Consider the following 111,976-nt stretch of genomic DNA (forward strand, 5'->3'; position numbering starts at 1 on the left):
TCCTTCGATCTGGCGGATCGCTCGACGATGCGGGACGGCGCCGGCCGGTCGACCCGCGCACGACCGGCCAAAGGCGCGCGGGCGCCAACCAACGCGGAGTTCGACGCCTTCGACCAGAGGGCGCAACTCGGGTGGAAGCGGACCCCGCCTGACTGGACCTGCCCATGCTGCGGCCGCGGCAAGCGCGGCATTCTGCGGTTGTCGGGTCAGGGCAAGTGGTTCGCCCAGATCCGTGATCATCAGGTCTTCCATTTGGAAAGCGATGCGCAAAACCTGGAATTCCGGCAGGCTCTGTACCCCTGGCATCCGCCAGAGCCCATCGTGCATGAATACGCGGTGGCCAAGGTCTGCTCGGATTGCGGGGATGTCGCATCGGAGCTGCAGCGCAGCCGTCCTGATTTGATCCCGTTCCACCTTGACCTTGACGATTTGAAGGCATGTCTTGGCGAGATCCGACCAAACGAGAAGCTGGAGATCGACCTGGGCGAGGCTGCAGCCCATGCCCGGGCGAACGCGCCCTGGGTGGCGGCCCGGGAGGGCTTCTTCGAGCACCGCGACTTGGCCAACAGGATGAACACATTGCGCGCCAGCATCGAGAGACGTCGGCCCCTCGGCGAGGAGGATTGGGCGGAGATCGCGAGTCTGGCCGAGGAGCAAGGGGTGCTTCTGGGCGCACGCACAGGAGCCCTGGGGTGGCTCATCCGGGAGGGCCAGAGGTTCTCCCGAGGTTAGGCGGCCGGGTTGACCTGCGACAGGTGGAACATGCAGCGGTCAGTCAGTGCGTCTCGTGCAGGCATTGGCCGTGATCGGCCAGGACCTCGATGATCCGGCATTCGGAAACCCGCCGGTTGTCGCAGGCTACCATAGTCTCAAGCTCGTCTCGTAGGGCCGTGAGGCGGGCAATCTTGTCCTTCACCTCATCGAGGTGGGCTTTGGTGATCTCATGGGCCTCACCACAGCACCGGTTGGGATCGTCAGCGAGGCCAAGGAGTTGCCGGATGGCATCGACCTCGAACCCGAGTTCGCGGGCGTGACGGATGAAGTTGAGGCGGCGCACCTCGTCAGAGCCGTAGCGCCGCTGCTGGCCCTCGGTCCTGACCGGCGAGGGAAGGAGGCCGATTTGTTCGTAGTACCGGATCGTGGGGATCTTCACCCCGGTTCGCCGCGAAAGGTCGCCAATCGCCAAATTCATCAAAAAACCTCTTGAACCTCTAACCGCTAGAGGTTGTAGCGTGCCCGCCAGATAGGATCAAACTGGATATCTGGCAATGACCGACCGCTTGCGTTACCGCGTCGAAGGCATGGATTGCGGCAGCTGCGCCCGCAAGATCGAAACTGCGCTCGCCCGCGTGCCCGGCGTCTCCGACATCAACATCACCACCACGACCGAGACCCTGCGCCTGCGGGTGGCGGAAGCCGGCACGGGCGAGCAGGTCGAGAAGGTGGTCCGCGACCTCGGCTACGGCATCTCGCCCATTAGCGAGGAGGCGCGGCATCATCATGACCATGAGGCCGAGGACGGGTCTTGGTGGCGCTCCGCCAAGGGACGGCTGACGATCCTCTCAGGCCTTGGCCTCGCGGCCGCATGGCTGCTGGCCATGGTCCTACCTGGTTATGAGGCTTGGCTCTACACCGCCGCCATGGCCATTGGGCTGGTGCCGATTGCCCGCCGTGCGGTTTCTGCGGCCATGACCGGCGCACCCTTCACCATCGAGACCCTGATGAGCATCGCCGCAATCGGCGCGGTGATCATCGGCGAGACCGAGGAGGCCGCCATCGTGGTGCTGCTGTTCCTCGTCGGCGAGCTGCTGGAGGGCGTTGCCGCCGGCAGGGCGCGCGCCAGCATCCGGTCCCTGACCAGCCTGGTGCCGAAGACCGCCTTCATCGAGCGGAACGGAACCCTGGAGGAGGTCCAGGCCGAGACCCTCGCGGTGGGCGACGTGATCGCGGTTCGCCCCGGCGACCGCGTACCGGCCGACGGCACCATCGTCTCGGGCGAGAGCGCCATCGACGAGGCTCCGGTCACGGGCGAGAGCACGCCCAAGCGCAAGGGGGAAGGCGAGAGCGTCTTCGCCGGCACCATCAACACCGACGGTACGCTGCGGGTCCGGGTCACCGCCGGGGCGCAGGACAACACCATTGCCCGCGTGGTCCGTTTGGTCGAGGAGGCGCAGGAGGCCAAGGCCCCGACCGAGCGCTTCATCGACCGCTTCTCGCGCTACTACACCCCCGCCGTGCTTGTCGTCGGCGCCCTTGTGGCCATCCTGCCGCCGCTGGTGGCGGGCGAGCCCTGGGGCGAGTGGGTCTACAAGGGGCTGGCCGTGCTCCTGATCGGCTGCCCCTGCGCCCTCGTGATTTCGACCCCGGCTGCCATCGCGGCGGGCTTGGCGGCGGGTGCCCGGCGTGGGCTCCTGATCAAAGGCGGGGCCGTGCTGGAGATCCTCGGCAAGGTGACCGCTGTCGCCCTCGACAAGACCGGCACCCTGACCGAGGGGCGACCCAAGGTGACGGACGTCGTGGCCCTCGGCGAGGCGAGCGAACGCGACGTCCTGGAGGATGCCGCCGCTCTTGACGCCACCTCGTCGCACCCCATCGCCAAGGCCATCTTGGCGCGGGCGCATGCGGAGGGCATTGAGGTCACGCCCGCCGTCGGCGTGATGGCGCTCGGAGGCAAGGGCGTGAAGGGACGCTTCCGTCGCCGGGGCCTGTGGCTCGGCTCGCCCAAGGCCGCCACAGCCATCGCGCCGCTTCTGCCCGAGGCCGAGGCGCGGATCGCTGCCCTGCAGGAGGAGGGCAAGACCGTGTCGGTCCTGCTCGTGAACGACGTGCCCGTGGGCTTGGTCGCCGTTCGGGACGAGCCGCGCGAGGACGCGCTGGAGGGACTGAAGGCCCTCAAGGCGCGCGGGATCACGCCGATCATGCTCACCGGCGACAACGCCAGGACGGCGGCGGCCATTGCCGGCAGCCTCGGCGTAGAGCCCCGGGCCGACCTGCTGCCGCAGGACAAGCTCCGGATCGTGAACGAACTCAAGGCGCAGGGGCAGATCGTCGCCAAGGTAGGTGATGGCATCAACGACGCCCCGGCGCTGGCGGCGGCGGATGTCGGGATCGCGATGGGCGGCGGCACCGACGTGGCGCTGGAGACGGCGGACGGCGCCGTGCTGCACGGACGCGTGCTCGATATCGCCCGCATGATTGCGCTCTCGAAGGCCACCATGGGCAACATCCGCCAGAACATTGGCGTGGCGCTCGGGCTCAAGGCGGTCTTCCTGGTGACCACCATCCTCGGCATCACAGGCTTGTGGCCGGCGATCCTTGCCGACACCGGCGCCACGGTGCTGGTCACAGCCAACGCCATGCGCCTGCTCGGGGCCGGACGGAGCGTGTGATGACGGTCATGGCGAGGATTGGCTATTTTCTGGCGGTCACGGGACCGATCATCCTGCTCGATCAGGCCACCAAGGCGATGGCCCGGGCGTCCCTGATGCCCGGGGAGGTCCTGGAGGTCCTGCCGTTCGCGAACCTGCGGCTCGGCTTCAACCGGGGGATCAGCTTCGGCCTCCTGCCCGCCGACGAGGCCTGGGGCGTGCTTGCCCTGATCGGCATCACGGCCCTGATCTGCGTTGGCATGGCGGTCTGGAGCGTCAGGGCGCAGGCCCGGCAGGAGAGTGTGGCCTTGGCCCTGATCCTCGCGGGCGCGCTCGGCAACCTGATCGACCGCGTGAGGGACGGCATGGTGACCGATTTCATCGACCTCCACGCCGCCGGCTACCACTGGCCGACCTTCAACGTGGCGGACATCGCCATCACACTCGGGGTGACCTGGCTCGTGACCGACAGCCTCGGGATCGGGGTCCGGCGAAAGGAGGCATCCTGATGCCGTCCGCCATTCTCCCCGTCCTGCTGCTCGTAGGCCTCAGCGCCGCCTTCGCGCTGCTCACTCGCCGCGTGTCGCAGCGTCTCGGCCGCTCGGCGGACAGGTTCGGCACGGGCGACACTGCTCATGATTTCGTCGGGCGGGTCTATCGCGTCGGCGGCGCCATCCTGTTCGTCTTCCTGATCGTGCGGGCGGTCCTGCCGACCGCCGATATGGCCGCCGGCCTGGTTCCGGGATTGGCCCGACCCACCATCGCATGGCTGGGTCTCGCGGTGATGGCTGCAGGCAGCGCGGTCATCCTCGCCGCCCAGGTGCAGATGGGGACGTCCTGGCGGATCGGCCTGGATCAGGAGCGGACCGGGCTTGTGACGTCGGGCCTGTTCGCCTGGTCGCGCAACCCGACCTTCCTCGGCATGGTCGCCGTGGTGCTCGGCGCCTTCCTCATGGCCCCGACCACGGTCACAGGCATCGTGCTCGCGGCCGCTTGGGTGGCCTTCTCGGTCCAGATCCGCATGGAGGAGGAACACCTGCGACGCATGCACGGTCCTGCCTATGAGGCGTATCGAGTTGCCGTGCCGCGCTGGATCGGCCTTTCCAGGAACTTGGGCAGGGCATCCACCGCCCAGCCTGTGGATCGTGGGTGAGCGGGGGGCGGACGCCTCAATCCTGCCGGACTTGAAGGCAACCTTTCGTGCCGGTTGGCCCGCTTCCGCAGGTTCCTGTGCCTGCGGCAAGACAGCGTTAAAGCCAATCCCTTAGAAAAATGGGGAACCGTCCGGGATCGATCACGGGCACACAGAATGCGGGGATTCCCACGATGAAGCGTATCGCATTGGCTGCGAGCCTCGTGCTCGCGCTCGCCGCTTGCCAGGGCGAGAGCATGTCCACGCGCCACCTGGCGCCGATCCCGGCCGCCACCATGGCGCTGATGGAAACGAAGGGCATGTCGAAGAACGACCCGATCCTGATGCGGTCCTACAAGAAGGAATCCGAGATCGAGGTCTGGAAGCGGGGCCGTGATGGCCGGTACGCGCTCCTCAAGACGTACCCGATGTGCCGCTGGTCGGGCCAGCTCGGGCCGAAGATCCGCGAGGGTGACCGCCAAGCCCCGGAGGGGTTCTACACGGTCACCCCGGCGCAGATGAACCCGAACTCGCAGCTCTACCTGTCATTCAATCTCGGCTACCCAAATGCCTATGACCGTGCCCACGGCCGGACGGGGTCGCATCTGATGGTGCATGGCTCGTGCTCGTCGCAGGGGTGCTTCGCCATGACGGATGAGGCGATCTCCGAGGTCTATGCGCTGGCGCGGGAGTCCTTTGCCAGCGGCCAGCGTGGTTTCCAGTTTCAATCGTATCCGTTCCGGATGACGGCCGAGAACCTGGCCAAGCACCGCTACGACCCGAACATCGCCTTCTGGAGGAACCTGAAGGAAGGCTCGGATTACTTCGAGTTGGCGAACCAGGAGCCGCAGGTTTCAGTGGCCAACCAACAGTATGCGTTCAGCGGCGATGCCTCTGTCATGGCGGCCGTCGCGCAGAAGCGCCAAAACGATGATCAGCAGGTCGCGGATTTGGCGGCCAAGGGCGTGCAGCCGATCAAACTTGTGTACGGTGACGGTGGGCAGCACCAGAGCTTCCGGCAGGCGCTGTCCGGGGATGACGGCTCGCTCGCCGTCGATGCCAGCGCCCGCAATCGGCTCGGCGATGTCAGTCGGCCTGAAGCCTTGAGCGCGGGGCCGCAGGAGGTCATCCTTGCCGCGAACGGGAAGCCGAGGCAAGGACCGTCATCGACGCTTGCCTATGCCTTGCAGACCCCCAAGAGCCAGATCCGTGCTGGCGACGCCGCGCGGCCGTCAAGACCTGCTCCTATCGCGAGTGCGGCGCCTGAGCCGGCAGTGCAAGCGGCGGGAAGTGAGGGGCGCTCGGTGCTCGAACGCTTCCGGGGACTGTTCGGCGGCTGAGCCTGGGGCCCGCAGGGTTGGTCCGCCATGCAAGGCTGATCGCCATTGATTGGGGCATTGTTCGGTCATTCTGAAGGACGGTCGTTCGACCCGGCCTAGGGCGTTGTCTTGGCGGGGGTATGAGCTTGCGGGTTTTCCCGATGGCGTTGGTCCTCAAGCTCACGGGTTTTCACGAACGAAACCGTGTAGAGGATGACGACCAGGCCCAGAAGCGTCAGGGCCAGAGCAAGGCTCCTGCGACGTCTCCGTTTCTGCCAATCGTCCATCCTTGCGTCCCTTCGGCAAGTCGAGAATGCCGGACCTAGCACCTCATGCCACTAGAGGTTCAAGTCCCTTACTCCGGAACGGGGCGCCGGTCTTGCCGGCGGACGCAAGAGCGCGAGCCGCCAACTCTAGGCGTCGGAGACGAGGGCCAGCACGGCGAATGACCCGAACTGCTTTCCCGAATCGAACGATGTCGCTACTGCCCTGCGGTGGCTGTCGGGGATATGAACGCACCACCGAGCGAGGCCCAGGCCGAGCCATTGTCGCCCTCGCGCTTGATGTAGATATAGCCCGTCCTGTGCCAGGGCAGGATGGCGTCGCGCTTGTTGTCGAGGATGAGATCGCCCCGATCCGTGCGGACCATCATGACCGCATGCCCCGCGCCCTCCTCGTCGATGACCACGGTCATCCGGAGCGCCCGGCGGGGGAAGCCAGCCTCGGCCAAGCGCTTGCGCTTGACGAGTTGGTAGTCCTCGCAATCACCGTAGCCGTCCTCGGCGTAGCCCCAGCGATCCTCGACGCCCAGATGGTCCTTGTCGGTCCTAGACTTGATCTCGGCGTTCACCTGCCGGTTGATCCGGTTAAGGGTCTGCCAGTCCTTGGTCGAAAGGGTGATGGTGGTCGGTTCGGAGACGTCAACGGCGCATTCGGACGGGTTCTGCTCGCAGAGGCGCACCCAACCCACAATCGGCTTCGCGGTGCCGACCATCGCGACGGGTTTGGAGACGGACGGCATGCCGGCTAGGGTCTGCGCCTGCACCCCGGTGCCGATGAACGCAAAGCCTAAAGCGAAGCCCGCGAGACGAAGCGTGTTCCGGAGAGAAGGTCGAGTGTTCAGAGACCCGAAGAGAGTTTGCCGCATTGCCCCCGCCGATGTGCCGTTAAGGTTTTGTTCATCAAACCTGACACGGTGGGCCGGAGGCGCTCAAGGCAAAAGTTAAACGAGAGTTAACAGGTCGCACCCCGTTTCGTTCCGACAATTTCGTTAACCATGTCCCGCGCGCAATGTCGCAGCGGTGATCTCCAGGCGTCCGCTGACGTCGTCGAACGAGAGGGCGTAGTGGACGTCGGCGCTGTCCCGGTGCGCCTCGCCAAGGCTGAGGGCGGCATCCCCCAGTTCGAGCAGGAGCTCGCCGCGCCGGCGAGCCGCCATCCCGGGATCGTAGACGACCATCGTCGCGCCGAGCACGGTCAGGGTATCGTCGATGAGCCTCGTCGCCGCCGCATCGTCGCCTTGGCGAAAGGTGGCCCCGATCACGATCCGCTCGGTGCCGGGACGGTTGGTCGGGCCGACCACTTCGACCTCGACCAGACGCGCGGCGAAGCGGCATCGGGTGCTGGCCACACAGGAGGTCTGCCGGAGACGGAGATCGGTGCCGACCTGTTGCAGCGCCGCGTTGACGGTTTGCTCATACCGCTGCGGAGAGGCCTCGAACGGCCCGGCTGCCGCCTGGCAGGCAAAAGCGAACATAGAGAAGAATAAGCCAAGGGCCAGTCGCATGGTCTCTCCAAAGGTTGCTGAAATCCACCCCGAGCACCATGGCGGGCTCATGATATCAGGCAGCGCGATCCAGGTCTGTTGCCTCATCTCCCATGCTACCGCATTCGAAGCCGGCGGGCTGCCGAAGCCAGGGTCCGGGGGCTTCGATTTGCCTCGCCATTTCTCACAAGCTCGTGATGGTGTCCAACTTCCCAACCAGGGATTCGTGTGAGCTGGCTCACGTAGAGTTCGAGGACCGCCCGCGGCGGCTCAGGCGAGGCGACAGCCTGGCCCATGAGGAGGGCGGAGATGATGGAAAAGAGGGCAGTCCAGGTTCTCAGAGGGTGTCGCATGCTCCTAAGTCAGCACGCTGGCCGGGCGCCCTGGAAGTCATTTTCCCTTGATCTCGGCCAGCCGGGGACTTTCGACCGGCTGGCCTGATCGACAGCGGGAAGCCGAATCGGTAGTCATGGGCAAGCTTGCACTTGCAAGTGACTGACCGGTCCGGCGCAGAGGCGCGACCAGGACGGTCTGAACGCAAGGATCGCCTTCGATGCCCTTCAATGCTCCCGCCGTGCGCCGTGTCGCGCTCCTCGCCGCGCTCGTTCTGCCTTCTACGGTGCTGGCTCAGCCCGCTTCGTTCACGCCCGAGCAGCGCGAAGCCATCGGCGGGATCGTCCGGGAGTATCTCCTCAAGAACCCCGAGGTGCTGCAGGAGGCGTTCACCGAGCTCCAGCGGCGGCAGCAGGTGGCCGAGCGGGCGGGTCGGGCGGAGGTCCTGACCGCCGAGCGCGGCAAGCTGGAGAACTCGCCCCGCGACTTCGTGCTCGGCAACCCGCAGGGCGACGTCACCATGGTCGAGTTTCTCGATTACAACTGCGGCTACTGCAAACGCGCCGTGGCCGACGTGAAGGCGCTCATCAAGTCCGACCCCAAGCTGCGGGTGGTGATCAAGGACTTTCCGGTGCTTGGGCCAGGGTCCGTCGAGGCCAGCCGCGTCGCGCTGGCGGCCAAATCGCAGCTTACCGGCGACAAGCTCTATGAGTTCCACACGAGGCTGATGGAGAGACGCGGCCAAGCCAACGGGGAATCCGCCAAGGCCGTAGCCAAGGAGATGGGCCTCGACATGGCCCGCCTGGAAAAGGATTTGCAAGGCGGTGAGATCAACGCGGCGCTCCAGGAAACCATGGAGCTGGGGGAAAAGCTGGGGATCAACGGCACGCCCGGTTTCGTTATCGGGAGCGAGGTCATTGCCGGAGCGGTCGGAGCCGAGCCTCTGCGTCAGGTCATCGCAAACACGCGTAAGTGAGGTCGAAGGACAGGATTAGACGGCTCCCCAACCACTTTGGGTGACCATAATGTCAGAGACGCGGCAGGAGCACTGGGACAACGTCTTCACCACCAAGGCCGAAGAGGCGGTCAGCTGGTTCCAGGCAACACCGGAAACCTCGTTGCGCCTTATCCATGCCTGCCATCTTGCCACCGATGCCTTCATCCTCGATGTCGGGGCGGGAGCCTCCCACCTGCCGGACGCCCTTCTTGGGGAAGGGTTCACCAAGATCGCCGTGCTGGACGTGTCCGCCGCCGCGTTGGAGAGGACCCGAACGCGCCTCGGCAACCGGGGACGGGCGGTCCGCTTCATCGTGGCTGACATCGCGGCATGGCAGCCCGAATTCCCCGTCGATCTCTGGCACGACCGGGCGGCTCTACACTTCCTGACGGAGCCGCGGGACCGCGAGGCTTATGCGGATGCGATGAGACGCGCGGTGAAGCCAGGTGGCTTCGTCCTGATCTCGGGCTTTGCCCCGAGCGGGCCCGAACGGTGCAGCGGCCTGCCGGTCCTGCGGGCCGACCAGGATGCGATTGCGACCCTTCTCGGAGCGGATTTCACCCTCCTGGACGCGTTCGAGGAGGATCATCGGACGCCATCAGGCGAGCAGCAGCGGTTCGTCTTCACGCGTTTTCAGCGGCGGCGCTAAGCCTGGCACGTTCCAGGACGGGCTATGGTCCAGCCGTCAGTTCGGGGATCGAGGATGATGGCCGTACCGGCCGGGCATACCGCGGCGCCGGTGAGGTCCCGGCGGTCATGTTGACGGTTCTCCACCAAGTCACAGCCAACCCAGAAACGCGGCGATGTAGATCCCACTTAGGCGGCACAGGCCCGCCCTGCCGCGGCAGCGTCAACCAAGGTCAGGCACCGGGCGAGCGCGTTGAGCGATCTGATGCCAGGGAGCAGCCACCACACCGGTTGTCCGAGACGGGCATGGGCCTAGAAGGCAAAGCAGCCGGCGATCTCGGCCAGCGCGGCACTCAGACAAGCGAGAAGGGTCATGCTCCTATCGAACGTTCGAGCCGCCGCTGCGGCGAGCGTGCCGGCGCCACACGATTGGAGATTGCCGGATCCCTTCCAGGGGGATAGGTTACCAGGATGATCCATGCCAGCCACCCTGACATCATCGCCCGCCTGAAACGGGCGCACGGCCACCTCGCCTCCGTCATCCAGATGATCGAGGCAGAGCGGCCCTGCGTCGACCTTGCCCAGCAGCTGCACGCGGTTGAGGCCGCGATCACGAAGGCCAAGCGCGAGCTGATCAACGACCACATCGAGCACTGCCTGGCAGATGCGGCGGGCCAGGGGCACAGCGATGGCCGGGCTGCCCTGCAGGAGTTCAAGGCACTCACAAAATACCTGTAAGGCGCCCGCCGATGCTCGACGTTCTCGCCAACCGCACCTACCGCCACCTGTTCGCCGCCCAGGTGATCGCACTTGCCGGCACGGGGCTCCTCACCGTGGCGCTCGGACTGCTCGCCTATGAACTCGCCGGCGTGGACGCCGGCGTGGTCCTCGGCACGGCCCTCGCGATCAAGATGGTGGCCTATGTGGGCGTGGCGCCCATCGTTGGCGCCTTTGCCAACCAGCTTCCCCGCCGGGCCTTCCTGGTGTCGATGGACCTGGTGCGGGCGGCGGTCGCGCTGCTGCTGCCGTTCATCACCGAAGTCTGGCAGATCTACGTCCTGATCTTCCTGCTGCAGTCGGCCTCTGCAGCGTTCACGCCGACGTTCCAGGCCACCATTCCGGATGTCCTGCCGGACGAGAAGGACTACACCCGGGCACTGTCGCTTTCCCGTCTGGCCTACGATCTCGAAAGCCTGCTCAGCCCGGCCCTCGCAGCGGCCCTCCTGACCGTCATCAGCTTCCACTGGCTGTTCGGGGGCACGGTCATCGGCTTCCTCTGCTCCGCCGCGCTCGTCCTTTCCGTCAGGTTGCCGCAGCCGGCCCGGTCCGAGCGCCAGGGCGGGATCTACGACAAGACAACCCGTGGTCTTCGCATCTATCTCAAGACGCCGCGCCTGCGGGGGCTTCTGGCCCTCAACCTCTCGGTCGCCGCAGCCGGCGCCATGGTCATCGTCAACACCGTTGTGATCGTCCGTGGCGTGCTGGGCCTGCCGGAGGATGATATGGCCCTGGCGCTGGCCTGCTTCGGCGGCGGCTCGATGGTCGCGGCGCTCCTGCTGCCGCGCGTGCTCGACACGCTGCCCGACCGGGCGGTGATGCTGCCGGCCGCGGCACTCCTGGGCGTGGTCCTGCTGGTCTTTGCCGCCGCGACCTGGTCCGGGGCCATCAACTGGGTGGCCCTTCTCGTCACCTGGGTCTTTCTGGGGATCGGCTACTCGGCGGTGCAGACCCCGACGGGCCGCCTGCTGCGGCGCTCGGCTCAGGCCGACGACCGTCCCGCCCTGTTCGCCGCCCAGTTCGCGCTCTCGCACGCCTGCTGGCTCCTGACCTATCCGCTGGCAGGTTGGCTCGGGGCCGCGGCGGGCATTCCCACGACCTTGGGGGTGCTTGGGCTGGTGACCCTGCTCGGTTTCGTTCTCGCGGCCCGGCTCTGGCCTGCAGCCGATCCTGAAGATATCGAGCATGCCCATTCCGACCTGCCGCCGGACCACCCGCATCTGCAGGAGTATGGGGAACGCCATGTCCATGGCTTCACCATAGACGACCTGCACCGACGCTGGCCGGCCCGACACGCAACAAAGCAGGGCTCGTAAGCCCCGGATGCCCGACGCGTTGGCGTATCTGGGCCTGTTCGCAGCCTCGCTGCTGGCCGCGACCATTTTGCCGGCGCAGTCGGAAGTGGTGCTCGCCGGGATGATCCTGTCCGAGCGCTATCACCTCTGGCTGCTCATCCTGGTAGCGAGCGTCGGCAACATCCTCGGCTCGCTGGTGAACTGGTTCCTCGGGCGCTTCATCGCGCATTTCGAGGATCGCCGCTGGTTTCCGGTCAAGCGCGACCAGATCGCGAAGGCTGAGCGCTGGTATCAACGCTATGGGTATTGGACGCTGCTGCTGTCCTGGGCTCCGGTCATCGGCGACCCGCTGACCATCGTCGCCGGTGTGCTCCGCGAGCCCCTGCCGGTGTTTCTCATCCTGGTGACCATCGCGAAAGTGGGGCGTTACCTGGTCGTGGCCGCCCTGGCGCACAGCTGGATCTGAGGCGGAGCAGGAAACGCCATGATCCGTCCCTGGGTGGCTCGGCTTGCAGCAGGCGAACACCGCCCTATCTGACGCTGCCTTACCACCGGCCTGTTAACTTCCGATTAACTCAGAGGTCCTTAAGTCTCCCTGATGACGCGAGCGGCACTCCTGAACGGTTTTCGCCTGATCATCGCCTTGGCGGTGATGCTGGGCGCCGTGCCGTTCCTGCGCGCGGCTCCCTCGTCCTATGAGCTGACGGCCTCCCACACGGTGGACGCTTTCGCGCATGCGGGGCTCCTGGATGCGAGCGGGCACGGACACAGCCATGGCGATGATCCCGATCCGGATCATCTGCCCGGCCATGGACTGGAGCACAAGGACCACTCCCACGTCACCATGGGGCTGGCGTCTGCGCCGGCATCCCTGAAGGCCCCGGATGGCCAGTTCCAACGCCAATGGGAGCAGGGCCGTCCACCGTTCCATCTTTCGTTCCGTCTCGACCGGCCTCCTTGTCCTTCGTTCGCCGCCTGATCCCGCAGGCCGCCTGAGTGCGGCCATCTGATCCGTACGAACATTGGAAATTCCTATGCCAAGACCTCTTCCCGGAGGCCGGTGGTGGCTGCCTTTCATGCACCCGCCAGCCGCCTTCCCTGCGCTCGCCGCAACCCTCCTGATGCTGTCGCTTTCCGGCTTCGAGGCGCTCGCCCATGCCGTCGCCGAGGGCGACAAGGGCTACATTCAGGAGATCACCGGGGTTCATCTGATCCCCTTCCTCTATCTCGGCGCCAAGCACATGGTGACCGGCTACGACCATCTGCTGTTCCTGCTCGGCGTGGTCTTCTTCCTCTACCGGGCCAAGGACATTGGCCTCTACGTCAGCCTGTTCGCCGTCGGCCACTCGGTGACGATGATCTTCGGCGTGCTCTACGGGGTTAGCGTCAGCGCCTACCTGATCGATGCCATCATCGGGTTCTCGGTCGTCTACAAGGCGCTCGACAACCTTGGCGCCTTCCAGCGCTGGTTCGGGTTCCAGCCAAACACCAAGGTAGCCACCCTGATCTTCGGCCTGTTCCACGGCTTCGGCCTCGCGGCGAAGATCCAGGAATATGACGTGGCACCCGACGGGCTGCTGCCGAACCTCTTGGCCTTCAACGTCGGGGTCGAGGTCGGCCAGCTTATGGCGCTGTTCGGGATCCTGATCCTGATGGGCTACTGGCGCCGCACCGACGGCTTCTTCCGCCATGCCTACACCGCCAACGTCGCGATGATGACCGCCGGTTTCGTGCTGATCGGCATGCAGCTCACGGGCTACTTCGTCGCGATCCCCGCCACCTGATCCCTCCACTCGAAGGAACACACCGATGTACAACACCGACCTGCCGACCCGCGCCGAGCTCCCGTCCTCGGCCCAGCTCGTGCGCTCCACCCTCATCGCCGCCGGGGTCGCCGCGGCGCTGCTTGTCACCGTGGTCCTGCCGTCCGAATACGGCATTGACCCAACCGGCGCCGGGCGGATGCTGGGCCTCACCGAGATGGGCGAGATCAAGACGCAGCTTGCCGAGGAAGCCGAGGCCGACCGGGCGAAGGACCAGGCCGGCCAAGCGCCTGGCGCTCCGGTTGCACCGGCCACGCCGGCTCCCGAGCAGCGGTCCAGCCTGCTCGGCTCCATCTTCGCCCACCTCGTCGTCGGCTCGGCGCAGGCGCAGACCCCGGCCGCGGCCAAGTCCCAGGAGTTCTCGGTGACCCTGAAGCCGGGCGAGGGCGCCGAGGTCAAGGCCGACATGAAGAAGGGCGCCAAGTTGACCTATGCCTGGAAAGTCGAGGGCGGCGCGGTCAACCACGATACCCATGCGGACGGACCGGGCGGCAACGAGATCTCGTACTCGAAGGGTCGCGGCGTTCCTGGGGATGAAGGCGAGCTCACAGCCGCCTTCGACGGCAACCATGGCTGGTTCTGGCGCAACCGCGGCTCTGCTCCGGTCACGGTGAAGCTGACTGCCAGCGGTGACTTCGGCAGCCTCCAACGCAAGTGACCGGAGCCCCAGCACGGTTAAAGGCCGCGCTGGGGTCCACTGTCGGTTCTCATGGAACATCTGCCCGAATATCTCGGCCTGACCGGGACTGTCTTCCTATCGTCCACGATCTTCCCTCTACAGTCGGAAATATTGCTGTTCGGGTGCTGGTGCTCGCCGCCAACCTCCGCAACATTCCGGGCTCCTGCGTGAACTGGTTCCTGGGCCTCTTCATCGCCTGGTTGACGGGCTGCTGTTGGTTTCCGGTCACCAGGAAGCAGGTCGCCAAGCCAGAAGGCTGATATCGCCGCTACGGGCGCTGGTCCCTGCTGCTGTCGTGGGTGCCGGTCATCGGGGATCCGATCACCATCGTCGCAGTGGGGCTTGCGCAAGCCCCGCTGCCCGCCGTACTCGGTGGCCTCATCAGCTTCTTGAGCCCTTGCGTCCTGCCGCTGGTGCCGCCCTACTTGTCGTTCCTCGCAGGCACGACCTTCGACCGGTTGAACGCCGGCGACGGTGCGGTTCGCAGGTGGGCGGTGTTGGCCGCGCTCCTGTTCGTGGCCGGGTTCGCGACGGTTTTTGTTCTGCTCGGCGCGACGGCCTCCGCCTTGGGGCAAGTCATCCGGCAACATGTCGATGTGCTGAGCACGGTGGCAGGCTTCGCCATCATCGTCATGGGCCTGCATTTCGTGGGCATCTTCCGGATCGGGCTCTTTTATCGGGAAGCTCGGTTCAATATCGAGAAGCCGGTCGGCCTCTGGGGTGCCTATGCGATGGGCCTTGCCTTCGCGTTCGGTTGGACGCTCTGCATCGGGCCGGTGTTGGCGGCGATCCTGACTGTTGCCGGCTCGGAGCAGAGCGTCGCGCAGGGAGCCCTGCTGCTTGCGGCTTACTCAGCGGGCCTCGGTGTCCGATTCCTGCTTGCGGCACTCGCCATGAAGCCGTTTGTCGCCCTGCTGAAGCGCATGCGCTCGCGCTTCGTGCTGGTGGAGAAGACGATAGGAGGGCTCCTCGTGCTGACCGGCATCGCCTTCCTGGCCGGCTGGATCACTGACATGTCATTCTGGCTTCTGGAGACGTTCCTGGCTTTCGCGACACTCGGCTGAGACGTGGAAACGCACAGATCCAACCAAAGTTGTCCCTGTTTTGACCTAGACCCTTCCCAAACCAATGGTCGGAATGCCCTGAGCCTAGTGCAAGCCTCACGCTCCAGGCCTGCTGCGGGCCTGCTGGTATTCGCGCTCGGTCTTTGGCCAGGTGCTTTTGATGAAGGCGAGGATGGCCCGGATTTCGTCGTCCGACAGTGCGCCCTCAAACGCGGGCATGTCGCTTTCGTATCCCGGCACGACCGCTGCCAAACCTTTCTTCGTGATCGTGAACAGCTCCTCGTCGCTGTGATGCCATGTGTGCCCGCTGGCATCATGCGGTGGTGCTGGCATGCGGCCGCTCGACAAGGCCTCCTGCCAGTCAGGCTGGCCTTCAAGCTTTGCTCCGTGGCACGAGGCACAGCGCTCGGCATAGAGCTTGGCGCCGAGCGCAAGTTGGGCCGCGGTGCCGTGGCCGAGGGACCGTTCGAGACCAAGCCACCCAAAGGTGGCCGCAGCACCGAAGATTACCAGGAGGGCACCCCAAGCCAGCATCTTGCCCATGTCACGACCTGCCGCGGAGATACTTGAGCAGCGCCGCCGCTGCGAGCACGAGGACGATGACGGTCAGGAGCCACGCCACTCCCATTCCCGCCATCATCCAGACCATCCCGTCCATCATGCCTGTCATCGGAACCTCGCCTCACGAGTGGGGCTGACCGAGCGCCGTCCACGTGCGTCCCTGGTCTGCGCTGCTCAGAAGCTTCCCGCCGTTCGTGACGGCGAACACCCGTTGCGGATTCGTGGGATCCGCCGCGAGATGAAGGAGGTAACCTTCCCCGAAGCCGCTGCTGATGGTTTCAAGCCCGACCGGCGGCTCACCCGCCTTCACCAGACCCCGCCCGAGCACGAAGGCGTAGAGCGTGCCCTCGGGCGTCACCTCGACCAAGCTCACCGGCACTCCCTGCACGAGAGGTTGCCAGGACTTGCCCGCATCCGTGCTGACCAGCAGGCCCGACTGGGTCGCCGCATAGAGCGTGTCCGGGCTCTTGGCCGAGGCGGCGAGATCGATCAGCCCCTCAGGCCCAGGGCCGATGATCGTCCACGTCTTGCCCGCATCCCGGCTGATCTGGAGCCCCCGGTGGGTGCCATAGATCGTCCGTGGGTCGGCTGGGCTCACGGTCATCTGGTGGAAGTCCACCGGACCGTTCGCGCCCGGGGAAACCTGGGACCAGGTTCGTCCGCGGTCTTCCGAGGCAACGAAGCCGAGATTGCCGCCCTGCACCGGGTGTCCGCTCGCATAAAGCCTGTTCGGGTCGGATGGGTGCGGGGTGAAGCCCATGAAGTCCTGAACCGGAGAAATCCGCTCCGCCTTCCCGTCCGCAAGGGTCCTGAAGAGACCATGGTGGGTCGCGATCAGGAGGCGCGAGGGGTCCTGGCGGTCGACGGCCAAGCCGTGGATGTGGGTTTGTGTCGTCAGGTCCGAAACAGCAACGGTCTCGGCCGCGTCGGTGCGGATGGTGAAGGCGGCGACTGTGATCGCCAGCGCTGCCGCTCCGGCGGTGAGAAGCTTCTTGGGTGATGTCTTGCTTGTCCGTTTCATTGAGGAAAGTCCTGCTGGGGTGCTGCGTTGAGCGACGCTGGGCTGTTGCAGCCCAGCGTCGCCGGATTGCGTCGGGTGGTCCGTGCCGGACATGGGCCGTCACGCCGCCCTGGCCTGATCTCAGCCTCGGGTGCCAGGAGCCGGCGGCGTCGGCTGCTGCCCTGCACCGCCCTGTTGCTGCTGCATCGCGGACTGCATCATCCTGTTGCAGTTCTCCATCATCTGGGACATCTGCTGCATTATGCCCATCATGGGCATGGAACCGCCCTGCCCCATTCCGTGCGGATCGGCTTGGGACGAAGACGGCGCAGGCATGGCCTCCTGGGCGGAGACGGCCGCGGCGCCGGCCAGGAGCGCGGCTCCGGCGAAGACCGAACGGGCAATCATCGGGATCTTGGACATGGTTTTCTCCTGTGTGGCCTGTGACGGCCGGGACGTCGCACCGCCTAGTGCGCCCTCCGGGTGGACACCTCGCCCAGCCGCTTCTGGGGTCATGGGCAAAACTGGAAGGAAGATGGACATCGGCAGCACCATTTCTGCCCCTCATTCCGCCGCACGGAGCCATGCCGGCGTGGGCTCCTGGGCCCTGGCATCTCGGCCCCCATCGGCATCGCCGACGGTGCGAGGCAGGCGGTAACCCTTGATCAGAGCATAGATGGCCGGGATGACCACCAGCGTCAGCACGGTCGACGAGATCATGCCGCCAATCATGGGCACGGCGATGCGCTGCATGATCTCCGACCCGGCCCCGCTGCTCCACAGGATCGGAACCAGACCCGCCATGATGGCGATCACCGTCATCATCTTGGGCCGGACACGCTCCACAGCGCCGATCATGATCGACCCATAGAGGTCGGCCCGGGTGAACGGACGGCCCTGGCGCTCCCGCTCCGCCTGCACCTCCTGCCGCGCGTGGTCGAGGTAGATCAGCATGATGACGCCGGTCTCGGCCGCAACCCCGGCCAATGCGATGAAGCCGACGGCGACCGCGACCGACATGTTGAAGCCGAGCCACCACATCAGCCAGATGCCGCCCACCAGCGCGAACGGCAGCGACAGCATGACGATGAGCGTTTCCGTCAGAGCCTGGAAATTGAGGTAGAGCAGCAGGAAGATGATCAGCAGCGTGACCGGCACCACGATCTTGAGGCGGGCCTCGGCGCGTTCCAGGTACTCGAACTGGCCGCTCCATTGGACGTGGTAGCCCGGCGGGAACTTGACCTCGTTCGCGACCGCCTGGCGCGCCTCGGCGACATAGCCGCCGAGATCGCGCCCGGCGATGTCGACGAAGATGTAGACCGCGAGCTGGCCGTTCTCCGTGCGGATCGCGGTCGCGCCCCGATTGAGCCTCACCTCCGCGACCTCGCCCAGTGGCACGGCGCCCCCGTTTGGCATCGGCACCTGCACCTCGGTGGCGATGGCCTGCGGGTTCGAGCGCAGCTCGCGCGGATAGCGCACATTGACGCTGTAGCGCTCACGGCCCTCGACGGTGGTGGTCACCGTCTCGCCGCCGAGCGCCGTGGCGATCACGTCCTGCACGTCCCCGACGGTCAGGCCATAGCGCCCGAGCGCCGTCCGGTTCGGGACGATGTCGAGGAAATAGCCTCCGATCACCCGCTCGGCATAGGCGCTCGACGTGCCGGGAACCGCCTTGACCACGGCCTCGACCTGACGTGCGATCTTCTCCATCTCGGCAAGGTCGGTGCCGAACACCTTGATGCCGACGGGCGTGCGGATGCCGGTCGAGAGCATGTCGATGCGCGCCTGGATCGGCATGGTCCAGGCGTTCGACACGCCGGGGAACTGCAGCGCCTTGTCCATCTCGGCCTTGAGGCTGTCGATGGTGACGCCGGGCCGCCACTCGTCCTTCGGCTTCAAGGTGATGATGGTCTCGAACATCTCCGTCGGGGCCGGATCGGTGGCGGTCAGCGCCCGTCCCGCCTTGCCGTAGACGGAGGCCACCTCCGGGAAGGACTTGATGATCCGGTCCTGGGTCTGCATGAGTTCGGCCGCCTTGGTGATCGACAGGCCCGGCAAGGTGGTGGGCATGTACATCAGCGTGCCCTCGTTCAGGGTCGGCATGAACTCGGAGCCGAGCTGGCGGGCCGGCCAGACCGTCACGCCGAGCGCCACCACAGCGAGCAGGATGGTCAAGACCTTCGCCCTGAGCACGCCGCGGATCACAGGTCGGTAGATCCAGATCAGGAATCGGTTAAGCGGATTTTTGTGTTCCGGGATGATCCGCCCACGCACGAAGATCACCATCAACGCGGGCACCAGCGTCACGGACAGGATGGCCGCCGCCGCCATGGCGAAGGTCTTGGTGAAGGCAAGCGGGCTAAACAGGCGCCCCTCCTGCGCCTCCAGCGTGAAGATCGGCAGGAACGAGACCGTGATGATCAGCAGGCTGAAGAACAGCGCCGGCCCGACCTCGGTCGCCGCCTTGATCAGGATCTCCACGCGCGGCTGGTCCGGCGGCGCCCGCTCCAGGTGCTTGTGGGCGTTCTCGATCATCACGATGGCCGCGTCGATCATCGCACCGACCGCGATGGCGATGCCGCCGAGGCTCATGATGTTGGACCCGAGCCCGAGGAGCTTCATTGCTCCGAAGGCCATCAGGATGCCGACGGGCAACATGAGGATCGCGACCAGGGCGCTGCGCAGGTGGAGCAGGAACACGACGCAGACCAGCGCGACGATGATGCTCTCCTCGATGAGCGTACCCTTGAGCGTCTCGATGGCGGCCTCGATCAACTGCGAGCGGTCATAGACGGGAACGATCTCGGTGCCCTCTGGCAAGCTCGAAGCGACCTCGGCGAGCCGCGCCTTCACGCTCTCGATCACGTTCAGTGCGTTGGCCCCGAACCGCTGCAGGACGATGCCGCTTGCGACCTCGCCCTCGCCGTTGAGCTCGGCGATGCCGCGTCGCTCATCTGGCCCGATCTCGACGCGGGCGACGTCGCCGAGCCGCAGGGGCGTGCCGGCTTGCGTCTTCAGGACGATGCTTTCGATGTCCTGGATGCTCTTGAGATAGCCGCGGCCGCGGACCATGAACTCGAATTCGGACAGTTCGACGGTGCGCCCGCCCACGTCGGCGTTGCTGGTGCGGATCGCCTCGCGCAGCGCCTGGAGCGAGATGCCCTGGGCGCGCAGCCGCCGCGGGTCCACGACGACGTTGTACTGCTTGACGAAACCGCCGACACTCGCGACCTCCGCGACGCCCTCGCCCTTCGAGGCCGCGAACCGGATCACCCAATCCTGCAGCGACCGCAACTCGGCCAAGGTCATGTTCTTGGCCATGACCGCGTACTGGTAGACCCAGCCCACGCCGGTGGCGTCCGGGCCCAGGCTGGGGGTGACGCCGGTGGGCAGGCGTCGTGCGGCCGCGTTCAGGTACTCCAGCACCCGCGAGCGGGCCCAGTACGCGTCGGTGCCGTCCTCGAAGATGATGTAGACGAACGAGGCGCCGAAGAACGAGAAGCCCCGCACCACCTTCGACTTCGGCACCGTCAGCATGGCGGTGGTGAGCGGGTAGGTGACCTGATCCTCCACCACCTGCGGCGCCTGACCCGGATAGTCGGTGTAGACGATGACCTGCACGTCGGAGAGATCGGGGATGGCGTCGAGCGGCAGGCTGCGCAGGGAGTACAGACCCGCCGCGACTGCGAACACCGTTCCGATCAGGACGAGCATCAGGTTGCGCGATGACCACGCGATGAGGCGGGCGATCATTGCGGCTTCTCCCCGGCCGGAGCCGCCATGCTCTGCAGTGCTGCCTTCAGGTTGCTTTCGGCATCAATCAGGAAGTTGGCGGATGTCACCACCTGATCCCCCGCGGCGACGCCCTCGCGGATCTCGACGAAGCCGTTTCCGCGAGCGCCGACCTTCACCTCACGCGGCTCGAAGCGGCCTTCACCCTTGTCGACGATCACGACCTGACGCGTGCCGGTGTCGATGAGCGCGCTGTCGGGCACCGCCACGACGGGCTTGTCGGCCCCCGTCGCGATTTCGACGTCGGTATACATGTCTGGCAGCAGGACGCCCTCCCGGTTCGGGATCTCGATCCGCACCCGGGCCGTCCGGGTCTCCGGGTTCACCTGCGGGTAGATCAGGCTGATTGTGCCGGTGAAGGCCAGGCCCGGCAGGCTGCGCACCTGGATCGTGACGGCCTGGCCGGGACGCACGGCGCCGAGATCGTGCTCCGGCACGTCCGCGAGGACCCAGAGGGTCGAGGTGTCGGCGATCCGGAACAGGACGTCACCGGGCATGGCCCGCATACCGTCCGTCGCATCGCGCTCCAGCACGATGCCATCCCGTGGGGCGGACCACGTGACGGTGGTCGGCACCTTGCGGACGCGCTCGATCTCGGAAAGCACCTCGGGTGGCACGTTCAGGTTCTCAAGGCGCCGCCGGGCCCCCTCCAGCACTGCCGCCCGGCCACCGCCGGCCCCACCGCTATCGGTGAGGACGCTCAGGTATTGCGCGCTGGCGGCGGAGATTTCCGGCGAGTAGAGCCGCAGCAGTGGCTGGCCGGCGCGCACCCGCTCGCCCGTCGTGACGTTTTCGACCTTTTCGATGAAGCCCTCGGAGCGCAGGGAGACAACGGCCACGCGCCGCTCGTCGAGCTTGATCGTGCCGGGCACGCGCACCGGCCGCGTGACGACCCGGCGCTCAGCCGGCTCGGAGCGTACGCCGGTGCGTTGCAGCCGGCCGGACGAAACCGTGACGGTCGATCCGTCCTCCGCCTCGCCTTCGTAGACGGGGGTGTAGTCCATGCCCATCGAGTCCTTCTTGGGAACCAGCGAGGTATCCGGCAGACCCATCGGGTTGCGATAGTAGAGGATCTTCTTTCCGCCACCCTGGCCGGCAGCGGTCGAGCCGGCGGGCGCATCCTTCGGCTTCTCATCGAAGCTCATGTCCTCTCCGACCCGAACGGCGACGTAATCCCGGCCATCCTCCGTCTTCTTCGGCCCGGCGGAATAGAAGGGCTTGCCGTCGGGTTCACGGTAATAGGCAACCGGGACGGTCGCTGCGGGAGAGGAGCCAGAGGCACCGGGGACGGAAGCAAGCCAGCTTGGCAACACAATGCCGCCAGGCAGGGAAAGGTCGCTCCGGCCCGCGCGGAAGCCGAGCCAGGCGCCGACGCCAAGCGTCAGGAGCAGCAACGCAGCGACGAGAAGGCGCCTGGGCGTTCGCTTGCCGCCCGAGGATCGGCGCTCGTCCGGCTCGAAGTCATGGAAGCGCGTCATCTGGTCCATCACTGCACCGCCTTCAGCACGAGCCGGTTCTGTACGGTGCCGGTCTCGCCCTGCACCTTCGCGGCCAGCGAGAGCTGCCAGTTGCCTTCCATCATCAGGTCGGTCCTGAACCGGTAGATCCCAGGCTCAGGTGCGGGCATCGGCTCGATGGGCGCCGTCATTGTCGGCATGCCGTCGGGAGCCATGTCGATCCGCCGCGCGAAAATCACCGCGTCGGGGACGAGCTGACCGGAGCGCCCGTCAACAAGGCGCACGTCCACCATGGCTGCACCCTGCTTCACCTCGCCTTGGACAAGCTCGAAGGCATGTTCCTTGAGTTCCGCGGTCGAGACCGGGGGCAACGTGCGGGCACGCGTCAGCCCGGACCGCGCCCTCGCCTCGGCCCAGAAGGTCGGAACCCAATCCGGGAGGGTTGAACGGTCAGGCAAGGCCTGGACCACGGACGGAGGGATCCAGGCCGGCAAGGCCGACCGATCCATCATCAGGAGGCCGAGGATGGCCGTTCCGACCACGGCCAGCCCCAGGAACGCAGCCGCAAGGGTGCGCCCTTTGGTGAGGAAAAACATCTGTCTGCAACCTAGTCATGCATAGCGAGGGCATTGCAGGCGCCACGGGGGACGCCCTTCGATGCGCGATCAAACCCCGTGATGCATCATCACGGGGCGACACCACCCGGCGCGGACGCCGGTGGAGGACTAGGCTTTGGGAGGATGATCCGGAGGCGGTGCGGGCAGACTGTCGCCACGTTGCGCGAAATAGGGGGTGAGCTCCGCCGCGAGCGCGACGCGCACCACCACCCAGCCAGCCATCGGCATGCTCTGGGAACACTTCGCGATACAGAGCACCGCGAACGGGCACGCTTTCATGTCGCTGCAGTCAGGCGGCGACTGGTCGCAGCAGGACATGTCATCCGCCGTCGACATAATGGGCGCGTTGAACCCAGCCCCCGCCGACGCGGCGGACGAACCACCGACGACAACAAGGCTCACGACCGCCAGGATCGTCAGCAACCGGGAAAGGGCCACCCAAAGTGCCATACCCAACACTTCCACATCAGGGCAGTTCAGAAAAGCCGCCACGGATCACATGATCGATACCGCTTCGGGTTTCAAGGTCAATCATGGGAGGATGGCTAAGCTGCTCGTTCCATGAGAGCCCACCCTGGTCGTGCTGACGGCCGCCTGACATGTTCGAGTGTGACGCTTTGGTCAACGAGCGCCGAACCTGAGAACGTTGGGCCATGTTTGTCAGGCTGGCGCCCATGGCTGCCACACCATCTGAAAGCCTGCCACAGCACTATGGCTTGCGTCCCAACGGAATTGTCTGTTTCCGCCCAACGTCCACCTTCCCGGCCTTCGACAACCTCCCTGCCCGCTTGACGGCCTCGGCCTTGCTTTGTGAACCGACGTTTGCAACCGAAAGGATGAACCGTTTGACAAGCTCACGCTGGAGATCTGCCTTGCGCTGCTCCTGTGCCGTCAGGCGAGGCTCGCGCTCCAAGGGAAGCGGCTGGGCGGATGCAACCTGCACCGGCTGAGCTGGAAGTCTTGCGGGATCCGCAGCCCCTTGGCTGGCCAAGGGCGAGCCTATGGCGGCGAGATGAACCCGGGCCCTCCGGCAATACTCGACCGAGCGGGGTGTCATCCGCTCCACCCCGTGGCCAGCCCGATACTTCATGAGCGCTCGGCACAGATCGCCGCCTGTGAGCCGCCAGGCCTTGGCAAGGTACTCGACCCCGTAGCGGATGTTGACCTGCGGATCGGCCAGGGCCTTCCTTGGGCCGGTGAAGCCAAGCATCGCCGCCGTGCCAGGACGGACCTGCATAAGTCCAAGCTCCCCGACCGTTCCGATAACGGATGGATTGTAGGAACTCTCGATCATGACGACGGCATCCGCAACAGCGGTCGGCAACCCGTGGCGCTCGGCCTCCCGGGCGACCAGCGGCAGATAATAGCCACGCCCTTTCGGTTGGACGGGCGGCAAGCCGACCAGGGTCTCCACCACAAGCGGCTTTGGCAGCGAGAGAATGATCTTCTCGATGCGGTCGGCCTCGGACCGGTCCTCGCTCCGGTGGAGGGACGCGAGGGCGGGCTGCGCGGCGGCGGCCGTCACCACGGCGGCAAGGCAGGCGGCAATGAGTAGCAGACGACCCACGGCATCCTCCGGCGGGGGGTGTACGAGACGGCCATGCTGACCACGGCAGGCCATGCCCGGCCAAGACGGCAACGCCTAGGCACGCTCATTCTCCGCGGGGAGCAGGTGTCGCACCGTCCAAGCGCGGTCCGGCGCACCGACACCACGCCGCACGCAACCTTCCGTGCAACGCATCTGTGATGGTCCGTCCGATTTTGCAAGACGGTGCGCAACACCACTCCTGCCGTGCGGACGGCATTGGCGTTCAGGCTTCGTCCGCGGCAGCCACGAAGAAGTAGCAGCCCTCGCGCTGGACGGCGGACCGCGCGGCTGTCACGTTGAAGCCGCCTGGGCTGTCCCCGTGCTTGCCCAGCGTGCCGCGGAACTTCCAGCCAGCACCGATGAGGAAGTCCGGGATCGCGCCGCTCTTTGGAATCGCGCAGAACAGTCCGCGCGCAAAGCGGCACTCGAAGTAGATGTAGGCCTGGGCCGCGGTCGTGCGTCTTGGCTTGTCGGGCATGCGGGGTCGCCCGGGGGACCTGCCCAATCCAATTTTGTTACGCCCATCACGGCCGGCCGCTGTCTTGGCGCGAACGCGGGAGGCTGCCGGCTTGTCTGTGCGGCGGTCATCGATCTTGTCCGGCAATGCAGCGCTCCGGAGAACAGGCACGGATCCATGTGCGAGGGACAATGCTCGTGACCGGGCCCACCCAGGCCCCACGCTCCCGCCCTCACGGGCCCAGGTGCCGGTGAGGGCTGACGCGCTGACGGGTTGTGCAAGGGTTAGGCGTAAACCCGGCTCATGAGGACGTCGTCGGGAGCGACACGGCCTGGACCGGTCGCACGATCAGATGATGTCGAAGGTTCGGGGAGGACGCTTCAGGCCGTCCGGGTCGGCGCCGGAGCCCTGTCGGCTCACCATGGCCAGCCTGGTGGCCGTGGCCGGAGCCATCGCGGAGCCAGGACCAAAGGACGGCAGGGCCATGCCGCAGACAGTGCCACAATGAGGGGGATGGTTGGGGCCGGCCCCGTCATGATCGGCCTCAAGGAGCGCGCAGGCGCAGATGTCCGATGCCCTGACACCGGCCGCGCCGTGGCCATCTCCGCCATCCGGCTGGGGCGACCCGTTGATGCGGGCGGCCGCCTCCCAGCTCTCAATGGAGACCGCGCTATGGGCGTGCAGGCCTGCCATGCCCCCGCCGTGCAGCAAGAACGCGGTCACGGCCGTAAGCATGAGGCTTGCGACAAGACGGCGTAAGCGGGTCCACACAGGGTCCAGTGACTTGCTCCTATGACCGACCCTCAACTGGCCGGCAAGCAACAGCATAGGGCTCTTGGCGGCCATCGCAAGCGCCTTGACCAGGACCACGCGGGGATTGGCGAACGGATCGAACCCCGAGCACCACATCCCCTCGATCCGTGTGCTTTGCGACCGCTTGGAAGCGGGCTGGCCTGGCGCCGCGGTGCAGGGGCATCGCCAGCCTGATCAGCCCTCGCCATCGATCAGCAGGTCGAGACCTGCCAGATCCAGGCGCTGCACCCCGCGGCCGACATCCTCGACCAAGTGGCGCCGACGCAGGTACCCGAACGCCCGGCTCACGGTCTCGATCTTGAGGCCCACGAAGTCGGCGATGTCGGACCTGGGCATGGGCACAGTCACGATGTCGCCCAGCCCAGTGTTCTGGTGCAGGAACCGCAGGAACAAGGCCAGGCGCTTCCGGGCGTCCTTTCGCCCAAGGAGGCCGACATGGTCGAGCGCCTCGCTCGCCCCGGCACGCAGGACATTCGCCAGCTGGCGCCCGAGGAGCGGATTGCATTCCCCCAGGCGCTGCAGCTTGCCGGCGTCGAATTCGAGCAGGACCGCGGGCGAAACCGCCTCGGCCGTCAGGGCCCGCTCGGCATGGATCAGTCCGAAATAGGCCCCCGAGAATGCGAACCGGACGATCTGGCGGGCACCGTCGGGGAAGAACCTGACGAGCCGCACCACACCCTCAAGGACGCGGAAGCAGCGGCTCTCGGTTGGACCACCCGCGAAGATGGCCTCATTCGGACCGACCGTCCGCCGGCCTCCCTGACGGATGAGGAAGGACCGGGACTCGTCCTCGGTCTCCAGGGTGCAGGGGAGATCCTCCAGGCGCCATGCCCTGGGATCCGGGCACAGGCACCCGACCGGTTCGGCCAGGGCGGTGTTGTTCAGTTCGCGACTCATGACGGCGGCCCAGGACAATGGAATGGCCAATGATGGCCAGGTCCTCATGCATGCCCCGAATTGGCCGCGCTGGCATTGATCCGGATCAAGCGCCCGGCCGCCGTGCCGGCGGCTACTGCCTTGACCGGCCGACGTGGCGCATTTCGCAGTGGCCAAGCGCGGAGGGGACTTGGCGATTGATCACGATCAATGACGCCATGCGGCTCAGCTGCGATGGTGCGACCGTGACAGAGAGCCTCTGACGCCGCAGCGCGGCCATTTCATAGGAGAAACGATCATGCGCACTTCCTTCGTTCTCGCGACCGCCGTGTCGGTGCTGGCTTTGGTGACCGTCCAACAGGTCGCGCACGCCGCCGAGCAGCGCGACCCCTCCCCGGCTCGTATCGTCGTTGCCATGGACAACATGGGCAGCATGCAGCAGGGCCCGGCCGGAGGTGCCATGCCGGCTGGCCAAAGCTCCGGCGGCACGGGCGGCGGCATGGGCATGTGCTGCGGCATGGGCAGCAGCATGTCCGGGTCCGGGCAAGCCACGATGGCGCCAGGCGGGCAGGCAGGGTCCGGCGCGATGCCGTCGGGGCAGGCTGGCCAGATGGGTGGCTCCGGCATGATGGATGACAACATGATGCGCATGCAGCAAGGCCAGACCGGCATGGCCCCCATGGGTCAGGGCGGCATGATGATGGACAACATGCGCCGCATGCAGCCCAACCAGCAGGGCGGGATGGGCATGATGAACAACGACGCGATGCGCATGCCGCCGGCGCCGATGGGCGGTGCGATGCCGGGGATGACCGCAGGCGGCGCGGACATGACGGACCGCATCGAGGGTCGGATTGCCTTTCTGAAGGCGGAGCTGAAGATCACTGACGCGCAAGCACCGGCCTGGAACCAGTTTGCCGAGGCCCTGCGCTCAAGCCGACAGCATCTGATCGAGGCCCGGCAACTGCTGGCGGCCCCGGCAGCCGATGCGAGCGCGACCGTGCGGCTGGAGCAGTACGAACGCCATCTTGGCGCCCGGCTGGAGGCCCTCAAGGCAGCGCGGAGCTCCTTTGCCCAGCTCCATGCCGGACTTGACGAGCACCAGAAGCACGTGGCGGAGGAACTGGTCGTGCCGCTCCTGGCCACCTTCTGAGCGGCCTGTGTGGGTCCAGGCCCTGGCTCCCCGCCTTGGATCGGAGCGACGCGGCAGCGGCGGCGCCCCCGGCGCCGCGGCGCTGTCGGTTTTGCTCCCGACCCCAATGCCCGCCATGCAAGCCGCGATGACCCCTCCGGCGACCCGGGACAGCTCTCCGAAAGCCAAGGACAATCAAGATCGGCTGGCAGTGACTTCATGGCACAGCGTTCTTCCTCCCACCACATGCACCAACGCCCCCTCACTGCACCTCTCGTCCTGACTGTCGCGGCAACCGCCTTCGTTGGCCTGTCCGCCCTTCAGGCGTTCGGCCAGGCGGGGGACGGCCATGCCGGGCACCACCCAGGCGCCGCCGTCCCTGGCATGGCCGCTCCGCCAAGTCCGGTCCCCTCGCCGGCCAATCCACCCACAGGTGTTCCGGGCAGCCCCTCCGCCATGCCCGGAATGCCGCCCCAGGGCGGCGCCATGGGCGGGATGATGAGCGGCATGGGCGAGATGATGGGCGGGCAACCGCAGAAGGAGTTCTACCCCTCCCTCATGGACCTGCCCACCCTGTCCCCCGAGCAGCGGCACACCATCGAAGCCCAGGCGCGGGCACGGATCAGCGCAGGCACCGACGAGATCGCAATCGCCGGGAACGCCCTCCGCCATGCGAATGCCTCAGGAGATGCCGCCGGAGCGGAACAAGCCGCCCGGCGCCTGCGGGACGGCCTTAATCAAGTGGACAGCGGCACGGCGGCGCTCCGGGCGCTTATGGAGGGAAAGGCCCCGCCACAGATTGCCCAGGATTGGTTCAAAGGACAGCTCAACCTCTCCACCGCAATGCCTGTCCACGCGTCCGAGGGCCCCCTCGGCCTGTCCTGGCTCCACGTGATGACCATGGCGCTGGGATCGGCCTTTGCTCTCGCCATGCTGGCGATCTATTTCGCGCGCATGCGCCGGGCGAACGCCCTCGTCGACCGCTTGTCGAGCGCCACCCTGGCTCCGATCATCCCTGCGGCGCCTCCGCCTGCGGCTACCACCGCACCGCAGCCCTCTCCTCCCGGAGCAACGCCAGCCGCAGTGGTCCCATCGCCGGCGGCCCCTCCCTCCGGTTCCTTGACCGCAGCGGCAGCACCGGCGTCCACGGGCACGCCAGCCCGTTCCGGACTGTGGAAAGGACAGCTTCGGGTGGCTGCCATCTTCGACGAAACACCGAACGTCAAGACGTTCCGGCTTAGGAACCCGCAGGGCGGCCCCATTCCCTTCACCTTCGTCCCCGGCCATTTCCTCACCTACTCGGCTCAGATCGATGGCAAGCTCGTGAGGCGCTCCTATACCATCGCGTCTTCGGCCGCCCAGACGGCCTATGTCGAGACCACCATCAAGCGCGAGGAGCAAGGACTCCTCTCACGATACATGTTCGACAATGTCGCCGTCGGTGATCTGGTGGATGTGATGGGACCATCAGGCGTGTTCACCTTCAGCGGGACGGAAGCCGAGAGCGTCGTGCTGATCGGCGGAGGGGTCGGCATCACGCCGCTCATGGCAGCGATCCGCTATCTCAACGACATTGCCTGGCCGGGCGAAATCTTCCTCGTCTATGGGGCGCGTTCAACGGCCGAGTTCATCTTCCGGGACGAGCTTGAGCACCTTCAGCGGCGGCACCCCAATCTGCACGTGATCGCCACGATGGCGCGGGCCGCCGGGACCTCATGGATGGGTCCGGAGGGGCCGATCACCAAGGAGCTCCTGGCGCAAGCGGTGCCCGAGATCGCCAAGCGGCGGGTTCATCTGTGCGGCCCTCCGGGCATGATGGAGGCTATGAGGAGGCTTCTGGCGGAGCTTGGGGTGCCCGGAGATCAGATCAGAACCGAGGCTTTCGGTCCTGCCAAAGGGGCCGTGCCCCCGCCCGGGGTGACGGTGACCGAGCCCATCCAACTGCAACCCGACGGGAGTGCCGGACCCGCCGCAGCGTTGCCGGCGGCGATTGGTCCGGCGACCGCCTCGATCCGCTTCGCCAAGTCGAACAAAATTGTGCCGCTGCCGCCCGACCAGAGCGTCCTTGAGGTCGCGGAGGCCGCCGACGTGCCCATCGATTACTCCTGCCGGGTTGGCACCTGCGGCATCTGCAAGACCAGGCTCCTGGAGGGCCAGGTGACCATGGCGGTCGACGAGGCGCTCACGTCGGAGGACAAGGCGCAGAACATCATTCTGGCGTGCCAGGCCAAGTCCATCGGCAACCTGGTGGTGGATGCCTGACATGAACGAGACCGAACGGCTCACCGTCGGGGCCGGCCTCACACTGCTCCTGTTCCTGACACCGGCGTTCGTCCTCCATACGTCGCCGCGGTTTCCGGGCAGTCTCACCGGAAGCATCCTTGGCATTGCAGCCGCCATCCTGATGGTGCTGCTACTGGTGTACCCCCTGGCCAAATACAGTACCCGGCTCAAGCCGCACATGGCTCGCCTGGTGTCCCTGCGCTCGCTGTTGGCCTTCCACGTCTATGCAGGAATACTTGGCGCACTGCTCGGGATCCTGCACACCGGGCACAAGTACCAGAGCCTGCTTGGGATCGCGCTCGTCGTCATGATGCTGACCGTTGTCGTCACGGGCTTTGTCGGCCGCTACTACCTGCCTCAGGTATCGGCCGAGTTGCGGGAGCAGCAGTCCCGGCTGGCCACACTCCGCTCCGCCTTCGATCAGACCGCCGTTGCCCTCGCAGGCCGGCCAGCGGCATCAGAAGTGGCGCCGCCGCTCCGCGCACCGGCGCTTCCCGGTGTGCCGATCCTCCAGCTCGTCGATGGCATCGCTGATCTTGAATACGCCATCGGCTCGCGTGATGCGGTGAAAGCGGTCTTCATGCGGTGGATCGTGGTCCATGTCGTTAGCGCGGTTGTAATGTACGTGCTGCTGGCGCTCCATGTCGCGGGCCAGCTTTACTATGGATTGCGGTGGCTCTCGTGAAGAAGCTCGGCCTGTTCTATACAGTTTTCATCACGGCATCGGTGCTGGTTGGCCTCGCTGCCACAGCGGCTCTCTACTATGCGGGATCGGCTGCTGTTCCGGGCTGGCGGAGTTTCTTCCAGCCTGGTCCTCTGTCGGGCAAGCACGCGTTCCTGAGCGACCAGTGCGAGACGTGCCACACTCCCACCAAAGGTGTCGAGGCGGCCACGTGCATCACCTGCCACTCATCCGCCGCAGCAGATCTGGCCAAGCAGTCGACAGCGTTTCACGCCAATGTTCAGGAATGCAGCGGCTGTCATGTCGAACACCAAGGCGGCTCGCGCCCGACCAGGATGGACCATGGTGCTCTCTTGCGGATTGGCTGGCACGCGGCAGGAACCTTGCAGGGCCATCCCGGTCTGTCGCGCCAAATGATCGATGACCTCGCAAGCTACCTTGGCATACCGGTGTCGGTACCTGCCGAGAAGGAGGGGCTCAACTGTGCCGCCTGCCACAGCAACCAGGATCCCCACCGGAAGCTCTTCGGGACCGAATGCGCTGATTGTCACGGAACATCGGCATGGCAGATTGCATCATTTCTGCACCCGTCGCCGACCTCGCGCGAATGTGCGCAGTGCCACCAGGCGCCGCCCAGCCATTACATGGAACACTTCAGCATGGTGTCGCAGAGAGTCGCCGGGCAGGAGCATGCCCAGGTGAGTCAATGTTACGCCTGCCACAAGACAAATGCGTGGAACGACATCAAAGGTGCAGGCTGGTACAAGCACCATTGAGCCAGCTGCGCTGAACGGCCCGGGTGGGCCTGATCCAACGACTTGGCTCGGCTTCGAGGCAGAGTAGATCTATCATGCAACACGTTTGTCTGGCGTCAGGTACGCCAACCTTCCGCTCAGTAGAAAAGATCTTTTGGAGTCGAGGAGACGGAGCGTGAACCGTTGGTCCTGGCTGGCTGTTGGGGTCGCGCTGCTGGGCAGCCTTGCCGTCGCATGGAGTCTCATGAGGCGAGAGGTTCAGGAGCCGAGCCATATCGTGGAGCCGGCGACCCTCTCACCAGCCGCTACCGCTGGCAAGGTGGCGTACGAGGCCAACTGCGCCGGCTGCCATGGGCCGACCGGGGCCGGCACGGATCGGGGTCCGCCCCTCGTTCATGTCATCTATCATCCGGGCCACCACGCGGATGGGGCCTTCTATGTGGCGGCGAAGTCAGGGGTTCGGCAGCACCACTGGCGCTTTGGCAACATGCCCCCGCAACCGCAAGTCAGCGATCCACAGCTTCAGGCCATTGTTCGCTACATTCGAGAGATCCAGCAGGCCAACGGCATCACGGCCGAACGTCCCGGCGGCTAAGCCCAGAGCAACCGTTGCCGGCAGGGCATACAGGGGCTGGCGAGCGGCTTCCACGAGGGCGGCTTTTTCGCGCGCCGGCGCCGGATGGTTGAACAAATCGGCTAGAGAGCCAATCGGTTTGGGAAGGCGTTGGAAGAACGCACAATCCCGGAGGGCAGAAACACGGGCGTCAACCCCACACTGAAGATATGGTTCACGATGCGCGAGGCGTGGATGGCGGATGCGGACCTCTTCATGGGGGAAGGCTTCTCGGTGTGCCGCCCGCTGAGCGGCCCGGGGTCCCAGGTTTGTACTGTTTCGAAGCTGAAGCGGGCCTGATGGCAAGCTAACTTTTTCAAACCTCCCCGGACCTGCGCTGGTGCCGGGCCTCATGGTAACGCCGCATCCAGTCGCGCCGACGCTGGACAAAAGGTTCGTCGGTTTCGCTCGGCAGCACGACCGGGACATTCAAGCACACGCTCTGGGCCGGCAGCACGTCGCTCCACGAGCGGATCAGGTCCTTGTAGACACGCCCCACGGCCCGCATGTTGCGATCCAGGTCGTAAAGCCCGAGCGGGTTGACGGTGCCTCTGTCCTCGCGCAGCGCCGTGTCCCAGTCCACCTGATCCGTCAGCGAGTACCAGGTGAAGCCGACGATAGGCACGCCGGTGTTGCGCACCCGCAGCACATTGGCCCACTGCTTCCAGAGCCAGTTGACGGCCTCGTCCCCGTTCGGCCCCTCGTTCATGTTGGTCTCGGTATGCATCACCGGCAGCTTGTACCGCTCGAAGTATTGGCGGGTGATGTCGTCATAGCCGAACACATCGCCCGCAGCCCAACTCCTCCCGTCGGCGGCCACCCGGTGCTCGTTGGTGACATAATAGTCATTGCCCATGATGCAGTGATGGCGCAGGGGGGAGTGCCGCAGGAAGAAATGATATTCCTCACGCGTCATGCCATTATCCATCAGGTACTCGTACATCCCGGAACTCACAGGATGGCCGTAGTTCAAGTCGAGCGACAGGAACCGGCGCGCATTGCCCAGCTCCGCAGGCTTGATAGCCTTGGGGTCTTCGGCATGGAAGTACTCGGAGGACTCGCTCTGGACGAAGATGGCGTCCGGCCGAACGTCGAGGATCGCCGCCATGGCGAGCACATTCGCCTTGACGATGTGCTTGAGCGCCGTGACGAAGGCACGGTCACTGGCGAGTTGCTCGTTCCACCAGCCATAATAGGCCGAGAAGGTGGCGCAGATGAACATCTCGTTGACGGGGGTGTAGAGCTGGACCCACGGAAACCGGCTGGCAAAGGCGCGGGCATAGTCCGCGAAAAGCTCCGGAAAATCGGGGTTCTGGAAGTCGCCGATCCAGTCCGGCACGCCGAAGTGGCACAGATCGACAATCGGGACAGTGTCGCGTTGCTTCAGATGGCCGAAGGTGAGGTCGGAGAACTCCCAGTCGTAGCGCTCAGGCCCGAGCCAGGTTTTGTGGATGGGAGGCCCATAACGCAGGAACTGAATGTCGAGGTCCTGGAGCAGCTCGAAGTCCGTCCTCCAATGCTTGTAGTGGCCGCACTTCTCCATCTCATCGATGCGCGTGCGGCCGTTGTTGATGGTCGGGTAGCTGTTCTCGATCCCGGTCGCGAACATGAACCATGGCGCCGCCATCATGGTCTCTCCTTTGGATTCCTGGCGCTCACAGGAGGGAGCTTGCATCGCAGTGCGCTAACGCGGGCGTGGGACTTCCGTTGCAGCCCGCCTTGGCACCCTGGCGGCCTGCCAGATGCGTCTCGAAGAGGCTCGCCGGACGGAACGGACGGCGAGCTCAGAGTTCGGCGTGATGCCTGTGTGAGCAGGCCGACGCGGTGACTTGGCGAACTCCACTGCATTGGCGGCAGCCGACCGTCCCGTGAACATTGCTCCACCCTTTTCGCGGGTCCATTCATCAGCTATTCGAGGGGCTGCCCCATAATGCCGTCTATGGCGAGCGGCCGTTGTCGCGTTGTGCGGCAATGTCTTGATCAAGGTGGACGACGTGGCATGGCTTACAAGTGGCGCACCCATCGCCTATCCACTCTCCTGTCATGGCCACGGAAGTTAACGGCATGCCGCCAGGCCCGGCATGTGGTCGCTGAGGAGCCCCTTCGGCCACCTCTGGAGCAGGCGGTTCTGCGCTGGACGCTGCGGCTGCAGCTCAAGCTGGTCGCGATCTCGTCCCTTGTGCTTCCGACGACTTATCTTGTTCTTGAACTTCCCAAGCACATCATCAACCACGCCCTCGCGGCTGGTGGCCCGAAGATGGATCTGTTCGAGCTCAAGCTGGATCAGGTCAGTCTTCTCATCCTGCTCTGCGCCGGGTACCTAGGCGCCATCGCCTTGAACGGCACCATCAAGTACTATGCCAACGTCGCCCAAGGCCGGATTTCCGAGCGGATTGTCAGACGTCTTCGGATTGCTGTCGTCCGAACTCAAGCGCGCTCCCAGGCTCGCGCAGATGAGCCAGCCCTGACCGCCGTGGCAATCAGTGAATGCGAGCCTATCGGCTACTTCGGCGGCAGCATGCTGAGCGTGCCCATTCTTCAAGGCGGAACGCTTGTGACAAGCCTCACCTTCCTTCTCATGCAGGATGCCGTGATGGCACTGGCGGCAGTCGTGATGCTGCCGGTCCAACTTGCGATCCTGCCCCGGCTCCAGCTACGCATCAATGCGTCTGTGCGCAAACGGGTTCATGCGACGAGGAGCTTGAGCGCCGCCCTGTCCCGCGCCTCGGAACTCTCTGCGCCGTCATTGGCTTTGACCAACCGGGCGCGGTTGCAGCAGATCAGGGCGCTTGAGGCAATCAGGCTCCAGATCAATGAGCTGAAGGCGAGGCTCAAGAGCCTTTTCAACTTCACCTCCAATCTTACTCCGTTCTTCTTCTTCACAATCGGCGGCTATCTTGTCATCCACGACCGCTTGTCGGTCGGAGCGCTGGTTGCAGCGCTTGCCGCGTACAAGGAGATCAACCCGTCCCTGCGCGAGCTGTTCGAGTTCGCGCAGGCCTGGTCGGATGCGCGGGCCCGCTTTGATGAAGTGGGTCGGGTGATCCGCCCGGAGGGCTGATGGAGGCGCGACTGGAGTTCTGCCAAGTCAGCCTCGTCTCCGCATCCATGAACAAGCCGAGGTTCGGCAGGACAATCGTCGGTGGCGGGTGTCGATCTAGGCGTGAACACGCTCGTCGCCGACACTGACGGAGTGCCCGCGGTTGTCCATCTCTGGCAGATGCAAAGCCGTTCAGGGCGTCATCTGCCAATCCTGGTGATGTGCGTCACCATCACGGCTCCCCGGCGCCGCGCGGCTTCAAATCTCACGTTGTCTCCCGCTTTGATCCCTCGCAGCACCTCTGACCGGCTGACGTGAAACACCATCGTCATGGACGGCATCCAGATGCTTTTGTCTGCGCTGCCAATCTCCGGGTGCAGGATGGTGACCGTACCCGAACCGGGATCAACCGCCCGGACTGTTCCTTGGGCATGGACATGATCCGCCATGGACCCTCGCCTGAGTTCGATCTGCTCCATGCGGCTGAGCCACTCGATGCTGGTCATTGCCGCCACACCGAGACCGGGAGCCATGACAAGGCCAGCCCCGAGGGAAAGCGCAAACTTGAGTTTCGACGTCCAAATCATGGTTACCTCCACTCGGCCACAGGATCTGTGGCGCTGCCCTGCACAAGCGACGATGACTTGCAACAGGCAGGTTGGTTTGCCGCGCTCATGAGCATAGCAGACCACGTGGCGGTCGCCTTGATCCGGATCAAGGCGCAAGCAGAACTTCCTGCCAGAGACAGGTAAATCGAACTTCCTTATGCTGGCGTGCACCAGGTCAGACCGCTTTCCACCCAGTGCGTCCGGGAGTGAAGCACCCAGGCGCCGAGTGGATGCGTTGCCGGTCATGGTGGCTTTCGAAATAGCCAAACAGATTCCTGCCGTGCCTTGGCACGGGTGGCTCAGCGTCATCGGAACGGCAGAGATGTGGGCAGGTCTAACGGAGGTTACGGGCACAATGTGATGCGACGGGATCGGCAAGGCCGGTCTGTGACAAGCGCTCCCAAGCGCGCAGATCCAAATTGGAGCCGGCGCGCGGTCATCATGGGGATTGCGTCACTTGCTTCGGAGATCTGTGTTGAATGGCGTCCCTGGAGACGAACGATGCTCCCTCTCAAACGCGCCAAACTCGTCGAAAGGTCGAATTCACTGGCGTATCACTGGATCGCCTGCAGGACGAGCCTGCGGTGGATCGGGTCCGCTTCCCCCGGAAGCTTGGCGGCGAGCGTGAGCGCCCATCCGCCGACCATCGAAAGGTCGGTCTCGAAACGGTAGTAGCCGGGCAGCGTGTCGGGCAGCGGCTCAAGCGGGGCCTCCATTGCGCCCATGCCGTGAGGCGACATGTCGAGGCGACTGATGAACAAGGTCGCGTCCGGCACCACCTTTCCAGTCCGCTCATCAACCAACCGGACCAGGACGGTTGTGCCGGAACCGTGCTTCACCTCGCGATCCACAAGTTCGAAGGTGTAGTGGTCCGACACATCGCGGCTTGGAGGGAAGGTCAGCGCCGCTCCGACACCGATGAAGCCGAGCACAATCCAAAAAACGCGCCACACAGCAAAGTCAAACACTGGAAGGAGTCCTATTATTCCGAATGAGAGGGACAGCTTCAGCCGTCCGACGAAGACCGAGCCGCTGCGGAACGCCCTCCTCACAGCCCAGCTCAGCCAAGAAGCGGTTTCCGAGGCTTGAGGCGCCTAGGACGTCGCGTCAAAGCGCCCGCAGCCCCTGGTAGCGTGCAAAGGTCGTGGGCCCACGTGGCCCGAACAGCACGACCTCGTAGGTGTCCGGCGCGGTGCCCTCGACTTCCATGCCGGGCGAGCCGACGGGCATGCCAGGGACGGCCAGCCCTTTTGCTTGAGGCTTCTCGGCCAGCAGCCGCTTGATCGCGTCCGCCGGCACGTGCCCCTCGATCACATAGCCGCCAACCTCTGCGGTGTGGCAGGAGGCGAGCTCCTGCGGCACGCCGAGCCTGACCTTCAGGCGATTGATCTCGGACGTCTCTTTGATCTCGACGGGGAAGCCTGCACCCCGGATGTGGTCGGCCCAACCGGAACAGCATCCACATGACGGATCCTTGGTCACGACAACCTTTGGCAAGGGCTGGGCATGGGAGCGGCGGGGATAGCCCACAACGGCCGAGGCTGTCAGACCGGCAAGAACGGTGCGGCGGGTGAGAAGCGAAGAACTCATCGGGCTGCTCTCTCAAGAGTGGTGGGCAGGCGTGTGGGAGGGCTTGCATGGGATGCCTGGACGTGCCGGCGGCGGCCGAAGTTCCGGGCACTGGGTGCCGGCTGTCTGGAGGTGCGCCTCGGGCGCACCTCCTAAAGCGGGCTTGGCGTTGACCTGAGCGCTCCCAGCTTCACTCGGCTCCCTTAGCCTTGAGCCAAGCGCGCATCTCCCCAATTTCGCGCTCCTGCTCGCGGATCACATCCGTAGCCCACTTCTTGGTCTGCTCGTCCTTGCCGTACTGCAAGGCGACCTTGGCCATGTCGATGGCGCCCTGATGATGCGGGATCATGCCCTTGACGAAAGCGACGTCCGCGTTGGCGTCCTGGATGCCTTGGGCCATCGGGGCATGCATCTTGTCCATGGCCGCCGCGTAGGCCTTTGTCGCCTCGGACTGGCTGCCGGCCTGTGCCGGGGCGGCCTGCGTTCCATGACCCTGCATCATGCCGCCGCCGCGCATCATCTGCCCCATGGGCATCTGACCTTGAGATTGCGGTGAAGCGGAAGGGGTCTGGGAGTGGGCCTGGGCCAGAGCCGGGCCTGCGAGGGCGATCAGGGCGACGGCCAGAATGGAGGTCTTCATGATGGTTCTCCTTGGTGAAGCGGGTGGGATCAATTGTTGGCGAAGCGGGCTTGGACCGTGTGGCCGTCAGCCATGGTGGCAGACACTACGACACGGGCGCCCGCGCCCAGCGGCTGGGCGAGGGTGCCGACAAGCTTGTTGGGCTCGGCCGGCTGGAGCGGGACAGTCGCTGTTTTGCCGCCGTCCTGCACCACGGCGCGGGCGTTCCGGGCGCCTGCGGAGGCCAGCGGCTTGTCGGCCCCCTCCGTGAGATAAAGGACGAGCTCGGAGCCCTTGGCGACCATCTCGACGTGGTGGCCGGCGCTGTCGACGACGGGACCGCCGTTCGGGCCCTTGGCGGCTTCATGGGCTGATGCCGCCAAGGGTGCGGCCGCGAGGGCGAGGATAAGCATGAGACGTTTCATGGGAGTTCTCCTTTGTCTGGGGATCAGAAGGCTTCCGCCGGGGTGAGGCCACCCGTCCGGCCCTCGCGGCCGGCCTGGATGCGCTCCAGGGGTTTGCGGCCGAAGGTCAGGAACAGGACCGGGGTCAGGAAGGTGTCGAGCAGGGTCGCGCTGACGAGGCCGCCGAAGATCGTCACCGCCACGGGATGCAGGATCTCGCGTCCGGGCTCGTCCGCCCCGATCAGGAGCGGGATCAGGGCGAGGCCGGCGGAAAGCGCCGTCATCAGCACCGGGGTCAGTCGCTCAAGGCTGCCGCGGATCACGAGGTCCTTGCCGAAGCGCTCCCCCTCGTAGAGCGCGAGGTTGATGTAGTGCGAGACCTTCAGGATCCCGTTGCGGGCCGAGATGCCGGCCAGCGTGATGAAGCCGATCATCGAGGCGACCGAGAGCGGCTGGCCGGCGATGTTGAGGGCGATCACACTGCCGATGAGCGCCAGCGGGATGTTGCCCATGATGATCAGCGCCAGCGCCGGCGACTGGTAGCGGCTGTAGAGCACCACGAACACCATCGCGAGCGACAGGAGCGACAGTGCCCCGATCCGGAGCGTGGCCTCCTCCTGCGCCTGGAAGGTGCCCTCCAGGCGAGTGACGTAGCCCTGCGGCCACTGCGTCTCGGCGGTGATGCGGCGGATGTCGGCAATGATGGCCGCCATGTCGCGCTTGCCATCCGTGTTGCCGAGGACCGCGATCCGGCGCTGACCGTTCTCGCGCAGCACCTGGTTCGGTCCGTCGGTCTCCTCGACGGTCGCGATCATGCGCAGCGGCACGTGGCCGGTCGGCGTGGCGATGAGCAGGTCGCTGAGGCCCGTGGTGGAACGGTCCTGGTCGGACAGGCGCATCACCACGTCGAAGCGGCGGTTGCCTTCCACGATCTGCGAGACCGTGCGCCCGTTCGACATCGTCTCCAGACCTTGCGTCACCGTCGCCGGGGTGAGGCCGTAGAGGGCGGCCTTCTCGTAGTCGACGTCGATGCGCAGCTGCGGAATGCGCACCTGCTTCTCGACCTGGAGGTCGACGAGCCCTTCGACCCCCGAGAGACGCTCGCGCAGGCCCTCCGCCAGGGTGCGCAACGTATCGATGTCCTCGCCATAGATCTTGAGCGCGATCTCGGCCCTCACGCCTGAGAGCATGTGGTCGAGGCGATGCGAGATCGGTTGACCCACGTTGAGCGTCGCCGGCAGGACGGCCAGGCGGGCGCGGATGTCGCCCATGACCTCCTCCTTCGAGCGCTCCGACCGCTTCAGGTCGACATCGATCTCGGACGAGTGGACCCCTTCCGCATGCTCGTCGAGCTCGGCGCGGCCGGTGCGGCGTCCGACCGAGATCACCTCCGGCACGTCCTTGATCAGGCCTTCGGCCACAAGCCCCAGGCGGTGGCTCTCCGCGAGCGCGATGCCGGGGTTGTAGGCGAGGCTGATCGTGAGCGTGCCCTCGTTGAACGGCGGCAGGAACGCTCGCGGCAGCAGGGTGGTGGCGTAGGCGGCCGCGCCGACGCCGAGGGCAACTGTCGCGAACAGAAGCCCCCGATGCGCGAAGGCCCAGCGCAGCAGGGCCGCGTTGCCGCGCTTGAGGTGCCGCACCACGAAGCTGTCGTGCTCGTGGCCCTTCACCCGCCCGGAAAGCAGGTAATAGGCCAGCACCGGCGTCACGGTGATCGAGGTCACGAGTGAGGCCAGGATCGAGACGATGTAGGCCACTCCGAGCGGCGCAAAAAGCCGTCCCTCAATGCCGGACAACGCGAAGAGCGGGATGAACACCAGGATGATGATCATCGTGGCGTAGACGATGCCGGAGCGGACCTCCTGGGAGGCCGCTGCGATCACCTCCAGCACGGGCCGGGGCTCGGGAAGCTCCCGGTTCTCCTTGAGCCGGCGCAGGATGTTCTCGACGTCGACCACGGCGTCGTCGACGAGCTCGCCGATGGCGATGGCGAGGCCGCCGAGGGTCATGGTGTTGATGGTGAGCCCGAAGGCCTGAAACACCACGACCGTGACCAGGATGGAGATCGGGATCGCGGAGAGCGAGATGGCGGTCGCCCGGGCGTTCATCAGGAACAGGACGAGGATCACCGCCACGACGGCGGCCGCCTCCAACAGCACCCGCTTGACGTTATCGACCGACGTCTCGATGAAGGTGGCCTGCCGGAACTGCAGGTTCGTGGCCGAGACGCCCTGCGGCAGCGTCTTCTGGATCTCGGCCAGAGCCGCTTCGATCTTGGCCGTCAGATCGACCGTATCGGATCCGGGCTGCTTCTGGATCGACACGATCACCGCGGGCTTGCCCTGGAAGCCGGCATCGCCGCGCTTCACCCGCGGGGCGAAGTCGACCTGCGCCACCTGATGCAGGAAGACCGGCTGGCCGTCCCGGTGGACGACCACCGTGTTGCGCAGGTCCTCCAGGCGCTTGGTCAGCCCGACGTTGCGGATGAGGTACTCGCGCCCGTGCTGGTCGACGAAGCCGCCGCCGGTGTTGGTGCCAAAGCGGGTGACGGCTGCCTCGATCTGCTCATGCGAGACTTCCAGCGCCTGCAGGGCCGCGAGGTTCGGCACGATCCGGTACTGCCGGACCTCGCCGCCGATGGGGATGACCTGGGCCACGCCCGCGATGGTGAGGAGCTGCGGCCGGATGATGAAGTCGGCGATCTCGCGCACCTCCATCGGCGAGACCGTGTCGCTGGTGACGGCGACCAGCATGATCTCGCCCATGATCGAGGTCACGGGTCCCATCTGCGGGGTGACGCCGCGCGGAAGCTGCTCGCCCACGAGCGCCAGGCGCTCGGCGACGAGCTGGCGCGAACGGTAGATGTCGGTGCTCCAGTCGAACTCGACATAGACGATGGACAAGCCCACGCCCGACACCGAGCGCACCCGGGTCACGCCCGGCATGCCGTTCATCGCGGTCTCCAGCGGATAGGTGACGAGCTGCTCCACCTCCTGAGGCGCAAGGCCCTCCACTTCGGTCATCAGGGTGACAGTGGGTCGGTTGAGGTCCGGGAACACGTCGACCGGGATCTGAGGGAGGACAAAGCTGCCATAGGCAATCAACACCAAGGCGGCGGCCAGGACGAAGAGCCTGTTCTTAAGGCTGCTTGAGACAAGGAAATTGAACATCGTTGCCTCACCGGATCTGGTTGATGAGTTCGGAGCCGCGGATCACGATCCGCTCGCCCTCGGCCAGGCCGCCCCGGATGACGAGGCGGTGGGCATCGAAGGGTTCCGTCCGCACGGGCCGGGCCTCGAAGCGCTCCGGATCCGTGTGACGCCACACGACCGCCTCGCCGTTGGCGCCGCGCACCACCGCGTCGCGTGGCAGGACGATGCCGGTGACCGAGATCCCGCTCCTGGCGGCAACTGTCACGGGCTGGCCCACGCTGAGGTTGTCCGGCGGGCTCTCGACGGCGAACTGCACGACGGTCGCCTGCTGCTGCAGGGCCTTGCTGAAACCCTGGAACGTCAGGGTGAGCGGCGTGCCGTCGTTTGCCATCGCGCTGGCGCCGGTCACCTTTGCCGGGTTGACGTCGCCATAGACGAGCGCCTCGACCCACAGCCCCTTCGGGTCAACGATCTGGAAGACGATGTCCTCGGAGCCGACCACCTGCCCAGCGACGACCCGCACCGCGGCGACGGTGCCGTCGATGGGTGCGCGCAGGACCTCGGGCTCGATCCGGGTCTGCCGCACGATCTCGCGCCGGCGGCGGAGGCCCTCAAGCTCGATCTCGGCGTCAACCACCTGGCTCGGCGGTGCCACGTTGCGCTCGGCCAGCTGGCGCACGCGCTTCAGCTTAGTCTCGGCGACCGCGATCTCCTGCTCGATCTCGCCGACGCGCTCGGAGAGGGTCGTGCGATCCGCCTGGCCTACGGCCTGCTCGACGAGCGCGAGCACATCGCCTTTCCTGACTGTCTGGCCAAGGCGCGGCAGCCCGCCCTCCGGGGCGACCATCCGCCCGCCGTTGATGCTCTGCACGAGACCTGAGCGGTTCGGGTCGGCAATCACACGGCCGACCAGGATGATCGCCTTCTGCGCCTCCTCGGGCGTCGCGAGGCTGGTCCGCACGTCCAGCAGGCGCTGGCTCGGCTTTGGCACGAACACCGTGCCGTCGGGCAGGCGTCGCGGCGTGTCGCCCGCGGGCAAGGTCGCCTTGGCGTCTCCGGCACCATGGTCCTCACCTTCGTGGCTGAAGGCATAGGCGGTGGTCGCCAGGACGGCGATGAGCGCAAGGCTGGTCACCGGAACCAGACGACTGCGGCTCCGGGCGGCAAGGCCGAGCAGGAACCCGAGTCCGACGACACCAGCCACGGTGTAGGGCTGCGCGATTTCGACGCCGCCGACACGCAGGCCCGGCGCCACCCGGAGGGCCAGCGCTGCCGTGGTGTCTGCGGGAAGGGCCGCGGCGGCTGCGGGCCTGACGGGGAGGAGGAGGGTTCCGATCAGGAGATCATCCCCGGCCGGCGCGCTCACAGCGAACACAAGCTCAAGCGGCCCCTCGCCGGCAAAGTCGGCCGACGTGACGGCGTAGGTGCCGTCCGACGCCTTTTCGGCTTCGACGTCTTGACCGTCGACGGTGACAGTGATCCTGGCATCGGCCACCGGTTCGTTGGTGCCGAACCGGTCGAGGTAGAGCCCGAGGCGCTCGCCGCGCAGGATGCCGACGAGCTCGTAGGCATCCGATTGGACGGCCACGCGCGCATTGGAGGTGGTCACCGCCGCTGGAGGCGGAGCGCCATGGTCGTGTCCGCTGTGGGCCATCGCCGCCGGGGCGAGAACGAGGGTGGTCAGGAAGCCCAGGCCACACAGGACAGCCTGGAGGCGCAGCCGGGCGCCGTTGGAACGGATAAGCATTGGAAGAACCCCAGTCATGAGCACGTCGTCGGGAGCGACACGGCTCAAGCCGGTCGCTCGGTCAGGCAATGCAGGGGGTTCGCGGTGGACGCTTCAGGCCGTTCGGGTCGATGCCGGAGCCTTGCTGGCTTACAGGTGTCAGGGTGATCATGGCGACGATCCGGGCCGTGCCGGGGCCAAGGTCAACGGACGGCAAGGCAAAACCGCAGAAACTGCCGCAATGTGAATTGTGGAGGCCCTGCGCACCTTCGTGATCGTGACCGCCACCCATGGAAGCGCAGCCATCCTCCGCCTCAACGCCGGCAGTTTCGCCGGCGCAATCCTGGTGCTGCTGGAATTTCTCTATGAGGGCGGCATGAGATCCGCTCCGGGCACCATCCAAGTCATGGGCCCGCATGCCGGCCATGGCCCCGTTGTGGAGCACGAACACGGTCACGGCCACGAGCACGAGGCTCGCGACAAACCGGCGTAAGTGGGTCCACACAGCGCTCAACGAATCTCTCCTCCGTACAGCGAATGTACCTGACGTCCTGTGGACTGTATTTGCGCTGGATCAAACGCCAACCTGTCTGGGCAGGTGATCCCCGCGCTGCAGTCGCCGGCTGGTGCCACAAGGGCTTCAACCGGCATTTTGGCCGACACCGCCCCTGGCAGCCGTCCCGTAGGGTGGATCAGAGAGCGAGACCGTGAACTGGACTATCGGAACCAAGTTGAACGGGGTGCCGTTGGGACCATGATCCCGCAATGGACGACACCGTGCCCCACCTGCTTCGCCTCATGCTGGGCCACCTCATGGTCGCGATGGTGGCCATCGCGCTCGTGGGCACGTACTGGCACGGCCTTGTCAAGGCAGGTAGCCCCGGTCCCGTCCTGCACGCCCACAGTGCATCGAGCGGGCCCCAGCACGCACTGCAGGGCCAGGCCGAACACAAGCATTCCGGTCCGACCAAAGCCCATGCGGCCGGACAGGGCTGCTGCCATCCCGCCTGCACTGTGGCCATCATCCCCTCGCCTGTTGGCGCCGCCCAGGCCCTCCTGCCCTCGGCTCCTGTGAGGTCCAGCCCCGATCTGGTGCCCGCGCCGGCGACCCCATCCGGTCTCGACCGTCCGCCCAAGCGCGCCTGAGCCCGCGCCCGGCGCGGCGCCTGTGCCCGACCGGCAGCCCCGCGACAGAGCCCGAACGCCGCTGAAGGGCAATGCGGATGCGGAAGGTCCGGAGCTGGATCGTCCACGGTCTTGCCCTTGCGGCAACGCACTGAAGGGGCGTTTATGAGCACCCGGCCCGCGCGGTTGACAGGCCGCCGGCGTAGATCGGGGACTGGTGCAGCAGCCGGCATCGGCGGCCGTCCCCGAACGCAGAGAACGGAGAGCGACATATGCCAGAAAACAAGGACATCGTTGTTCTGACGGGCGCAACCGGCTTCATCGGCCGAGCCCTCATCAGGCGGCTGGCCGACCGCTACACAATGGTCGTCCTCGACCGGTCCGGTCCTCCGGATCCACCCGCGCCCGCGCACGCCGTCGACTTTGACCTGAGCTCCGACGAGAAGGTCGCGGCCGCGCTCGACGAGGTTCGCCAGCGATTTGGAAACCGCATCGCCTCGGTCATTCACTTGGCCGCTTACTATGACGTTTCGGGCGAGCCGAACCCGCTTTACGACAAGGTTACGGTCCAGGGCACACGCCGGCTGATTGACGGGTTCCAGGGATTCGAGGTGGAGCAGTTCGTGTTCGCCAGCACGATGCTAGTCCATAAGCCGACAGACCGGCCGGACGAGACCATCGACGAGAACTCGCCTGTTGAACCGTCATGGGCCTATCCGGAGTCGAAGGTGCGGACGGAAGCCCTGCTACGCGAGCGCCACGGCCGCATTCCGGTGGTCATGCTCCGCATCGCTGGGGTTTATGATGACATCGGCCACTCGCCGTTTGTCGCGGAGCAGGTCGCGCGCATCTACGAACACCGGCTCATCGCCCATTTCTATCCCGGCATGCTCTGCGCGGGCCAGTCGTTTGTCCACATCGACGATCTCGCCGATGCCTTCGCCCGCGTCATCGAGCGCCGACGGGAGCTCCCGCCTGAAGTGCCGCTCCTCGTCGGCGAGCCCGAGGCATTGGGCTACGCCGAGGTGCAGGAGGCCATCGGTGAGGCGATGCACGGCGAGGACTGGAGGACGGTCCGGATCCCGAAGTCCCTCGCCATGGCGGGCACATGGGTGCAGAACGAGGTGCTTGGCAGCGACGAGTTCATCAAGCCCTGGATGGTCGAGCAGTCGAGCGACCACTACGTGCTCGACATCACACGGGCGCGCCAGTTGCTCGGCTGGGAGCCGAAGCATTCGCTGCGCGATACCCTGCCTAAAATGGTGGCGGCGCTCAAGCGTGACCCCATCGGCTGGTACAAGGTGAACAAGCTCAATCCGGCGCTCGTCGCCTGGTATGGGCAGCGGCCGTCACAAGGCGTGGCGGCGGACAGCGGCAAAGGAGAAAGGTCGCCCGCCCCGGCAGAGGCTCATGCCGCGCATGATCACGCCCCGATGGGGCATGGCAAGGCTCCAGCGAAGCACCCGCCGATGGGAAAGAACGGTCATGCCGGCCATGGGGATCATGCCGGTCATGACGGGATGATGGCTCCCGGCGGCCACGACCACATGGCGTTGATGGAGGAGGACGCCCGCCGCACCCGCTGGGCGCATTTCGCCAATATCGGGCTGGGCTTGTGGCTCGCGGCCAGCCCCCTCGTCTACGATGCAGTGACGAGCGAGACGGTGAGCGCCGCCGTTCGGGCGATCACGGCCGAGCGCGGGCTGCCGTCGGTCGAATGGCGGGCCGGCGCTCTGATGGCGAGCGATGTCATCAGCGGCCTGTTGATTGCGCTGTTCGGCGCCCTGTCGCTGTCCAACCGCGCGGCCTGGTTCGCGCAGTGGGCGAACGCGTTCATCGGCATCTGGCTTCTGTTCGCGCCGCTGCTGTTCTGGAGCCCGAGCGCCGCCCAGTACCAGAACGACCTTCTCGTCGGCTTCCTGGTGATCGCGTTCGCGGTGCTCGTGCCGATGATGCCCGGCATGAGCATGGCAGGCATGATGGACCCGAAGGTCGTGCCGCCAGGGTGGACCTACTGTCCCTCCACCGGCGCGCAGCGGTTGCCCATCGCCGCGATGGGGCTCATCGGGCTCCTGATCTCGCGCATGCTCACCGCCTACCAGCTTGGCCATGTGGATTATGCCTGGGAGCCGTTCTTCCTGGGCAACCCGGCCGATCCCCGGAACGGCACCGAGGAGATCATCACGTCCGACGTCTCAAGAGCCTGGCCGATCCCGGACGCCGGTCTCGGTGCCGTAAGCTACATGCTTGAGATCCTGATGGCTGTCATGGGCACCCGTGACCGCTGGCGCACGATGCCCTGGATGGTGACCTTCTTCGGCATCCTCGTGATCCCGCTCGGGGTGGTGAGCGTCTACTTCATCATCATCCAGCCCATCATGATCGGCACCTGGAGCACGCCTGCGCTCATTGCTGCGCTGGCGATGCTGGTCATGATCCCGTTCGCCCTCGACGAGGTGATCGCGATGGGGCAATTCCTGTACTGGGCCCACCGCCAGGGCAAGCCGCTAATCCGCACCTTCTTCAAGGGCGATGCCGTAGACGGTGGCCAGGAGGACCGGTCCGACAACCTGGCCAGCCCTGCCGAGTTCTGGGCGGACACCTCGCGTGGCATCACCCTGCCCTGGACGCTCGGGCTCACCATCCTGATCGGGGCCTTTCTGATGCTGACGCGGTTGTTCCTCGGCACGACAGGAGCGATGGCCAACAGCGACCATGTCATTGGTGCCCTAGCCATCACGGTTGCGATCATCGCGACGGCGGAGGTCGCCCGTGCGCTTCGTTTTATCAATGTGCCGCTCGGTGCTTGGCTGGTGATCGCGCCCTGGATCCTCGATGGAGGGTCAGGAATGGCCGCTGTCGTCAGCGTGGTCCTGGGGTTCGCGCTGGTTGGGCTCAGCCTACCGCGTGGACGCCGGACGGCCGAGCACTACGCCAGCTGGGACCGCTACATCATTTGAGGAGTGCCCATGACCTTTGATGCCCACTTTCCTTTTCGTGGCCAGAAGGCCCTTGTCACGGGTGCCAGCTCCGGCATTGGCACCGCTATCGCCACTGCGTTCGGCACTGCCGGAGCCGCCACCGGCGTCAACTACCGTTCGAACCCCGAGGAAGCCGAGCGGATCGTCGAGGCGATCTATGACGCCGGTAGCGAGGCCATGGCGCTCAAGGCCGACGTGGCGAGCGAGGATGAGGTTCGCACGATGTTCGATGCGTTCGGCGACGCATTCGGCCGCATCGACATCCTGGTCGCGAACTCCGGTATCCAGTAGGACGCCCCCTTTGCCGAGATGACGCTGGACCAATGGCGGCGGGTCATCGACGTCAACCTCATCGGTCAGTTCCTGTGCGCCCGCGAGGCGGTGCGCCGGTTCCTGGCCCAGGTTCGGACCCGTCGGTCTCGCGGGCGGCGGGGAAGATCATCTGCAGGTCCTCAGTTCATGAGGTCATCCCATGGGCGGGGCACGTCAACTACGCCGCTTCCAAAGGCGGGGTGATGCTGATGATGAAAAGCCTGGCCCAGGAGGTTGCCCAGGCCGGCATCCGGGTGAACGGCATTGCGCCGGGCGCCATCAAGACCCCGATCAACCAAGAGGCCTGGGAAACACCTGAGGCGGAGCGCAAGCTGCTCGAACTGATCCCCTATGGCCGGGTTGGGGAGCCGGAGGATATCGCCAAAGCGGCCGTGTGGCTGGCCTCAGACGTCTCCGATTACGTCGTCGGCACCACCCTCTTCGTCGATGGTGGGATGACGCTCTATCCGAGTTTCCAGGAGAACGGCTAGGCAGGAGAATGTTGGCGAGTTCACGGACTCTGAGGGCGAGATGGTCCACTTCGTCCTCTCCTACGGCCCGTCCCATCTTCCGCCCCCTGAGGTGATAGACCCGCTGGCTGCCATGCGTGACACGGAGGCGTTCTGGCAGGCGCTGGTCGACAACCTCGTCCTGCAGGGCCGCCACGAGGAGGCTCTTCAAATGTTTGAGCCCCTGCTGGCCCTGCGCAACGACATCGGACTGCTGGCAGAGGAGTACGGTCCGGTTGGTGGGCGGCAGGTCGGAAACGTCCCGCAGGCGTTCAGCCATCTGGCTCTCGCCAACAGTGCCCGCAAACTCGCTTTGGGCGACAAGCATGCTGCTCACCGAAGCTGAAACCTAAAGGGTGAGAGAAATGCTGCGCGGCAGTTGCACAACATTTGGGCCGGACGAACGTGGCCTGTTCAAGCATGACAGGGGAACAAATTGGATGGGCTGTCGTTGCCGCCACGACTCCTGCAACGGACGGTGCCGTGGCCAACGTGCTTCGCTTCATGCTGACCCGCCTCCTGATCGCGATGGTTGCCATCGCGCCCGTGAGCGCGTCGTGGCATGGGAACGCCCAAGCCGCCATCCAAGATCCGACAGTGCATGCTCAAGCTGTGCAGGGCGAGCACGGGCACGCGATGCACGGCCGAGCGGACCACAGACATTCCGCTCCGGCCAAGGCTCATGGGGCAGGACAGATTTGTTGCCATCCCGCCTGTACGATGGCTGTCATCCCTTCGCTGGCCATCCCGGCACGGTCCCTGCCTCTCTCCGCTCCGCTTCCGGTTGTGGGAGATCGCATTCCCCTGCCCGAATCTCCGTCTGGTCTCGACCGTCCTCCCAAGCTCGCGTGATTTCCGCGCATCAACACCTGCACCCCCGGTGTGATCGCGCGCCTGCGCCCAACCGGCCGTTCCGTCATGTAGGCTTGTCGGCCAGGACCATTCTTAGCGAGCGGCTAGGCACACGATCCGGCGTCCCCCAGCCATGCCGCAACTCACGCGGACGCCTATTCCAGCCTTGGAGATAGACATGCACCAGATGTCCCCCGAGATGCAGTCTTGCATCGATGAATGCCTGCGCTGTTACCAATCCTGCTTCGGTATGGCGATGACCCATTGCCTGGAGCAGGGTGGCCAGCATGTGGAGCCTGGCCACTTCCGGCTCATGATGGCCTGCGCCGAGATCTGCAAGACCTCAGCTAACTTCATGCTGATGAACTCGCCGCACCACAAGCATACCTGCCGGGAATGTGCCGAGATCTGCGAGGAGTGCGCCCGATCATGTGAGCAGGTCGGCGACATGCAGGACTGCGTTGAAGCCTGCCGCCGGTGCGCCGAGAGCTGCCGTAAAATGGCGGCGTAATCTCTATTGGGCCGACGTCGGCCCGCTGTGCGGGACGACCCACTTCAACTTGGGTCGTCCCTTGCCTCAAGCAACACAGGACCACTCCTATGACACACAAGCGCAATGATCATTCTTCGGAAAACTCACCGCACCGTGGAGCCACGAGTGAAACGTTCGGCGATGTGAACCTCTATATCGGCCGGAACCACCTAGATCTGCACTCTGGCACCGGACGGCAGGACCTCGCCTTTAGCCGGGGTGGAAGCGATTTCCTGTTCGGACGAGGCATGGACGACGACCTCCTGGGAGGCAAGGGAAACGATTTCCTGTGGGACGATGCCGGCATGGATCACCTCGATGGAGGGGATGGGCACGATGTTCTCATCAGCGGCTCTGAAGCCGATGGTCTCCGGGGCAGCCGTGGAAACGACTACCTCAACGAAGGCGTCGGCCACGGCGACCTCGAAGGTGGCGATGGTAACGACACCCTGGTTGGTGGTCCCGGCGGCGATGCCTTTGTGATTTCCCTGGACAGCGGCCATGACGTCATCGAGGACTTTGACGCAGGTCCCGGCATGCTCGACCACCTCGCCATCCGCGACATCGAGCCGGTGGACCTTCGCTTCGAAGATACGGACCACGGTGTCCTGATCAGCTGGAACGACGGTGAAGGCTCTGTGGTGCTCGAAGGCGTCGAGAAGGACGAGCTGGCTCAGGACGACTTCATGTTCGCTGACGACCGCAAAGTCATCCAGCCGACAAGCGCCGACGCGGACCGGGTCACAGCCGTGGAGTTCATCAAGGACGAAGGCGAGGCGCTCACGCCATCCCCTCTCGGTGCGGACGAGCGTCCTGATGCGTGGTTCCGCTTCGATGACTTCAACATCGAGTTCGGCGGTGCCCAGAACGACACGCTCCTCGGCACGTCCAAGCGCGACTACTTCGTCGGATTGGAGGGTGACGACCAGCTCTCCGGCAAGGGAGGTGACGACGACCTGCGCGGCGGTGCAGGCAGCGACACCCTCATGGGCAGTGACGGCATGGATCATCTGAAGGGCGAGGATGGCGACGACCAGCTTTTCGGCGGTGCGATGGCCGACACTCTCATGGGTGAGGCGGGCAACGACCGTGTCGCTGCAGGTGCGGGACACGACATGCTGGAAGGCGGCATGGGGGATGACACCCTCGACGGCGGTGACGGGGCCGATGCCTTCATCGTCGCCCCTGACAGCGGTAATGATGTCGTGGTCGGCGGCTTCGATGCCGGCCCGGGCGCATTCGATCATCTCGCGTTGCGCGACATCACCCCTGGTCAGGTCACCGTTGCGGACACCACGCAGGACGGCAATGCGGGCGTGCTCGTCAGCTGGAACACTGATGAGGACGCCGAAGCGGAAGGGTCGATCCTCCTGGTCGGCCTCTCGAAAGAACAGATGGCCCAGGACGATTTCATGTTCAACGCCGATGACGCGAGGGAGGGAGAATTCATCGATGACCCTGCGATCACCAGTGAAGGCTCCGCACTGATCTTTGAAGAGGACGCGGTCGCGACCGCGTCCCTTGGAGGCTACCTCCTAGTATAAGCCGAGCCTTTTCGAACAGGCCGGGAGCGGATCCAGTCTCCCGGCACGCCCATCGGTCAGCGGAACTGCCGCCAACACGCCGGCCGTCTGCCCCGAGAGCTGCCGCAGGATCGCGGCGCAACATCCATGGTGGGCCCAACGGGACCCATCCTGGTCAGTCACACTGTTGGAGATCTCAGATGAAGCACCTGCTATCCACCACCATTGCCGGCGTTCTTGCCTTGGCGACGCCGGCATTCGCACAGCAGCCCCAGATGCAGCACCCCTCAGGAGGCCAGATGGCGATGTCGGCCGACAGCCTGCCGGAGGAGTGCCGGACGGCGGCGCAGGCTGGCGGCCAGGGCCAGATGATGCAGGGCATGGACATGCAAGGCATGATGCAGAACATGCAGGGCATGATGGCGAACATGAACGAGGCCCAGAAGGGTTACATGGACACCATGATGAAGATGCACGGTCCCATGATGGCCGCCCACATGATCAAGGACTCCGACGTCGCCTTCGTCTGCGGGATGATCCCCCACCACCAGGGCGCCATCGACATGGCCCGCGTCGTCCTGAAGACCGGCGACAATGCCGAGGCCAAGAAGATGGCCGAGAAGGTCATCAATGATCAGGAGAAGGAGATCGCCGAAATGAAGGACTGGCTGAAGAAGAACGCAGCCAAGGAAGGCAGCCAGTAAGGGAAAGGAGCCCCCGCATGCGGGGGGGCTCCTTCCCAGGTCAGGCGTGGGCCGGCGCGTCGCTGGGGGTGTACCCGGCTGCGGCCACGATCTCCTTGATCGCCGCCACGTCGCTGGCTCCCCTGACGGAGACAAGCTTGGTCGCCGGGTCAGCCTGCACCTGCGTCCCCGGCAGCTTCGTCTCGATGGCCTTCGTGATGGTACCGGCGCAGTGGCCGCAGGTCATGTCCTCGACCCGCAGGGTCAGCGCGTCCGGATGATGGGACGCGGTCTGATCGGCCTGGGACTGGTGGGTGCTGCATCCGCACATGGTGTCATCGCTCCGTTTGTGTGTTGACGATCTGTAAAGTCTGCACCTTCCCACAGTGGTAAGGTCAAGGGGTTTCTTCGGTGCCGCGCGAGTTGATCCCGATGCGGGCACCGACACCGCGGAAAGTCATCAACGGATGGCTTGACCTTCCCATCATGGAAAGGTCTATACGGATTGCCAGACAGTTCTCCAAGGAGACGAAAGTGGCCATTCAAACATCCGCGAAGCAATCCTCCGCCCCCGGGGCGACCATCGACATCCCGATCCAGGGGATGAGCTGCGCCTCATGCGTGGGGCGGGTGGAGAAGGCGATTCGTGCCGTCGACGGCGTGGATGCGGCCAACGTCAACCTGGCAACCGAGCGCGCCCATGTCTCCTTCAGGCCAGGCGTGACCAATGTCGGGCCTTTGGCGGAGGCGATCCGCAACGCCGGGTACGAGCCTGTTGCGGACACCATCGACCTGAAGATCTCCGGCATGACCTGCGCCTCGTGCGTCGGACGGGTGGAAAAGGCGCTGAAGGCGGTTCCGGGCGTGCTCGACGCCACGGTGAACCTCGCGACCGAGCGGGCCTCGGTTCGTGCCCTGGGCGGCTCCACCATGGGCGGCGCGCTCATCGCCGCGGTCGAGAGAACCGGCTACGAGGCGGAGCCGGCCCGCAGCGGTGCGGAGCAGACAGACCGGGAGCGTGCGGCCCGCGAGGCGGAGCTTTCCTCCCTGCGGCGGTCGGTGATCCTGGCCGCCGTCGCGACCCTGCCGCTGCTGGTCTTCGAGATGGGATCGCACCTGTTCGAGGACGTTCACCATTTCCTGGCCGGAAACTTCGGCGACGGCACGATCCGGATGCTGTCCTTCCTCCTGGCGACCCTGGTGCAGTTCGGGCCGGGCCTGCGGTTCTACGTCAAGGGCTGGCCGGCACTCGTGCGCGGCGCCCCGGACATGAACTCGCTGGTGATGCTTGGAACGACCGCCGCCTATGGCTACTCGGTGGTCTCGACGTTCGCGCCTAGGCTTCTGCCGGAAGGCACCGACTACACCTACTATGAGGCTGGGGCGGTCATCGTCACGTTAATCCTGCTTGGGCGCTGGTTCGAGGCCCGCGCCAAGGGACGCACCAGCGAGGCCATCCGGCGGCTCATGACCCTGCAGGCCAAGACCGCCCGGATCCTGCGCGATGGCCAGGAGATCGACGTCGGCGTCGAGGCGGTGCGGCCGGGCGACGTCGTCGTCGTGCGGCCGGGCGACAAGGTCCCGGTCGACGGTGAGGTGATCGAGGGCGCGTCCTATGTGGACGAGTCGATGATCACCGGTGAGCCGGTGCCGGCGCAGAAGGCGGTTGGGGCCTGGGTCGTCGGGGGCACGATCAACAAGACCGGTGCGTTCCGTTTCCGCGCCACCAAGGTGGGCGCCGACACCCTCCTGGCGCAGATCGTCCGCACCGTCGAGGAGGCCCAAGGCTCGAAGCTGCCGATCCAAGCCATCGTGGACCGGGTCACGACCTGGTTCGTGCCGGCGGTGATCGGCGTGGCCGCGTTGACCTTCCTGGCCTGGCTCGCCTTCGGGCCCTCGCCGGCACTGACCTACGCCCTCATCAATGCCGTGGCGGTGCTCATCATCGCCTGCCCCTGCGCCATGGGGCTGGCCACCCCGACCTCGATCATGGTCGGAACCGGCAAGGCCGCCGAAATGGGCGTGCTGTTCCGCCGTGGCGAGGCGCTCCAGGCGCTCAAGGACGCGAACATCGTCGCCCTCGACAAGACCGGCACCCTGACCAAGGGCCGCCCCGAGCTCACCGACATCGCCGTCGCGCCCGGCTTTGCCGAGGCCGACGTCCTGCGTCTGGTGGCGGCCGTGGAGACGCGCTCGGAGCACCCGGTGGCCGAAGCCATCGTGGCGGCGGCGCGGCAGCGGGGCGTCGACCTGCCGCCGCCCGGCGGGTTCGAGGCCGAGCCCGGCTTCGGTGTGCGGGCCGAGGTTGAGGGACATCGGGTGATTGTCGGGGCCGACCGCCTGATGCGCCGGATCGGCGTGGACATCACCGCGTTCGGCGACGTTTCCTCCCGCCTTGCCGACGACGGAAAGACGCCGCTCTACGCCGCCGTCGATGGTCGGCTCGCCGCGGTGATCGCGGTCGCCGACCCGATCAAGGCGACAACCCCGGCGGCCATCGAGGCCCTGCATCGCGTCGGCGCGCGGGTCGTCATGGTCACCGGCGACAACCGCCGCACCGCGGATGCCATCGCCCGGCAGCTCGGCATCGACGAGGTCGTGGCCGAAGTGTTGCCCACCGACAAGGCTGACGTGGTGAAGCGGCTCCAGGCCGACGGAGCGGCGCGCGTTGCCTTTGTCGGCGACGGCATCAACGACGCGCCGGCCCTGGCGCAAGCGGATGTCGGCCTCGCCATCGGCACCGGCACGGACATCGCCATTGAGAGCGCCGACGTGGTGCTGATGTCGGGGGACCTGCGCAACGTGCCGAACGCGATTGCCCTCTCGCAGGCGACCATCCGCAACATCAAGCAGAACCTGTTCTGGGCCTTCGGCTACAACGTGGTGCTGATCCCGGTCGCGGCCGGCGCGCTCTATCCGGTGTTCGGGATCCTGATGTCGCCGATCTTCGCCGGTCTGGCGATGGCGTTCTCCAGCGTCAGCGTGCTCACGAACGCCCTGCGCCTGCGCCGCTTCGTGCCGCCGCTTCCGGCAGGCGACACGACATCACGGACGGTGCCGGCCCGCCTGGCGCCGGCGGAATAAGGGGAGGTGAAGATGAACATCGGAAAAGCCGCCGAGGCCTCGGGCGTCTCGGCCAAGATGATCCGCTACTACGAGTCCATCGGGCTGCTCGCCAAGGCGGCCCGACGCGAGAACGGCTACCGGGACTACGATGAGCGCGACGTCCACGACCTGCGCTTCATCAAACGAGCGCGGAACTTGGGCTTCTCGGTCGAAGCGACCGGCGATCTTCTTGCCTTGTGGCGCGACAAGAGCCGCGCGAGCGCCGACGTGAAGTCCTTCGCCATGCGGCACGTGAGCGATCTGGAGGCCAAGATCTCGGAGCTCCAGGCCATGACGCGAACGCTGCGCCATCTGGCAAGTCACTGCCATGGCGATGAGCGTCCCGACTGCCCGATCCTCGATGACCTGGCCACGCCGGGTGCCGGGGAAACGGACCAGGATGCGCAGGTCAATCGCGCAAAGGTTCGTAAGCCTCGCGATGCGGGGACGCAGATCCGGTCCTTCCGCCGTCCTGTAACCGCTTGATCCCGGCGAACGTACTCAGCGGCCTGACCGGCCTTGCCTGGGCGTGAGGGCTGTCATAGCTCCGCACCTCGTTGAAGTGTCGGATCTGCGCGGCGGTGAGCGGAGCTGAGGTCGCTGCGTTGCAAAGGCTTGGGCGCGAAGGACCTATGCAAACCAGACAGGCCTAGGGTACCTTTCCCATCGCGTGATCCGCTCACATCCAGACCCAAGCACAAAGCCTTTAGAGGCGGGCTCATGCTCGGGAAAGGAGGTGAATTCGAATGTCGAATACACGCAAGATCGGTCGAGACGCTGGGAATGGCCAGTTCACTACGGTGAAGGAAGCCAAGGCAAAGCCTAAGACCCATGTCGTCGAGACCATCAAGACACCGAAGAAGCGCTAAGCGTTTCTAGGGTCGGACGGGGGCTGGGTCGGATCCAGCCTCCGCTTCCTTCTTATCTGAGCCAATCAAGCCTGAAGGCAATATCCCTCTCGACGCACAGATCGGAAAGCGCCCGAGGAAGGTCGTCTGGGGTCAAAGTACGGTCTGAGGTCGAGCTCCATGAACGTCCGCTGCCAGCCCTTTCGCAGGCGTGAGGCTGACGAGTTCAAGTGTGAGGCCGGCTCGCCCGGCTGATCAGGCACTGGCGAGCCAGGTCAGATCACGCCTGCCAGGCGCAACATGAAACCGGCCGCAAGGATCCCGAGGAGCCCCCAGCAGGACCAGTAGGCTACAGGTCCCCACCAAGCATCTGGGGCGTCGGCTTGGCGCTCCAGCCGGTGCTTGTCGAACATGCCCCAAGCGTGGACCGCCGCGCCAACCAGCAGGAGCGGGAGGCCGACGCGGTCGAGGCGGTCGGCAGCCAAGACCCCAAGCCCAATGCCGAGGACGACCGCGCCTACGCCCGACGTGAGCTCGGCCAGCCGCAGCCGCTCAGGCCTGGCGACGGTCACTCGCGCTTGCCGTGGTGATGGCCGTGGCCCCGATGCATGAACAGGTGCATCAGCGGGCAGGCCATCAAGATGAGGTAGGGCAGGGCGGCCACGACGTGACCCGTGTGGCTCACAAAGAGGTAGACGCCGAGCGCGGCGACCACGAGCGCGAGGGCCCATCCCAAGGGGGTGCCGACCAGGAGTGTCCTCCAGGTCTTGGGCGGCGTTGACGGAACCGTTGGCGTGGTGGTCATGTGAGATCTCCCGATCAGGACGATGTTGACTCTGAACCTTGGGCGCGAAGGCTGCCTTGATTTCGCTCAAGGCCAGGTTTGCGCCCGGTGGTGCCGGGCAAGGTCTCGAAATCCGCCTGCCCGGCCCGCCATCCATTCCGATGAGGCCTAGCGGGCCGCGATGCCGTTCGGTCCCTTTCCGACCGGATAGGCTTTTCCGACCGAGAGAGTGTCGAGATCGACCGCTGAAATGGTGTTCGCGTAGGTGTTGGTGACGTAGGCGGTGTCTCCGTCGGGGTCGATCACGATGCCGTGGGCGCCTTTGCCGACCGTCAGGTTCTTGACCGGCTTGCCGGTCCCCAGGGCGATCACCGACACCCGGTTGTCCGGCTTCGCCGCCGAGCCCTGGTTCGCGACGAGGGCGGCCTTGCCGTCCGGCGTGACGAAGACCTGCACCGGCCCGCGCCCGACGGAGGCCTTCCGTAGCACCTTGCGGGAGGCGACGTCGACGATGGCGACCTTGTCCTCGCCGTTGAGGGAGACCACGAGGACGCGGCCGCTCGGGTCGAACGCGACCTGGGCCGGGCGTTCGCCGACGGCGACATGCTCGACCTTCTCCGGGTTGCGTGGGTCCACCAAGGAGACCGTGCCACTTTTCATGTTCGCGACAGCCAGCAGGCTGCCGTCTGGCGACAGGCGCAGGCCGTGCGGATAGTTCTGCACGGGGATGCGCTCTGCAACCTTGCGGGCGGCAAGATCGACCACCACCACCGAGTTGGTTTCGGCATCGGTCAGGTAGGCGAAACGCCCCTGAGCGTCAGGGACCACGTGCGCCGGGTGTCCTCCCACCGTCACGACGGTCGGCGAGGCCGGCGCGCTGCCCGACACGTCCATGAGAACGAGCTGGCCACCGCCCGCCGCGCCGTGGGCGGCATGGCCCCCGGAGCCGCCTGCCGCCATGCCCGTCGCCAGCAGAAGCCGGCCATCCCGGGTGAGGTCGACGTTGTGCGGCGAGATCGGGATCGGGACCGTAACGGTCTTGGAGGTCTCGGTGTCGATGATCGAGACGCTCTGCCCGTTCTCGTTGGCGACGAAGATCGTGTCGGCCCGGGCGCCGGCGGCGGCGAGGGAAACCGTGAGGGCGAGTGCAATCTGAAATGTGCGTGTGGACATCGCGTTGTCCTTCTGGAGTTCGGTTGAAGCGGCCCTTGGTCTTTGCTGGGGACGCATCCTCGGGGAGCGCCCGGAAGCCAAGGATTCAGGAGTGTCACGCGATGGGCTTGGGCGGTCTGAGTTGTGCATCCGGATCCAGCCCGGACAGCATCAGGTCATCCCTGTGCCGGATGCAAACCGTTCCGGCGTCTCTTTGAAGAAGGCTGCCAGCATGGGAGGCCAACGGCGCCGGACCGCAGCCCGAAGGGCCGACAGGGCAGGCCGCATCGCACGGCAGTCCGCCCACCGTGCTGGCGACGTGGGCACCCTCTGCCGGTGTGTTCCCACGGTGGGGATCAACGGCCGGGCCGGCGTTATCATGATCAAAATGGTTTGAAGACAGAGATGCGGTGTGCGCCGGAAGCGATGGATCCGGGGCGGCAGCCTGCCGACCGGCAAGAGCAATCGTGGTCGCCGCCAGCAGGAGCATGGCTGACAGCACAAGCCAGGATATGTTCCGGAACCAGTTCATCTCTTCGAGCCGGCACAGGGGCCATGGACTTCGCGCCGGTTGCCGGGTCGCAGCATGGCGCATCGGGTTGATGAAGACCCTAACCTGCCGGGGCGGACGAAACATTGCGCCAAGTCAAACTGCGGGAAGGACCGGGCGGATCCTGAGCGGACCCGCCCGGTCTGGCCATCACAGTCGCACTGCGCGGAGACGGATCGCGTTGCCGATCACGCTGACCGACGACAGGGCCATCGCGGCGGCCGCGATGATCGGCGAGAGCAGGATGCCGAAGAACGGGTACAGCACGCCCGCGGCCACAGGCACGCCGAGAGCGTTGTAGATAAAGGCGAAGAACAGGTTCTGGCGGATGTTGCGCATGGTGGCCCGCGACAACCGCCGCGCCCGCACGATGCCGGTCAGGTCGCCCTTGAGCAGGGTGACGCCCGCGCTTTCCATCGCCACGTCGGTGCCGGTGCCCATGGCGATGCCGACATCCGCCGCAGCGAGTGCCGGAGCGTCATTGACGCCATCACCCGCCATGGCGACCACGCGGCCCTCGCGCTTGAATTTGTCCACCACGGCGCTCTTCTGGTCGGGCAGGACCTCGGCCTCGACCTGGTCGATCCCGAGCTGGCGCGCCACCGCTCTCGCGGTCGTCCAGTTGTCGCCGGTCAGCATCACGACGCGGATGCCTTCCTCCTTCAGGCCGGCCAGCGCCTCGGGCGTCGAGGCCTTCACCGGGTCGGCGATGGCGATGGCGCCCGCCACCTGCCCGTCGATGCCCGCGAAGATCGCGGTGGCGCCGTCCTCGCGAAGCCTGTCGGCCTGCCCGGCGAGAGGGCTGACGTCGATGCCGTGTTCCGCCAGGAACTTGGCGCTGCCGAGCACGACGCGGCGGCCCTCCACGGTGCCCAGCGCACCCTTGCCCGTGGGAGAGTCGAAGTCCGAGACCGGGGCGGTCGCGATGCCCCGCTTATCGGCCGCCTCGACGATGGCCAGGGCGAGCGGGTGTTCGCTCGGGCGCTCTGCGCTGGCCGACAGGCGCAGGACCTCGGCCTCGGTGAAGCCCTGTGCCGGCACGATGGCCGTCACGGCGGGCCTGCCCTCGGTGAGGGTGCCGGTCTTGTCGACCACGAGCGTGTCGACCTTCTCCATGTGCTCCAGCGCCTCAGCGTTCTTGATCAGCACGCCCGCCCCGGCGCCGCGCCCAACGCCGACCATGATCGACATCGGCGTGGCCAGACCCAGCGCGCACGGACAGGCGATGATCAGCACCGCCACGGCGGCCACGAGGCCATAGGAGAGCTGCGGCTCCGGCCCCCAGATCGCCCAGGCGATGAAGGCGAGCACGGCCACCCCAATGACGGCCGGCACGAAGTAGCCGGAGACCTGGTCGGCCAGGCGCTGGATCGGCGCACGGCTGCGCTGGGCCTCGGCCACGAGCTGGACGATCTGCGACAGCATGGTGTCGCGTCCGACCTTCTGCGCCTCGATGACGAGACCGCCGGACTGGTTCATGGTGCCGCCGATCACCTTGGCGCCGACATCCTTGGTCACGGGCATCGACTCGCCGGTCACCATCGACTCGTCGACGGAACTGCGCCCCTCCAGAACCGCACCGTCCACCGGGACCTTCTCACCAGGGCGCACCCGCAGGCGATCACCCGCCTGCACGGTGTCGAGCTGGACCTCCTGCTCCGTGCCGTCGGGGAGGATCCTGCGGGCCGTCTTAGGCGCGAGGTCGAGCAGGGCGCGGATGGCGCCACTTGTGGTCTCACGTGCGCGGAGCTCCAGAACCTGCCCCAGCAGCACGAGGACGGTGATCACGGATGCCGCCTCGAAATAGACCGCCACCGCACCGTCGTGGCCGCGGAAGGCCGCCGGGAAGATGTCGGGCGCCAGCGTCGCAACCATGCTGTAGACCCACGCCACCCCCGTGCCCATGGCGATCAGGGTGAACATGTTGAGGTTGCGCGTGACGACCGACTGCCAACCGCGCACGAAGAAGGGCCAGCCGGCCCACAGCACGACCGGGGTCGCCAGCAGCATCTGGATCCAGTTCGAGGTCTGCTGGCTGATGTAATGGCCGAGGCCGGTCAGGTGGCCACCCATCTCCAACGCCACCACGGGCAGCGACAGGGCGAGGCCGATCCAGAAGCGGCGCGTCATGTCGACGAGCTCGTGGCTGGGTCCCGTCTCCGCGGTGGCCAGGACGGGTTCGAGCGCCATGCCGCAGATCGGGCAGGAGCCGGGCCCGGCCTGGCGGATCTGGGGATGCATCGGGCAGGTGTAGATCGTGCCCTCGGACACGGCCTCCGCCTTCCGGGCTGTTGCCGGCTCAACGTACTTGGCGGGTTCAGCCATGAACTTCGACTGGCAGCCGGATGAGCAGAAATAATACGGCTTGCCCTCGTACTGCGCCCGGTGTGTGGTTTGGTGCGGGTCGACCATCATTCCGCAGACCGGATCCTTCACCTTCCCGGCATCCGCCGTGGGCTCATGGTGGTGAAGGTGGTGTCCCGTATGGTCGCCATGATCGTGATGGGAGTGGCCCTGATGGCCGTGCTCTTTGGTGGTCGGGCTGTGGGTCATGGCGGTTCTCCGCTGATGCCTTTATGGGAACGGGAAGCCTAAGGCTTCCCACGATGGGAAGGTCAAGCGTCCTGGTCAGAGTGCCTGCGGGTCGGTGCCGGGGAGGAGAGCCCTCCGCCGAACGCGGTTTCGAACAGGCGCTCGGCCCAGGCATCCCGGATCCTCCGGCTGGCCTCGATCATGCGGGTCACGTCCCCGATCCAGGCCGCCTCGGCCGCCTTGAACGGGTTCTCCGGCGGGAGCGCCGTATGTTCCTGTTCCATCGCCGCGAGCATGCGGACGCCCCGCATCCAGGGGCTGAAGGTCTCGGCAAACATCGTGCGGCTCACGCGCATGGGATGCAGCGCCTCGGCCATGGCCGCGGACCAGGGCGTCACAGCGGCCCTGATCCAGGGACTCACGAAGGTCCGGTAGGCCGCCTCGTTCACCTCCGAGATCTCCCGCACGCGCTCGAACGAGCGGCGCGGATATTCGAAGTCGAGATCCTCGACGCGCCGCTCCTCAAAGGTAACCTCGCGGGTGATCTGTTGTTCGATGCCTGCCGTGGAAGATCCGATCCGCATCTCGTAAAGACCTGGCTCCAGCTCCCCGATCCGGGGGAGGTTCTCCAGGATCGTTCGGTGCTCCAGGTTGGCCACCTTGGCGGAGACGAAGATCCCGAGATGCCCGATGTGCGGGTTGGTGAGATAGACGATCCTCTGCCCGGCCCGCTTCAGGTCCTCGGTGGTGGCGTAGACCGCAGGGATCCAGCCCAGCGCCTGGTGCGGCGGGGTGATGTTGTCCCCGTAGGAGGCGAAGATCACCAGCGGGTTCCTGATCCGCCGCAGGTCGACATGGCAGCCGCCGCAGACCTGCACGAGGCCTTCCTCCAGCCGGTTGCCGACGAAGAGGTTCTCGACGATGGCGACGATCTCCTCCCGGCTCAGGAAGTAGAAGCCATTCCACCAGCGCTCGAATTCCAGGAACCGCTCGCGCTCGGTCTCGATGCGGGCGAACAGGTTTGCGTACTTCTCCCAGACCGCCTCCGGCTTGAGGTTCTCGAAGTTCTGGACGAGCCAGGCGCCGTCGAACCGCCCCTGGCCGAGATCGCCCAGCAGATGGGCGAGCCAGGCGCCGCCGACGAAGGCGCCGGCGATCCGCATCGGGTTGATGCCCGCCTCCCCGGCCCAGTAGGACAGGGGCGAGCCGTTCAGGACCGCTGGACCGACCAGGCCGGCGCAGTCCGCGGCCAGGATCGTGATCGCCCATCCAGCCTGGCAGTTGCCGTACAGGATGGGCGCTCGGCCCGGATGACGGCTGGCGACCTCCTCCACGAAGCGCCGGAGCGTGTGCAGGACATCGAGCAGGGTCTGGCCCGGAACAGGTTCTGGCCCGAACGCCACGAAGTACACCGGGTGCCCGGCCCGGAGCGCCAGGCCGACCTCGGAGTCGCGCTTGAAGCCGCCGATCCCGGGCCCATGCCCAGCGCGGGGATCGAAGACGACAACCGGTGGCTTCTCCGTATCGAGGCAGTCGGCCAGGCAATCCTCGCCAACCCGGGTGATCCGCAGCAGGGAATAGTTGGTCGGACGCTCGAAGCGGTGGGCGTCGAGAAGGACCTCGTAGTCGAAATCCAGCAGGGGCGGCTTTCCGGCCCGCTCATGCGCCAGCATGTTGTCGGCCCGCTGCCGGAGCGTGTCCCAGAACAGAACCGAGCGTTCGGCAAGGTCCCTGGTGTAGGCCGCGAAGTCCCGCAATGCGGTTGCCGGATCAACCAGAGCGGGATCCGGTCCGGCCAGGGATCTGATGGTTTCCGGTTGCTCAGGCGGGACCGGGGTGTGCATTCCGAGGGGAGATCCGTCAACGACGCGGAGCCTCGCCTGCGGCTTCCTCCGTGGCCGAGTTTCAGTCGCTGTCCGGTTGCTCAGTGCCATGGTCCTCACCCTTTCATCGGTGATGCAATAGCCCAGGTGGAGCGCCATCGCCTTGACGTGGCGCAATCAGTGTCATCTTCAGAACCATCCGAACGTCAGGGCCACCACGGCGAAATACCGGGCTGCCTTGGCCACGGCCACGATGGCGATGAAGACTGGAAACGGCTCCCGCAGCACGCCGGCAACAATCGTGAGCGGATCGCCGATGAAGGGCACCCAGCTGAGAAGCAGCGACCAGCGACCGTAGCGGTGATACCAAGCTTCGGCCCGCTTAATGGACTCGCGCTTGAGCGGGAACCAGGGCCGGTCCTCGAAGGTGGCGAGCAGGCGCCCCAGCAGCCAGTTCGCCGCCGACCCCAACGTGTTGCCGACGCTCGCCACGATCACGAGCAGCCACCACGTGTAGTGCTCCGAGACCAGGAGCCCGAACAGCACGACCTCGGACTGGAACGGCAGGACTGTCGCGGACAGGAACGCCGCCGCGAATAGTCCGCCATATTCCAGGAGGTGGTTCAACGGGCGTTTCCTTCCTGGCAGGCTGCCTCGCTTCCAACGAAACGGACGGACAGGATGTCTGGCACGTCCTCATCGCCAGGGCGCCGCTCGACCGAGCGGGCATCGAGCCGGGCGCGTCGGGAGGGCGTCAGAAGCCGCAGGAACCGCTTTGAGGCGACGACGCCCAGGTTGGCCTGCTTGGACCGCCGCTCCATCCGCGGCAGGGCGTTCATCGCGGGTCCGAGCACCGTGAACTCGGCGCGGCGTCCGTCATCGAAGACGCCGGCGAGGACAAAGCCGCAGTGGAGCGTGGCGATGACGTGGGTGCCCGACGGCATCTCGTCATGACTTCTCCAGGTGTTCAGGGGGCGCAGGATCTCGTTGGCTGTGTCGAAAGCCCGAGCCGCCTGTTCCTCGGGCGAGCCGTCGAGGAACACGGCGAGCACGCCGTCCCCCAGGTACTTGTCGACGATGCCGCCGTGGCGTGAGACCGCGTCGTGGACGAAGCGCCGGAACGCCATCAAATCATTGATGACCTCGCGACCCGGCCGTTCCCGGGTCAGCGCGGAGAAGCCGCGGATGTCGACCGCCAGCAGACAGGCATGGCGCTCGGCGACCTCCGCCGTCTCCGCGCTGGCCACCACCTCGGCGGCGATCCCCTCGGGCAGGAAGCGCGACAGGAGCATCCGGTCCCATCGCGCCTTCAGCACGGCCGCCCAGGCCAGCCGGGTTCGATGCACCGCGTAGAGGACGAAGCCCGCCGCAACGGCGAACGACAGGAACCCGAGCGTCTGCCGGAACGCGAAGGCAGGCGTGGTCCCGGCCGCTTCAAAGGTTCCGGTGAACAGGAGCAGGGCAAGCGAGGCGAGCCAACCTCCGGCCACGATCCCGGCAAAGGCGGCGACAAGATCACGGCGCAAGCGCATTCCCGTCTGGATGAGGAGGAGAATGGCCGGCAGCAGGCTGACCGCGTCCGTCGCGAGGAAGAGATCGTGGGCATCGCGCGGCAGGTGGTCGGCGATGACATAGACCGCCAGCGCCGCGTCGGTCATCGTGGCGGTCCACGGCAGCCAGCGGCCGCCGACGGCAAAGCGTGACGCGAAGGCCAGCACGACCGTCGTCAGGCAGTAGATCACCAGCACGATCCAGTGGCCTTCCCGGTGGCCATGGCCGTATTCGAGGAAGGCGCCCGCCCCGAGGATGGCCAGGATCAGAAGCCGCGGCACTAGGGCCCGGCGGTCGAAGTCGTTCTCCAGGTGCTCGGGCAGCCCGCCGGCCGGGTGCCGACCGGGGACGGGCCTGTCCGGGCCTTCGCTCTCCGTTGGGCGCAGATCCCGGCGGCGGATGAGGTTCAGCATCCGGTGCGTGGCTGCGCCGGGGACCTGTCGGCGATCCTTGCGGTGTCCGGACCGGCACTCCGGGTCGAGCCGGTGGCGACGGGACCGACATGGAGCGTCAACGGGCTCTCATAGGAGCCGAGAACCAGGCGCGCCGGAACCGTCGTGTCCGGCTCAAGGTCCCGGGCAAGGGGCCCGACCTCGATCCAGACCTTGCGGCCATCCAGGCTCTCCGTGGCGCCCGACCTGACCGGCAGCGTCCCGATCTCGCCGGTGTGTCCCTGGCCGAAGGATCCCATGATCCGCGACGGCTCCCCATCCGATAGGCGCAGCCCCGTGATCAGAACGCGGTCCTCTCCGGAGTTCTCGACCGAGAAGGTGACGATGGCCGTTTCACCGGCCCGGGCCGGGGTGGCGGCGACCTGCGTGACCGTGACATCGCCGAAGACGGCTCCCTCGTCGTCAGCCTTGGCGGAGCAAGGCTGCAGGATGGAATAGGCTGCCATCGTCGCAACAGCCGCCCCGACGGCAACGAACCGCTTCATCGAATGCATAGAGGTTTCCTTGTTGTTGTTATTGGATGTCGCCGGTCGCCGCGGCGACTCCGAAAGCGCGGCGGCCGACGACGATCCGCCAGGGTTGGGACCGGACGGAGTCTCGTGGCTATCGGCCCTTGCGGATGGTGACGACGGAGATCTGTCCGTTCACCCGGTCAGCCTGGAACTGAACCTTGTCACCCGCCTTCACGCCCTTGAGCACCGCCGGATCCTGCGCCCGGAACACCATGGTCATGGCGTCCATGTTCAGGTTCGGGATCGGCCCGTGGTCGATGGTGACCTTGCCCTGGGCCGTGTCGACCTTCTCGACCGTGCCGGACACCGTGGGGAGGTTCGTCGCGGCGGCCGGCTGAGCCGCAGGCCGGGTCGGGGCCGCCTGGGCCCTGCCGGTGTCGATCCTGACGACGGAGATCTGGCCGTTCACGCGGTCCGCCTGGAACTGGATCTTGTCGCCTTCCTTCACACCCTGGAGGATGGCAGGGTCCTGCGCACGGAAGACCATCGTCATGGCGTCCATGTTGAGGTTCGGGATTGCGCCGTGGTCGATGGTGACCTTGCCGCCACCGGCATCCACCTTCTCAACCGTGCCGGAGACCATCGGGAGATTGCTTGCGGCGGGCTGCGCGGCGGGTTGCGCCGGAGCGGCGGCCTGAACCTGCGGGGCCGGTGCTGACGCACCCTTCTGGTCGAGCGGCCCGGACCCGTGCGGCGGCTGGTCCAATCGGGCGCGATAGTCCGCCTGACGGTTGCGGACCTGCCACTCCTTGAGCTCGGAGATCTGCTTCTGCTGCTCGTCGAGGATCTTCTGCGCGACCCGGCGGAGCTGCTCGTCGGCGCCGTGCTCCAGTTGCGTCCGGGCGAGGAAGATCAGGTCCTCGTGGTGGGCGATGAGCAGCGCGGCGAAATCCTTGTCGGGATCGCCGGCGAGCTTCATGTCCTTGAAGCGGTCGTCCATGACCTCGCGGACGCGCTCGTAGGCGGCAGGCGCACCCTTGGCGGGCTGCGCCTGTGCAGGACGGTCCGGGCCAATGGCGACGATGGCCAGCAGGGCCCCGACGGCGGTGAGGGTGGTGGTCAGGAGTTTCATGGCAGTCTCTCGCTGGACAGAGGGAGGGGCCGCCCCGCAACGGTGGGTCTCGGGCACCGGTTGCGGGGCGACTGGGGCGTTATTTGCCCTTCTTGATCGAGGTGACGGAGATCTGGCCGTTCACGCGGTCGGCGGTGAACTGGACCTTGTCGCCGGCCTTCACGTCCTTGAGCAGGGCCGGATCCTGGGCGCGGAACACCATGGACATGGCATCCATGTTGAGGTTCGGGATCGGACCGTGGTCGATGGTGATCTTGCCCTGGGCGGTGTCGACCTTCTCGACCGTGCCGGACACGGTCGGCGTTCCCTGGGCCAACGCCGCTCCCGAAAGGGCGAGCGCGGCGGTCAGGGCAGCGGCGGCGAAGTTGATGCGCTTCATGGAATATTCCTGTTACGTGTGGTGATGGAGAGATCGCGCCGTCACTTGACGACGACGGTGCCCTTCATGCCGGACTCGTAGTGGCCCGGGATCAGGCAGGCGAACTCGAAGGTGCCGGCCTTGGTGAAGCGCCAGACGATCTCGTTGAAGGCGCTGGGCGCGAGACGCTTCCCGTTCGGGTCGTCGTGCTCCATATCCGGGTTCTGCTCCATCGCGACCTTGTGCTTGGCGTTGTTCTGGACGCTGTCGAGCATGAACTCATGGTCGACCTTTCCGGTGTTCTTGAGCACGAACTTCACCTGCTCGCCGCGCTTGATCTCGACCTTGTTGGGCTCGAACAGCATCTTCGCGTCCTCGGTCTCCAGCATGGAGACCTCGATGGTACGGGCGACGGGCTTCTTCGGGTCGCCCGGCTCGCCGGCCGCGAACGACCTGTGGCTGTGGCCGGCCTCGCCGGGGCCGGCAAGCGCCAGCCCGGCTGACAGCGCCAGCGCCGCGACGGCGCCCATGAGAGTGTGTAGACGAACCTTCATTGTCTGCTCCTTTGGCATCGGTTCTCGTTGGGATCAGTGATTGCCGTGACCGCCGGCCGAACGGACCGGACGTTTGCGGGGATCGATGGCTTTGAATTCGGTGGCCTTGACGCCACTGTCGGGCGAGGTCGCGCGGGCGGGCTCGGCGAGCTGCTCGCCTTTCCACTCGTACGCGACGGTGCCCTCCGGGTGCTTGTACCAGCCCGGATCCTTGTAATCGTCGTGGGCCAGGCCCGGCCGCACCTTCACGACCGAGAACATGCCGCCCATCTCGACGGGGCCGAACTGGGCATAGCCCGTCATCATCGGCAGCGTGTTGTCGGGCAGCGGCATCTCCATCGAGCCCATCTCGCCCATGCCGGTGCCGCCCATCGGCATGTAGCCCGGCGCGATCTTCTTCAGGGCCGGCGCCGTCTGGTTCATGTTCACACCGATGTAGGTCCGGTTGTCATGGCCCATGGCGTTCATGGTGTGGTGGCTCTTGTGGCAGTGGATGGCCCAATCTCCGGGTGCATCGGCCACGAACTCGAAGGCGCGCATCTGTCCGACCGCCACGTCGATGGACACCTCCGGCCACTGGGCCGTCTCCGGCACCCAGCCACCGTCCGTGCCCGTGACCTTGAAGTCGTAGCCGTGCATGTGGATCGGGTGGTTGGTCATGGTCAGGTTGCCGAACCGGATGCGGACCTTGTCTCCCTGGCGCACCACGAGCGGGTCGATGCCCGGGAACACGCGGGTGTTCCAGCACCAGAGATTGAAGTCCGTCATTTCGTTGACGCGAGGTACGTACGATCCGGCCTCGATGTCGAAGGCGTTGAGCAGGAACACGAAGTCGCGGTCGACGCGGCGCTCTGCCGGATCGCGCGGGTGCACGACGAAGAAGCCCATCATGCCCATCGCCATCTGGACCATCTCGTCCGAATGCGGGTGGTACATGAAGGTGCCGGACTTCTGCAGGATGAACTCGTAGACGAACGTCTTGCCCGGAGGAATGTGGGGCTGGGTGAGACCGCCGACCCCGTCCATGCCGCTGGGCAGGAGCTGGCCGTGCCAATGCACCGCCGTGTTCTCCGGCAGCTTGTTGGTCACGAAGATGCGCACCTTGTCGCCTTGGACCGCCTCGATGGTCGGTCCCGGCGACTGGCCGTTGTAGCCCCACAGGTGGGCCTTCATGCCGGGCGCCATCTCGCGCACGACGGGCTCGGCGACGAGATGGAATTCCTTCCAGTCGCCGTTCTGGCGCCACGGCAGGGTCCAGCCGTTGAGCGTCACGACGGGCTGGTAGTCCGGCCCGCTCTTCGGATAGAGCGGCGGCTGCATCGTGGCCTCGGTCATGGTGGGCGCCTCAGGCAGGCTTGCGGCCTGGGTGCGCCCGCTGATCATGCTGGCTCCGGCGAGGGCCAATCCCCCTGCGCCGAGAAAACCTCTTCGCGATACGGTCATTGGTTGTCTCCTCAAAGATTTCAGTGTCCTGCGGCGGCGGCTTCCCCGCCGCCGGCAGCCGCAGTGGTTTCTCCGCCGGCCTCGCCACCGCCGCTCAGACCACCGACGAGGGCGGCCTTGAGGTCGGTCGCGGCGATCCAGAAGTCGCGGCGGGCGTTGATCGCATCGACATTGCTCAGGATGCGGGTCCGGGCGTCGATGATGAGCTGGGTCACGTCGACGAGCATGCCGCTGTACTGGAGCAGCGCCTCGTCCTGGATCCGCTTCTGCAGCGGCAGGACGCGGTTCTGGTAGTGGCGGGCGAGATCGTATTTGCCGCGGTAGACCACGTAGGCCTCGCGGGCCTCCGAGCGCACGTTGACAGCCCGCTCCGCCAGGCGGTTCGCGGCCGCCATGTAGGCTTCCTGGGCACCGCGACGGGTGGTCTCGCCGAAGTCGAAGATCGGGATCGTGAAGGACGCCTCGATCCCGCGGGTCCGGCTCTTCTCCTTCTCGATCTCGACCTCGCCTTCCTCGTTGATCGTCGTCGATTTGCCGAAGCTTGACCCTTCGACCAGCTCGATGTCGCTGACGACGCTCTGGATCACGTCGAGGCTGTACTGCCCCGCAACCGCGTTGAGGTCGTTGCGCAGCGCCTGCAGGTCCACGCGTCGGGCCAGGGCCTCGCTCTCGACGTCCTTCTGGGTCGCGAGCCGCGACGGCAGCGGCGGCAAGTTGCTGGGCAAGGTGAAGTTGATGTCGCGTCCCCACAGGCCGAGCTGACGGATGAGCCGCTCGCGCTCGACCTTCTGGTCGATCCGTGCCTGCGCGAGCTGGGCGCCGAGCTCCTGGTAGAAGGCATGCTCGCGCGCCTGTTCCAGTTTGTTGAGGGCGCCGGTCTCGCCGAGCTGCTTGGCCAGCTGAGACGCCGTCTCGGCCGTGGCGAGGGCCTGCTGAAGGAAGGCGACTTGCTGGTTGGCCGCGATGGCCCGGTAGTACTGCCGGCGTGCTTCGGCGCCCAAGGTCAGCACGGCCTCGGCCGTGCGGAACTGCTCCGCCCGGAACTCCTGCTGAGCCACGGCAGCGCGTTGCGGCAGGGTTGCAAGCTCGAACAGGCCGATCATCAGCTGCCGCTCGACCTCGAAGGCTCCGCCGCCCAGAAGGCCGCTTCGACCAAGCGACACGGTCGGATTGGGCGGCAGACTGGCCTGCACGTAGGTCGCCTCGGACACGCCCAGGTCATTGAAGGCCGCCTGAAGGCCCCGGTTCTTCAGCAATGCGACCTGGACGGCCGAGTCCGGGGTGAGGGGGCGCCGGAGGAGCCCCTCCACCCGCTGCTGGGCCGCAAGAGCCTCCGCCTCATTCGTGATCTTGGCGACGTCCTTGTTGAGTTCCGTGTACGCGACAGTTCGTGCGACGGAAATGCCTCCGTCCTGCGAGAACCCGACACAGCCCCCAAGGAACAGGGTGAGGGCAACGCCCCCGAGCAGCCCCAGCCGCGGCATCGAACTTGTCGTGCATTCTTGTTCATTCATTGCGTTGTCTTTCCTGCGCGTGCGTTGCCACGCCGCCCCCAGGCGGTCGGTGTATTATCCTGGCTGCCCATTGGTCACCGCCCGCGCCGGGCAGCGTCGTCCGAGTCACCCCGCTCCGGGTTGGCCCCTGGCGCGACACGCCGATTGAGCTCACGCCAGTCCAGAGGCTCGACAACGTCGTAGTTCTGGATACCCGCCGTCACGGGCGAATAACCGGGGTCTCGGATATCAGCAGTGAGGCTGGAAGGTGCTACCAGGTAGGTGGGAGGGGTCGTGGGCACGCAGGCGCCCAGACCGAGTCCAAGGGCGGCGAGTGGTACTAGCTTGATCATTGGGGCCGTCTCCGGACGGACCTCGACAGTGCAGTCGGAATGGGACTTGGTCGGTGACGGCATCGAGGCCGTCGCCCACAGCAGGTCTGACGTTCTGATCGCGACTGGGAGGGACCCGTTTCGAGCTTCAGGGCAGCCGCAGCCCACTCTCATGAGCGGCCGCGACCATTCGTGCGGGCGTCATTCGCCCGCGCCTGGCTCAGACGGTTCGTGGGGGCCTGTCGAGGCCGCCGATGGTGATCTCCTCGACCTGCTCGTCGCAGGCAAGGGCGGTGGAAGCCTCGGATACGGCCGGGGAGTACAGGCTTGGCGCCGCACTGACCTGGAAGGCATGGCATGCGCCCATGCTGCAGCAGATCAGGCCGACGCAGGCTTGCGTGTCAGGATGGCTATCGGCTGAAACGTTCCACGCCGAGGCATCGCAAGATGCCGTCACATCGGCGTGCTCGTGGTCTCCCTCGGAAGCGGCATGCCCATGTACGGTGTCCGCCACCGCGGCATGCCGATGTGCAGCCTGCGCAGCCGCCTGCGGCCCGGAGATCGGAAAGATCGCCATGGTGATCGCAAGCAGCGCAACAATGATGGTGCCCATCAGCCGCAAGGGAGGGAAGCTCCTGTTCGTCGGAACCGGATATGTGTCACGAAAGTCCGGATTCGACAAGCGTGTGCCTGACGAGGTGTGGATCAAAGCCAAGCCAGACGGAACGGCGCTCAGTTGCATAGGAAACCTCGGCTTGGCCACGCTTACTATGGGTCTAATGCTTCCCACCGTGGCAAGGTCAACCGGTTTCGATGGGTAGGTCTTCGTCCAGCCTGCGACAAACTGCAGCCAGGCCTGACGCAACGATTGAGTTCGTTGGTCAAGGAATGGGCGAACCAGGAGATCTTCCCAGAGCTGAGGGCAACCACCGCGTCGTCATTGCGCATGATGAGTCTGTCCGAGACGAGCCGCGCCATGGTACCCATGCCCAACATGCTCATGTGGGAAGAGCTCAACAATGGTTAAGAAGTCGGCACCACCTACCCTAAAGCTCTCAGGCGCTCCCTTTGAGACTGAAGGAGCCCGATGGCTCAACCGGCACAAGCGGCGGGCGGCGGCGGGGCGGCTCAGCCGCGCTGGCATTTCAAGCGATCCGCTTACCACTTTCCTGCAAACGGGGAAGGGGCTGCTCTGGCTCCTTGTCGGAACCTTGCTCTTCGCTGCGGCTTTGGGCGGGATCTTCGCCGTGCGGATGTGATGCACGGCGGCCGAGCCGCTTCACGATTTGGGGATGACAGGGGCAAGCAGCTTGTTCATCCACATTGCATGGTGCCTCTCATGGACCGTTCGCGAGCCGGAGAAGCATGTCCAGGTCGCACCCGAAGTCGTCGAACTCATCGTCGAGCAACCCCTCCGTGGGAGGGGTGATGTGCATGTCGTTTTTGAGCTGGTGGATCTCGCTTCTGGCGTCGCCATAAGGCGGAGCCGGCTGCCGGACAGGAGTGCGCGCCTTGGCGATGGACGCGGTTGGCGGCGACCGGCGTTGCGCGGTGCCGCCGCTCCGCGCAGCGGGGAACCGCGTCAGGGATGTGCCTCGGTGGCCTTCGCGAACGCTAACTCTCTTGCGGCCCGTCGAGGCGTCCTTGGGTGTCGTGACCAGGGCGCCGATGGTGGTTGCAGCGTAAGGCATGGATTTGTCCTTATGTTGGAATGAACATGGTCCTGAGGATCATGAGCGGCGCAATGACAGCCTATGGCTGGCACTCGGCGGGGTTGGGCTGGTCCGGCTTGAATCGCGCCTGATGGCGGCGTGGCGGGCGGGGCGGCTGGCGTGGGCCGTCTGCGTCGGGGCGGATCGGGCCGATGTGGCGCGGTGCCGATCAAGCGTGTCGGGACGGCGGGAGGCAGAGGCAGGGATCCTGCCGTGGGGATCCGACAGCTGATCGAACGTATCGGCGAGCGCCAACAGTTTCTCGCTGATGCGATGATCGTCGGAACCTGAACCGGGATCCAACATGCCCGCGAGCGTCGTCCTGTCGATGCCATCGGCGAATGGATCGGCCGCAGCCGCCTCCAAGACGGCGGCGAGCAGGACCGCGCTGCGCAGAACCGCAGGCGCAGGAGAGCCGTGCAGCAGCGCCGTGGCATCGGGCCGGCGCAGGATCGGCATCGCGACGGGGAGAAGACGGATGCGACCCGGCTGCCTATCGTTCGATTGGCGGCTTGCCGCGTCACTTGTGGCATCGGCAATGTTGTGGCAGCCGCAGGCAAGGAGCCATTGGGGCATTCCGCGGCCGAAGAGTGTTGCCGCTCCGGCTGTCGGCCCCGACATAGCCGTCGTGGGCGCAGCAGTGGCCCTCCTTGCCGCAACCGTTCCCATGAAGGTCGCCCCGAAGGGCAGCACGGGCAGACAGTTGGATCCCGAAAGCAGAAGGGATCCCATGAGGTGCAGCGGGGCGCTCAGGATCACATCATGATCGTTCCGATCCGCTTCGTCGAGCAGCGGCTGCAGACCCGGCAGTGGATCGCTGCACGGGTCGACGCGCTCGACGGTGATGGTGGGAGCACACGGGGGTGCGTGGAGCACGAGTGAACCGCGGTGGACGAACTGGACGAGCGTCGTCGGCCTCTCGACAGTCGCAAGGCCGCGGGCGGTCAGCAGCGCCGCGTGGGATGCGGAGGCGTCATCCGCGAAAAACGCAACGATCATGGTACCTCTCCAGCCCCCTGGTGCGCTGGCCCGCCCTTGTCGGCTGGGTCGGTGTCCGAGCGCGTCTGGTACAGGTACGCTCCTTTTTCGAGCGTTCAGGATTATATCATTGGTATACCTGTAGCGACTACAGGTTTATGCGAACAACATCGCCGCTTGGTTACCAAGAGGTTGCCGCCGGGTTCGAGCGCTACGGGGTCGGCTGCGCCGAAGCACCGCGAAGCCCCTCGCCGGCGGGGTCGGCACCATCGCGGTTGCCGAAGCCGTCGGGACGGCAACAAGCATCGGGGAAGGACGATCCGATGACCGCCAGCGGTCGAGAAACTCACCCAGATGGGGGCGTTCCGCCCTGCCCGCCTCCAGGCAGCTGACAAGACTGTCCATGCTGGCGTTGTGCGCGGCCGCATCGATCCGTCCGGTGAGAAACGCCCAGCGAACGTACAAGGCATACAGGTTCAGGACATCGCCCTCGCAATAGGCCCTGACCTGTTCGATGTCGCCTTGCTCCACCATGGCTTCGACCTCGGAGCCGTGACCGCCGATCTTGCCCGGCAGACCCATCGCGAGGGCCGCCTCGTCCAAGCCCATCCTCACGCTCGCGCCATAGTCGGAGAGCACCTCCATCAGGTCGCAGTGCCAGTCGGGCGCAAAACGCTGGGCGTAGTTGTTCCACCTGTCGCCCCGCTGGGTCCAGGCCTCGGCGGTGATGCCGTGGATCAGCGAACGCAGCTGCAGGACGGCGATGTCGAACGCCCGTCCGTTCCAGGTCACCATCCGCATGTTCCGCTGCGCGAAGTGGCGCCAGAACGCCACGAGGATGCGCCGCTCGTCCCAGTCGGCGCGTCCGCCCGAGCGGCAGCACTCGACGATGTAGCGCTCCCGCTCCGTGCCCTCGTCGCGCTCGATCCTCGCCTCCACGAACGAGATCGCGACGACGCGGTGCCAGATCGGTTTCGGGAACTTGTCGGCGGGCCAGTCCGCGGGAATGAGATCGCGGTCCGAAACGGTTTCGATGTCGAGGCAGATCAGGCGGTCGTGCTGCATCATGGGCTCCATGGGAAAGACGGCAATTGTCAGGGATCGGAAGTGGCTGCCGGTGGCGAAGCGCGGAAAGGTGCAAGTGGCGAGCAGCTCAGACCTCGGCGACGAGCCCGGGGTTGAAGGCGTCGGTGTGCCCGGTGCTGCGGGGGTTGCTCAGGACACGTGTTTTTCCGACCCTATAGTCGGCGGCTGCCGCCACATGTCCGTGGACCCACAGGGCGGGTGCGCCCCAGCTGAGCATGACCGGCTCCAGGTTGGACGCATGGGCCGTGGGCAGCCAGCGCTCCGTCGAGCACCATCCGAGCCAGTCGTCAGGCAGGGAGCGCCGGGATGGTGCGTGATGCGTCAGTACGACGGCCCTGTCGCCTGGCCTGACGCCGGTGATCAGCGATGTCGGGGACGAACGAAATCCGTGTTCCTGGCAGACGATGCTCGCGAGGACATCCTCGACGTAGGCACGTGACCGCGCATGCGCGCCGGCGGCCACGTGGGGCGCCCATGGCCGTTGGTGCGCAAGGACAATGCGCTGGCAGTCCGGCCACGCACCCCGCGCGAAGGCCCGTGCGACGGTGGCCCGGTCGGCGCCATTGAGGCCCCAATCCGTCCACAGCGTTGCGCCGACGACGTGAACGCTGCGTCCGTGTCTGTCGACAAGGCTGGCGGTCTCGTCGGAGAGCAACGTGATGCCGATGCTGCGCGCGAGCTCTCGACCGCGGGCCAGGGTCTCGGCCATCGGGCGCCCGTTCCAGTACTCGTCGTTGCCCGAGACCATGATGATGGGGCGATCTCGGCAACGGCTGCGCAAGTTACGGTCGATCCACCGCAGCGATGCCTCCAGATCCGATGCGATGCCGCCCGCGATCAGAACCGCGTCGCAGTCCGGCAGCTGGTCCGGCAGCGTGAACGGCGGGAGGCGCCCGTCGTCGACGTGCAGGTCGGACATGATCCAGAACCGCATGCCGTGGCTTGGAGCAGCCCTCGGCGGGGCTGGCACCGGCCTGGCAGCCTGTCGTACGCGGGAGGTCCCGTCGCAAGACCTGCGGAGGGGCGCCGTCGGCCTCCCGTGCGCGTTTTTCAAGCTTGGAGGAGTGATCCTTGCCTTCGGCGTGGTTCGACGTGCGTCGTTCATTCTCACGGGTCTCCATCATTGGAGGTTGGGCCACACAAGTCCGGCTAGCTGGCATCAGGGAGGTGAGAGCGTCATTGCGGTGTGCTGGAGCCGACCCTGTCGCGGACCCGCAGGACCGCATCGACCATTCGGCGGAGCCTGCGAACGGAGCCACCCTGCCAACGCCTGCGAAGGAACTCCCTCTCGACGCCGTCCAAGGGCGGGAAGAAGCGCCTGTCGAGCCCCCGCTCGCGGGCGATGTCCTCGACTAGGGCCGGCAGAAGGGCGTCCAGGTGCTCGGGGCCAGGCTCGGGAAAGGACAGGACAGCGCGGAAGCGGTCGAGCAGGGGACCGGGGAGCCGCCAGCTCTCGTTTGCCGTGCAGATGATCGATACCCACGACAGATCGAGGTCTGCCTGGAGACAGGGATCGGGGAAGCGGGCCGCCGTCTCCGGATCCATCGCCTGGAGCATGGCGTCCCAGAGCCGCCCATAATCCGAACGGGTGGGCGCCTTGTCGACCTCGTCGACGAACACGAGGGGATTGGCCTGCCGCCAGCGGGCCACGGCCATGAACGGCCGGCACGGCTCGGTCGAGTGCCAGCGCCGCTCAGTTCCGCCGAAGCTCGCGCCGCCGTCGTTCGACCCGTCCACCCGGAGCACCCCCATGCCGAGGGTCTCGCCGAGGCGCCTGGCGAAGCGGCTTTTGCCCGATCCGGGAGGCCCCTCGATCAAGAGGTTGCCGAGATGCACATAGGCGCGTCCGACGAGCCAGCGCAGCACCTGGTCGATGACGGCCTCGGCCTGCGGGAACTCGCCGAGAAGCCTGTTGCGGACCTCCGCCAAGTTCGGTGTGACGACCAGGGGCAGCGGCGTCCCGATGACGTGCTCGTAGCCCCGCCAAACCTCCTTGCCCCGGCCGTGGCCTGTTTCGCCTGCGGACTGGCAGACAATCACATGGCCCTCTGGAGGCTCGGTGCCCGCCGCCTGAGCGGCCTCAGGCTCCGGAGCAGGAGCTTGCAGACTCCTTTCGCGCTCCCTGCGCTGGGCGGCCGCCTTGCGCTCTGCGACGCGTCGGCGCTCCTCCGCGACCGCGAGGCGTTCGACGGGTCCCACCGCCTGGCGGCCGGCCTTGAGGGCGACGGCCGCAAGGGTTTCGTAGACATAGGTCTCTGGCACCTGCCCCACCGCCATCGCGGACAGCCCTGTGGCCATGACGGCGGCATCCTTCTTGAGCCCATCGAAGGCGGCACCGAGCGCCTGGCGCCACGCCTGAGCCGCATCCGCTCGGACGGCGCCGCTCGCGGGGAAGGCCGCGCCCACCTCTGGATCCCCGACCGTCCCAAGCAGGTCGTCGTAGGGATTGGGGAGTTCCTCATCGTCTCCCGATGCCAGGAGAAGGCTGATCCTCCTCAAGGCTGTTCCGACCTCGTCGAGCCGTCCCGTTTCGCGCCAGACGGCAAGGGCGAGGCGCGCTGCTGTGTCCCGGTCACCGGCCGGCGCCAGGAGCATGAGCAGTGCATCCGCGACCTCCCGCGCCGCAGGCCTGTCGGTGAGGGCAGCGACTTCGTCAAGCATGGCACATGTTGCCGCCAATGGAATCGTTGCAGGCAGGCGCGAAGAGCCACGAGCTGCGTCAAGGCAACGCTGCACAGCCGCGCCCAAGCCTGGGCCGAGGGCATGCGCATCGGTGATCAATTGCTGCGCGGCATCGCCATGGACAGCGCCCCCGTCGAGGGCGGTGCGGAGGACGCGGGGGAACGACCGCAGCAGGATAGCTCGTGCCGTCGCAGGCGGGATACTGGTCATGGATAGTCTCGGAGGCGTTGGCGGAAGGGACGGAACGCAGCGTCATCACGCACCCACCCCATGTGGGGTCGGTCGCAGCGCACCAGGGGATGGCGTCGGCGCCAGCCGAGAGCCGGCCGGAACCATGTCAGCTGCGCTATGAGGGGATCTCCAAGACGAATGCCGGATCAAATTCGCGGTTCTCGGTGCCGTATCCCTTGGGATTGGACACGATCCTTGTCCCGCCGATCCGATAGTCGACGCTCGTGTGCATGTGGCCATGGACCCAGAGCGTCGGCGCCGTCGCGTCGATGAGAGCCTCCAGGCTGGATGCATAGGCAGCGTTCAAAGGGTTCCCGGTGAATCGCGGCGCGACGGACCGTGAGCTCGGGGCATGGTGCGTGATCACCACACGGGACACGAGGTGGTTGGACGCGCGCAGGTCACCGAGCAGCGCCTCCCTGAGGTAGGCCCGTGAAGCGGCATGGAGGGCGGCCGCCTCTTCGGGCCGGAAGCGCAACCATCGCGGCTTGGTCTCCCAAGCGATCCTGCGATGATCGTTCAGGCCGTGGCGCGCGGCCCCCATCGCCAGCGGACGCAGGACATCGCCGTCGAGCCCGTAGTCGGTCCAAAGGGTACATCCGACGAAGGCGACCCGTCCCATCACCACGGCATCGTTTTCCAGAAGATGGACGTCATGCTCGACCGCCGCGATGAGGCCACGGGCCAGTTCCTCGCGCAGCGTCGTTCGATAGAACTCGTGATTGCCCGCCACCATAACCACAGGCATGTGCGGCCGTATCACATCCGCTGCCCACATGACGCTATCCACGAGTCCCTCGCCGATGTCGCCCGCGATCAGGGCGACGTCGGCCTGCGGAATGGCGGCGGGAGTCCATGCCGGGCCGACATCCCGATGCAGGTCGGAAATTATCCAGAGCCTCAAACCATCCTCCATGTCGCATGCTGGACAAGACACACCGGAGCACCGGTCTAGCCGGGCTCGCCCGACTGAGCCCCCGCAGGCACCGGACGGGGCCGCCACTGGCGCCACTGGTTCGAAAGATCCTGGCATCGGGCATGCCGGGGTGATTGGCGCGACAGCCGCGCCAACGCATGGGCCAAGATGAACGGCGCGGCGGCGTCCCGGCGCAAGGCGTGCGCAAGAAGACAGCTCATGATGAAGTCGGCGTAGGTCGTGTCGAGGGCGGCGCGGCGCACGAGCACATCGACCGCGGCTCCGATCACGAGCGCCGAGTGGGCCCGGGCGTGCAGGCGCCGCCCGCCCGCGGCTGCGAGCCTGCTCAGCCCGAGCACCCGTTCGAGTTCATGCCGGCGGCTCGTGCCGATCTGTCCTGGTGCCAGGGTCCGCCAGAACGCGAGAGCCCGCCGCTCTCCAACAACGGCATCGCGCCGCGGGTGATGTGCCCGATGCGACTGCCGTCCGGATCCGGATCGGCTCCGCGACAACGCCTGGTTCTGGCGGGAGGCAGGCAACTTGATAGGGGCTTTTCGGGTGGTGGCTCGGGACATGGCGGCTCCTTCACGTGTCCGGACTACCCTGGAACACGCGCCAATCGGTGGTGAGGGGATGGTTTGCGGCCGGCCGCTAGTGGGTGGACGCCGCGGCACCCTGCGCCGACGTGCCGAGTCGATACAGCCGTGAGTACGTCCGAGCGTAGGTCCGGCCGTCGGTGGCGTAGACCTCGGATGTCGTGACGGCCCGCCCTGACGGGAAATCGGGGTGGTCGTAGGACCGGCCGACGAGCGCCCGGACCATCCTGGGCTCCACGGTCCAGTCATCGAGCAGCGGCGCGGCCGCAAGCTCCTCCGGGGTCGGCCCGAGGCCATCATGGATCGCCTGAAGCGCATCCGCCAGGTCACGGAGCCGCTCCGGGGCACTCCGCCCGTCGCAGGTGACCACGGTCCGGTCGCCCGCGCCGACGTGGGCGGCGAAATGCGCAGGATCGATCCCGGTCGCCGACGGGGCCGCGGCGGCCGCATGCAGGGCGGCAGCAAGCAGCAGTGTGGATCGGAGGACGGACGGCACCGGCCGGCCGGCGATCAACGAGAGGGCCTCCGCGCGGCCCAGGCAAGGGAGGGTGATCGGCAGAACCCGCGCCTCCGGCGGCGCGCCTTGGGCCGGAGTGTGTCCCCCTCCGGCGCTCATGAGGGTGGCACGCATCCCGGCCTGGAAGCTGGCCACGGCGGGGCCGCCACCGGAGCGTCCGCAACCGAGGAGCCAAGCGGGCATTGGGCGCTGCTCGCCTTCGAACCCGCCGGCGTTCGAGGATCCCTCCTCCTCGCCGTGGCCGCCGCGCGCGGTCAGGCACGCGAGCCCCTGCAGCGCCGCCGCGGCGAGGCGCTCATCCAGGGCGGTTGGCCCGACCGGAACGACCGCCAGTGTCGATGAGGGCGGGCGGCAAAAGCCGTCGGCCAGGCAGCGGGCGGGCAGGTCGAGGACGACGGCGCGGCCCTGCTGCCGCGCGGCGGCGATGGCGTCGTCGACCAGGGTGCCTGCGGCACGGGAGCTGATCGCGTGCTCGACGAGTTCGACCGTGTCTGGCATCGTCGTGTGATACCCTAGGCGCGCGTCGCCGGGCCCTGTGATCCGGATCAGTGTGGCGGGCCGCTTGGCGGCGGCTCCCAGGCCGAGGGCCGCGGCCACGGCGGCGTGGGTGCAGACGGAGCGTCCGTCGAGAGCGACAAAGGCAGTGATCATGGCGGAAACACCCTCCAGGAACAGGGGCCGGCACCAAGCGCCGGGCGCCGGGGCAGCACCCGGGGAACGCATGGCGGCAGGATCGACGAAGGAATGGAAGTATACCATTGGTATAAGAATTTTTCAAGCCGATCCTGGCCGGCCGCCGGCGCTCGAAGCGCTGATGGTTAACGGCTTCCCGTCCGACGAGCCGATCCCGGGGGAGCTGTGCCAAGCGGCCAGGTCGATGCTTGGGCTCTCGCAACGACAGCTCGCAAAGGCGGCGGGTGTCTCGAAACTCTACATCAACGATTTCGAGAACGGCTTCCGCAGGATCGCCGCGAAGTCGGTCGCGAAGCTGCGCGCGGCGCTGGAGGCGGGCGGTGCCCGCTTCGTCAAGGCCGGCGGCTGCACTGGCGTCATCATGGAGATGGACCGGCCGGAGTTCGAGCGGCAGTCCCGCTCACCGGAAAGGCGGGAGCGGAGCACAGGAGCGGATGCGGCCGGAGCCGTGACTGAAGCCGGGGACCGGCAGAACATTCCGCCCCCGCGGGGGAGGTCGCGCAAGGCTTCTTCGCCGCCGGCGGCGTGAGCCTGGGCCTGCAGGCCCGGCGTTTCGCGTGCACGGATGAACGGAATCGGGTGCCTTGAGGCGTTTGCACGAACGGCGGCGCAGCCTTGATTCGGTCCGGTAGGCGTTAACCAAGCTGGCCAGGATTGATGCGGCAGCCTCGATTTGCCTCGCGCGTTGTGTATATCAATGGTATAATCACCCGGCGCCTTACCGCGGCCCGGGCCGGTGCGGCGTCGCTGCCGAACGCCGCACCGGCCCCGACGGAGAAAGGAACGTGGATTGAATCCTTGCAGAAGTCGCCCGCAGCATGCCGTTCGCGACCCGCTCCCTAGGCTGCTGAAGGACGCGGAAAGTCAAGCCCCGGCTGTCTGGATCAGATCAAGAATCAAGTATTCAATTCTTTGTCCCGAAGGATAACGCAAGGATAACGGTGCCACTTCTTAAGAATGCTTCCTGGGGCCAGGCAGAACGCCAGTCGACGGGCGACCCCATGAAGTAATGCCCCAACAAACCTGTTGACTCACCTGACCCGGTTCAGGCAGACCATGCCCGGTAACGGCGGGCGGTGGCCACCGCGTGTGGCTTGCCCAGGCCTCTGCCGACGCGAAACTGCCGAACACCGCAAGGAGGTCTGCCCATGTTTGCAAGCCTGCGGCCCTCGGGCCGGCCAAGCGGCCGCGACGACCGGTCACCGGCTCTGTCAGTGGGCCCTGTCCGCCCGGTCAACCACTCATCAACCACGTCGGAGGAAAGATGTTGCTCAGCGGCCGCGCTTAGGCTTAGCTCTGCGGATGTTGCGAAAACCGAAACCGATACCGCTCCCGCCGGGGCGCATTCGCCGGGCCTGAGGGCCGGCCCATCGGTCGTCATGACCGTGGCGTCGGCTCGTCGAGCCGGCCACGGCGGCGCCTCCCCGCCAGGGCGCCTTTCCTTCGTGCCTGTGCCTCCTGAGCCAGGCCGCACCTTCGCAACAGCCCAGCCCTTCCTCCACTGCAACCGGGCCTGTTCCGGCCCCGTCCACCAGATGCCCCGGGCCTCCGTTCCCGGCCGGGGCGTCCAATCCGGGATCCGCCCCCGGACGATCCGCACGGCTTCCCGCGGCCGAGCCGCCTGTTCGGGCAAGGTCGTCCGCGGCCGGGTTTCCGGTGCGGGACCGGCAATGGCAGCCGCCTGAGCCTGACCCAAAACAGAAAGCGCGCGGCCATCCGTGGCCACGCGCTTCTGAAACTGCAGGACCTCCAAGGGTCGGGCCGGTGTGTTTTCCAGGCGCCCCGTACCGTCCCTGCCAAGGTCCACCGCAAGGAGTTCGACTTCCCAGCCCGATGACGGCTGCCGGGAGAAGGTCGGCCTGCGCCTTCGGAGGCGCAGCGTCTTTCTGACAGCTCCAGCGGCAAAGTGCAAGAGCGGGCGCTCCGAACGCCCGTGCCATCCCGCGCGACCATGCGCACCGCAAAGGAGCCTGACCATGGCCAGACATCCCATGGCAACAACACCCGTGAACGACGGGCACGTCGAATTCCTTGGCCTGAGCTACGGCGGGGCTGGGCTCGACCGCCTGCGCCACGAGATCGGCGACGAGCTCACCGAGGTGGAGGTCACCTACGACCCGGACGACCTCCGCGTCATCGTCGTGCGGCACCGCCCCACCGGCTATGTCGGACGGCTGCGCTGCACCGATCAGATCTATGCCGCCATGACCACCGTCGCCGTGCAGACCGCGCTGATGCGGGGCGCGAAGTTCAAGGCCCTCGCGCAAGAGCTCGGGCAGGGTGGCGGGCGGGCGGCGCCACGGCCGGATCCAAGTCCGGGGCTGCCCGTCAAACCAGACGCTGGTCACCCGCTCTGACCGGCCTGGGGGTCTCCCGGCCCCTGTAGGCCGCCAGGTCGTCCCGCCCTGCTCATCCGATGGATCATCCCATGCGCTTCAACCTGATCACCACCACGCGCCCGAAGCTGCACGCCAAGAAGCTGAAGAGGTTCGTCGCCGCCCTCGGCTATGACCTGCCGCTTTTCGCCTGCCTGGACCTCGTCGCCGAGATGCTCGGCTATCGTGACTACCGTGAGCTCCACGCATGCGTCGGCTCCGCTCCGCCGTCACCCGGCGATGCCTTCGTCGACGATGCCACCGTGACAGCCCGCCGCCGCCAGCACATCGCCGTTCTCGTGGATGCCGGTCTCGATGCCGGGCATGCCGCGGCGGCGGTCGACGCCATAGGACCGACCGACTACGGGGAGGCGCCTCCCGCCGAAGATGCCGACGATGGCAAGATGTCCGCATTCGAGCGCGAATGGGGCCTGTGCGGAGCACAGAAGTCCGTCATCGTCGAAATCCGAAAGGCGAGGCGCTCCCGCCCGGGCTGACCAACCGCCCGGCACCGACGCCGGAGGCGCTCCTCCACTCAACCTCACCCTCTCCAATGGCCGCGTCGACCCGGTCGCGCGCGGCATCAAGGACCCCCGCGATGCGCATGACGCCCGCCCAATCCATTCTTGCGGCCCGCGCCGCCAACCGCGAGCAGACCCCGTTGACGCTGCCCGCGTTCCCGAAGCCTGCGGCCGCGACGCCAGACTTGGACTACGCCGGAGACCTGGCGGCATACTTCCGCGCCAGGCTCGCCAGTCCGGTCCCCGAGCCGCTGACGCCCGATGACCCCGAACCGGTCGCGCGGGACTGGCCTGCCTCCGGAGGACCGGCCGAGCCGCTCCCGGGTGTGCGGATCACCCACCGCCATCCTGCCCTCACTTTCGGGCTTGAGGCCATCCCGGAGATGGCCATCGGGCGCTCGCCCCGCAGCTCCCAGCGCGGCCGCCGGAGCCGGTTCCACAGCCTCAAGACGAAGCGCACCCTGCGGGCGGCATCGAGCTTGGAGCATGACAATTTCCTGCATCATGAACTCGACCCCGCGGTCCTGATGTTCGTCGAGCAGCCGATCCGTCTCCGGTATGTCGACGGGAGCGGCACGGTGCGCGTCCACCGGCCGGACTGCCTCGTCGTGCGGCCCGACTGGGTGTTCGAGGAGGTCAAGCCGGAGAAGGACGCCGCCCGCGAGGAGAACGAGGCCCGCTGGCCCTTGATCGGCGCGGCGCTGAACAGCCTCGGCTACTCCTTCAGGGTGGTGACCGAGCGGCACCTGCACCGGAAGCCGCGCTGGCCCAACCTCGGCCTGATCTGGCGTCATCGTCTTGCGCCGGCGCCCCCGGCCGACGTGCGCGAGGCGCTCGCGTCGGCCCTGCGCGGCACCAGCTCCATGACGCTCGCGGAGATCCTCGCGCGCTTCCCGGCGCTGGACGTCAAGCACGTCTTCACGCTCTGCCGCCGCGGCCTCCTGGCCGTCGACCTCGACGGCCCGCCGCTCGGGCCCGCCACCCCGGTGCGCCTGGGGCGCGGGCTGATGACCTGGCTCGGTCCGGTCGACGGGGAGGAATGACATGGCCCGCCACAGCTTTGCCGTCGGCGTCCACATTTACATCGGCCGGACGCGGTACCGGATGGTGACGTCCTTCCCCAAGGAGGGCGTGGAGCACTGGGAGCTCAAGAACACGAAGAACAGTGTCCGGGAGGACCGCCCGCGCGCCGAGCTCGACCGCCTCTATGACGAAGGGGAGCTGCGCTTCGACGGCGACCGGGACGAGGACACCGAGGACAAGCGCCGGGAGCGCCGCCGCAAGCATGGGGTGCCGCTCAGCGACATGCCTGCCAGGAAGCAGACGCGCGTCGCCTACCGCAAGGCCGTGATCCGCGCGGTCGACGAACGCACCGCCCCGGGCTCGAAGACGGCGAACGTGATCGTCAACGGCGTGGCCACCGAAGCCACGGTGCTCCAGACGCTTCTGGACGAGCTCGGCCGCACACTTGGGCTGCAGCACCTCGGGAAGGAGCAAACCATCGACCAGTCCACGTACTACCGGTGGTGCAAGAAGTATGACGCCTACGAGGATCACCGCGACCTCGCTGGCGACTATGACAAGCGCGGCAACCGCAATCAGCTGCACCCCTTGGTGACGAAGATCATGAAGGAGGAGATGGCGGCCGAGATCGAGGCGGCGCGGCACCGGAACCAGCCGGGCATGAAGGCGCGCCCTGTGATGGCCAACATCATGGGCAACGTCCTGAAGCGGATCAAGGCCGAGCGTCTCCGGCACCCGGGCGAGACCCTGCGCCTGCCCGGGAAGAGCACGTTCTACATTCACTGGGACAAGTTCGACGCCCGCCTGCGCGACATCGCCAAGTACGGCGCCGTGCGGGCGCGTCAGATGCACCGTTTCCCGCGGCCGAGCGTGGAGCCGGAGCACGCCCTTGATGTTGTGCAGTTCGACGAGACGAGGCTGCCGATCTTCGTGATCGACGAGATCCTGGGCATCCCGCTCGGACGTCCCTGGCTGGCCTGGCTGGTCGATGTGTACACCGGCGCGGTCATCGGGGTGTACCTGGGCTTCGAGCCGCCAAGCGACCTGGTGATCGGCAGCACGCTCCGGCACGCCGCCTCGATGAAGAGCTATGTGGCGAAGGAGTACCCGGGCCTTCCCCTGTGGCGCTATTCCGGGCTCCCGCGGCACCTCATCTTCGACAACAGCCTCCAGGCCCACGGCGAGACCATCAAGACCATCACCGGCAACCTGGACATCCCGTACGACTTCACCCCGGCGCGCATGCCGTGGACCAAGTCGGAGGTCGAGGGCGCCTTCCAGGTCGCCAACACGCAGTGGCTGCAGGAGATGAGCGGCTTCGTGCTCGATCCGAGGAACCAGATCGACCGCAAGGACTACGACCCCACCCGGAACGCCGTCATGGGCTTCCGGCACCTGTTCTACATCCTGCATTGCTGGCTCCTGGAGGTTTACCACCAGAAGCCGACACCGGGGACGCGCCTCTCGCCCGACCAGCGCTGGACCGCCGGCACCGCCCAGGTCGACCCGGAGTTTCCCGAGCACGGGACGGATCTCGACCTCATGTTCGGCATCGTGCGCGAGGGAAAGCTCCTCGATCATCGCGGCGTCATCTACGAGAACATCCGCTACTACTCCGAGGACCTCGACCTCGCGCGGACCCGGAACGGCCACTCCCACAAGGTCAGGATCAAGGTGAACCCGCTCAACCTCGGCAAAATCCATGTCTGGGATCGGAAGATGAACATGTGGATCCCCGCGACGGCCAGGGAAATGGGCTATGGCGATTACGCGGAGGGCCTCGAACTCCACTGCCACAAGCTCTATCTGCGGCACGCCGAGCGCCTGTCTGGACGGAACTCGCTGGAGGAGCTGGTCGAGTCGCGCCTTCATCTGCAGGAGCTGATCGCGCATGCCCTGCCCGACGCGTTGAGCATCCGGGCGAACACCCTGATCGCCCGCGCGATGGGCGTCGGCTCGCAGCACGTCATCGCGAACCTCGACGCGAGCGGGAACCTGCCGCGGCTGACGGGTCCGTTCGCCGGCCAGCCGCTCAACCCGCTTCTGCCTCCGCCGCGACCGGCCGTCGCGCCGCCCGTCAAGCAGATCAGCGGCCCCGCGCCGGCAGCCACGGCACCGGCCTCGGAGGCCCCGGAGGCTGCCCCCGCCCGGCCGCGGCGCCCCATCCCCACCTTCAAGACCAACCGCTCCATTGGCCGGGGCTGAGCCCGGCACCGACCGCACCCATGAAAGGTTCCCCCATGAATGCAGCTGTCCCTTTCCCGACCCCGTCCAATCCGTGGGCTGTCATGCAAAGCGTCTTCGTCGAGCACCCCCTGTTCGACGACATCATGGCCGAGGTCGAGGACGTTCTAAGCCTCCACGGCTCCGCCGCCGAGGTTCCGTGCGTGATGATCAGCGGGGTCACCGGCATTGGCAAGTCGACCCTGTTCAAGAAGCTGGTCGAAAGACACCCCGTGACCAAGGACGGCCGCCGGACGGTGCTGGCCTCCAGCGAGGAGTTGACCGTCGACGATGTGCCGCTCCTGGCCCTGGAGATGCCGTCGCGGCCGCGGGTGATGCCGGTGGCGAAGGCGATGCTCAAGGCCCTTGGCGACCCGCTCTGGAACAAGGGCAAGCGGGAGGACCTGGAGGACCGCGTCGACCTGTTCCTGAGGGCCTGCGGCACCAAGGGAGTGCTGATCGACGAGGCGCAGCGCGCCGTCGACCGCAACGGCGCGCTGACCGCGGCGGACCTGATCGACTGGATCAAGTCGCGTCACGGCAACACCGGCATCAGCTTCATCTTCCTCGGCCTTCCCCGGATGCGGTACTTGGTGGAGCAGGATGGGCAGTTCGACCGACGCTGGGACAACGACATCCCGATGCCGCCCTATGACTGGGGCCCGGACATCCCGCCACAGGACACCCTGGACGAGGAGGACGAGGAGAACAAGGAACCGGAGAGCCGGCTCTTCTTCTATGGCCTGCTTGCGGCCTTCCAGCGCGAGAGCCCTGTCCCCTTCGCGGCGGAGATCGACGTCGGGGACTACACCACCGCGAAGCGCTTCTACTACGCCAGCCGCGGCGTGATCGGCCGGCTCAAGAAGCTGCTGGCCATGGCGATGCGCGTCATTATGCGCGAGAAGAAGGACACGCAGATCACGCTCGCGGTGCTGGAAAAGGCTTTCGACCGTGCCTTCCGCAAGGACAAGGCGATTGAGCGGCTCGTCAACCCCTTCGGCAGGGCATGGAAGGGCGAGCTCCCGCCGCCCCTGCCCCAGGACGATGTGCCCGTGCCAAGGGCCCGTCCCCAGCCGCGGGGCGGACAGGCGCCGAACCGGGGAGGGCGGGGCCGCAAGGCCGAGCGCAATCTGGCCGTCGTGGCCGCCCTGACGAAGAGGAGCTGAGCCCGGATGATGTCTCCCCACACCCATGCGGGCGGATGCCTGGTGGTCCGGACCGCCCCGGATCCGGACGAGGGACTGCATCAGTACTTGTCCCGCCTGGCGGCGCTGAACGGCTACCGCGACCCACGCTGGCTCCTCCGCGGCGCCGGCTTGCCGCGGACGTTTCTCACGACGCCATGCGATCTGGCGCGCGTGGCGGCCATGCTCGACGGGGCGGTGGACGCCGACGCGCTGGCCGCGTCGGCCTACTGGCCCCTGCCCGGCGCCCCGGATCGTCTCCGCTTCGGCGGCGTGCCATCCGGCGTGAGCCCGCGGGCCCTGGCGCTGGCGCGGGGCAAGGTGTGCCCGGCCTGCCGCGGGGACGGGCGGCCGGCCCATCGGACTTGGGACCTCTTCGGGATCGCTGTCTGCCTGCGCCATGGTTGCCTGCTGCGGGATGCCTGCGCCTCCTGCGGCGCCGCGTTCCCGCTGCTGGGCCCCGGCCTCCCGGGCTGGCGCACACGGTGCCTCCGGTGCGGCGGACCGGCGCTTGCGGAGCCTGCCCCGGCGCCGGCGCCGGCCGCAGCCCTCGCCGGCTGGCTCGATGCCCTGGCTCGGGGCGGGAACCCGCCTGGCCATGCGGTCCCCCTGCGCGGTCTGGACGCAGCGGTGCACCTGGTCCGCTTCTTCGGAGCGAAGGACATGGAAGCCGGCGGGCGCAGGTGGCGGTCCGGCTACATCGCCAAGCCGCGCGTGGATGAGATGCTCGCCGTGATCGAGCGTGCCGCGGCGGTTCTCCTCGACTGGCCGGACGGGTTCATCGACTACCTCGAACGACACCGGCGCGCCCCGGATACGCAGGTCGGCCTTGCGGCGGAGTTCGGCTCCCTGCTGGTTCGCCTGCGCTCCGCCCTGGACGAGCCGCGCTTCGAGGCCGTCCTGGACCTCGCCCGGCGGCACGTCGCCCGGACCATTCCCGGCCCGACGGTGAAGCCGTGGTCGTTCTTCAGCGCCAGGCCGGATCATGGCGGGCCGGCCGAAGCCCCGACCGTGAGCGGCGTGGCCGCGGCCCGGGCGCTCGGCGTCAGCGTCGCGTCGGTCGCACGGATGATCGCAGCGGGAGAACTCAAGGGGGAAAGCCGCCGCATGGGCCGGCGCCAGGCCCATCTCGTCGACGCCGCGGCGTTGGCGGCCATGGCGGCGCAGCGGTCCCGATCCCTGTCGGCGGCCCAGGCCGCATCCGAGCTGGGTCTGACGCCGTATCAGGTCGAGCGCCTTCGGTCGGCCGGTCTCCTGCACGGCACGCGTGGCCTGGGGATGCCGGCCCACGAGCATCGGTTCGCCCCTGCCGACCTCACCGCCTTTGTGGACCGGCTCCACCGGGCCATCCAGGCTGACCGCGCGGCGCCGCCCCGCACCCACGCGGTCAGCCTGTCGGAGGTGGCGGGCATGCGCGCGTTCAGCCTCGTGGAGGTCGTCAGGCGGATCATCTCCGGGATCCTGCCCGTGTTCGCGGCGCCTGACGGCCTCTCCGGATCGCGCGGGCGCCTGGGCCGGCTCATGGTCTCGCGCTCCCGCCTGCTCGGGCAGCGGGCCGACCCGGCCGGCGGAATCAGCCTCGACGTCCGGCGGGCCGCGAAGGGGCTCGGCGTGTCGGTGCGCATGATCCCGGTGCTGGTCCGGGCCGGCTGCCTCGGCGCTGGCAGCCGCGGCGCGGACACGCTGGCCAGGCGCAGCGTCAGCGCGACGTCCGTCGCCGGGTTCCGGCGTGGCTTCGTGATGGCCCGCACCTTGGCGGCCCGCCACCGGACCAGCACCCGCATGGTCGTGAAGGGGTTGGCCGCCGCGGGCGTCGCGCCGGTCGTGGCATCGGATCCGCGCAAGGGGATCTCCGCGGTCTGGCGCCGCGACGATGTCGACGCGGTCGACCTCGGGCGGGTGCTCCGGCGCATGGGCGGGGACGCCTCATGACGGCGCTGGCGAGGGGGATCACGGGCCCGGGGCATTCCAGGGCGCCGTCCGCCTCCGGGGCGGTCCTGCCTGACGTCCCGGCGAACCCGTCGGCAGGCAGGCTCGTTGTGCGCTCGCCTCCCCTGCCGCAGGAAGGCTTTCTGGAGTGGCTGCTTCGCCTCTCCGCCCGCAACGTCCTTCCCGGGCCACACGCCATCCTCAAGGCCGCCGGGCTCGGCGGCGGCCTTCGGGACCACGACCGGGACAAGGTCGTTGCGAGGGTCGCCGCCCTGACCGGCGCGCCGCCGGAAGCGGTGTCGGTCCGGCTCGCCGGACGCCGGGGCGGTCCCCGGGAGGGCCTCTTCATCATCCCCGGCCATCCGGACCTGCGTCGACGCATGCTGCGCTTTCATCGGCCTGCGGTCTGTCTAGCCTGCCTTGAGGAGAATGGTGGCGTCGTGCCCGCCGCGTGGAGCCTGATCGCCTGGGTGGCTTGCCCGCGTCACGGATGCCGGATGGTCCGGACGTGCACGGCCTGCTCCACTCCGCTGTCGTGGAGCAGGCCCGCGGCCGGCCGCTGCGGCGCTCCAGGTTGTGGAAGGACCCTGTCTCGCGACGCGCCCGATCCTGCGCCCCTCCCGGTCGTCGATCTCGTGCGCCTGATCGCCAAGGCGGCGGGCGTGCCGGACGTGCCGCCTTCATCGCTGGAGCCGGTGTTCGGGAGCCTGCCGCTCAAGCACCTCCTGATGACGATCTCGGCCTTGGATGCCCCTCTGCCGGACACGCCGGACAAGAAGATTTGGACATCGCGGCGGACGGGCGAGGACGCGGCCCATGCGGCAGCCGAGCTGCTGTGGGACTGGCCGAGGCGGTTCCACGCCCACCTGCACCGCATCCGCGACCCGGACGCGGCGGGGCGGCATGTGAGCCTCCAGAAGGAGTTTCCCGAATTCTTTCGGCGGGTGTCGCTCTCATCGTTCCTCCCGGACGATGCACGGAAAATCCTGCTGCATGAGGCGATGGCGTTCCTTGACGAGCATTGGACCGGCGACCCGGCGAAGTCGCAGCGTCTGTCGCGCCGGGTCGGATCGTTGTCCACCTCGAAATGGATCAGCCGCGGCCAGGCTGCCCGCCGCCTCCGGGTGAATTCGCCGGCCATCGTCGACCTGGTCAGCAAAGGGCGTCTCAAGGGCGAGAGCCGGGTCGCCGGGGCCAGCACCCGCCTGTGCATCGACCGGGCCGACCTGGAGCGGTTCGTGGTCGAGGAGAATCGGCATGTCGGCCGCGCGGCGTTCAAGGCCACGAACGGCCTTTTGACCAAGCAGCAAGTTGCGCGGCGGCTCGGCGTCGACCTGCCCCAGGTCGTCCGCCTGGCCGAGTCAGGTCATCTTGAGCAGCGGGATCGCTATCCGGACGTGTATTACACTGGGGCTTCGGCCGACCGGCTGGTCGCGATGTTCGAGTGTGCGGCGGCCTCGGCCATGCCCGATCCCGGGCAATCCGCGAGTCGCCGGCGCGTAGTCAGCGAGCGTGGGCTTCGCCAGGGACGGCTATCCATCGATATCGTAAAGCTGGTTGAGGCCGTCGCGTCCGGCCTGGCCGCACCGGCGCAGGTGGATCAGGCGAAATCCGGCCTGCGCCGCTACTCGTTCGATGCGGACGAGATGAAGGCTCTGGCCCGGACCCTGAGCGGCGACACGACCCTCGACGTCGTTGCGGCGCAGAAGGCCCTCGGCGGGTGCGGGACGAAGGATGTGCCACGCCTCATCGCGGCGGGGCTCCTTGCGGACCTTCGGTCCGGTGGCGGGACCTGTGGTGGCCAGGGCGTGCGCAGGCGGGTGACGCGCGAGAGCGTTGAGAGCCTTCGCCGCGAGGTGGCGCCATCCTCCGTGCTGGCGCGCGAACATGGTGTGGCGGCGAACGGGTTCGACCAGCTCATGACGCGGCTGGGGCTCAAGCCTGTGCTCCCGCGAGCCGGAGAGAACACCCGGTCGTTCTGGCGCCGAGCGGAGGTCGCGGCGGCCCTCGCCGGTCGGGAAGCGCGAAACGCTTCGCAGGAATTGCGGGAAAGTGCTGGCGGATTCGCAGGAATTGGTGGTCGAAATTCGCATCCCTGCGTGGAAAGGAAATCGTAAGCGATTGATTCCGCTTAATGTCGATTCGCACTTATTGCGTGACTGCCCACCATGAACTTTGTGAAAGGCGGAGCAGTCGAAAGCTGCTCCGCCTTTTTCGTTTGTGCCAAAGTGTCTCAGCAAAGATTTCGCTTTTGATTTCAACGCGAATGCCGCTACGGAAGGATTCCCTTAACCGATCTGTTGGACAGTATCGTTAAGGCAAGGCAGGACAGGGTAAGGCTCGACGCCTATGATTGATCTTCGGCGGACAGCCGCGATGTTGGCCATGCGCCATCGATCGCTCCGGCAGCAGGTGACCCTGGTGGTCGGCATCCTGTGCTTCGCACTCGTGTGCATCGTTGCCGTTGGCGCGGCCTATATCGCCCAGAGCCGCGTTCGCGGCATCGTCATGGCCCATGAGGCGCAGCAGGCTGGCGTCATCGCGAACATTCTGGATCGCGGCATGTTCGAGCGGTACCGGGAAGCCCGCAATCTTGCCGCCATGCCCGCTTTGAAGTCTATCTGGACCGGAGATCCGGTGGGCATTCGCCAGACGCTCGAGCGAATCCAGGCCTCGTACCCGGATTACGCCTGGATCGGATATGTCACGCCCGACGGAACGGTACAGGCCGCAACGCAGGGCATGCTGGAAGGCCAGTCCGTGCAAGCCCGCCCCTGGTTCCAGGACGGGCTGAAGGGGCCTGCCGTCGGTGACGTGCACGAGGCGAAGCTCCTGGCCAACCTCCTCGGCCCCGCACCGAAAAACGAGCCTTTCCGTTTCGTCGATGTAGCGGCTCCGGTTCGCGACGATGCGGGTCGTGTGATCGGCGTGATCGGCGTCCATCTGAGCTGGACATGGGCCGATGAGACCCGCCAATCCATCCTCGGCAGCCCGTTCGGCGCCGGCGCGAGATCGCTCTGGATCCTATCCGCCGATGGAACGATGCTCCTCGGGCCGCAAATCGGCAGCAAGCCATTCTCAGACCAGCAAGTGCTGTCGATGCGCCAGGTGAAGGCCGGTGCCTTCGAGGATGCATCGGGTCAGGAGGCCATGCTCACGGGCTTTGCCGTGGCCGAGGGCTACAGGGATTATCCGGGTCTCGGCTGGATCGTCGTTTCACGCCAACCGGACAGCATCGCGTTTGCCGCGACACGCGGCATCGTGTGGATGATCATGGGGCTGGGTTGTGCGATTGCCGCCATCGGTCTGGTCTGCGCGCTGTTCATCGCCAGGGGCGTGGTCCGCCCGCTGCAGACCATCATCGAGGCCGCCAACCGGATCGGCCGCGACCCGGCCATCACCCAGCTGCCGCGCGTGACCGGATCGTTAGAGATCGTCCAGCTCTCCTCGGCGCTTCGCTCCCTCCTGCGCCGAGCCGGCGCCGCGGAGCAGCAGGTGATCGAAACCTCGTCCCAGCATGCGAAGGACGTCTCCACCCTCCGCCATCTGGCCGAAACGGATGCCTTGTCCGGGCTGCTCAACCGCCGGGGCTTCAGCCTTCTCGCCGATGACGCGTTCGGCCTTTACCGGCGCTACGAACGCCCTCTTGCGGTGCTGATCCTCGACATCGACTTCTTCAAGAACGTCAACGATACCTATGGCCATGCCGCGGGAGATACGGTGATCCGGTCGCTGGCTGCGGCGTTGACCAAGGCCCTTCGCACCTCCGACAAGGTGGCCCGGTTCGGCGGTGAGGAGTTCGTCGTTCTCGTGCATGAGGTCGATGCAACCGGGATCATCACCGTTGCCCAGAACCTGCGCCGGGCCGTCGAGGCGCTCACCATCGAGCATCAGGAGCACCGGATTTCGGTGACGGTCAGCGTCGGAGGCGCCATGGCCCGCCGCAGCGACGAGGACGTTCAGGAGGTGATCGAGAGAGCGGATTCAGCCCTCTATCGCGCCAAGACGGCAGGCCGCAATCGCGTGGTCATCGACGGGATGCAGATTCAGCTCGCCAGTGCTGTCGCCTGACGGGAGCTTGCGAAGCAAGGCCTGCGCGGCGAACCTCGTTGAGATGCCGCTGCAGACCCTCTCCCGTGTGATCATGGGAAGCTGCTTGAATGTCAGCGCAGCAGCGCCCGGATGCGCGGATCGCGCAGCCAGAGCCCGGCCCAAAGGGCGATGCCCACATAGACGCCGAACAGGGTGTGGCTGAAGAGCGGAGAGCCGACCCGCACATGGGTGGCAACCGCGCCACCGAGATAAGCGGTGATCAGGATCGCTCCCAGGAAGGCGGTTCGAGGGTAGGCGTAGAGAAGGGCGGAAGCAATGAGCACGACGCCGAGAGCGCGCCAAGTGACAGGATCCGTCGGCCAACCGAGCGGGACCACCGTATCGATCACCACCTGAAGCGGCACCAGCTTGATGGCGCCGTCGAACAGGAGGAAAAGAACAACGAGGCCGCTCAAGGCCCGTCCGGTCCAGACAAATCCGCTGCTCGTGGGAGCGGCCTCTGCGGTTGCTGTGTGTGGCATAGTGGTCATTCGTTCCCCTTCCCCTTTATCCAGCAACAGCCAATGAGATTTCAGCGGCTCGCCAGCTTTTCGCTTGTCCGATCGTGCAGTTCAGAAACCTCGGGCGTCATGGCCTCTGCGAAATCCGCCATTTCATAGAACGGACGAATTTCAATCTCGCTCGGGCCGAGCATGGGATTAGGGCAGCGCTTCACCCACTCGACCGCCTCGGCCATGTCCTTGACCTCCCAGAGCCAGTAGCCGGCGACCAGCTCATTGGTCTGGGCAAACGGCCCATCGATGACGGTTCGGCTGGAGCCGTCGAAGGCCACGCGCTTGCCTTGGGATGAAGGCTTCAGCCCGTCGCCGGCCCGCATGATGCCGGCATTGACCAGCTCCTCGTTGAACTTGCCCATGGCCTCCATGAGCTCGGTCGAGGGCATGATCCCCGCCTCGCTGTCCTTCGTCGCCTTCACCAGAACCATCACGCGCATCGTCTTCTCCCCTCTGTTCCACGCAGATCCCTTCGGCCTGCAGGGTTTTGCCTTGGCCGGTCGACCATCAGGCCGATGCCATCTCGCCCATGGTTTCCTTGGCGGCTTCCATGTCCATCCACATCACTTCCCAGATGTGACCATCGAGATCCTCGAAGCTGCGCCCGTACATGAAGCCGTAATCCTGCTTCGGCCCGACATCGATCGTGCCGCCGGCCGCTTCGGCCTTGGCAATGGTCCCATCAACATCGTCGCGACTATCGGCGGACATGCAGATCAACACCTCGGTGGTCTCGCGTGCATTCGCGATTGCCTTCGGCGTGAACTGGCGGAATTTGTCATGGGTAAGAAGCATCACGTGGATGGTCTCGGAAAACACCATGCAGGCGGCGGTGTGGTCGGTGAACTGCTCATTGTTGACGGCGCCCAGCGCCTCATAGAACGCCATGGATCGGGGCAGGTCGCTGACGGGCAGGTTCACGAAGATCAGTTTGGACATTGGGTCTCTCCCTCTGGCTTGGTTTTGACATTGATTCCACGTTCAGTTATAAATAGCAACTATGAAGTTAGAAAAAGTAACTGAGAAGTTGGAAGGCCGGTCCAAGCGCCATTACGAGGACGCCTGCGCCACGGCTCATGCCATGGATCTCGTCGGTGAGCGCTGGGCTCTGCTGGTGATGCGAGAGCTCATGCTGGGCCCGAAGCGTTTCAGCGATTTGCGCGAGAGCCTCCCGGGCATCAGCGCCAATGTGCTCACTCAGCGGCTCGAAAGCCTAGAGGCGGCAGGAGTGCTCGTCCGGCGCAAGCTGCCGCCGCCTGCGGCCGCTCAGGTCTATGAGCTGACGGAATGGGGTTACGAGAGCGAGCCGATCTTTCAGGCGCTCGGCCGCTGGGCGGCGCGCTCACCCCTGCATGATCCGACCCTGCCGTTCAGCACGAATTCCCTGGTGCTTTCCTTGAGAACGATGTTCAGCCCGGAGCGAGCGAGAGACCTGGAGGCGCGGGTCGGATTCCGCATCGGCGAGGAAACATTCCTGTCGCATCTGGCGGATGGAAGGATCGAGATCGCCCGCAGCGCTCTCGACGGGGCCGATGTGATCTTCGCCGGCACGCCTCCGGTCCTGGCGGCTGCGATTTATGGCGGCCAGCCGCTGGAAACGCTTGAGCAGACCGGCGCCTTGCAGATCGAGGGCAACCGCGTGCTCGCACGGCGTTTCACCGGCCTGTTCCCCCTGCCGCCGAAGGCCGCGAAACCGGCTTAGCGCAGCGTCTCGGCGAACAGCGTAAGCAGGCGCTTCCAGTGCCGCTCGGCCCCGCGCTCGTCATAAACCCTGCTGTCGGGAACGGCCCAGCCATGGGCCATGCCGATATAGTTTTCGATCACGTGGTCGATCTCGGCGCGGCGCAAGGCCTCGGCCAAGCGCGCCGACTGCTCGGGCGGGAAGCTCTCGTCGACACCGGCACTGCCCACATAGACGCGTCCCTTGATGGTGCCCACGTTCAGGTGCGGGCTGTCGGGCGCATCGCTCGCAAGGCGCCCGCCATGGAAGCTTGCCGCCGCGGCGATGCGGTCAGGATACGCCGCCGCCGCGTTGATGGCCCGGCCGCCGCCCATGCAATAGCCGACGGTGCCGATCCGGCCCGTGGCACCCGCCTGCGTGAGCGCCTCCAGGAAAGCCGCGCTGTCGCGCCGGGTCATGTCCTGGCTCGTATCGCTGATCATGCTCCGCAGCTTGGTGCGGGTGGGTTCTTCGCTGAAGGCCGTCTTGGCGTCTAAGGGGCCGTAATCGCCGTAGCGGTAGAAGAGATCGGGCAGCAGAACCACATAGCCCTCGCTCGCCAAGCGCTCGGCCATGACATCGAGCGCGGGTCGAGGCCCAAAGGCATCCATGTAGAGGATCACGCCGGGCGCCTCCCCTGCAGGCTGACGGCTCGGCTGGAACAGGCTGGCCTTGGCGGCTCCGTCCTGGGTCCTGATTACAATGTCCTGCTTGGTCATGTCCCTCTCCCTATCGTGCCTATCTCGGAACCGCTGCCGCCTGCCTGCGTTCCCTGCCCTCTCCTATGACCGCATGGGAGCGCACTTTCAAATCCGGCAGCGCCGGCAATCTCTGTTTTCAAGGCATTCAGAATGGCCTCTTCGTCAAAGCCCGGTCGGCAACAGCCGCTCGTTCTCGTGCTCGGCGGCGGCAACGCGCTCGGCTCCTACCTCGTCGGTGCCTACGAACAGCTGCAGCAACGGGAGATCGAACCGCAATGGATCGTCGGCGGGTCCATCGGGGCGGTGACAGGCGCCATCATCGCCGGCAACGCGCCCGAGGATCGGCTGCCGCGGCTCAAGGCATTCTGGGACGAGGCGATGATCAGCACGCCGGGCCTCCTCGGGCGCGGCACGAAGATCCGGCACACCTATAACGAGCTGCACACGATCACGGCCCTTCTGTTCGGCCGGCCCGGTCTGTATGGACACCGTTTCCCCGGCATGCTGTCCATGTTGCCCTGGATGCCCCATGACGTGGCGCTCTACGATCACAAACCTCTTCAGCAGACCCTGGAGCGGCTCGTGGATTTCGACCGGCTCAACCGGGCCGAAATTCGCCTGACTGTCGGCTGCGTCGATCTCGAAAGCGGCGAGGATGTTCTCTTCGACAACACCCGCGACACACTCACGCCTGAGCACTTTCTGGCGAGCGCCGCCATCACGCCGATCTTCCCGCCGGTCGAGATCAACGGGCGTCTGCTCTGCGATCCGGGCTACACCAACAACCTGCCGCTCGAGGTGCCTTTCGCGGAGCCGCCTCGGGAGGACTTCACCTGCATCGCCGTCGAGTTGTTCAGCCTTCACGCGGCGCGTCCGGCCTCGCTCGATTCGGCCGCGGAGCGGGTCAACGACATGATCTTCGCAAGCCCCACGCACCGGACCCTGAAGGGGCTCAAGCGTGAATATGCTCTTCGTGAAAAGCTGGAGCCGGATGGCCCTCAGGCCACGCTGCTGCACATGGCTTATTTCGCAGGAAGCGACGAGCGGGCGGGAAAAACCTTCGACTACTCGCCGTCTTCGATCCGCGATCGCTGGGCCGCCGGACGGCGCGACATGGAAAAGAGCCTCGCGCTTCTGGATGGCGCTCCCGCTGAGCGCCGCCGCTTCCGCTACCTGGCTCTGAGCCCCGACAAGGAGGCGGCTTCGGCGGAAGCCGGCGCTGCAGCGGCTCGCGCCTGAACGATCACGGCCCGCCGGCGAGCGACCCCACCACCGCCATGGTGAGCTCGTCGAGATTGACCCGGCCTTCAATGGTGATCGTCTCCGCCTCGCCCGTCCTGACGCGCAGGCCCTGCTCGCCGGCCTCGGACTGGCGCCTCAGCTCCGCGATGATGGCCTCGCGCACGTGATCCTCGATGTTCATTGCTGTCTCCGTTCGAAGATAACATCCGGCTGTCGAACGTCGGCGTGGACAGCCCTGTTCCACATCGGCTGCGGGCGTTCAGTCTGCGGCCTTGTTCTCCTTAAGCACCTTGAACGCCTCGGCTTCCATGGTGCCGCGCTCGTTGTTGCAGGCCGAGCAGGCGAGGACGAGATTGTCGCGTGTGAGCGGACCGCCGAAGGATCGCGGATGCACATGGTCGAGGGTTGCGAGATCCGGGGCGCGTTTCACCCCCGGACCGGGACGGCGCGCCGGTATCCCGCAATAGACGCAGCGCCCTCCGTCACGAGCGTAAACATCCTCGAAGAGCTTGATGCGCTGCGCGGCTTTCATGGGGTTCAATGTGCTCTTCGTTGCGTTGAGATTGTGGTGTGGAACCACGGGCAAGCCGGGTGGTTGCTCCTGCAATCACAGGAGCATGAGCCATGGTAGACACCCGCCGCAGGAACCGGAACCCCTTCAACGACGACAACGGCTACGGTGACGTGCCCCAGGGCGCCGTGGGCTTCCGCGGCGAAGGTCGGGAATATCCCGGCGGTTACGGCAGTGATGCGAACGAGTTCTCCGGCGGCATGATCGACGACGGACGGGGCGGCCCACCGGACGACGAAGGCTTCGATCCGGGCTACAGCCGGCCCCGCTCCGGCTACGGCGCCTTCGGCGACCGTGATCCGAACGATGCCGATGCTCGCACCGGCCGGGACGATGGACGCTCCTCGCCGGGCCAGCACCGCGGGCGCGGCCCCAAGGGCTACCGGCGCTCCGACGAGCGCATTCATGAGGATGTATGCGAGCGCCTGACGGAGGATCCTTTGATCGACGCCTCAAACATCGAAGTTCTCGTGAAGGACGGCGAGATCACCCTCAACGGCACCGTCACGAGCCGCGGCCTCAAGCGCCGCGCCGAGGACCTGGCGGAGCTCGCCTCGGGCGTCTCGCACGTCCAGAACAATCTGCGCGTGCAGGGCGTCTGAACGCCGGAGCGGCCCTGTCTCTGACAGGGCTGCCTTTCACCTGTCACGACGCAAGAGGTGAGCTGTCGTAGCGGCGCAGCAGATCCTCGACGTCGCGGTAGACCGCAATGCAGCCGGCATCCTTCAGGGCCTGCTCCGTGAAGCCGCCGGACAAGACTCCGATGGATTTCAGCTGCGCCTTACGCGCTGCTTCCGCATCATAGGGTGTATCGCCGATCACCACCGCCTCATCGGGCGTCAGCGGTGCAAGCTTCGCCAGTGCGGCCTCGAAAATATCGGGAAAGGGTTTCGAGCGCTCCGCATCGTCTGACGACGTGGCCGAGTCGATGAGATCCGCGATGCCTGTGATCTCCTTGTACTGCTCGACCTCATCCGCGTTGCCGGAGGACGCCAGCACTGCCTTCTGTCCTGCCGCACGGATTCGCTCAAACAGCTCGCGGACAGCGGGAAAGGCGCGTGCCCGGTGCAGGTACTCGCGCTTGAAGAGATCGGAGCGGAAATCCTTGATTTCGTCGCCCTGCTTCTCGATCACCTCGGGCGGCAGAAGCCCGTGCAGGATCTGGTCGCCGCCCTTGCCGATCTGCGAGCGCAGATCCGGGAAGGCGATCTTGAAGCCGAAATGCTTGAGGACCTTCACCCAGGCGTCGGCGTGAAGATCGACGGTGTCGATGAGCGTGCCGTCAATGTCGAAGATAGCTGCTTTGATCATGACCTATTTCAAGCGCAGGAGAACAGCATTGCCCGTCGGAGCGACCCCAGCCACCTCCTCACGGCACCTCGGGTTGAGGCATCGGATGAATGGCCGGCTTGTCCGGCTCCGGTGTCTGCTCCGGCAGGGAGGACGGAACGCTGGGGAAAGTGGATGGTGCCGGCGTCTCCGGCGGGATCGGCATGACGGGCAGGGGCTCCGTCGGAGGCGGCTTGGGATAAAACTCGTCCGGCTGCGGACGGCTGCTGGCACGGTGTGCGGACAAGTCGCTCTCCCTGGATCGTTGTCTCTGACAACCGCTCAGTTCGGGGAAAGGTTCTCCTGCAGCTCGGCCCGAGTGCTGTATCGCCGGTCAGACTCGCGAAACCATATGGCGAGCCATTGGCTTGACCTTACGTCCGTTTAGGGCCACGACGGCGGGGTGGACCAACGAGCCGGAAGAATCATGCGCACAGCCCGATCCCTCGCCCTTCTCGCCTTCCTCGTCTCCGGCTCGACCCTGGCCCAGGCAGCGGACCCCGTGTTCTCGCCTGAACCCATCCAGAACTCCTCAGGCTGGATCGTCACCGTGAAGGGTAACCTGCGGGCAGGGCCGTCCTACCCCGGCTCGGATGATTTCAGCTTCATCGGCTATCCCTCCCTGAGCTTCCGCCGGGCGGGAACGGTCGAGCGCTTCAGCGCTCCCGACGACGGCCTGAGCTTCTCGTTCCTGGACGAATCGGTCTTCCGCGTCGGCGTGGTCGGCCGCTTCGTGGGCGGACGCTACTACGAGGACAACCGGGAGCTCGTCGGCCTCGACAAGATTGACTGGGCGGTGGAGCCCGGCGTGTTCGTGGAATATTGGCCCCTCGAGTTCCTGCGCGCCCGCGCCGAGATCCGTCGCGGCTTCGGCGGGCATGAGGGTTTCGTGGCCGATTTCGGCCTCGATGCGGTGCAGCGTTTCGGCGCCGTCACCCTGTCGCTGGGCCCGAGGCTGTCGCTGGGCGATAGCGAATTCACCCGCACCTATTTCGGCGTGACGCCCGAGGAAGCGGCGCTCAATGGCCAGGTCACGGCCTACCGCCCCTCCGGCGGCATCACCTCGGTGGGCGCGACCGGCGCCGTCAGCTACGACTGGTCGCAGCAATGGTCGACCACTGCCTTCGTCACCTACAAGCATCTCGTGAGCGATGCCGCCGACAGCCCCATCGTGGAGCGCTTCGGCTCGGAGCATCAGGTCGGCGTGGGACTCACCGTGTCCTATTCCTTCGGCTACACGCCGTAACGGTCCAGAACGAGCCTGAAATGACAAAGCCGCCCCTTGGGCGGCTTTTTTCTTGTTCTCGGTCTTCAGCTCTCAGGCCGCAAGGCTTCCCTGAGCGGCGGCGGCCTCGCCCCGATAGATGCAGCCTTCCTGCGAGCCGGACATGCCGCGCTTGAGTTCCACTTCCTCAAGGCCGGGGAAGCGTTCCTTCACCAGCTTCCACACATACTTGGTGACGTTCTCGAGCGAGGCGACGCCAATGGCGGGGTTGAGATCGAGATTGCCGTGATCGAGGCCGGACCCGTGCTCGCCCTTGATCTCCTTGATGTAGTTCTCGACCTCATAAAGGTTGACCGGCCAGCCATAAACCTCGTCGACGGGCCCACTGAAGGTCAGCTTGACGATAAAGGTGTGCCCATGCAGCCCGGAATAGGGAACCACCGAGTGAGCGGCATCGAATGTGAACTCGCAATACGTCTTCATTCCCCCAGCTCCCGAAAAGAAACCTTAAAATCGTCCTGCCGACCTGACGTTCCGGCAGGTGATCCTGCGTACCATAGGTGGTCAGGGTCGGCAAAGAGCGGAGAGGTATTTTCTCTTAGAACCGCACGGCCATGCGGCATTTGGCTCTGCGCCACTGCCGGAGTTTCATCCTTCGCGCCAGAAGCGGTAGAGCCCCGCAATGTCGGAGCTGCACATGAACGGGATCGCTTCCCTGATACGCTCGAGCGGCCAGTCCCACCAGGCCATCTCCAGCAGCATGGCGATCTCCTCGTCGGAGAACCGCTTGCGGATCGGTCGAGCGGGATTGCCGGCGACCATGGTGTAGGGCTCCACGTCCCGGGTCACGACGGCCCGGCTCCCGACCACGGCCCCGTGGCCGATCCGGATTCCCGGCATGATCATGGCCTCGGTGCCGATCCAGACATCGTTGCCCACCACCGTATCGCCTGCGGGCAGGAACGGATCCTGCGGCTCGCCGAAGGCGCCGTCCTTGTTCATGTAGAAGAACGGGAAGGTCGAGACCCAATCCCGGCGATGGCCCTGGTTACCATGCATCATGAACGTCGCGCCCGTCGCGATGGAGCAGAAGCTGCCGATGATGAGCTTGTCGGCCTCTGGCTCGTCGTGCAGCAGGTAGCGCGCGCAATCGTCGAAGGAATGCCCGTGATAGTACCCGGAGTAGTAGCTGTAGCGCCCGACAACGATGTGCGGATTGGTGACCTGCTCCGACAGGGGAATGCCCTGCAGGGCGCTCTCGAAGATGGTTTTCATAAGGCCCCTCTCAGAGCATCGTACGGACCCAGCGGGCCGCGCAGCGAAAAGGTGGATCCGGTTTTCGCTGACGCGGCCCTCCGGGTCCGCCCGAACGATGCTCTCTTCTTAGGAGAAAGCATCGGATCAATCCCAAAAGTGCAAGTCCACTTTTGGGTCCGATGCTTTACGGGAGGATGGTACATGGTCCGACCCGCGGCGAGTCTCAGGCCACGCGGGCCTCCCGCCTGAGGTCTGCCAGGCTATGCACCAGGTCGCGCGCCGGTCTCGGACGGCCGAAATAGTAGCCTTGCGCATCGGTGCACCCGGCTGCCTGGATCTGGCGCAGCTGCTCCTCCGTCTCCACGCCTTCGGCCACGGTCGGCATGCCGAGGCTGCTGCCCAGATTGGCCACGGACTGCACGATGGCGAGACAATCCGATCGCTGGGACATTTCCCGCACGAACGATTGATCGATCTTGATCTTGTCGAACGGGAAGCTGCGCAGGTAGCTGAGCGATGAATAGCCGGTGCCGAAATCGTCCATGGCGATGCGAACCCCGAGGTGGCGCAGCTGGTGCAGCATGGAGACGGTCGTCTCATTATCCTGCAGAAGCACCGATTCGGTGATCTCCAGCTCCAGCCGGCCCGGAGCGAGCCCCGACTCCGCCAGGGCACGGCTGACGCTCTGCACCAATCCCCTGTTGCGGAACTGTATGGGCGAGAGATTGACCGCCACATGGATGCTGCGAGGCCATCTTGCCGCTTCCTTGCAGGCCTGTTCGAGGATCCAATCGCCCAGGGGCACGATGAGGCCCGTGCCCTCGATCACCGGGATGAACTCCGCGGGCGGCACGAGCCCGCGCTCCGGGTGATGCCAGCGCAGGAGAGCCTCGTACCCGCTGATCTCGTTGTCATCGATGTTGATCTGAGGCTGGTAGAACAGCTCGAACTCACCGTTGGACATGGCCTTGCGAAGATCGACCTCAAGCGCGCGGCGCGCCTGAAGCTGAACGTCCATGGTGGGTTCGAAGAAGCGGAATGTACCCCGCCCGTCGGCCTTGGCGTGATAGAGGGCCATGTCGGCATGCTTCAGGATCTGGCTCGGGGTGACATGCCCCTGAGGCAGCGCGATGCCGATGCTGGTGCCGATGAAGATTTCCTGTCCGTTGACGGTGAAAGGCGCCCGCAGGGCCTCGACGATCTTCGACGCCAGGGCAGCGCTTTCACCGGGCCTGCGAATTCCGGTCTGAAGGATTGCGAATTCGTCGCCACCGAACCGGGAGATCAGGTTACGGACCTGTCCTTCGCTCGCGGGAATGCACTTCCGAAGGCGTTCGGCCACGGCTTTGAGCAATTCGTCGCCTGTCTCGTGGCCGAAGGAATCGTTCACGTCCTTGAAGTGGTCGAGATCCAGATAGGAGACCGCGATCGTGCGGCCGTTCGGTTTGAGGCCGGCAAGCGCGTGCTCCAGCTGGTTACGGAGAACGACGCGGTTGGGCAGGCCCGTGAGGGCATCCTGATGCGCCAGGACATGCAGATCCTGGTGAGCCCGCCCCAGCAGCCGGTTGTGCCTGTCGAGAAGGATGATCAGCGCAATCCCGATCAGAACGAGGCTGGCGGCAATGGCGGAGAAGAGCCAATGCAGGCGGATCAACTCCTGCTGATCCTTCTGAACGGTCTCCGACCCATAGATGAGCACGGTCGATGCGATCTGAGCCAGAACGCCATCGAATGGCTTCAGGCCGTCGATCACCTTCTGGACGTTGCCCGGCTGCTCCAGGTTCTGGATGAGCGGATCCATGCTCCCGAGCGTCTGCTCCAGTCGCGCCAGTACGGTCTGATGATCCGGATCCCGCTCGAGCAGAGCGTGGAAGTCACCCTCGTTCAGCTGCTTCACCCGGCCGGTGAGGATATCATAGCGAAGCGCCACCTCGTCCTTGTCCACGTCGCTTCCGGGTCTCTCGAATTCGGACAGCCGGTGCTCCAGACGGATGAATTCGGACGAGGCCTGACTGGCCTCCCAGGCCGGATTGTAGACGGCGATCTGGCGCAGCGCACCCTGGCGCTGGACGACCAGCACCGAGATGTAAACGGCGGCAATCAGGAAGCCCCCGATCACGAGGGCGATCACCGTTTTGAATGTGCGCAGCGACAATAGGAGGCCTCCGCCTCTGCCTGGACTTGGCTATCGGACGTCGATCTTGGCAACCTGCCAAGCCGAACGTGCATAATAGGTCTGGCTCTTCAGGTCCGGGCTGCTGTCATAGGGATAAATGACGAACAGGGGCCCCTTGTCGCGAACGGACATGTATTCGCCGTTGCGCTTGATAGCGAGGATCACGTTGAACTTCGCAAAATCGTCCATCGGAATTTCCGTGGTGTAGTCGTTCAGCGCGACCACGATGACCCGCTGCCCGGAGGCGCCGACCTGCTTCATCAGCTTGTCGAGCGGAACACCCTCGAACTTGACCTTGCCCTCATGCCAGGGCGTCGTGGTCTCGATCGTCACCAAGCCCATGGTTTCCAGCATCTTCCGGTCGAACTGCGCCGTGTTGTCCTTGTTGGTCACGGAGATCTTGCCCGAGATCGTCAGGATCGGCCTCTCGGTCGGCATGGCCAGCGAAGCCGCATATGCGGCGCCCACGAAAGCGGTCAGAGCGAGCAGCGCTGCCACCAAGCCGGTCTTCACCTTGGCGCGAAACATGGGAAACCCCTACACAAGAAATAATCCAAACACATGAAACCGATTAACTTAAGCAAAGTCTTACACAACTCTGCAATGGAAGCAAAAAAACAACGACAACAATATTACGATTGATGAAGCCTTACTTCCGGGAGGCCTGACCTTCTACACGGACCCACGGCTGATCGCTTGGGGCGCAACGCCGCAAAAGGCGATCGCCATCCTCCAAAAAGAGAGCCGCCCTGAAGAAATCAGGGCGGCTTGCAGCATTCGATGGAAGCGGTGAAATCCAGGCGTTAGAGCGGCTTGAGACCTGCCTCGATCTCAGCCCGGCGCGGCTCCAGGAAGGGCGGCAGGGCGAGACGCTCGCCGAGCTTGTCCATGGGCTCGTCGGTGGCAAAGCCCGGACCGTCGGTGGCGATCTCGAACAGGATGCCGTTGGGCTCACGGAAGTAGAGGCTTTGGAAGTAGTAGCGATCGACCGGGCCGCTCGACGGCGCCCTTAAAGATTGCAGACGCTCCCAGCATTCCTGATACGTGCGCTCGTCCGGCGTGCGGAAGGCCACGTGGTGCACGCCGCCCGCACCCTGACGGGCTGGGGCAACACCGGGCTCCACGGCCACATGCAGCTCCGCAGCAGGGCCGCCCGCGCCCATCTCGAACACGTGGACCAGCGTATCGCCGACGCGATACTCCCGAACCGCCCGCATATCCATGGCCTCGGTCAGGACGCGGGCCGTGCGCTCCAGCTTCGGCACGCTGATCCGGATCGGGCCTAAGCCCCGGATCTGGTGCTCGGCCGGCACGGGGCTGCGCTCCCACGGATGGGCCTCGCCCTGCCCGCCGTCGTCGACAAGGCTCAGGCGCTGGCCTTCGAAATCCTCGAAGTCGAGGGACAGGCGGCCGTCACGCTCGACGATCTCGTCGCTGCGCATGTTGAGGCTGTCGAAGCGCTCCTTCCACCAGGCGAGAGCCTTCTCGCCGTTCACGCGCAGGGCCGTCTGGGCGATGCTGTGCGTGCCGCGCCGCTCGCGCTCCACCGGCCAGTCGAAGAAGGTGATATCCGTGCCGGGAGAGGCTTTCGCATCGGCGTAGAACAGATGGTAAGCGCTCACATCGTCCTGGTTGACCGTCTTCTTCACGAGCCGCAGGCCGAGATTCTGGGTGTAGAAGGCGTGATTGCCCCGCGCGTCCGCCGTGACGGCGGTGAGATGGTGAATTCCGGTCAGCTTCATGGCGCTCTCCAATCCTGTGACGGATAGATAAGCCGGCATTCCCACTGGGGCGAGCCCACCGCCCGCCAAGCCGACTTTGCTGAAATGCAAAAACGCTCCAGCTACGGGCTGGAGCGTTTGCAGGATTGAATGCTTCTGAGCCTCAGGCTGCCTTGGCGCGCAGATCGTCCGGCGTGACGTCATCCGGAATCGGGCAGCGATAGGCCCGCCCGCCGGTGCGCTCCCGCAGCTCCGCCTTGGCGCGGGCGACGAGGTCGGGGTTGCGTAAGACATCGGCGGCGGTGGCCGCCATGGCCTTGGCGGCGAGCACCATGCCTTTGTGAGCAGCCGGCAGATTGCCCTGCGTGACGAGCTGCCAGGTGTGGAACGGGGTGCCGATGGCAAAGCACGCCGTGTGGCACTGCACGGTGGGCACGATCCAGCTGACATCGCCCACATCGGTGGTGCCCATCATCACCTCCTCGCGGGTCGGCATGGTAAGCACGCCGTCGTGCAGCACCTTGGTCTTGAGGGACATGTCATGCGGCTTCACGCTTGCGAGAATCTCCTCCTCGGTCAGGGCCGATTTCTGAAGCCGTTCCGCAAAGGCGAAATCGGACTCGTCGAAAGCAGGCGGGCCCAGGCGGCGCATGTTTTCGTACATGGCCTCCTGCAGCGCCCTGTTGGGCACGACATTCGAGGTGGCGTCCGTGATCTGCACGGACACCGATGTCTCCGTCATCAGCGCGGCGCCCTCGGCGATCTTCTTCACGCGCTCGAACAGGCGTTCCGCGTCGGGCAGGTGCGGCGAGCGCACGAGATAGAGCGATTCCGCATAAGCCTGCACCACGTTGGGCGCATCACCGCCGGTGTTGGTGATGGCGTAGTGCACGCGCGCATCCGAGGGCATGTGCTCGCGCATGTAGTTCACGCCCACATTCATGAGCTCCACCGCATCGAGCGCCGAGCGGCCCACATGGGGCGCGGCGGCGGCATGCGCGGCCCGGCCCCGGAAGCGGAAATAGGCCTGGATGCAGGCGAGCGACGAGGTGGTCGAGACCTCGTTGATCACGTTCGGGTGCCAGCAGAAGGCGGCGTCGAGGTCATCGAACAGGCCGGCGCGGGCCATGAAGGTTTTGCCCGAGCCGCTCTCCTCGGCCGGGCAGCCGTAATAGCGGACGGTGCCGGCGATGCCCTCGGCCTCAAGCGCATCCTTGAGGGCGACGGCGGCGAGCGCGGATCCTGCTCCCAGAAGGTTGTGGCCGCAGCCATGGCCCGGCGCGCCTCTCACCGTCGGCTTGTGCTCGGCGAGGCCAGAGACCTGCGCCAGATCGGGCAAAGCATCGAACTCACCGAGGATCCCCACGACAGGGCCGCCGGAGCCCCATTCGGCTACGAAGGCGGTGGCCATGCCGCCGACATTCGGCGTGATGCGAAAGCCCTCGCGCTCCAGGATAGCGATCTGCTCAGCGACCGACTGGTGCTCTTCGAAGGCAAGTTCCGGCGTGGCCCAGATGCGGTCGCTCAAGCCGCAGTAATCCTCGGCTTTGGCATCGACGTGGCGGGCTATGACTTCAAGGCTCAGGCGGTCGTTATGCATGATGGAATGACAACTCGGGATGGTGGGAATGGCGCGACCATAATCCATGAGCGCGCTGATGTGAAAGTCAGTCTCCTTTCCCTCCCCCTTGTGGGGAGGGGTGGCCGCGGCAGCGGCCGGGGTGGGGGTGTGGGCGATAGCCTATGAAGGTGTGGCGCCGGCACCCCCACCTCCTACTCCTCCCCACAAGGGGGAGGAGAGTAGCGTGGCGCTCTACTATTTAAACCGTCTCGCCCTTGTTCTCCCGCCGCGGCGCGAGGAACCCGCCGGACTGGCGCGACCAGAGGCCGGCATAGAGGCCGCCGTTCTCCAGAAGCTCTGCGTGGGTGCCCTCCTCGACGATCCGGGCTTCGTCCATGACGATGAGGCGGTCCATGAGCTGCAGGGTCGAGAGACGATGCGCGATGGCGATCACCGTCTTGCCTTCCATCAATGTGGCGAGCGATTCCTGGATCGCCGCCTCGACCTCGGAGTCGAGCGCCGAGGTCGCCTCGTCCAGGATCAGGATCGGCGCATCCTTCAGGATCACGCGGGCAATCGCAATGCGCTGCCTCTGTCCCCCGGAGAGCTTCACGCCGCGCTCGCCCACATGGGCGTCGAAACCGCGCCGCCCGCGCCCGTCGACGAGGCGCTCGATAAAGTCGGTGGCATGGGCCTGGCGTGCGGCCTCACGCATCGCCTCCTCGTTGGCATCCGGTCGCCCGTAGAGGATGTTCTCGCGGATGGAACGATGCAGAAGCGACGTGTCCTGCGTGACCACGGAGATTTTTCCGCGCAGGCTCTCCTCCATCGCATCGGCGATGTCGTTTCCGTCGATGAGGATGCGACCTTCCTGCGGCTCGAAGAAACGCAGGAGCAGGTTGACCAGCGTGGTCTTGCCGACGCCGGAGCGCCCAACGAGGCCGATCTTCTCGCCGGGCCTCAAGGTGAGATCGAGCCGGTCGATCACCGTGTTGCCCTCGCCATAGGAGAAGGTGACATTCTCGAAGCGGATTTCGCCGCGCGGCACCGCCAGCGGCCGCGCATTCGGCTTGTCCTGCATGGTGAGCGGGCGCGAGATCGTCTTCATGCCCTCCTGCACCGTGCCCAGGTTCTCGAAGATGCCCATGACCTCGAAGGCCACCCAGCCGGACATGGAGACGATCTGCGTGGAGAGCAGCAGCGCCGTGGTCATGGTGCCCGCATCGACCCGGTTTTCGCTGAAGAGCCACACGGCCACAGCGCCGGTGGCGACCAGAAAGACCGCGTTCAGAAAGGTGAGCCCCGCCACGTAAAGCGTGTTGATGCGCTGCTGGCTCATGAAGGCGTCGTTGAGCCGGCTGTATCCCTCGCTGATGTACTCGTCCTCGTCCTTGCGGCGCCCGAACAGTTTTACCGTCATGATGTTGGTAAAACTGTCCACCACCTTGCCGGTGACGGCGGAGCGCGCCTCGCTCGACACGCGCGAGCGTTTCTGGATGCGTGGCACGGAAAAGCCGAGCAGCGAGGCATAGAACACGAACCAGCCGGCCATGGGGATGGCGAGGCGCCAGTCCTGCGTGCCGAGGAGCCCGATGGAGGCCGCGCCGAAGATCAGGATCTGCCAGACCGCGCGGGCGACCGACAGAACCGTCTCGCGCAAGGGACGGCCCGTCTGCAGCACCCGGTTGGCGATGCGCCCGGCGAAATCCTCCTGGAAGAAGCCCAGGGGCTGGCGCACCACGTGCCAGTAGTTCTGCCAGTGCACCATGGCGGTGAAGGAGACGGCGAGCGAATGGTTGACCAGCAGCCGGAACAGGATCGTCCCCACGGGCCGCACCAGAAGGATGATCGCCGCCATGGCGATCAGCAGCGGCCCGGCCTCATCGAAGATGCCTTCCGGGGAGGTGTGCGACAGCGCGTTCACCAGACGCCCGATGAGCCAGGGGATCAGCGCCTCGAAGATCGCGAGCACGAAGCCCAGCGCGAACAGGGCGGCAAACAAGCCCTTCGCCTGCTTGATGAAGTGCCAGTAGAAACCCCAGAGCGTATCCGGCGGCGATTCCTCGGGCGGCTTCTTCCTGAAATCGATGCGGGTTTCGAAAAAGCGGAACATCACGGCCTGCGTACGTTTCAGCCCGAATCAAACGGGCCAGCGGCCGGAATAATGCAACATTCTTTGTCGCGGTAAGGGCAATAGCTGTAGGTTGAGGACTTATGACATGAGGCAGGGCCTATTGGCCCAGCTATGCCCCAGGAAGAAGGACTGTAAACGTCACCTCACTTTGGTGGATGCCGTTAATCTCACCCTTCGAAGCGCCAACGCTAAGTTCGATCTTGCCTCCGAAGCCGTCCTCGACGAGCCGTTTCAGGAGGAAGAGTCCGATACCCGAGCCACCTATGCCACTGCGCCGAGCCATGTGTCCTCGAAAATCCTGCTGAAACACCTTATCAAGCTCTTCCTTCTCTATTGCTGGACCGGTATTTGTTATGGTTGCTTTGATGTTGGGACCAACATCGTTAACATTAACAAGAATTGACTCACCCTGCGGAGAGTACTTCACAGCATTGTCGAGAAGGAGATAAGCTGCAAGATCCAATAGGTTGCGCGGTCCTAAAGTGCTATTGTAGCTATTTCCATTAAGAGTAATCAAATTTTTGTTTCTTGATGCTTTAGACCTAAATGACCTGCACATTTTGTCGAACTTGCGGAATGCGTGAACCTCACCAACATCTTGCTCAGATAGTGATTCATCAAAATAGTAGTTGATGAAATCCATTCTGGCGGAGAGAATCTGGGACATTGCGACGATATTGCCTGCTAGCTCCACTTCTCTCCAGTGGCTGTCCTCTCGTTTATCGATAGCGCCCTGCAACTCAATGGCGGCGTGGTACAGGCCACTATTGATCCCCCTGATCTCATGAATGTTCTGGCGGCTGATCTCGTCGAAACGGTCTACTGTGTCCCGTTGGGCCATCAGGACATCATTGACATGCCTCTCAACGTGCTTCTGTTCACTGCGGATTGTAAGTCCATCTGACTTGCCTGATGCGGTGCTTATCCCAGCAACCTTAAGGCCAGGAAGGATAAGTCTTCCGGCAGCGCCAATGCTTGAACTGCCAGCTGACAGTTCTCTGACGAACACAGCGTACCCCAAGGGGCATTTGTGCCACCCCTCTCTCCGCAAAGAGGAGTAGAAGTCAAGTTCGCGACTGTCCTTTGCCGGTCCAGGTAGGTCGAAAAGTGATCCTTTCCCGAAATCGATGAGATTGCCCGACAGATCATAGATGAACCAAGGAAACGCTATAGCTCTTAGAATAGGCATCATCTTAGCCAACAAGCGCCTTGAAGATTAGAGAAGCTACAAATCCTTGAATGACACCCCGAAGATCTTGGGTAAGGCTAAGTCCACTTGCGGCGCTAACTAGATTTTCGCGAGCCTTATCTCCATCAACTTCAAGGCCAGCAACATATGCACTTTCGAGCTTTGCCAGCTGCAAAGGCGTGAGACCAGCATCGAGCATTCTCTTGCGGAATTCTTTCCATACACGCACTGGATCGGTGACTTTATCAACAGCCTGATCTAACGCGGTCAACCACTGATCAATGTCAGCGTCCTTTTTAAGGAAGTAGTCTGCGCTTTGCTGCGCAACACGGGTCATTGTCTTGTTTTTGGCGATCCCAGTATAGGCAATAACCACCTTGTCAGGGTAATGGGTCTTTATCTCCCTAATAAGATGAGCGCCCTGATTCTCTTCACTTAATTGGGTTCCCACGCCTTGAAGATCGCAGAGTATCACGGGATAACGCTCTATTTCTGCGAGTGTCTTCACATCCCGAACATGAGTAATCTGATAACCATGATTCTGGAGATTATTGCCAGGCTCGAAGGGCTGATCATCAATAACGACAATTGGCACCACTTTTCGTAGGTGGAGCTTGCCTTTCTGAGCTCGCTTCACACTGATTGAGGCTTCTATGTCGTTAATCGTCCTATAGCCAACGTCCTGCGAACGTTTCCCAAACAGACCCAACATCACGCTCCTCCAGAGCATTTGAGCTCGTAAGAACAAGAAAGACGGAAAGCAACCGTGACAATAGCTTTCCGGCTTCCACCGTGAGAAGCCCTGACGGAAGGATTGTGGATGCTGGGTACGCATATTAAGCATCGAAATGATAAGCTACTGACATATTTATTATATATGAGGTTTATGAGAATTGGCGGAGGGAGCGGGAACCTACCCCACCGCAAACAGATCTCGCGTCTCAGGCCCTTGCGGCTCCTCGAAGGCGTTCGGGTCGCCGGGGGCGGTTTCCCAGCCGAGATCGGGGAGCGCGATGATGCGCAGGCCCCGCGGGTCGTTGCGGGTCACGACGATGTTGCGGCTTTCCATATAGGCGATGAGGCGGCGGGCCCGGCCGGGCGAGCGGCTGCCGCAGGCACGCGCAATCTCGCCGTCCGGCGGGCAGGGCGATGCCTCCATGGCCGCGCGGGCGATGAGCAGGTAGATGCCCTGGATGTCCTCCGTGAGATCGGCCGCGAAGGTCACGGCGCGGTCCCATTCGGTGCCATCGGCGGTGGCCATGTCGACGCCGGCGCGGGCGACCGCCAGACGGCGGCGGAACGCGTTGAGGTTCAACGGCTCGCCGGCCACGCGGCGGATGCGGCAGCGGACGAGAAAATCCTGATACAGAACGGCCACGGACCGGAAGGCGGCCTCCGGGTCGTCGAGGATCTCGCGCAGGATCGCGTCGAGGGTGGCGTCGCGCTCGGCCTTGGATTGCTCGGTCTCCTCCGCCTGAGGCTCGGGTGCTGCGGCAGGCCTTGTGCGGGCGAGCTGGGCGAGGAGATCGTTGGTCGAGGGAGCAGGCGGTGGTGGGGGCGCACGACGCGGCATGACCGGGCGGGCCGCCACTTCGTCCTCGCCGGCCTTGAAGATGAGGTCGCGGGCGTCTTCCTTGGGCTGCTCGGGCAGCGGCATGAGCTGGAAGGTGCCCGTGCGGGTGGAGGTTTCGACCTTGCCGATGCGGATCGGCAGCGGACGGCGCGACAGGGCCGGGCCGAGGGCCACGAAATGACCGCGCTCGAGATCGCGGAACATCTCGGCTTGGCGGCGCTCCATGCCCAACAGGTCGGCGGCGCGGGCCATGTCGATGTCGAGGAAGGTGCGGCCCATGAGGAAGTTGGAGGCTTCCGCCGC

At 65.9% G+C, this 111,976-nt stretch carries 112 protein-coding genes (1 of these 112 cut by a window edge); 44 read left to right on the forward strand and 68 right to left on the reverse strand.

Annotated features, from left to right (window positions below; genetic code table 11):
- On the forward strand, positions 1-732 hold a 732-nt coding region (locus JKL45_RS08485; RefSeq protein ID WP_201860692.1), incomplete at its 5' end, for a hypothetical protein.
- Between the two features lie 43 nt (positions 733-775).
- Here the strand turns inward: JKL45_RS08485 and JKL45_RS08490 are convergent.
- Entirely contained in the window at positions 776-1,192 is a 417-nt protein-coding gene (locus tag JKL45_RS08490) for a MerR family transcriptional regulator (protein WP_201860693.1), read from the reverse strand.
- 70 nt (positions 1,193-1,262) lie between these two features.
- On the opposite strand from JKL45_RS08490, the gene JKL45_RS08495 reads away from it, so the two are divergent.
- The 4 genes from JKL45_RS08495 (at position 1,263) to JKL45_RS08510 (ending at position 5,840) form a co-directional block, all read left to right on the forward strand.
- A complete protein-coding gene (locus JKL45_RS08495) occupies positions 1,263-3,389 on the forward strand; it encodes a heavy metal translocating P-type ATPase (protein ID WP_376771016.1) in 2,127 nt (708 codons plus the stop codon).
- On the forward strand, positions 3,389-3,877 hold the full coding sequence (lspA, locus tag JKL45_RS08500) for a signal peptidase II (protein WP_201860695.1): 489 nt from the start codon (positions 3,389-3,391) through the stop codon (positions 3,875-3,877). Before JKL45_RS08495 ends, lspA begins: the two co-directional genes overlap by 1 nt.
- The gene (locus JKL45_RS08505; RefSeq protein ID WP_201860696.1) at positions 3,877-4,521 is read left to right on the forward strand and encodes a methyltransferase family protein; all 645 of its coding nucleotides are present in this window, start codon (positions 3,877-3,879) and stop codon (positions 4,519-4,521) included. Before lspA ends, JKL45_RS08505 begins: the two co-directional genes overlap by 1 nt.
- A 173-nt stretch (positions 4,522-4,694) precedes the next feature.
- Complete coding sequence (locus JKL45_RS08510; RefSeq protein WP_246498397.1) at positions 4,695-5,840, forward strand: L,D-transpeptidase family protein; 1,146 nt, start codon at positions 4,695-4,697, stop codon at positions 5,838-5,840.
- Between the two features lie 95 nt (positions 5,841-5,935).
- On the opposite strand, the gene JKL45_RS31100 is transcribed toward JKL45_RS08510, so the two are convergent.
- The 3 genes from JKL45_RS31100 to JKL45_RS08520 all read right to left on the reverse strand — a co-directional run bounded on the left by JKL45_RS31100 (position 5,936) and on the right by JKL45_RS08520 (position 7,605).
- Positions 5,936-6,106, reverse strand: a complete 171-nt coding sequence (locus tag JKL45_RS31100; RefSeq protein WP_512699574.1) for a cytochrome c oxidase system small membrane protein — start codon at positions 6,104-6,106, stop codon at positions 5,936-5,938.
- Positions 6,107-6,300: 194 nt separating this feature from the next.
- Positions 6,301-6,966, reverse strand: coding sequence for a transglutaminase-like cysteine peptidase (locus tag JKL45_RS08515; RefSeq protein WP_201860697.1), 666 nt, complete (start codon positions 6,964-6,966; stop codon positions 6,301-6,303).
- Between the two features lie 123 nt (positions 6,967-7,089).
- Positions 7,090-7,605, reverse strand: coding sequence for a hypothetical protein (locus JKL45_RS08520; RefSeq protein ID WP_201860698.1), 516 nt, complete (start codon positions 7,603-7,605; stop codon positions 7,090-7,092).
- Positions 7,606-8,137: 532 nt separating this feature from the next.
- Here JKL45_RS08520 and JKL45_RS08525 point away from each other — a divergent pair.
- The 9 genes from JKL45_RS08525 (at position 8,138) to JKL45_RS08565 (ending at position 15,179) form a co-directional block, all read left to right on the forward strand.
- Positions 8,138-8,893, forward strand: a complete 756-nt coding sequence (locus tag JKL45_RS08525) for a DsbA family protein (protein WP_201860699.1) — start codon at positions 8,138-8,140, stop codon at positions 8,891-8,893.
- A gap of 49 nt (positions 8,894-8,942) precedes the next feature.
- The gene (locus JKL45_RS08530; RefSeq protein ID WP_201860700.1) at positions 8,943-9,563 is read left to right on the forward strand and encodes a class I SAM-dependent methyltransferase; all 621 of its coding nucleotides are present in this window, start codon (positions 8,943-8,945) and stop codon (positions 9,561-9,563) included.
- Positions 9,564-10,012: 449 nt separating this feature from the next.
- Positions 10,013-10,279: a metal-sensing transcriptional repressor gene (locus JKL45_RS08535; protein WP_201860701.1), complete on the forward strand. Its 267-nt coding sequence runs from the start codon at positions 10,013-10,015 to the stop codon at positions 10,277-10,279.
- Between the two features lie 11 nt (positions 10,280-10,290).
- Positions 10,291-11,634, forward strand: a complete 1,344-nt coding sequence (locus tag JKL45_RS08540) for an MFS transporter (protein ID WP_201860702.1) — start codon at positions 10,291-10,293, stop codon at positions 11,632-11,634.
- Between the two features lie 7 nt (positions 11,635-11,641).
- Positions 11,642-12,079, forward strand: a complete 438-nt coding sequence (locus JKL45_RS08545; RefSeq protein WP_201860703.1) for a YqaA family protein — start codon at positions 11,642-11,644, stop codon at positions 12,077-12,079.
- A 132-nt stretch (positions 12,080-12,211) separates the two neighbouring features.
- Positions 12,212-12,592 carry a hypothetical protein gene (locus tag JKL45_RS08550; RefSeq protein WP_201860704.1) on the forward strand — a complete coding sequence of 127 codons (381 nt, stop codon included), beginning with the start codon at positions 12,212-12,214 and terminating at the stop codon, positions 12,590-12,592.
- 142 nt (positions 12,593-12,734) lie between these two features.
- Complete coding sequence (locus JKL45_RS08555; RefSeq protein ID WP_201860841.1) at positions 12,735-13,397, forward strand: HupE/UreJ family protein; 663 nt, start codon at positions 12,735-12,737, stop codon at positions 13,395-13,397.
- Positions 13,398-13,422: 25 nt separating this feature from the next.
- On the forward strand, positions 13,423-14,094 hold the full coding sequence (locus tag JKL45_RS08560) for a transmembrane anchor protein (protein ID WP_201860705.1): 672 nt from the start codon (positions 13,423-13,425) through the stop codon (positions 14,092-14,094).
- Positions 14,095-14,423: 329 nt separating this feature from the next.
- Positions 14,424-15,179: a cytochrome c biogenesis CcdA family protein gene (locus tag JKL45_RS08565; protein WP_376771017.1), complete on the forward strand. Its 756-nt coding sequence runs from the start codon at positions 14,424-14,426 to the stop codon at positions 15,177-15,179.
- A gap of 96 nt (positions 15,180-15,275) precedes the next feature.
- Here JKL45_RS08565 and JKL45_RS08570 read toward each other — a convergent pair whose 3' ends face one another.
- The 12 genes from JKL45_RS08570 to JKL45_RS08620 form a co-directional block, all read right to left on the reverse strand.
- Positions 15,276-15,722: a c-type cytochrome gene (locus JKL45_RS08570; RefSeq protein WP_246498398.1), complete on the reverse strand. Its 447-nt coding sequence runs from the start codon at positions 15,720-15,722 to the stop codon at positions 15,276-15,278.
- Between the two features lies 1 nt (position 15,723).
- Positions 15,724-15,849: a hypothetical protein gene (locus JKL45_RS30450; RefSeq protein WP_281401745.1), complete on the reverse strand. Its 126-nt coding sequence runs from the start codon at positions 15,847-15,849 to the stop codon at positions 15,724-15,726.
- A 12-nt stretch (positions 15,850-15,861) separates the two neighbouring features.
- A complete protein-coding gene (locus JKL45_RS08575; protein ID WP_201860706.1) occupies positions 15,862-16,761 on the reverse strand; it encodes a F510_1955 family glycosylhydrolase in 900 nt (299 codons plus the stop codon).
- 120 nt (positions 16,762-16,881) lie between these two features.
- A complete protein-coding gene (locus JKL45_RS08580) occupies positions 16,882-17,163 on the reverse strand; it encodes a hypothetical protein (protein ID WP_201860707.1) in 282 nt (93 codons plus the stop codon).
- 141 nt (positions 17,164-17,304) lie between these two features.
- Complete coding sequence (locus JKL45_RS08585; RefSeq protein WP_201860708.1) at positions 17,305-20,493, reverse strand: efflux RND transporter permease subunit; 3,189 nt, start codon at positions 20,491-20,493, stop codon at positions 17,305-17,307.
- Entirely contained in the window at positions 20,490-22,019 is a 1,530-nt protein-coding gene (locus JKL45_RS08590) for an efflux RND transporter periplasmic adaptor subunit (RefSeq protein ID WP_201860709.1), read from the reverse strand. The genes JKL45_RS08585 and JKL45_RS08590 overlap by 4 nt, the downstream gene beginning before the upstream one ends.
- The gene (locus tag JKL45_RS08595) at positions 22,019-22,498 is read right to left on the reverse strand and encodes a FixH family protein (RefSeq protein WP_201860844.1); all 480 of its coding nucleotides are present in this window, start codon (positions 22,496-22,498) and stop codon (positions 22,019-22,021) included. The genes JKL45_RS08590 and JKL45_RS08595 overlap by 1 nt, the downstream gene beginning before the upstream one ends.
- Before the next feature lie 216 nt (positions 22,499-22,714).
- Complete coding sequence (locus JKL45_RS08600) at positions 22,715-23,098, reverse strand: hypothetical protein (RefSeq protein WP_201860710.1); 384 nt, start codon at positions 23,096-23,098, stop codon at positions 22,715-22,717.
- A 217-nt stretch (positions 23,099-23,315) separates the two neighbouring features.
- Positions 23,316-24,173, reverse strand: a complete 858-nt coding sequence (locus tag JKL45_RS08605) for a lytic transglycosylase domain-containing protein (protein WP_376771015.1) — start codon at positions 24,171-24,173, stop codon at positions 23,316-23,318.
- A gap of 244 nt (positions 24,174-24,417) precedes the next feature.
- Positions 24,418-24,672: a hypothetical protein gene (locus JKL45_RS08610; RefSeq protein WP_201860711.1), complete on the reverse strand. Its 255-nt coding sequence runs from the start codon at positions 24,670-24,672 to the stop codon at positions 24,418-24,420.
- Positions 24,673-24,999: 327 nt separating this feature from the next.
- Positions 25,000-25,560, reverse strand: a complete 561-nt coding sequence (locus JKL45_RS08615) for a hypothetical protein (RefSeq protein WP_201860712.1) — start codon at positions 25,558-25,560, stop codon at positions 25,000-25,002.
- A gap of 78 nt (positions 25,561-25,638) precedes the next feature.
- Positions 25,639-26,361, reverse strand: coding sequence for a Crp/Fnr family transcriptional regulator (locus tag JKL45_RS08620; RefSeq protein ID WP_201860713.1), 723 nt, complete (start codon positions 26,359-26,361; stop codon positions 25,639-25,641).
- A 277-nt stretch (positions 26,362-26,638) separates the two neighbouring features.
- Here JKL45_RS08620 and JKL45_RS08625 point away from each other — a divergent pair, with 277 nt between their 5' ends.
- From JKL45_RS08625 to JKL45_RS08645, 5 genes are all read left to right on the forward strand, one after another.
- On the forward strand, positions 26,639-27,493 hold the full coding sequence (locus JKL45_RS08625; protein ID WP_201860714.1) for a Spy/CpxP family protein refolding chaperone: 855 nt from the start codon (positions 26,639-26,641) through the stop codon (positions 27,491-27,493).
- A 198-nt stretch (positions 27,494-27,691) separates the two neighbouring features.
- Positions 27,692-29,734: a 2Fe-2S iron-sulfur cluster-binding protein gene (locus JKL45_RS08630; RefSeq protein ID WP_246498400.1), complete on the forward strand. Its 2,043-nt coding sequence runs from the start codon at positions 27,692-27,694 to the stop codon at positions 29,732-29,734.
- A gap of 1 nt (position 29,735) precedes the next feature.
- Positions 29,736-30,440, forward strand: coding sequence for an iron reductase (locus tag JKL45_RS08635; RefSeq protein ID WP_201860715.1), 705 nt, complete (start codon positions 29,736-29,738; stop codon positions 30,438-30,440).
- On the forward strand, positions 30,437-31,213 hold the full coding sequence (locus JKL45_RS08640) for a multiheme c-type cytochrome (protein WP_201860716.1): 777 nt from the start codon (positions 30,437-30,439) through the stop codon (positions 31,211-31,213). Before JKL45_RS08635 ends, JKL45_RS08640 begins: the two co-directional genes overlap by 4 nt.
- A gap of 154 nt (positions 31,214-31,367) precedes the next feature.
- Positions 31,368-31,787, forward strand: a complete 420-nt coding sequence (locus tag JKL45_RS08645; protein ID WP_312896927.1) for a c-type cytochrome — start codon at positions 31,368-31,370, stop codon at positions 31,785-31,787.
- 334 nt (positions 31,788-32,121) lie between these two features.
- On the opposite strand, the gene JKL45_RS08650 is transcribed toward JKL45_RS08645, so the two are convergent.
- Positions 32,122-33,432, reverse strand: coding sequence for a family 1 glycosylhydrolase (locus tag JKL45_RS08650; protein ID WP_201860848.1), 1,311 nt, complete (start codon positions 33,430-33,432; stop codon positions 32,122-32,124).
- A 372-nt stretch (positions 33,433-33,804) separates the two neighbouring features.
- Here JKL45_RS08650 and JKL45_RS08655 point away from each other — a divergent pair, with 372 nt between their 5' ends.
- A complete protein-coding gene (locus JKL45_RS08655) occupies positions 33,805-34,866 on the forward strand; it encodes an ABC transporter ATP-binding protein (RefSeq protein WP_201860717.1) in 1,062 nt (353 codons plus the stop codon).
- 179 nt (positions 34,867-35,045) lie between these two features.
- Here the strand turns inward: JKL45_RS08655 and JKL45_RS29865 are convergent, their stop codons facing one another.
- The 8 genes from JKL45_RS29865 to JKL45_RS08695 form a co-directional block, all read right to left on the reverse strand.
- A complete protein-coding gene (locus tag JKL45_RS29865) occupies positions 35,046-35,699 on the reverse strand; it encodes a copper-binding protein (RefSeq protein ID WP_246498402.1) in 654 nt (217 codons plus the stop codon).
- Between the two features lie 308 nt (positions 35,700-36,007).
- Positions 36,008-36,421 carry a FixH family protein gene (locus tag JKL45_RS08665; protein WP_312896928.1) on the reverse strand — a complete coding sequence of 138 codons (414 nt, stop codon included), beginning with the start codon at positions 36,419-36,421 and terminating at the stop codon, positions 36,008-36,010.
- A gap of 139 nt (positions 36,422-36,560) precedes the next feature.
- Positions 36,561-37,043 (reverse strand): DUF411 domain-containing protein, encoded by a 483-nt coding sequence (locus tag JKL45_RS08670; protein ID WP_201860718.1) that lies wholly within the window; start codon positions 37,041-37,043, stop codon positions 36,561-36,563.
- 169 nt (positions 37,044-37,212) lie between these two features.
- A complete protein-coding gene (gene copM, locus JKL45_RS08675; protein ID WP_201860719.1) occupies positions 37,213-37,662 on the reverse strand; it encodes a CopM family metallochaperone in 450 nt (149 codons plus the stop codon).
- 29 nt (positions 37,663-37,691) lie between these two features.
- Positions 37,692-38,066 carry a hypothetical protein gene (locus tag JKL45_RS08680; protein WP_201860720.1) on the reverse strand — a complete coding sequence of 125 codons (375 nt, stop codon included), beginning with the start codon at positions 38,064-38,066 and terminating at the stop codon, positions 37,692-37,694.
- A gap of 23 nt (positions 38,067-38,089) precedes the next feature.
- A complete protein-coding gene (locus JKL45_RS08685; RefSeq protein WP_201860721.1) occupies positions 38,090-41,215 on the reverse strand; it encodes an efflux RND transporter permease subunit in 3,126 nt (1,041 codons plus the stop codon).
- 7 nt (positions 41,216-41,222) lie between these two features.
- Positions 41,223-42,944 (reverse strand): efflux RND transporter periplasmic adaptor subunit, encoded by a 1,722-nt coding sequence (locus JKL45_RS08690; RefSeq protein ID WP_201860722.1) that lies wholly within the window; start codon positions 42,942-42,944, stop codon positions 41,223-41,225.
- Between the two features lie 61 nt (positions 42,945-43,005).
- Positions 43,006-43,437, reverse strand: coding sequence for a hypothetical protein (locus JKL45_RS08695; protein WP_201860723.1), 432 nt, complete (start codon positions 43,435-43,437; stop codon positions 43,006-43,008).
- A gap of 263 nt (positions 43,438-43,700) precedes the next feature.
- Here JKL45_RS08695 and JKL45_RS08700 point away from each other — a divergent pair, with 263 nt between their 5' ends.
- The 8 genes from JKL45_RS08700 to copM (JKL45_RS08730) all read left to right on the forward strand — a co-directional run bounded on the left by JKL45_RS08700 (position 43,701) and on the right by copM (JKL45_RS08730) (position 51,461).
- Positions 43,701-44,069 carry a hypothetical protein gene (locus tag JKL45_RS08700; protein ID WP_201860724.1) on the forward strand — a complete coding sequence of 123 codons (369 nt, stop codon included), beginning with the start codon at positions 43,701-43,703 and terminating at the stop codon, positions 44,067-44,069.
- A 251-nt stretch (positions 44,070-44,320) separates the two neighbouring features.
- Entirely contained in the window at positions 44,321-47,008 is a 2,688-nt protein-coding gene (locus JKL45_RS08705; protein WP_201860725.1) for an NAD-dependent epimerase/dehydratase family protein, read from the forward strand.
- Positions 47,009-47,017: 9 nt separating this feature from the next.
- Positions 47,018-47,320 carry an SDR family NAD(P)-dependent oxidoreductase gene (locus tag JKL45_RS31105; RefSeq protein WP_312896929.1) on the forward strand — a complete coding sequence of 101 codons (303 nt, stop codon included), beginning with the start codon at positions 47,018-47,020 and terminating at the stop codon, positions 47,318-47,320.
- A 32-nt stretch (positions 47,321-47,352) separates the two neighbouring features.
- Positions 47,353-47,832 carry an SDR family oxidoreductase gene (locus tag JKL45_RS31110; protein ID WP_312896930.1) on the forward strand — a complete coding sequence of 160 codons (480 nt, stop codon included), beginning with the start codon at positions 47,353-47,355 and terminating at the stop codon, positions 47,830-47,832.
- A 40-nt stretch (positions 47,833-47,872) separates the two neighbouring features.
- A complete protein-coding gene (locus tag JKL45_RS08715; protein ID WP_201860726.1) occupies positions 47,873-48,196 on the forward strand; it encodes a hypothetical protein in 324 nt (107 codons plus the stop codon).
- 684 nt (positions 48,197-48,880) lie between these two features.
- Positions 48,881-49,213 carry a four-helix bundle copper-binding protein gene (locus JKL45_RS08720; protein WP_201860727.1) on the forward strand — a complete coding sequence of 111 codons (333 nt, stop codon included), beginning with the start codon at positions 48,881-48,883 and terminating at the stop codon, positions 49,211-49,213.
- 269 nt (positions 49,214-49,482) lie between these two features.
- Positions 49,483-50,778, forward strand: a complete 1,296-nt coding sequence (locus JKL45_RS08725; RefSeq protein ID WP_246498404.1) for a calcium-binding protein — start codon at positions 49,483-49,485, stop codon at positions 50,776-50,778.
- A gap of 179 nt (positions 50,779-50,957) precedes the next feature.
- On the forward strand, positions 50,958-51,461 hold the full coding sequence (gene copM, locus JKL45_RS08730; protein ID WP_201860729.1) for a CopM family metallochaperone: 504 nt from the start codon (positions 50,958-50,960) through the stop codon (positions 51,459-51,461).
- Between the two features lie 40 nt (positions 51,462-51,501).
- Here the strand turns inward: copM (JKL45_RS08730) and JKL45_RS08735 are convergent, their stop codons facing one another.
- Positions 51,502-51,771, reverse strand: coding sequence for a heavy-metal-associated domain-containing protein (locus JKL45_RS08735; protein WP_201860730.1), 270 nt, complete (start codon positions 51,769-51,771; stop codon positions 51,502-51,504).
- 64 nt (positions 51,772-51,835) lie between these two features.
- Positions 51,836-51,982 (reverse strand): hypothetical protein, encoded by a 147-nt coding sequence (locus JKL45_RS08740; protein ID WP_201860858.1) that lies wholly within the window; start codon positions 51,980-51,982, stop codon positions 51,836-51,838.
- Between JKL45_RS08740 and JKL45_RS08745 the strand changes: the two genes are divergently transcribed.
- From JKL45_RS08745 to JKL45_RS30455, 3 genes are all read left to right on the forward strand, one after another.
- Positions 51,975-54,524 (forward strand): heavy metal translocating P-type ATPase, encoded by a 2,550-nt coding sequence (locus JKL45_RS08745; protein WP_312896931.1) that lies wholly within the window; start codon positions 51,975-51,977, stop codon positions 54,522-54,524. The genes JKL45_RS08740 and JKL45_RS08745 overlap by 8 nt on opposite strands.
- A 12-nt stretch (positions 54,525-54,536) precedes the next feature.
- Positions 54,537-55,031, forward strand: coding sequence for a Cu(I)-responsive transcriptional regulator (gene cueR, locus JKL45_RS08750; RefSeq protein ID WP_201860732.1), 495 nt, complete (start codon positions 54,537-54,539; stop codon positions 55,029-55,031).
- A 260-nt stretch (positions 55,032-55,291) separates the two neighbouring features.
- Complete coding sequence (locus tag JKL45_RS30455) at positions 55,292-55,414, forward strand: hypothetical protein (RefSeq protein ID WP_281401746.1); 123 nt, start codon at positions 55,292-55,294, stop codon at positions 55,412-55,414.
- A 254-nt stretch (positions 55,415-55,668) separates the two neighbouring features.
- Here the strand turns inward: JKL45_RS30455 and JKL45_RS08755 are convergent, their stop codons facing one another.
- The 23 genes from JKL45_RS08755 to JKL45_RS08865 all read right to left on the reverse strand — a co-directional run bounded on the left by JKL45_RS08755 (position 55,669) and on the right by JKL45_RS08865 (position 79,370).
- Positions 55,669-55,965 carry a hypothetical protein gene (locus JKL45_RS08755; RefSeq protein ID WP_201860733.1) on the reverse strand — a complete coding sequence of 99 codons (297 nt, stop codon included), beginning with the start codon at positions 55,963-55,965 and terminating at the stop codon, positions 55,669-55,671.
- Positions 55,962-56,198 carry a DUF2933 domain-containing protein gene (locus tag JKL45_RS08760; RefSeq protein WP_201860734.1) on the reverse strand — a complete coding sequence of 79 codons (237 nt, stop codon included), beginning with the start codon at positions 56,196-56,198 and terminating at the stop codon, positions 55,962-55,964. Before JKL45_RS08760 ends, JKL45_RS08755 begins: the two co-directional genes overlap by 4 nt.
- Before the next feature lie 147 nt (positions 56,199-56,345).
- Positions 56,346-57,350 carry a YVTN family beta-propeller repeat protein gene (locus tag JKL45_RS08765; RefSeq protein WP_201860735.1) on the reverse strand — a complete coding sequence of 335 codons (1,005 nt, stop codon included), beginning with the start codon at positions 57,348-57,350 and terminating at the stop codon, positions 56,346-56,348.
- Positions 57,351-58,029: 679 nt separating this feature from the next.
- The gene (locus JKL45_RS08770) at positions 58,030-60,432 is read right to left on the reverse strand and encodes a heavy metal translocating P-type ATPase (protein ID WP_201860736.1); all 2,403 of its coding nucleotides are present in this window, start codon (positions 60,430-60,432) and stop codon (positions 58,030-58,032) included.
- Between the two features lie 62 nt (positions 60,433-60,494).
- The gene (locus JKL45_RS08775; protein ID WP_201860737.1) at positions 60,495-62,255 is read right to left on the reverse strand and encodes a DUF3141 domain-containing protein; all 1,761 of its coding nucleotides are present in this window, start codon (positions 62,253-62,255) and stop codon (positions 60,495-60,497) included.
- A 168-nt stretch (positions 62,256-62,423) separates the two neighbouring features.
- Positions 62,424-62,861: a YqaA family protein gene (locus JKL45_RS08780; protein ID WP_201860738.1), complete on the reverse strand. Its 438-nt coding sequence runs from the start codon at positions 62,859-62,861 to the stop codon at positions 62,424-62,426.
- Entirely contained in the window at positions 62,858-64,198 is a 1,341-nt protein-coding gene (locus tag JKL45_RS08785) for an adenylate/guanylate cyclase domain-containing protein (RefSeq protein WP_201860739.1), read from the reverse strand. The genes JKL45_RS08780 and JKL45_RS08785 overlap by 4 nt, the downstream gene beginning before the upstream one ends.
- Complete coding sequence (locus JKL45_RS08790; protein WP_201860740.1) at positions 64,192-64,722, reverse strand: hypothetical protein; 531 nt, start codon at positions 64,720-64,722, stop codon at positions 64,192-64,194. The genes JKL45_RS08785 and JKL45_RS08790 overlap by 7 nt, the downstream gene beginning before the upstream one ends.
- Before the next feature lie 118 nt (positions 64,723-64,840).
- Complete coding sequence (locus JKL45_RS08795; protein WP_246498406.1) at positions 64,841-65,821, reverse strand: copper-binding protein; 981 nt, start codon at positions 65,819-65,821, stop codon at positions 64,841-64,843.
- Between the two features lie 79 nt (positions 65,822-65,900).
- A complete protein-coding gene (locus tag JKL45_RS08800; protein WP_201860741.1) occupies positions 65,901-66,200 on the reverse strand; it encodes a copper-binding protein in 300 nt (99 codons plus the stop codon).
- 41 nt (positions 66,201-66,241) lie between these two features.
- Positions 66,242-66,733, reverse strand: a complete 492-nt coding sequence (locus tag JKL45_RS08805) for a cupredoxin domain-containing protein (protein WP_201860742.1) — start codon at positions 66,731-66,733, stop codon at positions 66,242-66,244.
- Positions 66,734-66,766: 33 nt separating this feature from the next.
- Positions 66,767-68,176: a multicopper oxidase family protein gene (locus JKL45_RS08810; RefSeq protein WP_201860743.1), complete on the reverse strand. Its 1,410-nt coding sequence runs from the start codon at positions 68,174-68,176 to the stop codon at positions 66,767-66,769.
- Positions 68,177-68,196: 20 nt separating this feature from the next.
- Entirely contained in the window at positions 68,197-69,690 is a 1,494-nt protein-coding gene (locus JKL45_RS08815; RefSeq protein WP_201860744.1) for a TolC family protein, read from the reverse strand.
- A gap of 74 nt (positions 69,691-69,764) precedes the next feature.
- The gene (locus JKL45_RS08820; protein ID WP_201860745.1) at positions 69,765-70,022 is read right to left on the reverse strand and encodes a hypothetical protein; all 258 of its coding nucleotides are present in this window, start codon (positions 70,020-70,022) and stop codon (positions 69,765-69,767) included.
- 199 nt (positions 70,023-70,221) lie between these two features.
- Complete coding sequence (locus tag JKL45_RS08825) at positions 70,222-70,623, reverse strand: hypothetical protein (protein ID WP_201860746.1); 402 nt, start codon at positions 70,621-70,623, stop codon at positions 70,222-70,224.
- Positions 70,624-71,338: 715 nt separating this feature from the next.
- A complete protein-coding gene (locus tag JKL45_RS08830) occupies positions 71,339-71,692 on the reverse strand; it encodes a hypothetical protein (protein ID WP_201860747.1) in 354 nt (117 codons plus the stop codon).
- A 39-nt stretch (positions 71,693-71,731) separates the two neighbouring features.
- Complete coding sequence (locus JKL45_RS08835) at positions 71,732-72,712, reverse strand: hypothetical protein (protein WP_201860748.1); 981 nt, start codon at positions 72,710-72,712, stop codon at positions 71,732-71,734.
- Between the two features lie 135 nt (positions 72,713-72,847).
- The gene (locus JKL45_RS08840; RefSeq protein WP_246498408.1) at positions 72,848-73,759 is read right to left on the reverse strand and encodes a 3'-5' exonuclease; all 912 of its coding nucleotides are present in this window, start codon (positions 73,757-73,759) and stop codon (positions 72,848-72,850) included.
- Positions 73,760-73,844: 85 nt separating this feature from the next.
- Complete coding sequence (locus JKL45_RS08845; protein WP_201860750.1) at positions 73,845-74,747, reverse strand: metallophosphoesterase family protein; 903 nt, start codon at positions 74,745-74,747, stop codon at positions 73,845-73,847.
- Positions 74,748-74,953: 206 nt separating this feature from the next.
- Positions 74,954-76,669, reverse strand: coding sequence for an AAA family ATPase (locus JKL45_RS29870; RefSeq protein ID WP_246498409.1), 1,716 nt, complete (start codon positions 76,667-76,669; stop codon positions 74,954-74,956).
- A 136-nt stretch (positions 76,670-76,805) separates the two neighbouring features.
- On the reverse strand, positions 76,806-77,594 hold the full coding sequence (locus JKL45_RS08855; protein WP_201860751.1) for a metallophosphoesterase: 789 nt from the start codon (positions 77,592-77,594) through the stop codon (positions 76,806-76,808).
- A 47-nt stretch (positions 77,595-77,641) separates the two neighbouring features.
- A complete protein-coding gene (locus JKL45_RS08860) occupies positions 77,642-78,181 on the reverse strand; it encodes a hypothetical protein (RefSeq protein WP_201860752.1) in 540 nt (179 codons plus the stop codon).
- Positions 78,182-78,257: 76 nt separating this feature from the next.
- Positions 78,258-79,370, reverse strand: a complete 1,113-nt coding sequence (locus tag JKL45_RS08865; protein ID WP_201860753.1) for a DUF6634 family protein — start codon at positions 79,368-79,370, stop codon at positions 78,258-78,260.
- A gap of 70 nt (positions 79,371-79,440) precedes the next feature.
- Here JKL45_RS08865 and JKL45_RS08870 point away from each other — a divergent pair, with 70 nt between their 5' ends.
- The 9 genes from JKL45_RS08870 (at position 79,441) to JKL45_RS08910 (ending at position 92,738) form a co-directional block, all read left to right on the forward strand.
- Positions 79,441-79,941 carry a helix-turn-helix domain-containing protein gene (locus JKL45_RS08870; RefSeq protein ID WP_246498411.1) on the forward strand — a complete coding sequence of 167 codons (501 nt, stop codon included), beginning with the start codon at positions 79,441-79,443 and terminating at the stop codon, positions 79,939-79,941.
- Between the two features lie 1,447 nt (positions 79,942-81,388).
- On the forward strand, positions 81,389-81,769 hold the full coding sequence (locus JKL45_RS08875; RefSeq protein WP_201860754.1) for a Mu transposase C-terminal domain-containing protein: 381 nt from the start codon (positions 81,389-81,391) through the stop codon (positions 81,767-81,769).
- 71 nt (positions 81,770-81,840) lie between these two features.
- Positions 81,841-82,284: a hypothetical protein gene (locus JKL45_RS08880; protein WP_201860755.1), complete on the forward strand. Its 444-nt coding sequence runs from the start codon at positions 81,841-81,843 to the stop codon at positions 82,282-82,284.
- A 101-nt stretch (positions 82,285-82,385) separates the two neighbouring features.
- A complete protein-coding gene (locus JKL45_RS08885; protein ID WP_201860756.1) occupies positions 82,386-83,351 on the forward strand; it encodes a TnsA endonuclease N-terminal domain-containing protein in 966 nt (321 codons plus the stop codon).
- Position 83,352: 1 nt separating this feature from the next.
- Positions 83,353-85,536 carry a TnsB C-terminal domain-containing protein gene (locus JKL45_RS08890; protein WP_201860757.1) on the forward strand — a complete coding sequence of 728 codons (2,184 nt, stop codon included), beginning with the start codon at positions 83,353-83,355 and terminating at the stop codon, positions 85,534-85,536.
- Between the two features lie 35 nt (positions 85,537-85,571).
- Positions 85,572-86,720: a TniB family NTP-binding protein gene (locus JKL45_RS08895; RefSeq protein WP_201860758.1), complete on the forward strand. Its 1,149-nt coding sequence runs from the start codon at positions 85,572-85,574 to the stop codon at positions 86,718-86,720.
- Positions 86,721-86,726: 6 nt separating this feature from the next.
- Entirely contained in the window at positions 86,727-88,670 is a 1,944-nt protein-coding gene (locus tag JKL45_RS08900) for a TniQ family protein (RefSeq protein WP_201860759.1), read from the forward strand.
- Positions 88,667-90,784, forward strand: a complete 2,118-nt coding sequence (locus JKL45_RS08905) for a TniQ family protein (protein ID WP_201860760.1) — start codon at positions 88,667-88,669, stop codon at positions 90,782-90,784. Before JKL45_RS08900 ends, JKL45_RS08905 begins: the two co-directional genes overlap by 4 nt.
- 268 nt (positions 90,785-91,052) lie before the next feature.
- Entirely contained in the window at positions 91,053-92,738 is a 1,686-nt protein-coding gene (locus JKL45_RS08910; RefSeq protein ID WP_201860761.1) for a sensor domain-containing diguanylate cyclase, read from the forward strand.
- Positions 92,739-92,830: 92 nt separating this feature from the next.
- On the opposite strand, the gene JKL45_RS08915 is transcribed toward JKL45_RS08910, so the two are convergent.
- From JKL45_RS08915 to JKL45_RS08925, 3 genes are all read right to left on the reverse strand, one after another.
- Positions 92,831-93,250, reverse strand: a complete 420-nt coding sequence (locus JKL45_RS08915; RefSeq protein WP_246498413.1) for a DoxX family protein — start codon at positions 93,248-93,250, stop codon at positions 92,831-92,833.
- 41 nt (positions 93,251-93,291) lie between these two features.
- Complete coding sequence (locus JKL45_RS08920) at positions 93,292-93,714, reverse strand: YciI family protein (protein ID WP_201860762.1); 423 nt, start codon at positions 93,712-93,714, stop codon at positions 93,292-93,294.
- A gap of 67 nt (positions 93,715-93,781) precedes the next feature.
- Positions 93,782-94,213 carry a VOC family protein gene (locus JKL45_RS08925; protein WP_201860763.1) on the reverse strand — a complete coding sequence of 144 codons (432 nt, stop codon included), beginning with the start codon at positions 94,211-94,213 and terminating at the stop codon, positions 93,782-93,784.
- Between the two features lie 61 nt (positions 94,214-94,274).
- Between JKL45_RS08925 and JKL45_RS08930 the strand changes: the two genes are divergently transcribed.
- On the forward strand, positions 94,275-94,976 hold the full coding sequence (locus JKL45_RS08930; RefSeq protein WP_201860764.1) for a winged helix-turn-helix transcriptional regulator: 702 nt from the start codon (positions 94,275-94,277) through the stop codon (positions 94,974-94,976).
- Here the strand turns inward: JKL45_RS08930 and JKL45_RS08935 are convergent.
- On the reverse strand, positions 94,973-95,713 hold the full coding sequence (locus JKL45_RS08935) for a dienelactone hydrolase family protein (protein WP_201860765.1): 741 nt from the start codon (positions 95,711-95,713) through the stop codon (positions 94,973-94,975). The genes JKL45_RS08930 and JKL45_RS08935 overlap by 4 nt on opposite strands.
- Before the next feature lie 132 nt (positions 95,714-95,845).
- Between JKL45_RS08935 and JKL45_RS08940 the strand changes: the two genes are divergently transcribed.
- Complete coding sequence (locus tag JKL45_RS08940) at positions 95,846-96,934, forward strand: patatin-like phospholipase family protein (RefSeq protein ID WP_201860766.1); 1,089 nt, start codon at positions 95,846-95,848, stop codon at positions 96,932-96,934.
- 4 nt (positions 96,935-96,938) lie between these two features.
- Here the strand turns inward: JKL45_RS08940 and JKL45_RS08945 are convergent, their stop codons facing one another.
- Both JKL45_RS08945 and JKL45_RS08950 read right to left on the reverse strand, forming a co-directional pair.
- Positions 96,939-97,118, reverse strand: a complete 180-nt coding sequence (locus JKL45_RS08945) for a hypothetical protein (RefSeq protein ID WP_201860767.1) — start codon at positions 97,116-97,118, stop codon at positions 96,939-96,941.
- A gap of 78 nt (positions 97,119-97,196) precedes the next feature.
- Positions 97,197-97,469: an HNH endonuclease gene (locus JKL45_RS08950; RefSeq protein ID WP_246498428.1), complete on the reverse strand. Its 273-nt coding sequence runs from the start codon at positions 97,467-97,469 to the stop codon at positions 97,197-97,199.
- A gap of 92 nt (positions 97,470-97,561) precedes the next feature.
- On the opposite strand from JKL45_RS08950, the gene JKL45_RS08955 reads away from it, so the two are divergent.
- Complete coding sequence (locus JKL45_RS08955; protein WP_201860769.1) at positions 97,562-98,110, forward strand: BON domain-containing protein; 549 nt, start codon at positions 97,562-97,564, stop codon at positions 98,108-98,110.
- A 43-nt stretch (positions 98,111-98,153) separates the two neighbouring features.
- On the opposite strand, the gene JKL45_RS08960 is transcribed toward JKL45_RS08955, so the two are convergent.
- Positions 98,154-98,819, reverse strand: a complete 666-nt coding sequence (locus JKL45_RS08960; RefSeq protein WP_201860770.1) for an HAD family hydrolase — start codon at positions 98,817-98,819, stop codon at positions 98,154-98,156.
- Between the two features lie 58 nt (positions 98,820-98,877).
- On the reverse strand, positions 98,878-99,084 hold the full coding sequence (locus tag JKL45_RS08965) for a hypothetical protein (protein WP_201860771.1): 207 nt from the start codon (positions 99,082-99,084) through the stop codon (positions 98,878-98,880).
- A gap of 180 nt (positions 99,085-99,264) precedes the next feature.
- Here JKL45_RS08965 and JKL45_RS08970 point away from each other — a divergent pair, with 180 nt between their 5' ends.
- The gene (locus JKL45_RS08970; protein WP_201860772.1) at positions 99,265-100,083 is read left to right on the forward strand and encodes a MipA/OmpV family protein; all 819 of its coding nucleotides are present in this window, start codon (positions 99,265-99,267) and stop codon (positions 100,081-100,083) included.
- A gap of 72 nt (positions 100,084-100,155) precedes the next feature.
- Here JKL45_RS08970 and JKL45_RS08975 read toward each other — a convergent pair whose 3' ends face one another.
- The 10 genes from JKL45_RS08975 to JKL45_RS09020 all read right to left on the reverse strand — a co-directional run.
- Positions 100,156-100,545 carry a 6-carboxytetrahydropterin synthase gene (locus tag JKL45_RS08975; RefSeq protein WP_201860773.1) on the reverse strand — a complete coding sequence of 130 codons (390 nt, stop codon included), beginning with the start codon at positions 100,543-100,545 and terminating at the stop codon, positions 100,156-100,158.
- A gap of 165 nt (positions 100,546-100,710) precedes the next feature.
- On the reverse strand, positions 100,711-101,337 hold the full coding sequence (gene catB / locus JKL45_RS08980; RefSeq protein ID WP_201860774.1) for a type B chloramphenicol O-acetyltransferase: 627 nt from the start codon (positions 101,335-101,337) through the stop codon (positions 100,711-100,713).
- A gap of 205 nt (positions 101,338-101,542) precedes the next feature.
- A complete protein-coding gene (locus tag JKL45_RS08985) occupies positions 101,543-103,474 on the reverse strand; it encodes a putative bifunctional diguanylate cyclase/phosphodiesterase (protein WP_201860775.1) in 1,932 nt (643 codons plus the stop codon).
- 30 nt (positions 103,475-103,504) lie between these two features.
- Positions 103,505-104,023: a putative pterin-binding protein gene (locus tag JKL45_RS08990; RefSeq protein ID WP_201860776.1), complete on the reverse strand. Its 519-nt coding sequence runs from the start codon at positions 104,021-104,023 to the stop codon at positions 103,505-103,507.
- A gap of 275 nt (positions 104,024-104,298) precedes the next feature.
- Positions 104,299-105,237, reverse strand: a complete 939-nt coding sequence (locus JKL45_RS08995; protein WP_201860777.1) for a ring-cleaving dioxygenase — start codon at positions 105,235-105,237, stop codon at positions 104,299-104,301.
- Between the two features lie 142 nt (positions 105,238-105,379).
- Positions 105,380-106,816, reverse strand: a complete 1,437-nt coding sequence (locus JKL45_RS09000) for a M20 family metallopeptidase (RefSeq protein WP_201860854.1) — start codon at positions 106,814-106,816, stop codon at positions 105,380-105,382.
- Between the two features lie 220 nt (positions 106,817-107,036).
- Positions 107,037-108,890: an ABC transporter ATP-binding protein gene (locus JKL45_RS09005; protein ID WP_201860778.1), complete on the reverse strand. Its 1,854-nt coding sequence runs from the start codon at positions 108,888-108,890 to the stop codon at positions 107,037-107,039.
- Positions 108,891-109,020: 130 nt separating this feature from the next.
- Positions 109,021-110,103: an ATP-binding protein gene (locus JKL45_RS09010; protein ID WP_246498429.1), complete on the reverse strand. Its 1,083-nt coding sequence runs from the start codon at positions 110,101-110,103 to the stop codon at positions 109,021-109,023.
- A 1-nt stretch (position 110,104) separates the two neighbouring features.
- On the reverse strand, positions 110,105-110,812 hold the full coding sequence (locus tag JKL45_RS09015) for a DNA-binding transcriptional response regulator (protein WP_201860780.1): 708 nt from the start codon (positions 110,810-110,812) through the stop codon (positions 110,105-110,107).
- Positions 110,813-111,013: 201 nt separating this feature from the next.
- Positions 111,014-111,976 carry the 3' portion of a helicase HerA domain-containing protein gene (locus JKL45_RS09020; protein ID WP_201860781.1) on the reverse strand. The gene runs 582 nt beyond the window's last position, so 963 of the gene's 1,545 nt are visible here — the last part of the coding sequence; its start codon lies beyond the right edge, outside the window; it ends in the stop codon at positions 111,014-111,016.

Source organism: Microvirga soli (genome assembly GCF_016734765.1).
Lineage (GTDB): Bacteria > Pseudomonadota > Alphaproteobacteria > Rhizobiales > Beijerinckiaceae > Microvirga > Microvirga soli.

Bases quoted from the DNA above. Each gene is read 5' to 3' on its own strand.
- JKL45_RS08995 (WP_201860777.1), bottom strand. From the start codon at position 105,237: ATGAAGCTGACCGGAATTCACCATCTCACCGCCGTCACGGCGGACGCG.
- JKL45_RS30450 (WP_281401745.1), bottom strand. From the start codon at position 15,849: ATGACAGGCATGATGGACGGGATGGTCTGGATGATGGCGGGAATGGGA.
- JKL45_RS08840 (WP_246498408.1), bottom strand. From the start codon at position 73,759: ATGATGCAGCACGACCGCCTGATCTGCCTCGACATCGAAACCGTTTCG.
- copM (WP_201860719.1), bottom strand. From the start codon at position 37,662: ATGAAGACCTCCATTCTGGCCGTCGCCCTGATCGCCCTCGCAGGCCCG.
- copM (WP_201860729.1), top strand. From the start codon at position 50,958: ATGAAGCACCTGCTATCCACCACCATTGCCGGCGTTCTTGCCTTGGCG.
- JKL45_RS08890 (WP_201860757.1), top strand. From the start codon at position 83,353: ATGGCCCGCCACAGCTTTGCCGTCGGCGTCCACATTTACATCGGCCGG.
- JKL45_RS08530 (WP_201860700.1), top strand. From the start codon at position 8,943: ATGTCAGAGACGCGGCAGGAGCACTGGGACAACGTCTTCACCACCAAG.
- JKL45_RS08510 (WP_246498397.1), top strand. From the start codon at position 4,695: ATGAAGCGTATCGCATTGGCTGCGAGCCTCGTGCTCGCGCTCGCCGCT.
- JKL45_RS31105 (WP_312896929.1), top strand. From the start codon at position 47,018: ATGACCTTTGATGCCCACTTTCCTTTTCGTGGCCAGAAGGCCCTTGTC.
- JKL45_RS08910 (WP_201860761.1), top strand. From the start codon at position 91,053: ATGCGCCATCGATCGCTCCGGCAGCAGGTGACCCTGGTGGTCGGCATC.
- JKL45_RS08800 (WP_201860741.1), bottom strand. From the start codon at position 66,200: ATGAAGCGCATCAACTTCGCCGCCGCTGCCCTGACCGCCGCGCTCGCC.
- JKL45_RS08820 (WP_201860745.1), bottom strand. From the start codon at position 70,022: ATGATCAAGCTAGTACCACTCGCCGCCCTTGGACTCGGTCTGGGCGCC.
- JKL45_RS08955 (WP_201860769.1), top strand. From the start codon at position 97,562: ATGGTAGACACCCGCCGCAGGAACCGGAACCCCTTCAACGACGACAAC.
- JKL45_RS08805 (WP_201860742.1), bottom strand. From the start codon at position 66,733: ATGAAGGTTCGTCTACACACTCTCATGGGCGCCGTCGCGGCGCTGGCG.
- JKL45_RS31110 (WP_312896930.1), top strand. From the start codon at position 47,353: ATGGCGGCGGGTCATCGACGTCAACCTCATCGGTCAGTTCCTGTGCGC.
- JKL45_RS08765 (WP_201860735.1), bottom strand. From the start codon at position 57,350: ATGTCCACACGCACATTTCAGATTGCACTCGCCCTCACGGTTTCCCTC.
- JKL45_RS08585 (WP_201860708.1), bottom strand. From the start codon at position 20,493: ATGATCGCCCGCCTCATCGCGTGGTCATCGCGCAACCTGATGCTCGTC.
- JKL45_RS08545 (WP_201860703.1), top strand. From the start codon at position 11,642: ATGCCCGACGCGTTGGCGTATCTGGGCCTGTTCGCAGCCTCGCTGCTG.
- JKL45_RS08880 (WP_201860755.1), top strand. From the start codon at position 81,841: ATGCGCTTCAACCTGATCACCACCACGCGCCCGAAGCTGCACGCCAAG.
- JKL45_RS29870 (WP_246498409.1), bottom strand. From the start codon at position 76,669: ATGACCAGTATCCCGCCTGCGACGGCACGAGCTATCCTGCTGCGGTCG.
- JKL45_RS08570 (WP_246498398.1), bottom strand. From the start codon at position 15,722: ATGGGCAAGATGCTGGCTTGGGGTGCCCTCCTGGTAATCTTCGGTGCT.
- JKL45_RS08990 (WP_201860776.1), bottom strand. From the start codon at position 104,023: ATGTTTCGCGCCAAGGTGAAGACCGGCTTGGTGGCAGCGCTGCTCGCT.
- JKL45_RS08885 (WP_201860756.1), top strand. From the start codon at position 82,386: ATGCGCATGACGCCCGCCCAATCCATTCTTGCGGCCCGCGCCGCCAAC.
- JKL45_RS08895 (WP_201860758.1), top strand. From the start codon at position 85,572: ATGAATGCAGCTGTCCCTTTCCCGACCCCGTCCAATCCGTGGGCTGTC.
- lspA (WP_201860695.1), top strand. From the start codon at position 3,389: ATGACGGTCATGGCGAGGATTGGCTATTTTCTGGCGGTCACGGGACCG.
- JKL45_RS08875 (WP_201860754.1), top strand. From the start codon at position 81,389: ATGGCCAGACATCCCATGGCAACAACACCCGTGAACGACGGGCACGTC.
- JKL45_RS08930 (WP_201860764.1), top strand. From the start codon at position 94,275: ATGAAGTTAGAAAAAGTAACTGAGAAGTTGGAAGGCCGGTCCAAGCGC.
- JKL45_RS09010 (WP_246498429.1), bottom strand. From the start codon at position 110,103: ATGATGCCTATTCTAAGAGCTATAGCGTTTCCTTGGTTCATCTATGAT.
- JKL45_RS08775 (WP_201860737.1), bottom strand. From the start codon at position 62,255: ATGCACACCCCGGTCCCGCCTGAGCAACCGGAAACCATCAGATCCCTG.
- JKL45_RS08770 (WP_201860736.1), bottom strand. From the start codon at position 60,432: ATGACCCACAGCCCGACCACCAAAGAGCACGGCCATCAGGGCCACTCC.
- JKL45_RS08830 (WP_201860747.1), bottom strand. From the start codon at position 71,692: ATGCCTTACGCTGCAACCACCATCGGCGCCCTGGTCACGACACCCAAG.
- JKL45_RS08595 (WP_201860844.1), bottom strand. From the start codon at position 22,498: ATGGATCGGTCGGCCTTGCCGGCCTGGATCCCTCCGTCCGTGGTCCAG.
- JKL45_RS08760 (WP_201860734.1), bottom strand. From the start codon at position 56,198: ATGACCACCACGCCAACGGTTCCGTCAACGCCGCCCAAGACCTGGAGG.
- JKL45_RS08650 (WP_201860848.1), bottom strand. From the start codon at position 33,432: ATGGCGGCGCCATGGTTCATGTTCGCGACCGGGATCGAGAACAGCTAC.
- JKL45_RS30455 (WP_281401746.1), top strand. From the start codon at position 55,292: ATGTCGAATACACGCAAGATCGGTCGAGACGCTGGGAATGGCCAGTTC.
- JKL45_RS08610 (WP_201860711.1), bottom strand. From the start codon at position 24,672: ATGCCCGACAAGCCAAGACGCACGACCGCGGCCCAGGCCTACATCTAC.
- JKL45_RS08835 (WP_201860748.1), bottom strand. From the start codon at position 72,712: ATGATCGTTGCGTTTTTCGCGGATGACGCCTCCGCATCCCACGCGGCG.
- JKL45_RS08540 (WP_201860702.1), top strand. From the start codon at position 10,291: ATGCTCGACGTTCTCGCCAACCGCACCTACCGCCACCTGTTCGCCGCC.
- JKL45_RS08620 (WP_201860713.1), bottom strand. From the start codon at position 26,361: ATGAGTCGCGAACTGAACAACACCGCCCTGGCCGAACCGGTCGGGTGC.
- JKL45_RS08975 (WP_201860773.1), bottom strand. From the start codon at position 100,545: ATGAAGACGTATTGCGAGTTCACATTCGATGCCGCTCACTCGGTGGTT.
- JKL45_RS08635 (WP_201860715.1), top strand. From the start codon at position 29,736: ATGAACGAGACCGAACGGCTCACCGTCGGGGCCGGCCTCACACTGCTC.
- JKL45_RS09000 (WP_201860854.1), bottom strand. From the start codon at position 106,816: ATGCATAACGACCGCCTGAGCCTTGAAGTCATAGCCCGCCACGTCGAT.
- JKL45_RS08615 (WP_201860712.1), bottom strand. From the start codon at position 25,560: ATGTGGTGCTCGGGGTTCGATCCGTTCGCCAATCCCCGCGTGGTCCTG.
- JKL45_RS08525 (WP_201860699.1), top strand. From the start codon at position 8,138: ATGCCCTTCAATGCTCCCGCCGTGCGCCGTGTCGCGCTCCTCGCCGCG.
- JKL45_RS08945 (WP_201860767.1), bottom strand. From the start codon at position 97,118: ATGAACATCGAGGATCACGTGCGCGAGGCCATCATCGCGGAGCTGAGG.
- JKL45_RS31100 (WP_512699574.1), bottom strand. From the start codon at position 6,106: ATGGACGATTGGCAGAAACGGAGACGTCGCAGGAGCCTTGCTCTGGCC.
- JKL45_RS08680 (WP_201860720.1), bottom strand. From the start codon at position 38,066: ATGAAACGTCTCATGCTTATCCTCGCCCTCGCGGCCGCACCCTTGGCG.
- JKL45_RS08940 (WP_201860766.1), top strand. From the start codon at position 95,846: ATGGCCTCTTCGTCAAAGCCCGGTCGGCAACAGCCGCTCGTTCTCGTG.
- JKL45_RS08560 (WP_201860705.1), top strand. From the start codon at position 13,423: ATGTACAACACCGACCTGCCGACCCGCGCCGAGCTCCCGTCCTCGGCC.
- JKL45_RS08795 (WP_246498406.1), bottom strand. From the start codon at position 65,821: ATGAAACTCCTGACCACCACCCTCACCGCCGTCGGGGCCCTGCTGGCC.
- JKL45_RS08920 (WP_201860762.1), bottom strand. From the start codon at position 93,714: ATGCGCGTGATGGTTCTGGTGAAGGCGACGAAGGACAGCGAGGCGGGG.
- JKL45_RS08720 (WP_201860727.1), top strand. From the start codon at position 48,881: ATGCACCAGATGTCCCCCGAGATGCAGTCTTGCATCGATGAATGCCTG.
- JKL45_RS08550 (WP_201860704.1), top strand. From the start codon at position 12,212: ATGACGCGAGCGGCACTCCTGAACGGTTTTCGCCTGATCATCGCCTTG.
- JKL45_RS08685 (WP_201860721.1), bottom strand. From the start codon at position 41,215: ATGTTCAATTTCCTTGTCTCAAGCAGCCTTAAGAACAGGCTCTTCGTC.
- JKL45_RS08715 (WP_201860726.1), top strand. From the start codon at position 47,873: ATGGTCCACTTCGTCCTCTCCTACGGCCCGTCCCATCTTCCGCCCCCT.
- JKL45_RS08515 (WP_201860697.1), bottom strand. From the start codon at position 6,966: ATGCGGCAAACTCTCTTCGGGTCTCTGAACACTCGACCTTCTCTCCGG.
- JKL45_RS08505 (WP_201860696.1), top strand. From the start codon at position 3,877: ATGCCGTCCGCCATTCTCCCCGTCCTGCTGCTCGTAGGCCTCAGCGCC.
- JKL45_RS08870 (WP_246498411.1), top strand. From the start codon at position 79,441: ATGGCGGCAGGATCGACGAAGGAATGGAAGTATACCATTGGTATAAGA.
- JKL45_RS08960 (WP_201860770.1), bottom strand. From the start codon at position 98,819: ATGATCAAAGCAGCTATCTTCGACATTGACGGCACGCTCATCGACACC.
- JKL45_RS08580 (WP_201860707.1), bottom strand. From the start codon at position 17,163: ATGTCCAAGATCCCGATGATTGCCCGTTCGGTCTTCGCCGGAGCCGCG.
- JKL45_RS08655 (WP_201860717.1), top strand. From the start codon at position 33,805: ATGGCTTACAAGTGGCGCACCCATCGCCTATCCACTCTCCTGTCATGG.
- JKL45_RS08905 (WP_201860760.1), top strand. From the start codon at position 88,667: ATGACGGCGCTGGCGAGGGGGATCACGGGCCCGGGGCATTCCAGGGCG.
- JKL45_RS08590 (WP_201860709.1), bottom strand. From the start codon at position 22,019: ATGGACCAGATGACGCGCTTCCATGACTTCGAGCCGGACGAGCGCCGA.
- JKL45_RS08705 (WP_201860725.1), top strand. From the start codon at position 44,321: ATGCCAGAAAACAAGGACATCGTTGTTCTGACGGGCGCAACCGGCTTC.
- JKL45_RS08725 (WP_246498404.1), top strand. From the start codon at position 49,483: ATGGACGACGACCTCCTGGGAGGCAAGGGAAACGATTTCCTGTGGGAC.
- cueR (WP_201860732.1), top strand. From the start codon at position 54,537: ATGAACATCGGAAAAGCCGCCGAGGCCTCGGGCGTCTCGGCCAAGATG.
- JKL45_RS08925 (WP_201860763.1), bottom strand. From the start codon at position 94,213: ATGTCCAAACTGATCTTCGTGAACCTGCCCGTCAGCGACCTGCCCCGA.
- JKL45_RS09015 (WP_201860780.1), bottom strand. From the start codon at position 110,812: ATGTTGGGTCTGTTTGGGAAACGTTCGCAGGACGTTGGCTATAGGACG.
- JKL45_RS08670 (WP_201860718.1), bottom strand. From the start codon at position 37,043: ATGAGTTCTTCGCTTCTCACCCGCCGCACCGTTCTTGCCGGTCTGACA.
- JKL45_RS08535 (WP_201860701.1), top strand. From the start codon at position 10,013: ATGATCCATGCCAGCCACCCTGACATCATCGCCCGCCTGAAACGGGCG.
- JKL45_RS08785 (WP_201860739.1), bottom strand. From the start codon at position 64,198: ATGCTGAACCTCATCCGCCGCCGGGATCTGCGCCCAACGGAGAGCGAA.
- JKL45_RS08740 (WP_201860858.1), bottom strand. From the start codon at position 51,982: ATGGCCACTTTCGTCTCCTTGGAGAACTGTCTGGCAATCCGTATAGAC.
- JKL45_RS08900 (WP_201860759.1), top strand. From the start codon at position 86,727: ATGATGTCTCCCCACACCCATGCGGGCGGATGCCTGGTGGTCCGGACC.
- JKL45_RS08490 (WP_201860693.1), bottom strand. From the start codon at position 1,192: ATGAATTTGGCGATTGGCGACCTTTCGCGGCGAACCGGGGTGAAGATC.
- JKL45_RS08865 (WP_201860753.1), bottom strand. From the start codon at position 79,370: ATGATCACTGCCTTTGTCGCTCTCGACGGACGCTCCGTCTGCACCCAC.
- JKL45_RS08555 (WP_201860841.1), top strand. From the start codon at position 12,735: ATGCTGTCGCTTTCCGGCTTCGAGGCGCTCGCCCATGCCGTCGCCGAG.
- catB (WP_201860774.1), bottom strand. From the start codon at position 101,337: ATGAAAACCATCTTCGAGAGCGCCCTGCAGGGCATTCCCCTGTCGGAG.
- JKL45_RS08935 (WP_201860765.1), bottom strand. From the start codon at position 95,713: ATGACCAAGCAGGACATTGTAATCAGGACCCAGGACGGAGCCGCCAAG.
- JKL45_RS08690 (WP_201860722.1), bottom strand. From the start codon at position 42,944: ATGCTTATCCGTTCCAACGGCGCCCGGCTGCGCCTCCAGGCTGTCCTG.
- JKL45_RS08950 (WP_246498428.1), bottom strand. From the start codon at position 97,469: ATGAAAGCCGCGCAGCGCATCAAGCTCTTCGAGGATGTTTACGCTCGT.
- JKL45_RS08815 (WP_201860744.1), bottom strand. From the start codon at position 69,690: ATGAATGAACAAGAATGCACGACAAGTTCGATGCCGCGGCTGGGGCTG.
- JKL45_RS08790 (WP_201860740.1), bottom strand. From the start codon at position 64,722: ATGAAGCGGTTCGTTGCCGTCGGGGCGGCTGTTGCGACGATGGCAGCC.
- JKL45_RS08810 (WP_201860743.1), bottom strand. From the start codon at position 68,176: ATGACCGTATCGCGAAGAGGTTTTCTCGGCGCAGGGGGATTGGCCCTC.
- JKL45_RS08735 (WP_201860730.1), bottom strand. From the start codon at position 51,771: ATGTGCGGATGCAGCACCCACCAGTCCCAGGCCGATCAGACCGCGTCC.
- JKL45_RS09005 (WP_201860778.1), bottom strand. From the start codon at position 108,890: ATGTTCCGCTTTTTCGAAACCCGCATCGATTTCAGGAAGAAGCCGCCC.
- JKL45_RS08860 (WP_201860752.1), bottom strand. From the start codon at position 78,181: ATGTCCCGAGCCACCACCCGAAAAGCCCCTATCAAGTTGCCTGCCTCC.
- JKL45_RS08970 (WP_201860772.1), top strand. From the start codon at position 99,265: ATGCGCACAGCCCGATCCCTCGCCCTTCTCGCCTTCCTCGTCTCCGGC.
- JKL45_RS08625 (WP_201860714.1), top strand. From the start codon at position 26,639: ATGCGCACTTCCTTCGTTCTCGCGACCGCCGTGTCGGTGCTGGCTTTG.
- JKL45_RS08915 (WP_246498413.1), bottom strand. From the start codon at position 93,250: ATGACCACTATGCCACACACAGCAACCGCAGAGGCCGCTCCCACGAGC.
- JKL45_RS08630 (WP_246498400.1), top strand. From the start codon at position 27,692: ATGGCACAGCGTTCTTCCTCCCACCACATGCACCAACGCCCCCTCACT.
- JKL45_RS29865 (WP_246498402.1), bottom strand. From the start codon at position 35,699: ATGACCGGCAACGCATCCACTCGGCGCCTGGGTGCTTCACTCCCGGAC.
- JKL45_RS08520 (WP_201860698.1), bottom strand. From the start codon at position 7,605: ATGCGACTGGCCCTTGGCTTATTCTTCTCTATGTTCGCTTTTGCCTGC.
- JKL45_RS08575 (WP_201860706.1), bottom strand. From the start codon at position 16,761: ATGAAACGGACAAGCAAGACATCACCCAAGAAGCTTCTCACCGCCGGA.